At 48.8% G+C, this 115,343-nt stretch carries 93 protein-coding genes (1 of these 93 only partly in view); 38 read left to right on the forward strand and 55 right to left on the reverse strand.

The genetic code is table 11. From position 1 onward, the window contains the following. Positions 1-274 precede the first annotated feature (274 nt). Together thiS and H6F72_RS18395 are read right to left on the reverse strand one after the other, a co-directional pair. Entirely contained in the window at positions 275-514 is a 240-nt protein-coding gene (gene thiS, locus H6F72_RS18390; protein ID WP_190438872.1) for a sulfur carrier protein ThiS, read from the reverse strand. After that, positions 507-1,565, reverse strand: a complete 1,059-nt coding sequence (locus tag H6F72_RS18395; RefSeq protein ID WP_370527530.1) for a thiamine phosphate synthase — start codon at positions 1,563-1,565, stop codon at positions 507-509. The genes thiS and H6F72_RS18395 overlap by 8 nt, the downstream gene beginning before the upstream one ends. Before the next feature lie 396 nt (positions 1,566-1,961). Here H6F72_RS18395 and H6F72_RS29735 point away from each other — a divergent pair, with 396 nt between their 5' ends. After that, a complete protein-coding gene (locus tag H6F72_RS29735; RefSeq protein WP_199299172.1) occupies positions 1,962-4,715 on the forward strand; it encodes a DUF1565 domain-containing protein in 2,754 nt (917 codons plus the stop codon). On the opposite strand, the gene dapF is transcribed toward H6F72_RS29735, so the two are convergent. Further along, positions 4,707-5,573, reverse strand: coding sequence for a diaminopimelate epimerase (gene dapF / locus H6F72_RS18405; RefSeq protein WP_190438878.1), 867 nt, complete (start codon positions 5,571-5,573; stop codon positions 4,707-4,709). The two genes, H6F72_RS29735 and dapF, sit on opposite strands and share 9 nt — an antisense overlap. A gap of 88 nt (positions 5,574-5,661) precedes the next feature. On the opposite strand from dapF, the gene H6F72_RS18410 reads away from it, so the two are divergent. Beyond that, a complete protein-coding gene (locus H6F72_RS18410) occupies positions 5,662-5,877 on the forward strand; it encodes an RNA chaperone Hfq (RefSeq protein WP_190438881.1) in 216 nt (71 codons plus the stop codon). 45 nt (positions 5,878-5,922) lie between these two features. On the opposite strand, the gene H6F72_RS18415 is transcribed toward H6F72_RS18410, so the two are convergent. After that, entirely contained in the window at positions 5,923-8,265 is a 2,343-nt protein-coding gene (locus tag H6F72_RS18415; protein ID WP_190438884.1) for a cation:proton antiporter, read from the reverse strand. A gap of 275 nt (positions 8,266-8,540) precedes the next feature. Between H6F72_RS18415 and H6F72_RS18420 the strand changes: the two genes are divergently transcribed. After that, positions 8,541-9,437 (forward strand): M23 family metallopeptidase, encoded by an 897-nt coding sequence (locus H6F72_RS18420; RefSeq protein ID WP_370527531.1) that lies wholly within the window; start codon positions 8,541-8,543, stop codon positions 9,435-9,437. A 118-nt stretch (positions 9,438-9,555) separates the two neighbouring features. Beyond that, positions 9,556-10,104 (forward strand): late competence development ComFB family protein, encoded by a 549-nt coding sequence (locus tag H6F72_RS18425; RefSeq protein WP_190438885.1) that lies wholly within the window; start codon positions 9,556-9,558, stop codon positions 10,102-10,104. Positions 10,105-10,175: 71 nt separating this feature from the next. Here the strand turns inward: H6F72_RS18425 and H6F72_RS18430 are convergent, their stop codons facing one another. Together H6F72_RS18430 and H6F72_RS18435 are read right to left on the reverse strand one after the other, a co-directional pair. Further along, complete coding sequence (locus H6F72_RS18430; RefSeq protein ID WP_242017017.1) at positions 10,176-10,757, reverse strand: L,D-transpeptidase; 582 nt, start codon at positions 10,755-10,757, stop codon at positions 10,176-10,178. Between the two features lie 166 nt (positions 10,758-10,923). Beyond that, positions 10,924-12,786 carry a bifunctional diguanylate cyclase/phosphodiesterase gene (locus H6F72_RS18435; RefSeq protein WP_190438888.1) on the reverse strand — a complete coding sequence of 621 codons (1,863 nt, stop codon included), beginning with the start codon at positions 12,784-12,786 and terminating at the stop codon, positions 10,924-10,926. A gap of 108 nt (positions 12,787-12,894) precedes the next feature. On the opposite strand from H6F72_RS18435, the gene H6F72_RS18440 reads away from it, so the two are divergent. Together H6F72_RS18440 and H6F72_RS18445 are read left to right on the forward strand one after the other, a co-directional pair. Then, positions 12,895-13,662 carry a DUF1350 family protein gene (locus H6F72_RS18440; protein WP_190438891.1) on the forward strand — a complete coding sequence of 256 codons (768 nt, stop codon included), beginning with the start codon at positions 12,895-12,897 and terminating at the stop codon, positions 13,660-13,662. Positions 13,663-13,674: 12 nt separating this feature from the next. After that, complete coding sequence (locus H6F72_RS18445) at positions 13,675-15,450, forward strand: fibronectin type III domain-containing protein (RefSeq protein ID WP_190438894.1); 1,776 nt, start codon at positions 13,675-13,677, stop codon at positions 15,448-15,450. Here H6F72_RS18445 and H6F72_RS18450 read toward each other — a convergent pair. Beyond that, the gene (locus H6F72_RS18450) at positions 15,428-17,200 is read right to left on the reverse strand and encodes a sensor histidine kinase (protein ID WP_190438897.1); all 1,773 of its coding nucleotides are present in this window, start codon (positions 17,198-17,200) and stop codon (positions 15,428-15,430) included. The genes H6F72_RS18445 and H6F72_RS18450 overlap by 23 nt on opposite strands. A 647-nt stretch (positions 17,201-17,847) precedes the next feature. Between H6F72_RS18450 and lepB the strand changes: the two genes are divergently transcribed. Further along, positions 17,848-18,420, forward strand: a complete 573-nt coding sequence (gene lepB / locus H6F72_RS18455; RefSeq protein ID WP_190438899.1) for a signal peptidase I — start codon at positions 17,848-17,850, stop codon at positions 18,418-18,420. A 30-nt stretch (positions 18,421-18,450) separates the two neighbouring features. On the opposite strand, the gene H6F72_RS18460 is transcribed toward lepB, so the two are convergent. Further along, positions 18,451-19,011, reverse strand: coding sequence for a ComEA family DNA-binding protein (locus H6F72_RS18460; RefSeq protein WP_190438901.1), 561 nt, complete (start codon positions 19,009-19,011; stop codon positions 18,451-18,453). 8 nt (positions 19,012-19,019) lie between these two features. Continuing rightward, positions 19,020-19,418 (reverse strand): SHOCT domain-containing protein, encoded by a 399-nt coding sequence (locus H6F72_RS18465; RefSeq protein WP_190438905.1) that lies wholly within the window; start codon positions 19,416-19,418, stop codon positions 19,020-19,022. Positions 19,419-19,972: 554 nt separating this feature from the next. Here H6F72_RS18465 and H6F72_RS18470 point away from each other — a divergent pair. Both H6F72_RS18470 and H6F72_RS18475 read left to right on the forward strand, forming a co-directional pair. Continuing rightward, positions 19,973-20,878: a J domain-containing protein gene (locus H6F72_RS18470; protein ID WP_190438909.1), complete on the forward strand. Its 906-nt coding sequence runs from the start codon at positions 19,973-19,975 to the stop codon at positions 20,876-20,878. Between the two features lie 127 nt (positions 20,879-21,005). Then, positions 21,006-21,329 (forward strand): DUF1825 family protein, encoded by a 324-nt coding sequence (locus H6F72_RS18475; RefSeq protein WP_190438912.1) that lies wholly within the window; start codon positions 21,006-21,008, stop codon positions 21,327-21,329. Between the two features lie 23 nt (positions 21,330-21,352). Here the strand turns inward: H6F72_RS18475 and H6F72_RS18480 are convergent, their stop codons facing one another. From H6F72_RS18480 to mrdA, 4 genes are all read right to left on the reverse strand, one after another. Then, positions 21,353-23,608, reverse strand: a complete 2,256-nt coding sequence (locus H6F72_RS18480; protein ID WP_190438915.1) for a PBP1A family penicillin-binding protein — start codon at positions 23,606-23,608, stop codon at positions 21,353-21,355. A gap of 237 nt (positions 23,609-23,845) precedes the next feature. Beyond that, positions 23,846-24,349 carry a signal peptidase II gene (gene lspA, locus H6F72_RS18485; protein WP_190438918.1) on the reverse strand — a complete coding sequence of 168 codons (504 nt, stop codon included), beginning with the start codon at positions 24,347-24,349 and terminating at the stop codon, positions 23,846-23,848. Positions 24,350-24,435: 86 nt separating this feature from the next. Next, the gene (locus tag H6F72_RS18490) at positions 24,436-25,017 is read right to left on the reverse strand and encodes a biotin transporter BioY (protein ID WP_370527532.1); all 582 of its coding nucleotides are present in this window, start codon (positions 25,015-25,017) and stop codon (positions 24,436-24,438) included. A gap of 288 nt (positions 25,018-25,305) precedes the next feature. After that, the gene (mrdA, locus tag H6F72_RS18495; protein WP_190438920.1) at positions 25,306-27,120 is read right to left on the reverse strand and encodes a penicillin-binding protein 2; all 1,815 of its coding nucleotides are present in this window, start codon (positions 27,118-27,120) and stop codon (positions 25,306-25,308) included. Between the two features lie 325 nt (positions 27,121-27,445). Here mrdA and H6F72_RS18500 point away from each other — a divergent pair, with 325 nt between their 5' ends. The 4 genes from H6F72_RS18500 to H6F72_RS18515 are packed head-to-tail and all read left to right on the forward strand — an operon-like array spanning position 27,446 to position 31,513. Continuing rightward, positions 27,446-28,573, forward strand: a complete 1,128-nt coding sequence (locus H6F72_RS18500) for an ABC transporter ATP-binding protein (protein WP_190438921.1) — start codon at positions 27,446-27,448, stop codon at positions 28,571-28,573. Positions 28,574-28,601: 28 nt separating this feature from the next. Then, positions 28,602-29,690: a spermidine/putrescine ABC transporter substrate-binding protein gene (locus tag H6F72_RS18505; RefSeq protein WP_190438922.1), complete on the forward strand. Its 1,089-nt coding sequence runs from the start codon at positions 28,602-28,604 to the stop codon at positions 29,688-29,690. 31 nt (positions 29,691-29,721) lie between these two features. Beyond that, positions 29,722-30,618 (forward strand): ABC transporter permease, encoded by an 897-nt coding sequence (locus H6F72_RS18510; protein ID WP_190438923.1) that lies wholly within the window; start codon positions 29,722-29,724, stop codon positions 30,616-30,618. Next, the gene (locus tag H6F72_RS18515; protein WP_190438924.1) at positions 30,593-31,513 is read left to right on the forward strand and encodes an ABC transporter permease; all 921 of its coding nucleotides are present in this window, start codon (positions 30,593-30,595) and stop codon (positions 31,511-31,513) included. The genes H6F72_RS18510 and H6F72_RS18515 overlap by 26 nt, the downstream gene beginning before the upstream one ends. A gap of 24 nt (positions 31,514-31,537) precedes the next feature. On the opposite strand, the gene H6F72_RS18520 is transcribed toward H6F72_RS18515, so the two are convergent. From H6F72_RS18520 to pdhA, 5 genes are all read right to left on the reverse strand, one after another. Continuing rightward, the gene (locus H6F72_RS18520) at positions 31,538-31,957 is read right to left on the reverse strand and encodes a hypothetical protein (RefSeq protein WP_190438925.1); all 420 of its coding nucleotides are present in this window, start codon (positions 31,955-31,957) and stop codon (positions 31,538-31,540) included. Positions 31,958-31,999: 42 nt separating this feature from the next. Then, positions 32,000-32,989: a protein translocase subunit SecF gene (secF, locus tag H6F72_RS18525; protein WP_190438926.1), complete on the reverse strand. Its 990-nt coding sequence runs from the start codon at positions 32,987-32,989 to the stop codon at positions 32,000-32,002. Continuing rightward, positions 32,986-34,410, reverse strand: a complete 1,425-nt coding sequence (gene secD / locus H6F72_RS18530) for a protein translocase subunit SecD (protein WP_190438928.1) — start codon at positions 34,408-34,410, stop codon at positions 32,986-32,988. The genes secF and secD overlap by 4 nt, the downstream gene beginning before the upstream one ends. A gap of 79 nt (positions 34,411-34,489) precedes the next feature. Further along, positions 34,490-35,473 carry an alpha-ketoacid dehydrogenase subunit beta gene (locus H6F72_RS18535; RefSeq protein ID WP_190438929.1) on the reverse strand — a complete coding sequence of 328 codons (984 nt, stop codon included), beginning with the start codon at positions 35,471-35,473 and terminating at the stop codon, positions 34,490-34,492. A gap of 226 nt (positions 35,474-35,699) precedes the next feature. Further along, positions 35,700-36,734 carry a pyruvate dehydrogenase (acetyl-transferring) E1 component subunit alpha gene (gene pdhA / locus H6F72_RS18540; RefSeq protein WP_190438930.1) on the reverse strand — a complete coding sequence of 345 codons (1,035 nt, stop codon included), beginning with the start codon at positions 36,732-36,734 and terminating at the stop codon, positions 35,700-35,702. Positions 36,735-37,226: 492 nt separating this feature from the next. On the opposite strand from pdhA, the gene H6F72_RS31180 reads away from it, so the two are divergent. From H6F72_RS31180 to H6F72_RS18565, 5 genes are all read left to right on the forward strand, one after another. After that, the gene (locus H6F72_RS31180; RefSeq protein WP_190438932.1) at positions 37,227-39,563 is read left to right on the forward strand and encodes an IMS domain-containing protein; all 2,337 of its coding nucleotides are present in this window, start codon (positions 37,227-37,229) and stop codon (positions 39,561-39,563) included. A 204-nt stretch (positions 39,564-39,767) separates the two neighbouring features. Then, positions 39,768-40,529: a winged helix-turn-helix domain-containing protein gene (locus H6F72_RS18550; protein ID WP_370527533.1), complete on the forward strand. Its 762-nt coding sequence runs from the start codon at positions 39,768-39,770 to the stop codon at positions 40,527-40,529. A gap of 74 nt (positions 40,530-40,603) precedes the next feature. Then, positions 40,604-42,130, forward strand: coding sequence for a cell wall metabolism sensor histidine kinase WalK (locus H6F72_RS18555; protein ID WP_199299173.1), 1,527 nt, complete (start codon positions 40,604-40,606; stop codon positions 42,128-42,130). Positions 42,131-42,206: 76 nt separating this feature from the next. Next, entirely contained in the window at positions 42,207-42,962 is a 756-nt protein-coding gene (locus H6F72_RS18560; RefSeq protein ID WP_190438935.1) for a pseudouridine synthase, read from the forward strand. 69 nt (positions 42,963-43,031) lie between these two features. Next, positions 43,032-43,973 (forward strand): helix-turn-helix domain-containing protein, encoded by a 942-nt coding sequence (locus tag H6F72_RS18565; RefSeq protein WP_190438937.1) that lies wholly within the window; start codon positions 43,032-43,034, stop codon positions 43,971-43,973. 57 nt (positions 43,974-44,030) lie between these two features. Here H6F72_RS18565 and malQ (H6F72_RS18570) read toward each other — a convergent pair whose 3' ends face one another. The 4 genes from malQ (H6F72_RS18570) to malQ (H6F72_RS18585) all read right to left on the reverse strand — a co-directional run bounded on the left by malQ (H6F72_RS18570) (position 44,031) and on the right by malQ (H6F72_RS18585) (position 49,117). Continuing rightward, complete coding sequence (malQ, locus tag H6F72_RS18570) at positions 44,031-45,545, reverse strand: 4-alpha-glucanotransferase (protein WP_190438939.1); 1,515 nt, start codon at positions 45,543-45,545, stop codon at positions 44,031-44,033. A gap of 121 nt (positions 45,546-45,666) precedes the next feature. Beyond that, positions 45,667-46,101: an N-acetyltransferase gene (locus H6F72_RS18575; RefSeq protein WP_190438942.1), complete on the reverse strand. Its 435-nt coding sequence runs from the start codon at positions 46,099-46,101 to the stop codon at positions 45,667-45,669. 97 nt (positions 46,102-46,198) lie between these two features. Further along, entirely contained in the window at positions 46,199-47,527 is a 1,329-nt protein-coding gene (locus tag H6F72_RS18580; protein ID WP_190438945.1) for an ABC transporter substrate-binding protein, read from the reverse strand. Positions 47,528-47,608: 81 nt separating this feature from the next. Then, positions 47,609-49,117 carry a 4-alpha-glucanotransferase gene (malQ, locus tag H6F72_RS18585; RefSeq protein WP_190438950.1) on the reverse strand — a complete coding sequence of 503 codons (1,509 nt, stop codon included), beginning with the start codon at positions 49,115-49,117 and terminating at the stop codon, positions 47,609-47,611. Positions 49,118-49,181: 64 nt separating this feature from the next. Between malQ (H6F72_RS18585) and H6F72_RS18590 the strand changes: the two genes are divergently transcribed. Together H6F72_RS18590 and H6F72_RS18595 are read left to right on the forward strand one after the other, a co-directional pair. Beyond that, positions 49,182-49,655: an NUDIX domain-containing protein gene (locus H6F72_RS18590; RefSeq protein WP_370527534.1), complete on the forward strand. Its 474-nt coding sequence runs from the start codon at positions 49,182-49,184 to the stop codon at positions 49,653-49,655. 278 nt (positions 49,656-49,933) lie between these two features. Continuing rightward, the gene (locus tag H6F72_RS18595; protein ID WP_190438952.1) at positions 49,934-50,323 is read left to right on the forward strand and encodes a RidA family protein; all 390 of its coding nucleotides are present in this window, start codon (positions 49,934-49,936) and stop codon (positions 50,321-50,323) included. Positions 50,324-50,496: 173 nt separating this feature from the next. Here the strand turns inward: H6F72_RS18595 and H6F72_RS18600 are convergent, their stop codons facing one another. The 4 genes from H6F72_RS18600 to H6F72_RS18615 form a co-directional block, all read right to left on the reverse strand. Continuing rightward, positions 50,497-51,258 carry an HAD family hydrolase gene (locus tag H6F72_RS18600; RefSeq protein WP_190438953.1) on the reverse strand — a complete coding sequence of 254 codons (762 nt, stop codon included), beginning with the start codon at positions 51,256-51,258 and terminating at the stop codon, positions 50,497-50,499. A gap of 99 nt (positions 51,259-51,357) precedes the next feature. Then, complete coding sequence (locus tag H6F72_RS18605) at positions 51,358-52,617, reverse strand: aldo/keto reductase (protein WP_370527535.1); 1,260 nt, start codon at positions 52,615-52,617, stop codon at positions 51,358-51,360. A 2-nt stretch (positions 52,618-52,619) separates the two neighbouring features. Continuing rightward, positions 52,620-53,330 (reverse strand): ribose-5-phosphate isomerase RpiA, encoded by a 711-nt coding sequence (gene rpiA / locus H6F72_RS18610; protein WP_190438955.1) that lies wholly within the window; start codon positions 53,328-53,330, stop codon positions 52,620-52,622. 159 nt (positions 53,331-53,489) lie between these two features. Then, a complete protein-coding gene (locus H6F72_RS18615) occupies positions 53,490-55,676 on the reverse strand; it encodes a GAF domain-containing protein (protein WP_190438963.1) in 2,187 nt (728 codons plus the stop codon). A gap of 716 nt (positions 55,677-56,392) precedes the next feature. On the opposite strand from H6F72_RS18615, the gene H6F72_RS18620 reads away from it, so the two are divergent. The 3 genes from H6F72_RS18620 to glgB all read left to right on the forward strand — a co-directional run bounded on the left by H6F72_RS18620 (position 56,393) and on the right by glgB (position 60,149). Continuing rightward, positions 56,393-56,539 (forward strand): hypothetical protein, encoded by a 147-nt coding sequence (locus H6F72_RS18620; RefSeq protein WP_190438965.1) that lies wholly within the window; start codon positions 56,393-56,395, stop codon positions 56,537-56,539. Between the two features lie 509 nt (positions 56,540-57,048). Next, positions 57,049-57,363: a hypothetical protein gene (locus H6F72_RS18625; RefSeq protein ID WP_190438967.1), complete on the forward strand. Its 315-nt coding sequence runs from the start codon at positions 57,049-57,051 to the stop codon at positions 57,361-57,363. Positions 57,364-57,845: 482 nt separating this feature from the next. Further along, complete coding sequence (gene glgB, locus H6F72_RS18630; RefSeq protein WP_190438969.1) at positions 57,846-60,149, forward strand: 1,4-alpha-glucan branching protein GlgB; 2,304 nt, start codon at positions 57,846-57,848, stop codon at positions 60,147-60,149. Between the two features lie 85 nt (positions 60,150-60,234). On the opposite strand, the gene H6F72_RS18635 is transcribed toward glgB, so the two are convergent. The 12 genes from H6F72_RS18635 to gloA all read right to left on the reverse strand — a co-directional run bounded on the left by H6F72_RS18635 (position 60,235) and on the right by gloA (position 80,150). Further along, entirely contained in the window at positions 60,235-60,792 is a 558-nt protein-coding gene (locus H6F72_RS18635) for a type II secretion system protein (RefSeq protein WP_199299174.1), read from the reverse strand. Between the two features lie 146 nt (positions 60,793-60,938). Next, positions 60,939-61,625 carry a prepilin-type N-terminal cleavage/methylation domain-containing protein gene (locus H6F72_RS18640; protein WP_190438975.1) on the reverse strand — a complete coding sequence of 229 codons (687 nt, stop codon included), beginning with the start codon at positions 61,623-61,625 and terminating at the stop codon, positions 60,939-60,941. A 48-nt stretch (positions 61,626-61,673) separates the two neighbouring features. After that, the gene (gene hpsC / locus H6F72_RS18645) at positions 61,674-62,813 is read right to left on the reverse strand and encodes a hormogonium polysaccharide secretion pseudopilin HpsC (protein WP_190438978.1); all 1,140 of its coding nucleotides are present in this window, start codon (positions 62,811-62,813) and stop codon (positions 61,674-61,676) included. An 87-nt stretch (positions 62,814-62,900) separates the two neighbouring features. Continuing rightward, the gene (locus H6F72_RS18650; protein WP_190438981.1) at positions 62,901-63,593 is read right to left on the reverse strand and encodes a prepilin-type N-terminal cleavage/methylation domain-containing protein; all 693 of its coding nucleotides are present in this window, start codon (positions 63,591-63,593) and stop codon (positions 62,901-62,903) included. 36 nt (positions 63,594-63,629) lie between these two features. Then, complete coding sequence (hpsA, locus tag H6F72_RS18655; protein WP_190438983.1) at positions 63,630-69,527, reverse strand: hormogonium polysaccharide biosynthesis protein HpsA; 5,898 nt, start codon at positions 69,525-69,527, stop codon at positions 63,630-63,632. A gap of 573 nt (positions 69,528-70,100) precedes the next feature. Beyond that, positions 70,101-70,337: a 50S ribosomal protein L28 gene (gene rpmB, locus H6F72_RS18660; RefSeq protein WP_190438984.1), complete on the reverse strand. Its 237-nt coding sequence runs from the start codon at positions 70,335-70,337 to the stop codon at positions 70,101-70,103. 262 nt (positions 70,338-70,599) lie between these two features. Continuing rightward, positions 70,600-72,585 carry a molecular chaperone HtpG gene (gene htpG, locus H6F72_RS18665; RefSeq protein WP_199299175.1) on the reverse strand — a complete coding sequence of 662 codons (1,986 nt, stop codon included), beginning with the start codon at positions 72,583-72,585 and terminating at the stop codon, positions 70,600-70,602. A 192-nt stretch (positions 72,586-72,777) separates the two neighbouring features. Then, complete coding sequence (locus H6F72_RS18670) at positions 72,778-73,761, reverse strand: glycosyltransferase (protein WP_190438986.1); 984 nt, start codon at positions 73,759-73,761, stop codon at positions 72,778-72,780. A gap of 2 nt (positions 73,762-73,763) precedes the next feature. Continuing rightward, the gene (locus H6F72_RS18675) at positions 73,764-74,786 is read right to left on the reverse strand and encodes a glycosyltransferase (RefSeq protein WP_190438988.1); all 1,023 of its coding nucleotides are present in this window, start codon (positions 74,784-74,786) and stop codon (positions 73,764-73,766) included. 291 nt (positions 74,787-75,077) lie between these two features. Then, on the reverse strand, positions 75,078-77,771 hold the full coding sequence (gene clpB / locus H6F72_RS18680) for an ATP-dependent chaperone ClpB (RefSeq protein ID WP_190438991.1): 2,694 nt from the start codon (positions 77,769-77,771) through the stop codon (positions 75,078-75,080). 77 nt (positions 77,772-77,848) lie between these two features. Continuing rightward, positions 77,849-79,570 (reverse strand): iron uptake porin, encoded by a 1,722-nt coding sequence (locus tag H6F72_RS18685; protein ID WP_190438994.1) that lies wholly within the window; start codon positions 79,568-79,570, stop codon positions 77,849-77,851. 142 nt (positions 79,571-79,712) lie between these two features. Then, the gene (gene gloA, locus H6F72_RS18690) at positions 79,713-80,150 is read right to left on the reverse strand and encodes a lactoylglutathione lyase (RefSeq protein ID WP_190438998.1); all 438 of its coding nucleotides are present in this window, start codon (positions 80,148-80,150) and stop codon (positions 79,713-79,715) included. Positions 80,151-80,391: 241 nt separating this feature from the next. On the opposite strand from gloA, the gene eno reads away from it, so the two are divergent. Beyond that, positions 80,392-81,681, forward strand: coding sequence for a phosphopyruvate hydratase (eno, locus tag H6F72_RS18695; protein ID WP_190439013.1), 1,290 nt, complete (start codon positions 80,392-80,394; stop codon positions 81,679-81,681). 494 nt (positions 81,682-82,175) lie between these two features. Then, positions 82,176-85,835 (forward strand): EAL domain-containing protein, encoded by a 3,660-nt coding sequence (locus tag H6F72_RS18700; protein WP_190439017.1) that lies wholly within the window; start codon positions 82,176-82,178, stop codon positions 85,833-85,835. 29 nt (positions 85,836-85,864) lie between these two features. Here H6F72_RS18700 and pheS read toward each other — a convergent pair whose 3' ends face one another. Continuing rightward, positions 85,865-86,866 carry a phenylalanine--tRNA ligase subunit alpha gene (gene pheS / locus H6F72_RS18705; RefSeq protein WP_190439847.1) on the reverse strand — a complete coding sequence of 334 codons (1,002 nt, stop codon included), beginning with the start codon at positions 86,864-86,866 and terminating at the stop codon, positions 85,865-85,867. 241 nt (positions 86,867-87,107) lie between these two features. Between pheS and surE the strand changes: the two genes are divergently transcribed. The 4 genes from surE to H6F72_RS18725 all read left to right on the forward strand — a co-directional run bounded on the left by surE (position 87,108) and on the right by H6F72_RS18725 (position 91,308). Then, positions 87,108-87,920 (forward strand): 5'/3'-nucleotidase SurE, encoded by an 813-nt coding sequence (surE, locus tag H6F72_RS18710; RefSeq protein ID WP_190439020.1) that lies wholly within the window; start codon positions 87,108-87,110, stop codon positions 87,918-87,920. Positions 87,921-88,159: 239 nt separating this feature from the next. Then, on the forward strand, positions 88,160-89,071 hold the full coding sequence (locus H6F72_RS18715) for an MBL fold metallo-hydrolase (protein ID WP_190439024.1): 912 nt from the start codon (positions 88,160-88,162) through the stop codon (positions 89,069-89,071). 79 nt (positions 89,072-89,150) lie between these two features. Continuing rightward, a complete protein-coding gene (locus H6F72_RS18720; protein WP_190439027.1) occupies positions 89,151-90,203 on the forward strand; it encodes a bifunctional riboflavin kinase/FAD synthetase in 1,053 nt (350 codons plus the stop codon). A gap of 196 nt (positions 90,204-90,399) precedes the next feature. Then, positions 90,400-91,308, forward strand: coding sequence for a MoxR family ATPase (locus H6F72_RS18725; protein ID WP_190439029.1), 909 nt, complete (start codon positions 90,400-90,402; stop codon positions 91,306-91,308). On the opposite strand, the gene H6F72_RS18730 is transcribed toward H6F72_RS18725, so the two are convergent. Beyond that, positions 91,305-93,581: a PAS domain S-box protein gene (locus tag H6F72_RS18730; protein ID WP_190439032.1), complete on the reverse strand. Its 2,277-nt coding sequence runs from the start codon at positions 93,579-93,581 to the stop codon at positions 91,305-91,307. The two genes, H6F72_RS18725 and H6F72_RS18730, sit on opposite strands and share 4 nt — an antisense overlap. A gap of 349 nt (positions 93,582-93,930) precedes the next feature. On the opposite strand from H6F72_RS18730, the gene H6F72_RS18735 reads away from it, so the two are divergent. The 4 genes from H6F72_RS18735 (at position 93,931) to H6F72_RS18750 (ending at position 96,783) form a co-directional block, all read left to right on the forward strand. Next, positions 93,931-94,887, forward strand: a complete 957-nt coding sequence (locus H6F72_RS18735; RefSeq protein ID WP_190439035.1) for a hypothetical protein — start codon at positions 93,931-93,933, stop codon at positions 94,885-94,887. 81 nt (positions 94,888-94,968) lie between these two features. Next, complete coding sequence (locus H6F72_RS18740; RefSeq protein WP_190439038.1) at positions 94,969-95,364, forward strand: hypothetical protein; 396 nt, start codon at positions 94,969-94,971, stop codon at positions 95,362-95,364. After that, positions 95,336-95,806, forward strand: coding sequence for a hypothetical protein (locus H6F72_RS18745; RefSeq protein ID WP_190439849.1), 471 nt, complete (start codon positions 95,336-95,338; stop codon positions 95,804-95,806). The genes H6F72_RS18740 and H6F72_RS18745 overlap by 29 nt, the downstream gene beginning before the upstream one ends. Then, positions 95,803-96,783: a hypothetical protein gene (locus H6F72_RS18750; protein ID WP_190439041.1), complete on the forward strand. Its 981-nt coding sequence runs from the start codon at positions 95,803-95,805 to the stop codon at positions 96,781-96,783. Before H6F72_RS18745 ends, H6F72_RS18750 begins: the two co-directional genes overlap by 4 nt. 239 nt (positions 96,784-97,022) lie before the next feature. Here H6F72_RS18750 and H6F72_RS18755 read toward each other — a convergent pair whose 3' ends face one another. The 3 genes from H6F72_RS18755 to H6F72_RS18765 form a co-directional block, all read right to left on the reverse strand. Beyond that, positions 97,023-97,316, reverse strand: coding sequence for a DUF6679 family protein (locus H6F72_RS18755; RefSeq protein ID WP_190439045.1), 294 nt, complete (start codon positions 97,314-97,316; stop codon positions 97,023-97,025). A gap of 281 nt (positions 97,317-97,597) precedes the next feature. Further along, the gene (gene typA / locus H6F72_RS18760; RefSeq protein WP_190439047.1) at positions 97,598-99,388 is read right to left on the reverse strand and encodes a translational GTPase TypA; all 1,791 of its coding nucleotides are present in this window, start codon (positions 99,386-99,388) and stop codon (positions 97,598-97,600) included. Between the two features lie 292 nt (positions 99,389-99,680). Continuing rightward, positions 99,681-100,466: a DUF3386 domain-containing protein gene (locus H6F72_RS18765; RefSeq protein ID WP_190439052.1), complete on the reverse strand. Its 786-nt coding sequence runs from the start codon at positions 100,464-100,466 to the stop codon at positions 99,681-99,683. Positions 100,467-100,684: 218 nt separating this feature from the next. On the opposite strand from H6F72_RS18765, the gene H6F72_RS18770 reads away from it, so the two are divergent. Both H6F72_RS18770 and H6F72_RS18775 read left to right on the forward strand, forming a co-directional pair. Further along, entirely contained in the window at positions 100,685-101,791 is a 1,107-nt protein-coding gene (locus H6F72_RS18770) for an ABC transporter ATP-binding protein (RefSeq protein WP_190439053.1), read from the forward strand. Positions 101,792-102,243: 452 nt separating this feature from the next. Further along, the gene (locus H6F72_RS18775) at positions 102,244-102,651 is read left to right on the forward strand and encodes a hypothetical protein (RefSeq protein WP_190439056.1); all 408 of its coding nucleotides are present in this window, start codon (positions 102,244-102,246) and stop codon (positions 102,649-102,651) included. A gap of 36 nt (positions 102,652-102,687) precedes the next feature. Here H6F72_RS18775 and H6F72_RS18780 read toward each other — a convergent pair whose 3' ends face one another. Further along, complete coding sequence (locus H6F72_RS18780) at positions 102,688-102,927, reverse strand: hypothetical protein (protein ID WP_190439058.1); 240 nt, start codon at positions 102,925-102,927, stop codon at positions 102,688-102,690. A gap of 387 nt (positions 102,928-103,314) precedes the next feature. Between H6F72_RS18780 and H6F72_RS18785 the strand changes: the two genes are divergently transcribed. Continuing rightward, positions 103,315-103,554 carry a hypothetical protein gene (locus H6F72_RS18785; protein WP_190439060.1) on the forward strand — a complete coding sequence of 80 codons (240 nt, stop codon included), beginning with the start codon at positions 103,315-103,317 and terminating at the stop codon, positions 103,552-103,554. A gap of 115 nt (positions 103,555-103,669) precedes the next feature. Here H6F72_RS18785 and H6F72_RS18790 read toward each other — a convergent pair whose 3' ends face one another. Then, entirely contained in the window at positions 103,670-103,891 is a 222-nt protein-coding gene (locus H6F72_RS18790; protein ID WP_190439069.1) for a Calvin cycle protein CP12, read from the reverse strand. 467 nt (positions 103,892-104,358) lie between these two features. Here H6F72_RS18790 and H6F72_RS18795 point away from each other — a divergent pair, with 467 nt between their 5' ends. Continuing rightward, positions 104,359-105,759 carry a sorbosone dehydrogenase family protein gene (locus tag H6F72_RS18795; RefSeq protein ID WP_190439070.1) on the forward strand — a complete coding sequence of 467 codons (1,401 nt, stop codon included), beginning with the start codon at positions 104,359-104,361 and terminating at the stop codon, positions 105,757-105,759. A gap of 4 nt (positions 105,760-105,763) precedes the next feature. Here the strand turns inward: H6F72_RS18795 and H6F72_RS18800 are convergent, their stop codons facing one another. Both H6F72_RS18800 and H6F72_RS18805 read right to left on the reverse strand, forming a co-directional pair. Further along, entirely contained in the window at positions 105,764-106,360 is a 597-nt protein-coding gene (locus H6F72_RS18800) for a TIGR02281 family clan AA aspartic protease (RefSeq protein ID WP_190439071.1), read from the reverse strand. A gap of 594 nt (positions 106,361-106,954) precedes the next feature. Continuing rightward, positions 106,955-107,662, reverse strand: a complete 708-nt coding sequence (locus H6F72_RS18805; RefSeq protein ID WP_199299176.1) for a hypothetical protein — start codon at positions 107,660-107,662, stop codon at positions 106,955-106,957. Positions 107,663-107,886: 224 nt separating this feature from the next. On the opposite strand from H6F72_RS18805, the gene H6F72_RS18810 reads away from it, so the two are divergent. Beyond that, positions 107,887-108,531 carry a GIY-YIG nuclease family protein gene (locus tag H6F72_RS18810; RefSeq protein WP_190439072.1) on the forward strand — a complete coding sequence of 215 codons (645 nt, stop codon included), beginning with the start codon at positions 107,887-107,889 and terminating at the stop codon, positions 108,529-108,531. Between the two features lie 84 nt (positions 108,532-108,615). On the opposite strand, the gene H6F72_RS18815 is transcribed toward H6F72_RS18810, so the two are convergent. From H6F72_RS18815 to H6F72_RS18850, 8 genes are all read right to left on the reverse strand, one after another. Further along, positions 108,616-109,161, reverse strand: a complete 546-nt coding sequence (locus tag H6F72_RS18815; RefSeq protein ID WP_190439073.1) for an RNA 2'-phosphotransferase — start codon at positions 109,159-109,161, stop codon at positions 108,616-108,618. Beyond that, on the reverse strand, positions 109,161-110,369 hold the full coding sequence (locus tag H6F72_RS18820; RefSeq protein WP_190439076.1) for an AAA family ATPase: 1,209 nt from the start codon (positions 110,367-110,369) through the stop codon (positions 109,161-109,163). The genes H6F72_RS18815 and H6F72_RS18820 overlap by 1 nt, the downstream gene beginning before the upstream one ends. Positions 110,370-110,679: 310 nt before the next feature. Continuing rightward, positions 110,680-111,150, reverse strand: coding sequence for a DIP1984 family protein (locus H6F72_RS18825; RefSeq protein WP_190439089.1), 471 nt, complete (start codon positions 111,148-111,150; stop codon positions 110,680-110,682). Positions 111,151-111,308: 158 nt separating this feature from the next. Next, positions 111,309-112,913: a ribosomal protection-like ABC-F family protein gene (gene abc-f, locus H6F72_RS18830; RefSeq protein WP_190439093.1), complete on the reverse strand. Its 1,605-nt coding sequence runs from the start codon at positions 112,911-112,913 to the stop codon at positions 111,309-111,311. A 147-nt stretch (positions 112,914-113,060) separates the two neighbouring features. Further along, a complete protein-coding gene (locus tag H6F72_RS18835) occupies positions 113,061-113,474 on the reverse strand; it encodes an ADP-ribosylation/crystallin J1 (protein ID WP_190439097.1) in 414 nt (137 codons plus the stop codon). A gap of 82 nt (positions 113,475-113,556) precedes the next feature. Then, positions 113,557-114,345, reverse strand: a complete 789-nt coding sequence (locus H6F72_RS18840; protein WP_190439101.1) for a DUF4886 domain-containing protein — start codon at positions 114,343-114,345, stop codon at positions 113,557-113,559. Next, positions 114,323-114,721 carry a hypothetical protein gene (locus H6F72_RS18845; protein WP_190439104.1) on the reverse strand — a complete coding sequence of 133 codons (399 nt, stop codon included), beginning with the start codon at positions 114,719-114,721 and terminating at the stop codon, positions 114,323-114,325. The genes H6F72_RS18840 and H6F72_RS18845 overlap by 23 nt, the downstream gene beginning before the upstream one ends. A gap of 55 nt (positions 114,722-114,776) precedes the next feature. Beyond that, positions 114,777-115,343 carry the 3' portion of an alpha/beta fold hydrolase gene (locus tag H6F72_RS18850; RefSeq protein ID WP_190439106.1) on the reverse strand. Its footprint extends 192 nt past the window's final position, so the window shows 567 of its 759 coding nt (coding positions 193-759); its start codon lies off the right edge, out of view — the gene reads right to left on this strand; its stop codon occupies positions 114,777-114,779.

Consider the following 115,343-nt stretch of genomic DNA (forward strand, 5'->3'; position numbering starts at 1 on the left):
CAAGCTGACGAAAAAACAATCGGCTCCGGCTAATTCCAAACTTCAATTCAAAATTTCAATTCGGAATGTTTTTAACCAGTTCATGATACTGGTGGACAACCACCTGCCTGCAAGTTTTAGAACTCGGCTTGAGGCGGCTCACCCTTTGTCAAGAGCCGTAAACCTAGGGCACATCTATACTGTACTGTCTTACTCCGGGGGTAGGGCATCAGTCTGGAGGGAGTTATCCGTACTCAAGCTGCCTAGGTATCGCTCCTAGTTAAAACAGCGATCGCTAACCGCCGCCCACAATGGTGACAATCTCCAGGCGATCGCCTTCTTGCACTTGGGTATCTGCCCAAAACTGCCGATGCAGAATCTCACCGTTATACTCAACAGCAATCAAACGGGGGTTGAGTCCGAGTTGTTCTAACAAATTTGGTAGAAGGATAGAGCGGGAACAAGTTTGGGGTTCACCGTTCACTTGCACCGTAATGGCATCAGAAAAATTAGACAGACCAGACAGATCAGACATGAGGCTTGGCAATGCGTTCTTCGTAGGCGCGAATCGTTTGAATGCGGTGGAGCTGAGAGATGAAATATTGCGTAATTAAGGTAGGCTGATCGGCTTGCATAATGGCTCGTACCACTGCGACCCGCTCTGCGCCAGCGGCTAGAACATCATGAATATTATTCGTGTCAACGCCACCAATTACAAACCAAGGCACTGTCGCATGTTCTTTGGCGTAGCGAACATACTCCAGACCTGCGGCGGCTTTACCTGCTTTGGTTGGCGTTTCATAAACTGGCCCCACGCCAATATAGTCAGCCCCTTCTTGAATTGCCTGTCGCATTTCGTCTGGGTTGGTGGTGGAGCGACCAATCAACCGATGCGGGCCTAACAGTTGTCGCGCCGTGGCGATCGCCATATCTTGCTGACCTAAATGCACACCATCGGCATCTACAGCCAGGGCTAAATCTACTCGGTCATTAACGATAAATAGAGCGTTGTAATCTTGGCAAATTTGCCGCAGTTTTTTGGCATTACTGAAGCGCACATTGTCGTCTGCGGTTTTGTCACGGTACTGCACTAGAGACAACCCACCTTGGAGGGCTGCTTCCACCGTGGCAAATAGATTCTCGGTGGGAGAAGTGACGAGGTAGAGGTGCGATCGCTCTAGGAGTTGCTGTCGTTGGGGCACCAGCAAACTACTTTCTAGGGTGTAGACGCGATAGCGCATTTGTTTGCAAGCCATCCCCATTTCCGGGGTGTAAATCTTGCCGTATTCTTCCAGCACCCGGAGGGCTTCTTCGACACGGCACAAGTTGACCTGCAGAACTTGTTCAATGCTGGAGCGCTGCTCTTCTTGCGGGTGAGTGAGTTCTGTGCCTGGATCGCCTGGTGTATCGCGAGCCGCTCGCAGTTCTGGAGCATGCCAACGCGCCAATTCCTGCCGCATTTGCTTGCACTCGTCAGTCAGCGGTGCGCTGTTGAGGCCAAATCGACACCATTCTTCGACGATCCTCAAGCCTTCACGAGCCCGATCCAGATTGGCATCTAGAATGCGGTAGAGTGCGGGCTGCACGAGTTTACTCCCGGTAGGTCTATCGCCCATTAGAACAACCCCATTCCCATTCATGTTTCATCCTAGCGCCAGATTCCCCCTTCCTAGATAAAAATTTCTTGCCCGGAGAAGTCAGGTGTTTGCTAGAACTAAAACCCATTGCAAAGCACATGTGGGGGTAGGGGCAATAAAATCTTGCCATTTGTCGGTTGTTTAGTTTAACTATTCTTAAGTTTCTCAGTCAAACTTTGCAGATGGGGCAAGAGGCGGTTATTTTTAGCGGGTATCTAGGGTAAGATAGCTCCCGTTTTTATCGCTTGTTTTTTATCGCTGATTGGTGGGCTGTGTGGAGCGCCAGCGATCGCTAAATTCAACTATTGCCTTTCACCCAGTGCGGTCAAGAGGAGATTTGTGAGTATGACCCCCGACAACTATCAATCCTTGATCCAGCCCCCCAGCAGTCATGTTGGCTGGTATGCAAGTAACCGTTTGTTTTCCCACAGCTTGATGGGCGTAGGTCTGACCATTGCGGCTTGGGCAGGTTGGTCCACGGAGCCTGCGATCGCTCAGTTTGATGGGTCTGATGGGTCAATGCAGCTAGCCCAAGTGCCAGCTAGGGCCAGGGCCATGTCTAGCTTAAACTTGCTCTACGTCAATCCAGTCGCGGGGGATGACACAGTGGGCGATGGCGGTGAACGGGCTCCCTTCAAAACTATTACGCAAGCTCTCAAAGCAGCCCAACCCAACACGGTGATTGTGTTAATTCCGGGCACCTACAGCGCCCAGACTGGCGAGGTTTTTCCGCTCAAGCTGAAACCTGGTGTAACGATTCAAGGGGATACTCGCACTCGCGGCAAAGATATTTTGATTCAGGGTGGTGCTCCGTACCTCAGCCCCACCTTTGCCAGCCAGAACATTACGATTCTCGGAGTTCACCAGGCAGGTTTAGCAGGCGTTACGGTTACAAACCCCAATCCGCGAGGCTATGGTCTTTGGATTGAATCAGCCAGCCCTGTGATTCTAGAAAACACTTTTACAGGCAATACTCACGATGGCATCTCTGTAGTTGGCAGTAGTGCGCCTGTGGTGCGAGGCAACTACTTCTATGCCAATGGAGCCAATGGCATCACGATTTACGGCAACTCTCGACCCGAGGTGCGCGAGAATTTATTCATCAAAACTGGTTTTGGCATCAATGTCGCTCAGGATGCCGCGCCAACCATCATTGGCAACCGGATTGTGCAGAACCAAGACGGGATTGTGGTTCAAGCTAACGCTCAGCCGATTATCCGGGGCAACTTAATTGAACAAAACCTGCGGGATGGCGTGGTGGCGATCGCCCAAGCTCGGCCTGATCTGGGCAGTGCAGCTGATCCTGGCGCTAATATTTTCAGCAACAATGGTCGGTTTGACATTAACAGTAGTGCTTCTAGTCAAGCAGTTTCTGCTTTCGGCAATGAACTGAGTAGCGATCGGACTAGCGGACGCATTGATTTAGCTGGCACAGCTTTAGCAAGCACGGCAAGCACAACTCCTTCGGTTAGCGTTGCCCCCACCTCCTCGCCTGCTAGCATCGCTGCCCGACCAATCACCAATTCTGACAAAAGTGCAACTATCGCTCCGTTGGAAGTGCGGGTCGAGCCTTTCAAGCCAGTCAGCACAGCTCAGGCGATCGCAACTGCTCCAACAACGCCAGCGTTACCAACTATCAAAGCTGACTTTCCTGCGTTAAAGATCTTACCCAAAGCTGCCCCTCCAGCGGAGCCAACCGTTTCTGTTAAACCAACCACCGTTCCTACCCCAGTGGCAGCTTCAGCTCCCCCTAAATCACCTGTAGTTGAGGTTGCGGCCAAAGTACCACCCGCAGTTCCAAAACCAACGGTTGCAACTGTGTCCGAGCCGCCACCTCCTACAGCTAACGTTACCAACTCAACGGTTTCAACTTCTTTGGTTACCCCTGCGACAGTGGTAGTGGCTAACCCGCGCCCCGCAGTCACCACAACCAAACCTGTCACGACTGAACCCGTTGCGATCGCGATCGAGGTACCGACCCCCGAACCTGCGGCACCTCAGCCAGTCGCAACTCCGATTGAGGTGCCGCGTCCAAAAGCCATTAGTCCAGTGGTACAGGCAACTCAGCCATCTCAGCCATCTGTCACCAGCCCTCCTCCTGGCAGTGCGATCGCGATTGAGGTACCACCACCTGAAGCAGCTCCCGCGATCGCTACTGCGCCATCTAAACCAACAGCCCCGGCGATCGCAACTGCTCCACCTAAAGCCCCACCGGTTCCCAGTATGACTGCCGCCGCTTTTCCCGTCCCGAGCGAGTTAAAGCCGACTAGCAAGAAGACAGAAAAGCCAGCCGCGAAGGTAGCAGCCCAGCCATCTCCCGCTTTGCGCCCTCAACCGATCGCTGCCTACTCCTTCCGAAATCGGCGACCTGTGCCACCACCCATTAGCACAGCGCCTCGCTCCAATCCATCCAACTCCAAATCTCGCCAAGCTGCTCAGCAAATCACGTTGCCCCCCATCCCCAAATCTGGGGCCACCGCGATCGCGATTCCAGTGCCACCGCCAGAGACAACTCGTACCAGCCCAGTCCGAGTAGCGGCTCGACCTAGTCGTAGCCTCCAGTTACCCGTTTTGCCGCCCAAGCCTGTGGTTGTTCAACCTGTCACCCCCGCGATTGTAACTGCTGCTCCTTCTACCAGCATTGAGATTCCGGTGCCTGCGCCTGAGACTAGCGCTGTTATCCCGACCATGCTTCCAGTGCCTACTTCAGCGCCAGCGATCGCGGCTATCCCTCAACCTAGCTCTCCCTCTATCAGCGGTGATGTCTTACCAGTACCGGGACCAGACATTCCGGTGGGTCGGGGAGGTGGAGATTTGCCTAGTGTTTTGGTGGCGAGTAATCCCCTAGATGGCACCAACAGCCTGCCTTTCCCGAACCAAGGTGCGGCTTTAGGGTCGCGCTACCGCGTGGTAGTAGAGGTTGAGAGTGAGGGTGAGCAAGCGGAAGTTGCCGCGATCGCTCCCAGCGCTTTTCGCACTTTATGGAATGGGCGCATGGTGATGCAGGTTGGCTCCTACAGCAATCGCGACAATGCAAACAAAATGATGCAAACCCTCAATAGCCAAGGGTTAAAGGCAGCGATCGAACCTTTAAATTGAAGATTGGCCTGCAAACACCATTTCAGCAGGCCCCGTCATATAAACCCGTTGGTCTAGCTCTGACCATTCGATTTCGAGCGGGCCACCAGGAAGCTCAATCGTGGCACGGCGATCGCAGATGTCGTTCAGCACTCCCGCAACCAGCACTGCACAAGCACCTGTCCCGCAAGCTAATGTGATACCTGCACCGCGTTCCCAGACTCGCATCTTTAAGTAGTCACGGCGCACCACTTCAATAAATTCAGTGTTGGTACGTTGGGGAAAGACGGCGTGATGCTCGAATTTAGGGCCAATAGTTTCCAGGGCGATCGCGGCTACATCTTCGACAAACGTGATGCAGTGTGGATTACCCATGCTGACACAAGTTACATCCCAAGTTTGGCCAGCCACTTCTAGGGGTTGGGCAATCACTTTTTGGTCTGCTACAGCCAAGGTGGTTGGAATTTCTGCTGCGAGCAAATGGGGTTGACCCATATCTACTGTCACTTGGCCGCTCGCTTCAATCTTGGGTACCATCACACCTGCCAGGGTATGAATTTTGTAGGATCGGGGCAACAAAGACTCCGAACTCACGTTGGCATCAGCGGCTTCCAAATCTACCAGGAACTTAGCTAAGCACCGAATGCCATTGCCACACATTTCTGGCTCAGAACCATCCGAGTTGAAAATCCGCATTGTGTAGTCGTGGCCATCCTGATCAGGCAAAGCAAAGATCACGCCATCTGCGCCAATTCCGAAGTGGCGATCGCACCATTTCACGGCTTGTTCTGGCGTGAGGCAAGGTTCTGTGGAGGTGCGGTTATCAATCAAAATGAAATCGTTGCCTAATCCGTGGTACTTGGTAAACTCAATTCCCATAAACTTCTCCCTTAAGGTCGCAACCACTGTAAGCTGAACTGGGCAATTTAATGTTTAGCAATTTTCCCATAGCAAAGGATCGGAAGTTATGAGCAGCGAACTAGAAACAGGTTTGCCGAGCATTCGCCAACTCCAAAACTTTATTCGAGATGGTAAAGAAGTAGAGCTAAAGCTCTTGACTGGAGATTTGCTCACAGGCAAAATTCGCTGGCAAGATCAACACTGCTTTTGTTTGAGCGATCAGTATGATCAGCCCACTTTAATTTGGCGGCAAGCGATCGCTTTCATCAAACCCAAAATGTAGTCCGACTGCCCTCTATGGATAGGAGCCATCCTGCTACTTCTAGCTCTACAGTTCGCGGAGACTATCGGGTGGCAGGAACTCCTGTAAGGTTTCGCTAACGTTCGCCTTCACCACCGGAATTTGTAACATTGGCAGTTGCAAGGCGGGAGCAATCCACTGGCGCACCTGCACCAAAGAATCTCGGTTGCCACATAGCAGCAGGCGATCGCTTACCAAAATATCGGTGTCTCCAGTAGGAAAGCGGATAAATCGACCTTCCCGGCGGATGGCTTGCACCTGTACGTCATATTGCCCTTGTAGGTCTAACTCAGCTAATGTTTGGCCTGCCACTGGACTCTCTGCGGGCACCATTAGCCATTGGCAAGAAGAACTTTCCTTGGGAACTGCCGCTTCTCCCCTAGCTAGCTCATCAAACGCTGCCACTTCTTCTGACTGCCCCACAATCAAGAGGCGATCGCCCGGTTCTAGAATAGTTCGCGCGTCTGGATAATCCACCTCATTACCACCCGCGCGACGAATCGCCATCAAACTGACACCTGTGAGGCGGCGTAAATCTGTTTCTTCCAAGGTCATTCCTAGCAATGGCGAATGCTCTGGCAAGCCATACCACTTGCTGTTCATATCCTGAGCTGCCACCCGCAGATCGCGCGAAATTTGGTTAGCGGTGCGCTCCGGTCGTAGCCCGTAGTAGTGGCTATTGCGAATTTGCTGCACTTCTAGCTGAATGCTGGAGAGAGGAGCGCCCATGCTAGTAAGTAAGTGAGTCGAGAGTTCTAGGCTCGCTTCAAATTCTGGCTGCACCACTTCACGCGCCCCCAGCTGGTAGAGCAATTCAATATCTTTGTCTTTATTGGCTCGCACTACCACATCTAAATCGGGCGCAATTTCTAAACAGCGTTTGAGGGATAAGCGAGTACTCATGGGGTCGGGTAGCGCGATCGCCATACCCTGCGCTTTATCCACGCCTGCTTTTTCCAACACATGCAAGCTGCCCGCATTGCCATAGACGTAGGGGATTTCGGCATCTCGGAGTTGTTGAATCCTTTGTTCCGATTGCTCAATCACCAGCACTGGATACTGGTGTTCCTGCAACAATTGCACGATGTTGCGTCCGACTCGGCCATAACCACAAACCACCACATGATTTTTTAGGGGCACCTCTTCGGAAGCTGCTAACGGTAAATCAGTTCGGTCAAGATATCGTTTCAGCCAAGGCCAAGATTCCGCCCAGACAAATAGTTGCGGCACCAAGCGCAACAAGAAAGGGGTTACTACCAAGGTCACCGCTGTCGTGCCCAGAATCAGCAAGTAAACCCGCCGAGACACTAGCCCCAAGGCTTGTCCTTCACTTGCCAGCACGAAAGAAAATTCACCAATTTGCGCTAACCCGAACCCAGCAATCAAAGCTGTCTTTAATGGGTAGCGAAACAGAGTGACCAGAGGTGTGATGATGAGAAACTTGCCCACCAATACCAGCGCTACCAAGCCTAGAATCAGCTCCCAATTGTTCCAAAGAAACACTGGGTCAATCAGCATCCCGATCGCGGCAAAAAACAAGCTGGCAAAAATATCCCGCAACGGCTCCACGTAAGTTAGCGTCTGGTCGGCGTACTCCACCTCCGAAATCATCAGCCCCGCCACAAAGGCTCCCATTTCAATTGAAAGCCCCAAATGCTCTGTCAGCAGGGCAATCCCTAAGCAAAGTGCTACCACACCCAGCAAGAATAGCTCGCGGCTCTCGGTGCGGGCTAGCAACCGCAATAGGGGGGGAATAATCCAGATACCAACTGCCACTGCCCCCGCCGCAAACAAGCCAATGCGTAACAAGGCCCATCCCACCGCAATTCCGATCGCTTCGGCAGGCTGATCGAGGGCAGGCAATACGGCGAGCATTAAGCCCAACGCCAAGTCCTGTACCACCAAAATCCCCAGCATCACCTTGCCGTGGGGGGTTTCAGTTTCGTTGCGCTCCATCAAGCACTTGAGCACCACTGCCGTAGACGACAACGATAGGATGGCTCCCAAGAAAACTCCTTGAGCGGGAGAGGTGACCCAACCCATCGTGACTGAGGCGATCGCCGTCACCAAAATCGTTAGGGCAATTTGCAACCCGCCGCCGCCCAAACTGATCGCTTGGACTTTCTTCAGCTCGGCAAATGAGAACTCGACGCCTAACGCAAATAGTAAAAAGGCCACTCCAAATTGGGCCAACGTTTCTACTTGGACGAGTTCCTTAATTAGCCCTAAACCAGCAGGTCCAATAATCACTCCACCCAGCAGGTAGCCCAACAGAGCCGGCTGGCGTAGTAAAGCCGCAATCAGTCCCCCTGCCGCAGCCGCAGCCAAAACAGTCACCAGATCGACGATCAGCCTAAAGTCTTCTTGCACAGGTTCTTAAAAAAATGAGAGAAATATTAACGTCTACAAACTTCAGAATAAGAGGTTTTTACGACTCTGGGGAGAGTACAGCGGAGGTTTAGCTAGGAAAACGCCGCGATCGCACCGTTATTCGCCGCTCATCTTAATAATTGGTTGACTCCTAGGAAGTTACTCCTCTAAAATTTGTCCCGAAATGACTGGACAGACTTGGAAACAGATACAGAAATACTTAGTCTAAGTCTGACAGTAGGTCTGACAATAGTCGTGAAGGACATCTTGAGATTGTGATTGCTTCTCCTCCATCTCACCGCTTCAGGAATTGGTTGTTTCAGCTCGGACTCGCACCGTTAGGCGTGGTTACAGGAGCGATCGCCTCAATGACTCCTGCTCAAGCCCTGCAAGTTCAGATTACGCCTACAGCCCCCCAGCTCGGAGACACCATTTCTGTAGTCGTGCGGCAAGATAACCTGGAGGTCAGCAGCAGCCCCAGAGTGACCTTAGGTCAGCAAACCTTTGATACTTATCTCATCGGCCCCAATCGCTTCCGAGCTTTGTTGCCAACCACCCCCCTCGATAAACCTGGCACGCTGAAGATTCAAGTCAGTGGGGAAGGGCAGGTGAAGAATTTGGCAGTGCAGCTCCGCAATCGCTCCTTTCCAACTCAGAGCATCTGGCTCCCACCGGGCAAAGATGAGGACATTAGCGATGCCGAATTTAATCGCGTAGACGCCTTCAAGCGTTTAGTGACGCCCCAAAAATTCTGGCGCGGTCCTTTTGTGCGACCTAACCAAGGAGAAATCACCACAATTTATGGCATTCGCCGCTACTACAACGGCGTATTTGCCAAAGATTATTACCATTCAGGCGTGGATTATGCAGGAGCCACAGGTTCCCCTGTCGTTGCCGCCGCAGCGGGACGAGTCGCCCTCGTCGGTCGTGAATCCCAAGGGTTTAAGATTAATGGCAATGTCGTTGGGGTTGACCACGGCCAAGGTGTGCAGACGATTTATTTACACCTGAGTCGCATCAATGTAAAGGAAGGTGATATGGTCCGAGCGGGCCAAGTGATTGGCGCAGTCGGTTCTAGTGGAGCTTCGACTGGGCCACATTTACACTGGGGCTTGTATGTGCAAGGAAAGGCTGTAGACCCAGTACCTTGGCGTTATCAAGGCATGGAATAATCTTGTGGGAAGTTTTGGTAAATTTCGTCCAACAGTACGATTCTGGGGCAAACTAAAGCAAGGTGCTTGCAGCAAGGTTGCCCATTTGTAAGATGGTGGCGGGGAGCGAAGAGGCGTTATGAGTATTGAGAAAATTGTAGAGCAGGCCTTGCAGGACGGTTACCTCACACCAGCGATGGAAGCTGAGGTGGGTCGCATCTGTGACACGGCTTCCGAATTGTCGATTGAGGAATATATGGCCCTCGATCGCTTGATGGGAGCGTTACTAACGGGTGAAGTTGTGGCCGTACCCAGAAAGCAGTTCATCAACGTGATGGAAGAATTGGTGCTAACTGAAGCGATCGCTCGGGTCGCCGAAATTGAAGCTACGAGTGATTGCACTTTAGATTTAGGTGATATTGCTGCCTACGCCTTAAACCGTCTGCCACCCCTCTACGCCACCACTGAAGAAGGCGCTAACTACCAGCGCAACCGCGCCAAAGAAGAACTGCATGGTTTGATTGCTCAGCAGGTGAGTGAAGCGATCGCCCGGAACCTAGACCGACCCGAATTCTTCCCTGAGCGGCAAGCGATCGGCAAAAACTCTGGCGATGAAGTGTTAACTCAAGTCAGTACGTTGCTCCAGGTTTACGCTCCTAAGTTTGAACCCCAGCCCTCCGATAGCTAATTGCATTGGCAGATTTTGGGTGGTGTAGGCTTCATCTACACCACCCAAAATCATTACCTATGTAAATCCTTTTAAGGCTGCACTATGACTGGCGTTCCTTCGGCAACTTGCTGATAGAGCGCCACAATATCTTGGTTTCGCATCCGCACACAGCCGTGGGAAACAGCCTGACCAATTAACTCTTCCTGATTCGTACCGTGGAAGCCAATTTGGTTGTGGCCATCGGACCAAAAACCGATCCAGCGCAGTCCCAAAGGGCTATCAGGTCCAGCGGTGATGAGCTGCTCGGTAATGGGGTGCTGCCAAACTGGATTAGTTTGCATCTGAGTGATGGCAAAAGTGCCTGTAGGCGTCTCCCAGCCTACTTGACCAATCGCAATTGGATAACTCGCTTGCAATTTTTGGCTGCGGTACAAAGAAACCTTGCGATCGCTCAAATCTACCACAAGGCGAGTTTGAGCTTGAGCTAGCGTGACAGGCTTAGGCTTCAAGGACGCAGAAGCAGTCTTAACAGGTTGAAGCGGTAGGTTAATAGCGGGTTGCTGTGGCGTGAGGGAAGCAGCATTGGTCTGCGATCGCACCAGCAACGTTAAAAAAGCTGCGCCTAGGCACAGCAGCATAAAACTACGAGTGATCGATTCATCTCTAATCATGACTTCGTCACTTCATTGTGCCACAAACAGCTCCAGCACTAGCCAAAATCTGGATTCAACTTCTATTGTCAATTTACTCTGTCAAATTCCAAAGGGGCTATCTGTCTCTCAGGTGGTTTTTGTAAACCCTTTTTTCAGCAACCACGCATTTTTGTCAGTAACGACTCTACTTAACTGCGATCGTTCCCTGAAGCACTAAAGCTGTAGCTGCTTCGCAATTAAGTGGTCTAGCAAAGAAATAGCCTTGAGCATACTCACACTTCAAAGCTTTGAGTTGCGCCAACTGCTTAGCAGTTTCCACTCCTTCGGCAATTATGTCCATGCCTAAATTCCAAGCTAGGGTAACGATGGTGCGGACAATTTCTAAGTTCTCGCCATCAATATCGATGCGGTTAATAAAGGAGCGATCGATCTTTAGCGTGTCAATGGGGAAGCGGTGCAAATAACTGAGTGAAGAGTAGCCAGTGCCAAAGTCATCAATGGCTAGCTGAATCCCTAAGCTTTTGAGCTGTTGCAGCATCGTTGTAGCCACCTCAGCATTTTCCATCACCACACTTTCAGTAATCTCCAGCTTTAAGTAGCGAGGATTTAGATTCGTTTCTTGCAGAATTTGACTAATTTGGTTTACTAAATCAGGCTGGACAAACTGACGGCTGGAGAGGTTGACGCTGACGATGAGTGGACAAGGCGAGGAGATCAGTTGGTGCCAGACAGAGAGCTGATAGCAAGCCTGACGCAATACCCACTGACCAATCGGTACAATCAGCCCAGTTTCTTCGGCCAAGGGGATAAAGTCGGCAGGCGAGATCAAACCCCGCTCTGGGTGATTCCAACGAATTAAGGCTTCAAAACCCATGATGCGATTGGTTTTGAGAGACACAATCGGTTGGTACTGTAGCCAAAATTCTGGGGCTTCTGTTTCTCCAGAAATGGCTTGATCCTGAGTCTTGGCGATTGCTCGTCGGAGGTCATGCTCAAGTTGCATATGGGCCAGCGTCCCCCGATGCATGGAAGCATCAAAGATTTCGTAGCGCGTGCGGCCCATCGCTTTCGCTTGGTATAAAGCCAAATCTGCATCACGCAGAATTTCTTCAGGTTGGCTGTAATCGGTGCAACTGAGGGCAATGCCAATACTCGCTGTGGTAGAAATTTCGTGACCGCTGAGATAGAAGGGCAGTTGCAACTCTTGCTGTAGACGTTCTGCTACTCGAATGGCATCTTGAACGTCTTTAATATCTTCTAGCAGGATCGTAAACTCATCTCCACCAAATCGGGCAACGGTATCGCCAATTCTTAGGCAAGATTCTAAGCGCCGGGCGATCGCCACCAACAGTTGATCGCCCACCAAATGCCCTAGAGTGTCATTCAAGGTTTTGAAGTAATCCAGATCAACAAAGAGTAAAGCAAACACAGCACCAGAACGCCGCTTTACATGCTCGATCGCTCGGCCCAAACGGGCCATAAACAAGGCTCGGTTGGGTAGCCCTGTGAGGACATCATGAAACGCATCATGCCGCAGTCGTTCTTCAATGCGTTTGCGCTCAGTGATATCGAACTGAATAGCTAAGTATTGAAAGGGTTGTCCTTGCTCGTTGAGGTAAGGCACGATGGTTGTGTCTACCCAATAGTAAGAACCGTCTTTGGCTTTATTGCGAATTTCTCCTTGCCAAACTTTGCCTTGGTCAATAGTGGACCATAAACCTTGGAAAAATTCCTTGGGGTGACAGCTAGAATTAAGCATCCGATAATTTTGCTGCACCAGCTCTTCACGGGCGTACTGGGATAGCCGACAGAACTTGTCGTTCACATACTGCATCACGCCAGTTGTGTCTGTCAAAGCCACAATGGCAGCTTCATCCAGCGCGAGCTTGATGTTGGACAACTCTTGCTGTACATTTTGGAGCTTTTCCTGCCATTGCTGACACTCAGGTTGCTGAGAGGCGATCGCTTCTGAATGCAGGCAGTCTGCTGAAATTGGCGGCTGCTCACTTGCATCCTGGCTCTGTATGTCCCGCTGCTTAGTGTCCATATCTTTTCTCGGATGGGTGTCCCGCTACATTCATAGTTCCCTCCTGTTAGGAGAAAACAGAGTTTAGGATGAAGGCAGGACGTAACGTATTGTTTACATGTTGTGGGCATGGATTGGCAGGAAGTTTCTGGTAACTGGGTTTTAATTCCGCCGCGACCCATCGCGATCATCCATTTCTTGGGAGGAGCTTTTGTTGCGACTGCACCTCACGTCACTTACCGTTGGTTGCTAGAACATCTCAGCCGCCAAGGCTATGTAATCATCGCCACTCCTTTTGTCAACACGATGGATCATGGTGCGATCGCCCATCAAGTGCTGCGGAACTTTGAGCGAGCCTTTGCGCAACTCCAAACCAGAGGATTGCTGCAAAAGCGCTACTTCCCCATTTATGGCTTGGGACATAGCATGGGCTGCAAGCTGCATTTACTGATTGGCAGTTCGTTTGCTGTGGAGCGAGCGGGGAATATCTTAATTTCCTTCAACAATTATGCCGCGCGCGATGCCATTCCCTTGATGGATCAGCTTTCGCCTAGCTTTGCCGTTGAATTCACACCATCTCCGCTAGAAACGATGGCTTTAGTCTCTGAGCGCTACCAAGTACGGCGAAATTTGCTGATTAAATTTACCAACGATACGCTGGACCAAACCATAACCATGAGTGAAGTGCTGAAGGAGCGTTTTCCTGATATGGTGACGCTGCAAAAGCTACCGGGCAGCCACACCACTCCTTTGGGTCAAGATGTTGCTTGGAAAAGTGGCTCAGTTTTCACCCCGCTAGACGCGATCGCCCAGTGGATGAAGCAAGAGGTGTATCGGGAACTCAATCAACTCAAGCAATCGATTCTGCTTTGGCTCGATCCATTTATGAAGCTGTGAAATTATACGTTTATGGCTGTGACTCCTCGGCTATTGACTGATCCGTTTTTGCAACTGCCCACTCCTACTTCCATCCGGGTCGTCTGGTTCACAGAATTTCCTGGTTCCCAACATTTTGTAACCTACGGGCCTGGCTTAACGACACCCGCCGAGAAAAGTCGCGATCGCACTGTCATGGCAACCAGTAGCCAACTCAGTCGGACCCGTGAAGATCAAAAGTCACACTTGAATTCTCAAGTTGTTGATCTGATTAATGCTAGACCTGAGGAACGGCAGATTTGGCGGCATGAGGCGATCGTGAACAACCTCACGCCAGGAGTTCGGGTGCCTTATCAAGTAACGAGTGTGCAGGATGGGCAAGTAATTACGAGTCGAGTTTTTAGCTTGATGCCTCAGCCCACCCCACAAACGGCCCTCAAGATTTTGCTTACGTCCGACCATCAACTCAAACCTTTGGTTTCGGCGAATTTGCAAAAGGTGGTGGAAACGGTTGGCGCAGTAGATGCGGTGTTTTTTGCGGGAGACTTGGTTAATATTCCCGATCGCGCCTCCGAATGGTTTGATGACAATCGTAGCGGAGCCTTCTTCCCAGCTCTGCAAGGCCGAGCCGCCTACAAGTTGGAGAAACAAGGGCAGGAAACTATTTATCGGGGAGCCGAAATTATTCAGCATGCGCCTTTGTTTACCACGATTGGTAATCATGAGGTGATGGGACGCTTCTCAATTGAGAACTCCTTAAGTAGCCAATTTGATGATGCCGTCCCTCGGGCAATCGCCTCAGCTCGCTATCCAGAGCAAGCACAGTCTAATCAGCCAGTAGACGACTCCACTGGTTCCACGGCGCGCGCAGCTTGGATCAAAGATCATTCCTTCAACACAGATACCTACGAAGAGATCTTTACGCTGCCTACCAGTGAGACAGGCGGCAAAACTTACTACGCGGTTACTTTTGGTGACATTCGTTTAGTGGTCTTGTACGCGACCAGCATTTGGCGTGTCCCAGAAACTGGCCCTGAGATTCGCGGCAAGTACAGTGATCCGGTACCGCAGGGGAGTCAGCAGGCCAAAGAGCTATCTCAACTTAACCAAGAGCGTTGGGGCTATGGGCAACACATCTTCGAGCCGATCGCCCAGGGAAGCAAGCAGTACCAGTGGTTACAGCAGGAATTAAACAGCCCAGAATTTCAGCAAGCTAAGTACAAAGTGGTGATGTTACACCATCCCCCCCATTCCTTAGGCGGCAATGTTGTCCCACCTTACACTGACCCTGTAACTGTCAGCGATCGCACTGCGGATGGCACGATCCAAGCGGTTCGCTATGAGTACCCGCAAGAGAACAACTACTTGATCCGAGACGTGATGCCACTGCTAGAGGCAGCAGGCGTGCAGTTAGTGTTCTACGGTCACTGCCATTTGTGGAACCGCTTTGTGAGTCCCAGTGGCATGCACTTTCTCGAAACCTCTAATGTGGGTAACTCCTACGGTGCTTATCTAGAACAACCCAGGCCAGCAGTTCCCAGTTCTGACTCAGCGACTGGTACAGCGATCGGCAACCCTAACGGTTTAGCGCCTGTGGTCCCGACGATCGCACCACTCAAAGATGAAAATGGGCGATCGTTGCCGTATCTGTCGAGCAATGATCTCACCGCGTTCAGCATTTTCAACACAGCCGATGGCACGGTTAGTAGCTATTACTTCGACACCTGTCAGCCTCAATCATCAGTGATCAAATTTGATGAGTTTCAGCTCTTGCAAACTCCACCGACTAAACCAGCAACGCAGAGTTAGTCGGCGAAGCTAGTTTTTGGGCTTTAACTGGAATTTCAATCCGAAACTCTGTGCCTTGTCCAGGGGCGGAGTGACAAATTAGTTCACCGCCATGTTTGTCCGTCACAATTTGATAGCTGATTGACAATCCCAGCCCAGTCCCCTTTCCTACCGGCTTGGTGGTAAAGAACGGATCAAACAACTGTTTTTTGACAGCTTCCGTCATACCCATACCGTTGTCGGCAATTCGGATCACAACTCGATTGGAGTCCAGAACTGCGGTCTCGATGCGAATAAAGGTTGGCTGAGCTGATTGATCTGTAGTGGCTTGGTGCAACTCATCTACAGCATCGATCGCATTAGCGATCAGATTCATAAAGACTTGGTTGAGCTGTCCTGCATAGCACTCAACCATCGGCAATGGGCCATATTCCTTGATCACTTGAACGCCAAACCGCCCCACTTTTCCCTTAAAACGATGCTGTAGCAACAGTAAAGTGTTGTCTAAACCTTCATGAATATCCACAGGCTTCATCTCTGATTCTTCTAAGCGAGAGAAGTTGCGGAGAGACAGAACAATTTGCCGGATGCGCTCTGCTCCCACCTTCATGGAAGACAGCATTTTAGGTAAGTCTTCAGTTAAGAAATCAAGGTCAATTGCTTCAGCTTTGGCTTGAACTATTGCAGCAGGATGAGGATAGCTTTGCTGATAAATCTCCAGCAAATTCAGCAAGTCTTGAGCGTATTCGTTGGTATGGCTCAGATTGCCATAGATAAAATTAATGGGATTATTAATTTCATGCGCAATGCCAGCGACCAATTGCCCTAAGCTGGACATTTTTTCAGTATGAATGAGTTGCGACTGAGTCTTTTGTAGCTCCTTGAGAGTTTGCTCTAGTTGTTGGGTGCGTTGACGCAGATGATCCTCGGATTCTCGTAGCGCTGCGTCTGCTATTTGACGCTCTGTAATATCTTCATAAATCCCTAAAATTCCTACAACTTGACCTGCGGCATTATGCAACGGAATCTTACTGCTATCTAACCAAGCCTGCTTGCCGTCCGCTTGCAGTTGCGGCTCAATGATGTGATATTCTGGCTGATTTGTTTCGATGAACTGGCGATCGCAACTCTGAAAAAACTCGGCTTCTTCTGGTTTCCACGCTAACTCATAATCTGTGCGACCCACGATTGCTTCTGATGCTGCTAGGCCTGCATCCAGGGCAAAGCTACGATTGCAACCCAAATAAACTGACTCATGATCTTTCCAGAAGATCGCTTGTGGAATTGTGTCGATCACCAGCTTCAACATTTGTTGAGAATCACGCAAAGCGATTTCCATGCGTTGGCGTTCTACAATCTCATCTTCCAGCTTTTGATTGGCGGCTTCGAGTTGCGCTGAACTGGGTAACGACAAAACTTGAGGAATCAAAGACCTTAACTCCAAGGCAGTGTAGAAAGAAACTGCCGCAGTAATAGCTTTGAGGAAACCCGATATCCAATAATGGGGGTGCCAGAGCGTCCAAATGTCCATCAAGTGGGTGGTACCACAAGCAACAATAAAGATACCAAATAAAATAAAAATTCCATTAAAAGGAATGTCCCGCCGCTTGTGGACAAAGTATACCAACATCAGCGGAATCGAATAGTAAGCTAGGGCAATAATTGAGTTAGAAGCAATATGCAGCCAAACAAGTCCGGGTTGCCAAAGATAGCAATGTCCATGCGGAATAAACTGACTTGAATCTAAAAATATTTTCCAGAATTCCGGCATAAACCTACCTCAAAAAATTGCCACAGCAGGAGATACCGAAAGGCATCTCAAGTAAAGCTTAAAAAAAGTTCTGTTGCCCCTCGAAGCAAAAATTCAATAAAACAAAATTTGAGCCTTCCAGGATTCACATAAACTCTGTGTTTCAAGTTTCACTCGACTCAACTCGATTTATGATTCGCTACTACCCTAAGCAATCACTTCACAGTGTTCTTAAGCTTCTCTCTAGTGATACTCCATTCACTTGAAAACTAACCTGACAATTATTCGGTATTAGTGAGTTCAATTCTGAGAAGTCAGTCCGTGATGGCACTGAATCAATATCAATGAATTCATTAGTCCGGATATTTTTTATTAGTAAATTATGCAGTTGTAGAGTTTTTATCAATTGACAGAGCAATCAAAATCAACTATTTACAGTCTTAGAAGCCCTCTTATCAATTCGATTGCACGGCTTTTGATGCCCCAACAGCGTAGCCCTGGCAGAGCACGAAAAATTAGAAGAGCGGAGTATATTAGTTGATGGCAGAGGCTCGTACAAGTGTCAGAAGGCATTGTCTCCAGGCGATCGCTGATGATCCTTAACTGGGCTGCTAACTACTTGGCAGCGTTGCCGCTTCACATCTGGTTCCACTCTATTCATCGTTGCTATGACATCTGAAAAACAAGATTTGGCAGATTCTTCCGGGCAGTCAGGGTTCTGGAAATCCCAACGAGAAAATTTTCAGATTCTAGCGATCGCTTTAACTTTGGCCCTTTTCATTCGGGCCTTTGTTGCAGAACCTCGCTTTATTCCGTCTGACTCAATGGTGCCAACTTTATTAGTTGGCGATCGCTTGGTGGTGGAAAAGCTTTCTTACCGCTGGCACTCACCGGAAACAGGCGATATTGTCGTCTTCGATCCACCATTGCAATTGCAGACGCAAGGCTACAGCAAAGAGCAGGCTTTTATCAAGCGTATTATTGGCCTGCCCGGTCAGACTGTGCAAGTGCAGCAGGGCAAGGTTTATGTAGATAACCAGCCGCTGAAAGAACCGTATATTGCGGAGCCGCCCGCTTATGAGTGGGGGCCAAGGCAAGTCCCGGAGGGGCAGTTTTTCGTCATGGGCGACAACCGCAACAACAGCAACGACTCCCACATTTGGGGCTTCTTGCCAAAGCAAAATATTATTGGTCGAGCTTGGTGGCGCTTTTGGCCGTTCTCCCGAATTGGGCAGTTCTAGATCAGCTTAGAAGCGCAGCTAGAAACACAGCTAAAAACGCAAATAGTGCATCAAATCAGTCGTTACGGTACTAGGCAGAGAAAGCCGTCGTTGCAGATCTGCCAGGTTGCGGTAAGGCCCTGTAGCTAAGCGGTTTTGCACGATCGCTCTAGCCAAGAACAAATCAATCGGTGGCACTTTGAGCAAAACTTCTACAGAGGCCGTGTTGGGATTAATGGGCTCAATTGTGACCAGACTCTCAGCATCGTAATAACAAAAATTGAGAATCGGTGCAAAGGGCCGTAGTCGCTGGACGGGCACTCCTAAAACAGCGGCCATATCTTCCAGGCAGCAAAACTGCACGCCTGCTTGAGTGAGTTCTGCTAGCGATCGCGCTTGATGGATAGAAATTCCGGGTAAACGTAACCAATCGTCCACTGTGGCTTGATTGGCATCGATTTTAACTCCCAAGGAGACGGCTAACTGAACTTCTTCTAGCGATTGCAGACGGTAATAAGGATCATTGATCAACCGCGATCGCAGTGTTGTAGAGGCAGCCGCGATCGGAGAACGAGTCCGAGCTACAGAGGTTAACCAATCTAAAAATGCCATCTCAGGTTTCAAGTCACGCTATCTAATAACTGTCGGCGCTTTTGCTCAAACTCATATTCTGAAATCAAACCATCTTGGCGCAGTTGATCCAGTTGGCGTACTGCCGTTGTGATCGCGCTAACTTTTGCAGGATCAACAGTTGGCCCTGTAGGGTAACGGACGGTGGGGCTAGCTGCTATTCCATCGTTAAAGTTGCGATCGAACTGATCGGAGTCTTGACTTAGGTACCAAACTCCTTCAATTGCACTGGCAATTTTAGGAATGGGCGTTGCCAAAGACAACAGTAGGTACAGCATACCCCAGCGGTATTGACCGAGATAGAGCTTGTGCAACCCTGCGATCGGTACGATCACGCCAGCAAAGGCTAGGGCTGCTGCTAGTTGACGATTTTTTGGCTTGTTTAGCATACTCTGCTCCTTGGCGGCACCTAGATGCATCACGGTCGATCCTATGGATTAAAGGTAACAGCAGCGCTTTTGTTAGCAGTAGATTTCAATTTGCAAAATAAGCCCGTAGACTTTGGACATCGTAGTTGTGATTTAAGTTACTGACACCTACCCAAGATCACCCAGGTGCCTGATGTCGAGTTCTAGCAAACACAGTACAGTAGTAAAAGAGTTTTATTTCAACGCAGGGTACTGAAACTAACCTGGAAACCGATATTAAAGTTGCTAGTAACCAAGCTCAGCAGCGTAAGTCGTCTCTAGCTTTGCTCGCAGCTTAGCCATCTCGTCACCTTAGATACAGACCAGGTGGGCACCCTAGTTAACATCTACCTATCCTTATTTTTTGCCATTGCTAAGGCTTCTGGGCAATAACGCTTAGAACAGCTGAGCAGCTTGGCACTTAGCAGAAACCAGTTAGTAAATTGCCTGAAACGGGTGATTTATAGTTGTAACTGTTCCTTTAATCTGCTGGGATTCGTTGATTTTTTATTCAAAAATTTTAAGGCCGCTGATCAATGCCACAGACTTCTTTTTCAGCAGACTGGCTTCAGAAATTTTCCGATCCCTACGCCATTCTTGGTATTTCTGTAGCGGCTGATGATAGTCGAGTTCTGAAGCGCTATCGTAACATTGCTAAAGTTTTACATCCTGATAGCTTTGGAGCTACTGAAAGTGAGACTAAGCAGTTAGCCAGCCAAATTTTTGCCCGTTTGGTCAACCCTGCCTATCAGAAGCTGAAGCAAGAGAAAGACCGCACTGAATCTTTAGGATTGCTCCGGTTTCAAGTACGACGCTTGAAAAGAGAAGGAGCGATCGCCCCTAAAACCAAATTAGCTCAACAGCTTAGCCAGCTTAGCCTCAAAGATGCTGAGGTATTTTATGAGCAGGCGATCGCCGAACTTGGCGCGACCCAGTTTCAGCCCATCGAGCGCTTTGCCTCAGTCACTCAACAACTGTTAGAACTAAATCTGGTCTATCTACAGTTGAAGCTAGATGACGTAATTCTGCGCGAAAAACGCACGGGGCTTGTCTCTAGCGCTCCCGCCCAAACCATTGAATTTGCGCCTGCTAGCCCGCAAGAAGCACTTGCAACGGACTATGCCTACCAACATGCTAAGCGAGCTAAGGAATACTTAAAGAAAGAAAACTTAGCTCAAGCAGTTCAGGAGTTGCGAGATGCCATTAAAATTGAGCCGACTCAAGGGGAGTACCACGCTTTACTAGGATTTGCCTACTTCAAGCAAAACCTTTCCGGGATGGCTACCGTTCATTTTCGCCAAGCTCTCAAACTCAATCCTAAAGAACCCTTAGCGCTGCACTATGCGGCTAAGCTCAACCTCAACCTAGAAGATAAAGTGCGGCCTACCCAAACCACTAAAAAAAGTGGTCTTTTTGGCTTGTTTGGAGCCAAAAAACCTTGACCGAACCAGCTGAGGTACGGATTCGCGCAGCTATCCGCCGATCAAGCCCTGCATTAAAATTAAAGTAAGCCATGAGAAGGCGATCGTCGCTTCTCATTTTGCTTGGTAGTTGACCCAAGAAATAGCAATGGGATTTTTTGACTCTGAGATTGTGCAGCAAGAAGCAAAGCAGTTGTTTGAGGATTATCAATCCCTAGTGCAACTGGGCAGCAGCTACGGCAAATTTGACCGAGAAGGCAAAAAGCTTTTCATTGAGCGGATGGAAGGGCTGATGGAGCGCTACCGCATTTTTATGAAGCGCTTTGAGCTATCGGAAGATTTTATGGCGCAAATGACCGTGCAGCAGCTGCAAACACAGTTAGGTCAGTTTGGGATGACGCCCCAACAGATGTTTGAGCAGATGAACCTTACCCTAGAGCGGATGAAGGCTGAGGTAGAAAAAACCTCTTAGAGGAGCAAGCTGGATAGACTAGGTCAACGCACGACCTGGCCCATATACTCGCCCCATAACTGAGCTGCTTGGCCGCTGCTGCCAGTAGTGGGATCGTTGTTGTCGTTGCCCAACCAGATCCCTGTAACTAGAGAGCGGCCAGGAATGTATCCAACGAACCACAAGTCAACGCTGTCGTTTGTAGTTCCTGTTTTTCCCGCTTCTCCCAGGCCTAGGGAGGCACTGCGTCCCGTTCCGCTCTGCACGACTCCCTGCAACAGCCCGGTCATCGTATCTGCGACTTCTGGCGGTAGCACAGAAACGTTAGCTTCCGAATCTTGGTCGTAGGTATAGATCACTCGACAAGTTTGGAAGTTATTGCGGTCTTGACAATCACTGCTATCCAAAATGCGTTGAATAGCATGGGGACGATGGCGGACTCCACGATCGGCTAGGACACTAAAAGCGCCTGTCATTTCCAGAGGGGTGACTTCACTTTGGCCTAAGACGAGACCTGGGACAGGATTAAGCTCAGACTGAATGCCCATTCGCCGAGCTGTTTGCACGACCTTATCTAAGCCCGCATCTTGAGCAATCCTGAGGGCGATCGGATTTTCGGAGAGGGATATGCCGCTATACATATCTAAGCTGCCACCTCCAGCGTTACAGCCACTAAACGATTGGCCACCCCAGTCTAGAGGAGCGCAGGAATAAGGCTTTCCCGGCGAAATTCCTTGCTCCAAGGCCGCGGTGTAGCTAAAAATTTTGAAGGTAGAACCAGGCTGGCGTAGAGCTTGGGTTGCTCGGTTAAATTGACTTTGCTGGTAATCGACTCCACCGACTAAAGCCAGGATAGAGCCGTTGCTGGCATCTAGCGTGACGATCGCTCCTTGGGAAAAATTGTAGGTGGCTCCAACATTGGCGACTGAATTTCGCAAAGCAGTTTCTGCCAAGGTCTGCATTTGCAGGTCCAAGTTGGTTTCAACAATAAAGTTACCTTCTTCTGCGAGTTGCTTGCCGAGCAGAGTTTGCAACTCATCAAACACATAGCCATAGAAGTAAGGCGCACGAGTACTCTCTAAAATTTCCCTGGCTTTAGGATTAATTTCAATGCGCGATCGCCGGGCTCGCTGGGCTTCTTCCAAGCTCACCATGCCCATCGCTGCCATTCGATTAATCACGCGATCGCGGTACTCTACTGCTGCCTGGTAATCACGAATGGGGTTGAAGCTATTCGGGGCGGGCAAAATCCCTGCCAGTGTCGCTGCTTCTGAGAGGGTTAGATCTTTAGCCGACTTGCCAAAGTAAAACTGAGCCGCATCCTCAAAGCCAAAGTTACCATTGCCCAAGTACACTCGGTTCAAATACATCTTGAGAACCGCGTCCTTGCTGTAAAGCATTTCTAGCTTCAGCGCTACGATCGCTTCTCGGAGTTTGCGTCCGGCTGAATCTTGAGTGCCGACATAGTCACGGAACAAGCTGCGAGCCACTTGCTGGGTGATCGTGCTGGCACCCTCGCGAATGCCTCCACCCCGAATATTGGTTAGTAAGGCTCTTAAAATCCCAATCGGATCAACGCCTAAATGCCAGTAAAATCGGCTATCTTCCGAGGCCACTACTGCCTTGGGTAAATAAGCTGAAAAATCCGAGAGTTTATTCAGTTCTAAGTGGGCGTTGTTGCGGGCAGGGCTTAGCGGTGTTTGGCGATCGCGAGCGTAGACCATGACTGGTCCTTGGATCGATTTGGGCAAGGGGCGCACCGAAAACTTAGTCCACTCAATACCCACCAATAAGGCTGTGATCGCTGTAAGGCCGCTCACCCCGTAGAGACTATAGCGAAACGCTTTGACGTACCACGGGGGAGGGTTGTGATACTGGATGCGAACCGCTGCGGCAAGCTCCGGTGGCCCCAGAGTCAGAATATCACCGTGATACAACGTGGATGTATTTACACGTCGCTTGCCCCGGTAGATGCCATTGGTCGAGTTTTCATCCTTAAGCACAAAGGGCGTTTGCTGCTGGCGATCGCGAGTCAGGGAAAGATGAATCTGACTGACAACGGGATTGCGCACCACAATGTCACAGGACTTGGAACTCCGCCCCAACAGGTAGCGATCGCCCAACAAAGGATAGACTTCTGCCTTTTCAGTCCCAGCATCTTGCACCCACAGTTCTGGCACCCTTGCATCCGGATTCAAGGCAAGTTTGGAAAAATCAATCTTAGCCTGAATGGTCTGTACAGCTTGGGTCAAGTTACCCAACAGGGTTTTAGATTGACGAGGGGGCTGGGGAGGAGTCATTCACTACCAACACAAATTTAGCTAAAGCAATCGGAAGCAGTATAAACAACATTTGACTGAAGTTGAGTCAAGGATGTTGCGCTTGTTGCAGTTATTCAGCGGCAATTCAGAGTTTAGGTGGCAACCTCATGAGTTGATAATATTGATTGCCTAGCCAACTATCTTTACCCGCTTCATCCCCAATCATACAAGCTAGACTTAACTGCTGCTGTCAACAAACCGCTAAGTAGTCTGAGCTTAGCGCTGAGTAGAATCAGGATGCGAATCTCCCTTAGCAACATCCTCCCCTCTGAAAGTAGCAATTAACAAACAAACAATCCCAACATTAATAAACACATCAGCAATGTTGAAGACCGGAAAATCAATCAGCCGAAAATCCAAAAAATCGACGACTCGACCCTCCAGAAAGCGATCGATACCGTTGCCTGCTGCACCACCTAAGATGCAGCCATAGCCAGCCTGCTCCCAGCGATTCATCCTCGGCCCGAACAAACCCAGCGCCACCAGAATTAAGCTAACTCCCAAAGATAACCAGCGCAGCCAGTCACCACCTTGACTGAACAAGCTAAAAGCAGCACCCGTGTTAGTCACATAGGTAAAGTGAAAGACATTGGGCCAAAGTGCCCAAGATTCGGGAGGAATCGTCAAGTCAAACTGAGTTACAACCCAGTACTTAGTCACACGATCTAAAATCAAGCTAATGAGAGCTGCAAGCCAAAAAAAACGATTCTTCCAATTCATAGCAACTGGGTTAGAGAATTTCAAACCAACTAGGCACCCACCAAGCACTACGAGGCAGCAGACAACGTTACTTGATTTAGCCCACTTCAGTAAAACATTAAGTGTCGAATCGTAAAGGCTAAAACTGTGACTGCACAAGTAAGGGCCAATTGGCCTGGCAAAGCATAATAAGAGTACTTCAATACTGCTTCTAGCAATGGACTCGTAGCATTCACCCAGCTAAAAAGATAGCCAACAATCAAATACACCAAACCAACTAAGTGAACGCTCAGCAACCCGCAAAGACAACTAAAAGTCAAAGCCTCTAAGCGAGGTGGAGCCTTAAAAGCCAATGAACCACATACCCAGGCTCCTGGCACAAATCCTAGCAAGTAACCAAACATTGGCTCTCGGATATAGCCAAAGCCCCCACCTTGAGTAAACACTGGAAAGCCAGCTAGACCCAGCGCTAGGTAAGCAATTTGGGAAAGTACCCCGGCATTTCTCCCACCCAAACAGCTAGCCAATAACACTGCCCCAATTTGACAAGTCACCCCTAGTGGATAAGCTTGGATGCCAGAGCTGTCCCAGCTCCAAGGCGGGCTAGTAATCGACGCCCCTAAAAAGGTGCCACCAATCGTTAAGATTAGGCCGATAAAGGCCCAGAGTAGTTCAATGGGAGCAGCCACTATGGGTTCAAGAATACAGAGCGATGGGGGCGGGAGTAACAAGATTATCCTCTCCTAAGCTAGAGGTTTAACGACCTCCAAGATCTAAAGCGCTGATCGCAATAAGTCTGTAAAAGCTTATTTATAACGCTTGAGAATCAACTAGCGTGAGAAGCAATATCAGTTGATTTGCCTTTAGTGTTGGCATTGTATCACTGGATTGGAAGCACCTACGCTCCTGGCCTGGAAGTACAGCCTTCAGCACCAGAGTTGTTTAATTCAGGCAGTAAGCAGCAGATCAAAATTGCCTTAATCTGTCAAAACAGGCTCAATTGCAGCCGCCTGATTTACTGTTTTTTTGGGATTGAAGTAAGCTTCTAAAACCTGCCGCACCATGGGAGCTGCAAACGAGCCACCACCGCCACCAGAGTTTTCGCCAAACGCCACAACTAAGACTTGTGGCTTATCAAGGGGAGCATAAGCTCCAAACCAAGTATGAGATTCGCGGCCAAAGTCCTCAGCAGTACCACTCTTACCAGCCGTTGGCGGAATTGTTGATACATTGAGAGCAGCGCCAGTGCCACCGTCCACAACCTCTCGTAAGCCTGCCCGCAAAACATCAACGGTTTCAGGTCTGAGCTGCAAAGATTCGCGCCAGTTTCGGGCAGCTTCATTGTCCTTGAACAGGTGAGGCTTAACTTTGTAACCACCATTAGCAGGCACAGCAAACATCACTGCCACTTGCAAAGGTGTGGACTGAAGAAAGCCCTGGCCGATCGACATATTAACGGTGTCCCCCAGGTACCAGCCTTCCCCTAATTCCTTGCGCTTCCAGGCATCATCTGGCACTAAACCTGCTGCTTCTTCAGGTAGCTCAATACCCGTTTTTTGGCCAAATCCATATCGTCGAGTCCAGGGAATGAGGGTCTGGTCACCAATTCCCATAGCGATTTGGTAGAAGAATGTATCGCTGCTCCATTTCAAGGCTCCTGCAAACCCTAAAACGCCAAATCCAGCTCGGTTCCAGTCACCAAACTCGATGCCTCCCACAGTGATAGAAGGGTAGGTATTCAGGACAGTATCCGGAGAATATTTATTGGATTCGATCGCGGCTGTAGTGGTGACAATTTTGAACGTACTTGCAGGTGGATACCCCTGCACGGCTCGGTTGACGAAGGGATGGTCTTCACTTTGCAAGCGCTGCCATTGAGCATCTGTAATTCGGGTCGAAAACAGGTTTGGATCGAAGGCAGGGCGGCTAACCATGGCCAGAACTGCACCATTGTTCGGGTCCATGGCTACGATCGCGCCTTTGCGATCGCCCAGCGCCGTTTCCGCTGCTTTTTGCAACTTCAAATCTAAGGTTAAGCGGACATCTCTACCTGCCTGAGTTTGCTTCTCACCCAGAATGCGGACAACTTGACCCATGCCATCCACTTCAACTTGCTGGCCGCCCCATTCACCCCGCAATTGTTTTTCATAGGCCGACTCTACGCCCATTTGGCCAATCACATCGCCGAGGCGGTATCCTTCATCCTTACGTTTTTCCAGCTCTTCATCGCTCATCTCACCTGTGTAGCCCAGCACATGAGCCGCCAAGTCTCCGTGAGGATAGTATCGAACGGCTTCCGCATCAACCTCCACCCCTTCCATCTCGCTGGAGTACTCGGCTAAAGCTGTAACTTGAGCTGGACTTACACCCCGCGCAATCCTGACTAAATAGGGAGAAGTATACCCTGCTTGTTCTAGCCGCTTTTGAATTTCTGCTTCGGGGATCTGCAAAATCTGAGAAAGTCGATTTAAAGTCGCAGGCCACTCAGATTGCTTCCGCGCCAATGGCCACAAAAACACTGAGTGCGACAGGCGACTACCAGCCAAGATGCTGCCGCCTCGATCTAAAATTTTGCCGCGCTCTGGTTGCTTGGGGATCAAGCGAATGCGATTATTTTCTGCCAACTGGCGGTTCCGATTTCCTTCGACCAATTGTAAGTAAGCCAACCGACCGCCAATTCCACCCAACATTAATAAACTGACAACCAACATGAAAGCTATAGACTGGTAGCTTCTGCCAACCGTACGCGCTGCGGGTTGTTGAATGATGGGAGGAGATTGTGTCAAAGTCATAAGGTCGGAAAAATTGTGTCCGGAGAAATTAGTGGCAGTGAGTTTTTACCTAGTCTACCGCTAGTCTCCCCGCCAAGCGCAAATCTTGATTTAGTGAAGAATTATTGCATGCCGACTGGGTTGCGCTGTTAAAGTTATTTGCTTAACAGTGTTTAGCTTTTAATCTACAAAACCAGTTTGGGCAGGCTATAGATTAGAACAGTCCCATTCCTTAACCTTGGTTAGGTGGATAAAATAAACCAAAGCCGGTTCTTGCCTCTCTCAAAGGGTAGAAATTTAATTTGGCTTTGCGTTCGTGGGGAAATCAGCGCAGGAAATCGCCACTATGTCTCAGACTGCTACACAGCGTCAGGATGCGATCGGCATCGATACTGAGTTTGATGTTGAACTTCGTAAGGTTTTCAAGGTCTTTAATAGTGAAGCAGTCGTCCGAGGCATCGATCTTAGTATTCGCAGAGGTGAGTTCTTTAGCATTTTGGGTCCCTCTGGGTGTGGCAAAACGACAACCCTTCGATTAATTGCTGGCTTTGAAACTGCTACTGCTGGGGAGGTGCTGATTCGACGCCAAACCATGAATCAGATTCCACCTTACCGTCGTCCTGTCAACACAGTTTTTCAAAGTTACGCCCTATTCAATCACTTAACGGTTTGGGACAACATTGCTTTTGGCTTGAGAATTAAACGCCAAAGTCGAGGTGAAATCCGTGAACGAGTAGGCGAAGCATTACGGTTGGTCAAGATGGAGGCTTACGCCCATCGATTCCCAGCTCAACTCTCTGGAGGGCAGCAACAACGAGTTGCCTTGGCGCGGGCTTTGGTAAATCGTCCGGCTGTGGTGCTCTTAGATGAACCGCTAGGGGCTCTAGACCTGAAGCTACGAAAAGAAATGCAGGTCGAGCTGTCCAACCTACATCAAGAACTGGGGGTCACCTTTATTATGGTGACTCACGACCAAGAGGAAGCTTTGAGCTTGTCAGACCGCATCGCTGTCATGCATGAAGGCAAGATTGAGCAAATCGGTTCGCCTACTGAAATTTACGAACGACCCCGCACGCCATTTGTGGCAGATTTCATTGGAGACACAAATCTTTTCCGAGGCAAGGTTGTAGAGGCAGATACCGCTTCCTTAAAGGTAGAAACAGAAACTGGACTCAAAGTTATAGCCAAACCTTGGGAATCTGGCAATTCACCCATCACGGCTCCAGTCGTGGTGAGCGTCCGACCGGAAAAGATTCAGGTGAGTTTGTATACACCTAGCGTGTCCCATAATTGTTTTGAGGGACGACTGAAGCATGTGATGTATTTAGGAACGCATGTTCATTATGTGGTGGAGCTGCTTTCCGGCGATCGCGTCACAGTCATGCAACCGAATACAGTCGGTGCCCTGCCCGATCCTGAAACTCCCATTTACGTTTATTGGGCCGCCACAGACTGTCTGGCTTTAACTGCATAGGTAGCACAACAACATTTTTCAAGACAGCATGTCAACGCGACGGCAATTCTTAAACACTACAGCATCCGCGCTTTCGGGGCTGGCGCTTTCCAGTTGTGGTTGGACTCTGGCCCAAGTTAGGCAATCCGCAGCTCAGCCTGGCACCTCCAACAAGCTCTATATCTACACCTGGTCTAACTACACGGATGAAGATTTACTGAAGAGCTTTAGTGAGCAAACTGGCATTGAAGTCATTACCAATGTCTTTGACTCGAATGAGTCGATGTTGGCCAAAATTCGGGCAGGAGGTGGTTCGGAGTACAGCATTATTTCGCCATCCGACTATATGGTCCGCCAGATGAGCGAAATCGGACTCTTGAGCGAGCTGGATCACAATCGTTTAAGCGGTCTCAACCAGCTTTTGCCACGCTTTCAAAATCCTGTTTATGACCCTGGCAATCGCTATAGCATCCCGATTAGTTGGGGCACCACCGGACTGATCTATAACGCGCAGAAGCTGAAAGAACCTCCTACAGATTGGAATTATCTCTGGGACAACCAAAAGCAATTAACTCAACGCATTACCTTGATTAATGATGTGCGCGAGGTGATGGGCGCGACCCTACGGATGCTGGGCTATTCTTACAACTCCACGCAACCTGCCCAGTTAGAGCAAGCTTACGAGAAGTTAGCGGCTTTGAAACCCGCGATCGCTACGTTTACTTCCGATGCTTGGCGCGACCAAATGGTGGCAGGAGATTTATGGTTAGCGATGGGGTACTCGGCTGATGCCATTAAAACAGCTCAAGACAATCCAAATCTCAAGTATGTGATTCCTCGCAGTGGCACATCTTTATGGACTGATACGATGGTGATTCCCAAGTCAGCTCCAAATCCTGAAGCCGCTTATGCTTGGCTCAATTTTATTTTGCAGCCATCGATCATGGCTCAGGTGTGTTATCGCCTGAAGTTTGCCACTCCTAATCGCGCGGCGATCGCTCAGTTACCCGCCGACATCCGCAACAACACCAACCTATTTCCGCCAGAATCACTGCTGACTAAGTGCGAACAAATCGCTCCTATTGGGCAGTTCAGCGAAGTCTATGATCGCTACTGGACGCAGCTAACCAGCAGTTAAATAATAGTCGTCTCTCTTCTTAGGTCTACGCATGACGCCTCTTGCTTCCAGAAATACTCCCACTGCATCGGATATAGGTCGTCCGGAGTCAAAGTGGTTAGGGCCATTGGTCCTGTTAGGGCCATCTGGCATTTGGCTAGGTTTGTTGCTAGTGATGCCAGCCTTAGTAATTTTGGAGTTAAGCTTCGTCCCAGGCATTCGACCAGGAGATGTCGTTAACCCTTCAGGTTTAGACAACTACACTCAGATCTTTCAGCCGATTTATCTACAAGTCATTGGGCGATCGCTATTTTTCGCCATTAACACCACCATTATTTGCCTGTTATTGGGCTTCCCGGTAGCTTATTGGATTGCCCTTCTGTCTCCGGCGCGTTGGCGCAATTTATTGTTACTGTGTTTCGTGCTACCGCTTTGGACTTCGTCGTTGCTGCGCTCTTACGCCTGGATCACCATCTTGAGGCCGACAGGTGTCCTTAATACTTTGCTCGCGAGTATCGGCTTGCCGCCTTTGACTTTACTGAACAGCAGCTCGGCTGTATTAATTGGCATGAGCTACAGCTTATTGCCTTACATGGTTCTAATTCTTTACGCATCTTTAGAAAAACTCGACCGCAGGCTATTAGAAGCGGCGGCTGATTTAGGAGCTCATCCCAGCGAAGCGTTTTGGAAGGTGACAGTACCGCAGACCTTACCAGGAATTGCGGCTGGCTCCTTACTCGTGTTTATTACCGGGTTAGGCGATTTCGTGGACCCCGAACTGTTAGGCGGTGCTTCTAGCATGACTGCGGCCCGCCTCATTTACAACCAGTTTCTCGGGGCTACGCAAAACTGGGGATTTGGGTCCGCTTTGAGTATGCTGCTAATTTTGGCGGTTAGTCTGGCGATCGCTTTGCTAATTAAGTATGGCGATTCCACGTCGAAACGCTAAATTGGGCGAGCGCCGGGTCATACTAAGTCATCAGGGTGCCAACATTCAGGATTCAGACACTATCGCTCGAAGGATTCATGTTTCTGTGATTGGACCGCAAGCCAAAACGAACCCCCGTGCTTCCTGGCAGGCCCTGTTCTCCCTGCTCATGTTTGGGTTCATGTATTTGCCCATTGTCGTCCTGACGTTCTATAGCTTTAATCAGTCAGCCTATAGTGCTAGTTGGACAGGGTTTACTTTGGCCTGGTATCGCAAGTTTTTCGCTGACGAGCGCATTTTAGCCGCTCTACAAACGAGTTTAATCGTGGCCTTAGTAGCAGTGGCGATCGCAGCCGTGCTAGGAACGCTGATGACAGTTGGTTTAACCCGCTATCACTTTCCAGGAAAAGGGCTGTACCGAGGGATGTCGTATTTGCCCTTGATTATTCCCGACATCGCGATCGCCGTTGCCACCTTAGTTTTCTTGGCCGTGGTGGCAATGCCCCTCAGTTTATGGACGATCGTAGCTGCCCATGTGGTGTTTTGCTTATCGTATGTGGCGATCGTCGTCTCCACTCGTTTAACTGGGCTAGATTCTCACTTAGAGGAAGCAGCGCTAGACTTAGGAGCCACGCCCACTCAAGCTTTCATGCAGGTGTTGCTACCTGAACTCATGCCAGCGATCGTCTCTGGTTGTCTGTTGGCCTTTGTGCTGAGCATGGATGACTTTCTCATTGCCAGTTTCACGGCTGGAGGGGGAGCAACTACGCTACCAATGGAAATTTTCAGCCGCATCCGCACTGGAGTGAAACCAGATATCAACGCGCTCAGCGTCGTCTTGATCTTGGCGTCCGGTTTCGTTGCCTTTGTGGCTGAATCCATTCGCTATCAAGGTTCGCAAAAGCGGTTCAAGTAGCTAAAGTCATTTGCTTACAAAAATCTACTTACCTGGAGTAGTGCGATCGCCATAAACCCAGCGCCAGAGCGGATGGCTCGGTCCTTGCTGCTGAATTCGCTGTACTTGTCGCTCTAAGCGTTGTTTTTCTGGTACAGGCAGCCCTAGGAGAATGTTGCGGCTTTGCCAAACCAAAGTTGCTACAGTTAAACCAATACATAAACCCAGGCCAAATGTGGGCACTGGATTGTAAGCAAACCCATAGCGAACGGCTGACCAAGTAAAATACTGCACCCACAAAGCAAATTCTCCTCGCAATCCCCAAAGACTGAGGATGCCAATCGTTAGCCAGAGGCAGAGAACAAAACACCATCGCCCCCAAACTGTTAACTCATGCAGCCTTACCAGCTCTGGCGAAAGCTTGGGGGTGTGGGTCAATTCTGGGGTGTGGTCAGACTGCTCCATAAGTTCTAGCTAGCTCGAAGCAGCAATTGCCCTGAGGCAAAGTTAGGCATCCTCAGAGCTAACAGAAGCATCGATCGCCGGAGCACTGGTGGCTAACGCTGGGATTGCTTGACCATTACGCCTGCGCCACCAAGCCAGCAGAGTACTGGCAATGAAGATGCTAGAGTAGGCTCCCATCGTGAAACCAACAATTAAAGCGAGGGCAAAGTTCTTTAGCGTTTCTCCACCAAAGAAGAAAATTGACGACAGGGTTAACAGGACGGTGAGAGTGGTGTTGATGGAGCGAGTCAAGGTTTGGTTGACTGCATCCTCAACAATATCGTCAATATGGCGTTCAGGATTGAGGATAATAGTCTCCCGGATGCGATCGTAAATCACGACGGTATCGTTAACCGAGAAGCCCACAATCGTGAGCAACGCCACAATAAACAAACTATCCACTTCGGTCCCAAACAGTAGGCCAAAAATTGAAAACATGCCAACTGTGACTAAAACATCGTGAAACAAAGCCACGATCGCCATAAAAGCGTAGTCGAACTGAAACCGGAAGCTCATGTAGACGATAATTCCGGCAAAAGAAACAATCAGAGCCAGCATTCCAGAAGTGAACAATTGGCGACCAATCGTGGGACCAACCGTGTCAATTTGAGTGGTTTTGGCATCAAATTTGCCTACGGCTTCACTTAAAGCCGTCTGGAGCTGCGTCCGTTCATCTACATTCAGGGTTCTGGTGCGGATGGAAACGGCTTGCTGATTTTGCCCTACTACCTGAATACTGCTCCCACCCAGACCTTGTTTGTCCAGCACTTCACGGACTGTACCTACATTCACTGGTTGGTCACAGTTGTTTGCCACTGCACAATCCAGTTCAAATTGAATCCGAGTGCCTCCCACAAAGTCCAAGCTAGGACGTAGAGGCGCTTTAATGTCAGGGCGTGTCCAAGAGATTGCCATTGCTATCAAGCCACTGAGGATGATGAGCAATGAAATGCTCCACCACAGCGATTGCTGCTTCATAACCTTGAGTTTCATGGAGTCACCCCTGCTTGAGGCTGATTAGACGCGGGTACTTTAGGGCAATAGAGTTCGGTTTTGCGTAGGGCGGGAAAGCTAATTGCGAGCAGCATTAGAGTGCGGCTACAAGTAACAGCGGTAAACATACTGATCATGACTCCTAGAGCCAGCGTCAGGGCAAACCCTCGCACTAAACCTGCTCCTAGCCAGAACAAAGCCCCACAAGCAATCACTGTTGTGACATTACTATCTAGAATGCTAGAGAAAGCTCGATAGAAGCCAGATTCTACAGAACGATACAGAGTTTTACCTGCGCGTAATTCTTCACGGGTCCGTTCAAAAATTAAGACATTGGCATCTACGGCCATCCCAATACTGAGGATAAATCCTGCAATCCCAGGCAGGGTAAGCGTCACATTCAGCAGGGTAAAGCTGGCAAAGGTTAGTAGCGAATAGATTACTAAGGCTAGATCGGCGATCGCACCGGGTAGGCGGTAGTAAACCACCATAAAGATCAACACTAGAAACAAACCACCCAATCCAGCATAAATACTGCGCTGGATGCTATCTCTTCCTAGAGTCGCTCCCACTGTGCGGTTTTCCACGATCTCCACAGGGACAGGTAAAGCGCCACCCCGCAATTGCACTGCCAAATCGTTCGCTTCTTCAGCCGAAAAGCGGCCTTCGATCACAGCGCCGCCACCTGTAATGCCAGTTTGAGCAAACTGAACGCCGACGGTGGGGGCACTAATCAAGCGATCATCCAAGAGAATGCCAATGCTTCGTCCCGTTCCTGCCAAACTCTTGGTTAAATCTGCAAATAGCGTTGCTCCCTTAGAATCAAACTTGAGGGAGACATTCCAGTTATTCCCACTGGCTGCGGCAGGCTCAGCCGATGCATCTTGGAGGTTTTCTCCCGTTAAGCCACTCCGCTCAAATAACTCTGCGATCGCCGCATTACTGCGCTTGATCGCCGCTTGGTTTTCGGCCAGTGCTGCCTCATTACCAGCGCCTTGTTTTTGCAACTCTGCCTGCTTAGCTTGCAGTTCTTGCCGCACCTGAAACTCCACGCCTAGCTGAGCTTCTGTTCCTGGTTTCTGCTTACGGAAGTCTAACTGGGCGGTACCACCCAGCACCCGCTCTGCCTGCTCCGGATCGCTAACTCCGGGAAGTTGCACCAACAGTTGGTCTTCTCCGACCGTCTGAACCACCGATTCAGACACACCTAATCCGTTGATCCGTCCTTCTACCACCCGCTGCACAGCTTCCATCACGCGAGGAGTGATTTCCTTCACATTTTCGGATGGTTTTACTTGCAGGGTAAGTTGAGATCCCCCTTGTAAGTCCAACCCTAGCCGCACCGGAACTTTCGCAATCGTCACAATCGAGGCGATGACGAGGACGATAATTAAAGCCAATAATGAACGCTGTCTTTGCATAAGTCCTGAGTTTGGAATTTTGAGTGTTGAGCTTGAAGGTTAATTCAGAGTTCAACCTCAACACTCAAACCTATCTTAGCTACACCCGTAGGGCCACCATTTTTTGCACAGCTTCAACAATTTGTTGTGGCTGCACAATCGTGAGATTTTCTAGGGTGCCGTTGTAAGGAGTGGGAATGTCCTGGGAGGAAAGACGCAACACGGGAGCATCAAGTTCATCAAACAAGCGATCGTTGATCGAAGCAATCAGCTCTGCCGCGATCCCACCTGTTCTCATACACTCTTCAACAATGATCACCCGGTGAGTTTTGCGAATCGAAGCCCCGATCGTGTCAAAGTCCAATGGCTTGAGGGAGATTAGATCAATCACCTCTGGGTCATAGCCATCTTTTTCCAAGGTTTTTACGGCTTGTAAGACATGATGACGCATCCGAGAGTAGGTCAAAATCGTCACATCTTTGCCTTGCCGCACCACTTCCGCCTTGTCTAGAGGCAGCGTGTATTCTGCTTCGGGCAGATTCTCCTTCAAGTTGTACAGCAGCACATGCTCGAAGAACAAAACTGGATTGTTGTCTCGGATGGCAGACTTCAATAAACCCTTAGCGTTGTAAGGAGTTGAGCAAGCCACAATCTTCAACCCAGGTACTGCCTGGAAGTAAGCTTCTAGACGCTGGGAGTGTTCTGCTCCTAGCTGTCGGCCAACTCCACCCGGACCTCGGATCACCATCGGGATCTTGTAGTTACCACCAGATGTATAGCGCAGCATCCCAGCATTATTGGCAATCTGGTTAAAGGCCAGCAGCAAGAAGCCCATGTTCATGCCTTCAATGATCGGGCGCAGCCCTGTCATTGCCGCTCCTACTGCCATGCCTGTAAAGCTGTTCTCGGCAATGGGCGTGTCTAAAATCCGCAGCTCACCGTATTTTTTGTACAGATCTTTCGTGACTTTGTAGGAGCCGCCATAGTGGCCTACATCTTCCCCCATGACGAGCACGGAGGGGTCGCGGGCCATTTCTTCGTCAATGGCTTCACGTAGGGCGTTAAACAAGAAAGTCTCTGCCATCGATACCTCTGAGTTGCGGCAACAGTCTACTGGTCAAAATCTAATGGTCGAAATTGCTTTGAACTTGCTTTGGTGATCCAAATTAATAATCATAGCTGCTGAAGTGAATCATCCGTATATTCAGATTCTGGCTATGCAGCAGGGCGATCGCCCACTCTAGGAAAACAGCAGACAAAAACCGGACAAGCTACTCACCTGCCCGATTCCAGCCGCAAGAGTAACTAGATTATTCGTCCTCGGCAAACACAAATCGATACAGTTCGCTAGCGTCAGGTTCAGGGCTTTGCAGCGCAAACTCCACGCCCTCATCGACCGTCGATTGAATTTTGCGCTCGATTGCCTTGAGTTCCTCTTGATTTACCAAGTTTTGCTCAATTAAATAAGCCGCAAACTTCTTGATGGGGTCACGAGCCAGCCAAGCTTCTTTTTCATCCTTAGTACGAAGTTCGTCCGGATCAGCCAAAGAGTGGCCTCGGAAGCGATAGGTCAGGGCTTCAATGAGGGTCGGGCCTTCGCCAGCCCGTGCCCGTGCCACAGCTTCTTGAGCAACAGCCCGTACTGCCATCACATCCATGCCATCCACTTCTACACCAGGCATGCCAAAGACGCTGGCTTTCTTGTAGATTTCTGGTTGAGAAGTGGCTCGCTCATGGGCCATCCCAATTGCCCACTTGTTGTTCTCTACCACAAACAAGATGGGTAACTTCCACAAAGCTGCCATGTTGAGGCACTCGAAGAATTGGCCATTGTTAGTGGTGCCGTCTCCAAAGAAGCAAGCGGCAACTTGGTCTGCCGTCTCATCTCCTAAGACTTCCCGACGGTACTTGCTCTGAAAAGCAGCTCCTAAAGCAATCGGAATTCCTTCACCAATAAAGGCAAACCCACCCAGCAGATTGTGCTCAGCTGAGAAGAGGTGCATCGAACCACCCCGCCCTTTGCTGCAACCTGTAGCTTTACCAAATAGCTCTGCCATCACTTCTCGGGCTGGAACCCCAGCGCTGAGGGCATGCACGTGATCACGGTAAGTGCTGCAAACATAGTCTTCGCCGGGTCGCATCGATTGAATCACCCCTGTCGATACAGCCTCTTGGCCGTTGTAGAGGTGAACAAATCCGAACATTTTGCCCCGATAGTACATCTCCGCACACTTATCTTCGAAAAAGCGGCCCAAGATCATGTCTTCGTAGAGCCTTAAACCTTCTTCTTTGGTAATTTGTGCCGAAGCAGCTTGAAATACTGGTAAAGTCCGTTCCTGAACCATTGATTTGTAGTACCCTCGCAGCAATACCCAAGCTAAATTTTATCGAGATAGTTTGACTTTCCTGCGGAAAGCCAGCTTCTTGTACCTGCCAGATTTTCCCAGTCTACTTAAAACGAAGGCATAGCGCTCTCAGTGTTTTGGCAATACCGGGTGAAGCTGCACACTAAATATCTGATGTGCTGAAGTGCTGACGTTTTGCCACTAGCACCTGAATCAAAATAGCGTCCTCATGACCCAAAAATCAAATTTTGTCACCTTGACCTTAGCTAGCTGCATAACAACGAAGTTTGCTAGTCAAGGTTTTACTGCTTAGAGTTTCAACGTTTAACTTGTTAAAACTTATATAAAAGTTATATTCCTTGGTACAAATTTTTCCTTATCTTGGTACACTCGCCCAGTAAGGGTCACGGGTTATGATTGTGGCACTATCTTGACAACCTCTTGGGTTTTCACAGATTAATATTTAGTTGCTTGCCGCTGGGGAAGTGAACCGTGCGAATTCCGCTCGATTACTACCGAATTTTGGGCCTACCTATCCAGGCCACTGCTGAACAGTTGCAACAGGCTCATCGCGATCGCGCCTTGCAACTTCCTCGGCGTGAATATTCTGAGGCAGCGATCGCTGCCCGAAAGCAGCTGCTTGACGAAGCATATGCTGTTCTATCCGACCCTGATCAGCGTCAGGCCTATGACGCTAATTTTCTCGCTAAAACCTACGAGCTTGAGCCCGATCGCCCTGGCACCTCGTCAACTACAACACCTGCAGAATCCACAGATACCAGTAGCGACCCCTACACACCTAGTGTTGACATCCACGATGACCAACTTGTGGGTGCCTTGCTCATCTTGCTAGAGCTTGGTGAGTACGAATTGGTGCTGAAATTGGGACGTACCTATCTGGGTAACAACAGCAGTCTTAAGAATGGACGCTTTGGCGAGCCAGATATTGTTTTTGCCGACATTATCCTCACCGTCGCTTTAGCCTGCTTAGAGCTAGGACGAGAGCAATGGCAACAGGGACAATACGAAAACGCCGCAGAGTCCTTAGAAGCAGGGCAGGAATTGTTATTACGCGAAGGATTATTTGCTACCGTTCGGGGTGAAGTTCAGACGGACTTATACAAGTTGCGACCTTACCGAGTGTTAGAGCTGCTAGCGCTACCTGAGGAAAGCACGACCGAACGACGGCAAGGACTGCGTTTGCTGCGGGAAATGCTGCAAGAGCGGGGTGGGATTGACGGCACTAGCACCGATCAATCTGGTCTTAACGTTGACGACTTTCTCCGCTTTATTCAGCAGCTACGGAGCTACTTAAGCGCCGCAGAGCAGCAAACCTTATTTGAGGAGGAAGCACGTCGTCCTTCGGCTGTGGCTACCTATTTAGCGGTCTACGCTTTACTCGCCCAAGGATTTGCTCAATGCGAGCCTGCCCTAATCCGACGAGCCAAGCTGATGCTAGTGCGACTGGGTAGCCGTCAAGATGTGCATCTAGAGCAAGCGGTTTGTGCGCTCCTTCTAGGTCAAACTGAAGAAGCGAGTCGAGCTTTAGAGCTAAGCCACGACTACGAGCCTTTAGCCTTTATTCGAGAGAATTCGCAGGGATCACCAGATCTGTTGCCAGGTCTCTGTCTCTATAGCGAGCGCTGGCTGCAAGAGGAAGTCTTTCCTCACTTCCGTGACCTAGCTCAGCAGCAAGTTTCTTTGAAAGATTACTTTGCTAACGAACAAGTTCAGGCTTATTTAGAAGAGTTACCCAACGAATCTCCTAACAGCAATGGTTGGGCAGGCTCCTCCAAAGTGGAGACCAACGGACAATCTAGCTCGACGCGAAACGCGGGTCAGTTTAGCAATGGGCGCGAAGTCGGCAGCTACTCACAACCACCTGCCACCGCTACCCGCCTACAGCAAAGCGTGGAGTCAGAACCTAGAGTTGCCCCTGCGACTCGGGCAGTCACCACAGTTTCTCAATTAGGGCAAGTGGGTGCAGAGCACACAACCCCAGTGCCCTCGAATTCAGTTCCAGTAACTCCGCCCTCTAGCCAGCGTCCTGCCTCTGGGATTGTTGCTAGAGACGGCAATGCTCATAATTCATTGCGCCCTGCAGCACTGGATCATTCAGGGCCACCACCTAGAGAGCGATCGCGGAGTCAGGTTGCCAATGGCCTCCGAGTTCCCGAGCCGGAAGACTTACCGCCTCGGCGGGGAGGAGAGGCCACCTCAACATCTGCAAAAAAATCTAAGCCGATTTTGCTGTTTGTACTTGGCTTACTAGGACTCGCAGCTCTAGGGTATCTAACGACCAAAGCCTTTGGCTGGGCCACAAGTGCTCTCCAAGACTCACGGGGACCCAAGTTAGAAGCAAATCAACCCATGATCTCGCTCGATCGCCCACTGATTGCCGTACCTGATCCTGAAGATACGGCCCAGGCTGCCGCAGGTCCCTTAACTAAAGAAGCAGCTCAGACGGTGGTGCAAACTTGGTTGTCTGCTAAGGCGGCTGCTCTCGGTCCCAATCACGCTACTACTCAGTTAAATCAAATTTTGACTGATGGTGCTTTGGCGCAATGGCAACAACAAGCTGAAGACGACAAGGGTAGCAATTCCCACCGAGAGTATCGGCACTCGATTGGATCAATTGATGCCGTCGAAATGAGCGATGTTGACCCCAATCAAGCCAGGATTGATGCGGAAGTAAGTGAAGCTGCTGCCTTCTACGTCAATGGGCAACTCGATCCCAGCTTGTCCTACACCAGTGAAAGCATTCGAGTGCGCTATACCCTGGTGCGTCGCGATGGTAGGTGGCTGATCCGAGAAATGGATGTGCAGTAGCAGCATTAGATCTAATCCACAGCTAGATCTAATGCTGCGGTTCCATTCAGACCAAGATGGCAATGAGAATTTGGTTCTAAAAACTTTCACTGCCATTTTGCCCGCTGACCAGTAAGTAGATATACCTTACTTGAGGTTATCGCTAACCGCTTGGGGGACCAATGATAAGATCAGCCTAGGTTCCCAAAAAACAACTGCAACAAAATGGCAACTATGTTATCGCTAGAAGCGGCTAGGGCACAACCTAAATTGAAACTGGGACGAGTCTTAATTGTCGAAGATGAAGAGCTGATTCGCGAAACGATTGCTCTAGCGCTAACAGAAGAAGGATATGAAGTTTTAGTCGCTGAAGATGGACGCAGTGTGGCAGAGCTGACCCTAAAATCTGAAGCAGGCAGTGAAAAGGAAGCGGCCCAACTCGATCTGGTCATCCTTGACCTCATGCTGCCCTACATCAACGGGCTGGATCTGTGCCGATTGATTCGCCATGAGGGCAATAGTGTTCCAATTTTAATGCTGAGTGCGAAAGGCAGCGAAACCGATCGCGTAGTGGGACTAGAAGTGGGTGCAGACGATTATTTGACTAAACCTTTTGGCATGCGAGAACTCATTGCTCGCTGTCGTGCCCTACTCCGTCGGCATCGGCATACACAACCAACCATTCCAGAACCGATTCTAAAGTTTCAAGAGATCACCCTTTATCCCCAAGAATGTCGGGTTATGGTGAGGGGTGAAGAGATTAATCTTTCGCCCAAAGAGTTTCGGATTTTAGAGTTATTCATGAGTCATCCTCGGCGAGTTTGGTCCCGTGAGCAGCTAATTGAGCGGGTTTGGGGACCAGATTTTATGGGAGACAGTAAGACGGTTGATGTACATATTCGTTGGTTACGGGAAAAGCTAGAGCTTGATCCGAGCCACCCCGAGTATTTACTAACGGTACGCGGATTCGGTTATCGATTTGGCTAAAACAGGTTCGTTTGCAAACTTCGATGGCCCCTAGTTATGCCAATTTTTGGTAGAAACGCTACGCAAAGACATGATTGCCCTCTGCGATCGCCATTGCCGTTACTGTGGAATTCCTAGGGTTTTTCCTCGGACTCGCACTTGGTCTAGCTCTGCTGGGGTGGTATCGGCTGCGGCTGAATCAGCGATTGGCGATATTAGCGCGAGATTTACAGTCAGAAATTTGGGGTTCGCCTGCTTCTCTGACTTCGCGGCTTACGCTCGCGATCGCCTACCAAAAACAACTCAGCCAGCAGCTAGAACAAGAAGTTGAAACCTGGAAACAGGTACTTTTTAGTGCCCCTGTGGGTTACTTACAAGTAGACGAAGACAACCAATTAACTTGGTGTAACGCCCAAGCACGCCAGATTTTAGGGATTCAGCAATGGGAATCTAGCAAACCCCGTCTGTTGCTGGAACTGGTGCGCTCCTATGAACTCGATCAACTGATCGAGCAAACTCGTGATGCCCAGCAACCTTGTGATAGCGAGTGGGTATTTCACCTGAGTAGCCCTGATCCCGTTAGCATTTCCCGCCAATCCACCTGCCCGCTGCGAGGCTATGGCTTGCCCTTGTTAGGAGGTCAGGTAGGCGTTTTTCTAGAGAATCGCCAAGAAGCCGCAACCCTCGCTCAGCAGCGCGATCGCTGGATTTCGGATGTGGCACATGAACTCAAAACTCCTTTAACCTCAATTCGTTTGGTAGCCGAAACCTTACAAACTCGCCTAGAGCCACCGTTACGCAACTGGATCGATCGGCTGCTAAACGAAGCAATTCGGCTCAGCAATTTGGTCCAAGACCTTCTGGACCTGAAACAAATTGAGCGCGGGGCTCCTTACTGCCTGAACTTAGGCCAGCTCAACCTGGCAGAGCTAATTCAGTCAGCTTGGCTTAGCCTCGAACCCCTAGCTCGTAAAAAACACGTGCAACTTTCGTACCACGGACCTGAAGTAGTCCTCATTCAGGCGGATGGTCCCCGGCTTTTCCGGGTATTGCTCAATTTGTTGGATAACAGTATCAGATATAGCCCTTCCCAAGAGGCAATTAGAGTTCAGATCAGGGTTCAGGAGGTAGCTCTCAAGGCTACAGAATCAGTTGAATCACAGGTTTGCTTGGAGGTGATTGATTCGGGACCTGGTTTTCCAGAAAGTGCCCTACCCTACGTATTTGACAGGTTTTATCAAGTTGATCCCTCGCGATCGCGCCAGTCTGGAACTAGCCCGTCTTTAGAAGTGCAAACCCCCGTCACCCGCATCAAGGTGCCAATGCCCGAAAAATCTAATGGGCTTGGTTCTCCCACACCAACGATGCATCCGGGAGCTCCAATAGAGGTAACAATTAGTCAGGCTACAACTGCCTCCCCGCGAAGAGAGCTACACAATTTTGGCCCTCCAGAGGCAGAGGTCCAACGGAGTGGTAGCAGTGGACTAGGACTCGCTATTGTCCGGCAGATTGTGGAAGCGCATCAAGGCTCTGTAAGTGCTAACAATCATCCAGAAACGGGAGGTGCATGGTTACAGGTTTTTCTGCCTTGTCAGCAATCTCACCCATTTATAAAAAGCTGAGACTCGTTTCTCTAGCCCATCTTCCTGTAATATTTGTACATATCTGATGACCGCGTAGTCTACAGAGCAGTCCCCTATGGAAGAACGGCTGCATAAAATCTTGGCCCAATGGGGCATCGCTTCTCGCCGCCATGCGGAGAAGATGATTCTTGATGGGCGAGTTCGCTTAAATGGTACTGTAGCGCAACTAGGCCAGAAAGCGGATACACAACGCGATCGCATTGAGGTGGATGGAGTCATCATCCAACCCACCCAGCGACCTCAGCATCTGTACCTCCTGCTCAACAAACCCGTAGGGGTCGTTTCTACCTGTGATGATCCGTGGCAGCGGTCTACAGTTCTGGATTTACTGCCTGAAGCCCTGCAACAAGGTCAAGGTTTGCATCCTGTCGGTCGTCTAGATTTTGACTCCACTGGAGCTTTATTGTTAACTAATGACGGTGAATTAACGTTTTTGTTAACGCACCCTCGTCATCAAATTCCTAAAACTTATAATGTTTGGGTGCAAGGTCGTCCTTCGGAGGCAGTTTTGCAGCAATGGCGTCAGGGGGTCATGCTATCGAACCGAAAAACTTCACCGGCACAAGTCCGTGTACTAGATCGGCAAATGGGGAAAACTCTCTTGGAGATTGTGCTGCATGAAGGTAGAAATCGCCAAATTCGACGAGTTGCAGAACAGCTAGGGCATCCAGTTTTAGAGTTGCACCGGGTCGCGATCGGCCCCATTCAACTCGAACAACTTCCTCCTGGCAAATACCGAACCCTGACAGATTATGAGATTAACTTTTTACAGACGGAAACTATTAGCCCCAAACAAGGCATTGGTCCTTAAGACCAGTGAGTATACAAAACTACTAGACAAATTTATAAATAGTGCGGCAGACGTCAAGGAGCATAGCGTATGAAGAAGTCAACCCTACAACTAGAGCAAGAACGAGTCAACAAACTTCAGGAAATGGGTTCCTACTTACGCCAGCTTCGCCAAGACCAAGGAATGTCGTTAGAAGAAGTTGCAGCGAAGACCAAAATCCAAATGCGCCTTCTAAATGCTATTGAGGCAGGTGATCTAGAGCAGTTGCCTGAGCCAGTTTATATTCAAGGTTTTATTAAACAGTTTGCCGATGCGTTAGGGATTAACGGGGCAGCATTTGCCAGTTCATTTCCCACGGCTCCCATCTTGCGACCGATTCAACAGCCTTGGCGCAACTTACCTGCCGCTCAATTACGGCCCGTCCACTTGTATGTGGTCTATGTCTGCTTGATTGTGTTTGCAGTCAATAGCTTGTCCTATTTGATGAACCGTTCTGGTACATCAACAATTTCCAACATAGAGGCATATCAACCACCTGGCACTCAAACAGGCCAGGTTCCTAACTCAGTGGTAGCCAACCAAGCCTTTGGGCCTTTTAGCCCCGTTAAAGCGCCTGCTCAGGGCAAGATAAAACCTGCGACTTCAGGTTTGGCGGGGCTCCTGGCCATGCCTCAAAACGCCAATGATTCTGGTAAGCCAGTCCGAGTCAGCGTCACTTTCAAGGCTCAATCTTGGATTCGAGTGGTCACTGATGGTAAGACCGAATTTGAGGGAGTTTTACCAGAAGGAACTCAACGCACTTGGATGGCTGATGAACAGTTGACTCTAAGGGCTGGTAACGCCGGGGGTGTGCTTGTAGGACTTAACGATCAGCAGGCAAAGCAGCTGGGCGACCCAGGCTCGGTAGAGGAGGTCACTTTTGAAGCGAATACGAATGCGGCCCAACTCTCACCCGGAGCACCGGGAGCGGAGCCAAACAACTTGACTCCCACAGTCCTCCCGGTACCATCCGATCGCGTGGCAATCCGTTAATCGATCTATCCCTAGGCCCAGTTATCCAAGCTTGAACCCAAAGCCGTTCAGCCTGGATTAGGTTTGAGTTTGGGGAGCGCGACCGAATAACTCCGTCATCGTTCTGAGGCGATCGCGGACTTCTGGAGTCAAGGCATCTGCCTGGTATCGCCAGGTCCAGTTGCCTGCGTTATTGCTGGGGTCATTCATGCGCCCTTGATTATCTAAGCCCAACACGTCTTGGAGTTGGATGATCGCCTGATTGGAAACCGAGGCAAGAGCCAGATGGATAAAGTCCCAGTTGATCCCCGCTTCGCTTAAACAACCCAAATATTGAGTGACAGCATCGCGATCGCTAGAGGAAAGGCGATTAAACCAGCCCACAATCGTTTCATTGTCGTGGGTGCCCGGATAAACCACGCTGTTAGCTAAGTACTTGAAGGGTAAAAAGTTTTTGTCCCCCATGTCGCCAAAGGCGAATTGCAAAATCTTCATGCTGGGGAAACCAAAGCGATCGCGCAAGGCATCCACTTCTGGCGTGATCACACCCAAATCTTCCGCGAGTACAGGCAGTTGCCCAAATTGCTGCTTCAGCGCTTCAAATAAAGCTTCACCTGGAGCTTCAATCCACTCCCCATTCATGGCAGTAGTTTCACCTTGCTTGACCGCCCAATAAGCCTGGAAGCCTCGGAAGTGGTCAACCCGAACCATATCCACGTAGTCGAACAGGGCTTGGAACCGCTGCACCCACCACTTGAAGCCAGTTTTTTGCAGTTGCTCCCAGTTGTAAACGGGATTGCCCCAGAGTTGCCCCGTTTCACTGAAGTAATCGGGTGGAACCCCCGCCATCAACGCAGGCTCTCCCGTTTCAGGGTCAAGGCAAAAGTTTTCCGGATTGGCCCAGACATCGGCGCTGTCCTGAGACACGTAAATAGAAATATCGCCAATCACTTTGATCCCGCGTAAGTTGGCGTATTTTCGCAGCGCTGACCATTGCTGAAAAAACTCAAATTGCAGGAATTTGTGCAACCAAATCTCTGCTTGGAGCTTGTCTTGCCACTGAGCGATCGCGTCTGGTTGGCGTTTGGCGATCGCGGGTTCCCAAGTGGGCCAACTGGTATCTTGGAACGCATCTTTCAGCGCCATGAATAAGGCGTAATCGTCCAGCCAGTATGCGGTCCCTTTGCAAAATCCTTCAAATTCTTTTTGCTGTACGGCTGAAGCCTTGGCTTGAAAGTTCTGCCAAGCTTTTTGCAGCAAGGGTATTTTGATTTGCCGCACTTTGGCAAAGTCAACTGCCATTGGCAACTCTGGCAAATCGGCTAAATCTGTTTCTGCTAGTAACCCTTTGTCGCGTAACACTTCAAGGCTAATTATCAGATGATTGCCCGCCATCGAAGAGTAGGACGACAGATAAGGTGAATTCCAGGGCTCACCCGTCGGCCCTAGGGGTAGAATCTGCCAAAGTTGTTGGGCACTGTCGGCTAAGAAATCAATGAAGCGGTAGGCTTCTAAGCCTAAGTCACCAATACCAAATCGGCTAGGAAATGAGGTGGGATGCAGTAAGATGCCGCTAGCTCTGGGAAAGGGCATAGATAACCTGAAAAATAAACAGCAAGCGTCCTGAATTTAGCAACTGTTTACTGTTACAACATCAGTCTCGAGTTTCGATTTACTGCTGCAAATAGCTATCTCTTTGGTTAGATGATAGCGCTTAGAATTTAAGGGCAGGGGAGCATTGCATAATATAGTGTGTCTTCGTCTCCTCAACGCTAATAAAGCCTAGCCGCTCGTAAAGACGCTTAGCTGGATTCTGTTTAAGCACCTGTAACTGCACAGGCAAATTTAATGCTTGCCCTTGTTCAAGGATGCTTTGCAGGATTAGGGTGCCAATGCCACGGTTTTGAAATTTAGGCAGAATCAAGAGATTGCCAAGATATAGTTCCCCTACACACTGCAATAGCTGTAACATTCCTACCTCGATCTGATCAACCAGAACTACTCGGATCAGATGAGGATTAAAGGTTTCGCCAAATAAGTCAGGATTCCAAGGATAAATGCGCTCTACATGTTCTTTGAGACAAGCTGCGTGCATTTTGTTCAGGAAATCAAAATCTGCTTCGGTTGCCTGCCGAAATTGTACTTTCATGCTTTCTCGCGCCAGAAAAGGTCGAGGGTGCTGAAAGCCAGGGTTCTCGGGTGATTAAGAGTAAGCGATCGCCCCTAGCTATGAAACTAATCTAAATCTACTGGGCAGGATTCACCTTACCAATGGTCTGTAGCGTGCCGTCATCTTTTACCGTCCAGACATCGTAGCTGCTAACCACATCGCCATTCTCGTCAATATCTACATTGCCGCTAGCGCCTTGATAGTCAATCTTCTCGCCCTTTTGTAGGCGGGCTAGACCGTCACACACATCAGTCACAGGAGTTCCAGTTGGGCCAGCTACTTCTCGGAGTTGGCTCTTGATGCCTTCACCTGTGTTGTTGTCCGCCGCTTCTGCTGCTAGCACTAAGAGCGCTGCCGCATCCCAAGCATGGGGAACAAAAGCACTCAAGGGTTTAGCTTGTTTCTGCTGCCAGAGCTCTCTGAAAGCAGCCAAAGCCTTACCATCTGCACTTGGAATCGTCCCGACCGCCCCTGCCAGAATAAACTTGCCATCCTTGGTTTTGCCCACTTGCTCGGCAAAGTCTTCTGAATAACCGCCATCGGTCAGCATAATCTGTACCCCTTGGCTCAGACCTTGTTGATAAGCGGCTTTGAGAAACAAGCTGCCTGTCTCACCATAGATGAAGGCAGCAACGGCATCGGGTTTATTGGCAAAGGCAAGCGCGGCCTCTGATTCAAAGGTCGTTGCTTTGGGATCATAGCGGGCAGGCTTTCCCTCACCTGCTACCGTGCCTCCACGCTGCTTAAAGGCTTGAGTAAACTCCCTCTCCAACCCCACACCGTAATCATCATTGATCACAATCGTTGAAACTTGCTGATAGTTCCGCTGCTGAGCTAATTTAGCTAAAGCTTGGGCCTGGTAAGTGTCCGGCGGGGCAGTCCGCGCCCAAAATCCCTGAAAGTCACCTTTTTTGGCGCGTTCCGTAAACGTAGGACTCGTGCTAGCCGGAGAAATCAGCATCACCTTGTTACGTACCGCCACATCTACCGCTGCGCTCGAAACGCTACTGGGAAAGGAACCCACTACACCCGCAACTCGATCCACCTCAACCAGCTTCGCCATCGCTTCAGCCCCAGCCGCAGGTTCAGTCTGGTCATCTTCCGACACCAAACTCACAGGTGCCTGATTCACCCCACCGCATTGGTTAACGGTCTCCACTAACAAAGAAACAGCATCCAAAAGCGGTGGCCCCACCGCCGACAAATCACCTGTGGCAGGCAGTAAGGCACCCAACTTCAGCCCTTTGGCATTATCAGTAGTGGTTGTAGCAGGAGACTGATTTGCTCCGCCGGAATTGCTGGTGCGTTGGCAAGACGCGATCGCCAAACCAACGACACCAGCAGTGATAACCACAGCCGTTGCCGAGCTACACCTCAACTGTTTCAGCAGAGCAAATCTGTTCATCACGGTGCTGTACCAGATAGATCAAGAAAAGCTGGCAAGATAAAAATGGGTGTTCATGCCAGAGAGCGATCGCGCCTAACTCTACACCTTATCCCCTTGGCGACCGTAGATGTAAACCATCTCTTTGAGGCGGTTGCTGTAGTCTTGGGTCATTGCCTCGGCTCGGAATCGCCAAGCCCAGTTATTTTCTGATGTACCGGGAGCATTCATTCGGGCATCAGAACCCAAGCTAAACACGTCCTGAATTGGAATAATGGCTTGATTGGCGACAGAACTCATAGCCAGACGGATCAGATCCCAAACAATTCCATAAGGCCCAGTGCAGGCAAGGTATTGGTGCAGGCGATCGCGCTCATAATCTGGCGCTTGCTGATACCAGCCCAACGTCGTGTTGTTGTCGTGGGTGCCCGTGTAGATCACACTGTTCGCGTCCACATTAAAAGGTAGATAAGAATTTTTGGCATCACTACCAAAGGCAAAATGTAGAATTTTCATGCCAGGGAAGCCAAAATGATCGCGTAGATCGAGCACAGCTTGATCAATATCCCCTAAATCCTCAGCAATGATTGGCAGACTACCAAGTTGTTGGCGAATCACTTCAAACAACTTATAGCCAGGAGCCTTAACCCATTGACCATTGATTGCCGTCTCTTCACCCGCAGGCACCGACCAGTAAGCTTCTAATCCTCGGAAGTGATCGATGCGAATCATATCTACATGGGCCAGGATTTCCCGGACTCGCTCCACCCACCAAGTAAAGTTGGTTGACTCCAGGTAACCCCAGTTGTAGAGCGGATTACCCCAAAGCTGCCCTGTCTCAGAGAAATAATCGGGTGGCACACCCGCAACTTCTAGAGGCTGACCTGTTTCAGAATTGAGTTGAAACACTTCTGGATTAGCCCAAACATCGGAACTGTTGTGGGCGACATAAATGGGAATATCACCAATAATGCGGATGTTTTGAGCATTACTGTAAGTCTTTAGTTCTCTCCACTGCCGAAAGAACTCGAACTGCAAGAATTTTTGAAAGAAGATCTGATCCGCTAGCTTATCCCGCCACAAATCCAGCGCTTCTGGCTTACGTAGCCGCAGTTCATCTGGCCATTCCACCCAGCTACCACCTTCCTGATCCTCTAGCAGCGCCATGAATAAGCTGTAGTCTTCTAGCCAAGTCGCTTTGCCCCGACAGAAACCTTCAAATTCTGTCCGTTGGATCGGGCTAGCTTTCTGCTTGAAATTCTCACAGGCTTGCCGTAGCAAAGGCATTTTCCAAGCAATTACCTGCTCGAAATCAATCTTGTCGATCGCAAAGCCAGGAGCATCGCGGAGGTCATCTTCACTCAGGAAGCCATTGTCTCTCAGAATGTCAGGGCTAATCAGCAGCGGATTCCCTGCCATCGTCGAAAAACTCATGTACGGAGAGTTGCCGTAGCCTGTGGGGCCTAGAGGCAATATCTGCCACAGGCGCTGTTCGCTGCGAGCCAGAAAATCAATAAACTGGTACGCTTCCAGCCCTAGATCACCAATGCCATAACGACCGGGTAGACTCGTTGGATGTAGCAGGATACCACTGGCACGGGGAAAGGGCATAGAAATTTGCCTCCAAAAAATACTCTGTCAGTGTAGCCACCCCTCATCTTAGTGGAATCTTCCCTTGGTAGAATTACTTCTGCCTCCCTTTCAGGAGTTGAAACCTTTGACCTACCGTAATCCAATCCCCACTGTTGACATCATTATTGAGCTAAGCGATCGCCCTCATCGCCCGATTGTGTTGATTGAGCGGCTGAATGAGCCTTATGGTTGGGCGATCCCAGGTGGGTTTGTGGACTATGGAGAGCCTGTGGAGGCGGCAGCTCGCCGGGAAGCACGGGAGGAAACAGGTTTAGAGGTTGAACTAATTGAGCAATTTCAGGTTTATTCCGACCCAAGTCGTGACCCGCGTAAACATACGATGAGTGTGGTGTTTATCGCGGAGGCGAAGGGAGAACCGCAGGCGGGAGATGACGCGAAGGGAATTGCGCTATTTGAGCCTTGGCGGGTGCCTGAGAATCTTTGTTTCGATCACGATCGAATTTTGCGGGATTATTGGCGGTATCGGCATTATGGGCTGCGACCTCGCTTGGTCTAGGTTTTTGTGAGGCGTTTGGGTTTTGACTAAAATCCGAACCCTTGAGGGCACCTGCCCTCAAACTCCCGCTGAGGGACGGCTGCGTCCCCCAGACCCCCTCCAGACGAAGTTGAGTGTGGGTATTTCGAGATTGAGGTGAGTTTTATGTGCTTTTCTTTTCTGGCTTCTGACTCCCGACTCCTGACCTTTGACTCCTGGCTCCTTCCTCCTTTCCCCTCACTCCTCTCTCCTCACTTCATGAGAAAATGCCTTGGTTTCATAGTGATGGTTGAAGGGATATGACGCGCAAGGTAATTCGGACAGAGCAGGCTCCCGCTCCGGTAGGGCCATACAATCAGGCGATCGCGGCGAGTGGCCAATTGGTGTTTGTAGCAGGCCAGATCGCACTTGATCCCCAAACCGGGGCGATCGTGGGTGAGGGTGATGTCGTGCGCCAGACGGAGCAAGTAATGGCAAATCTAGAAGCGATCCTCAAGGAAGCAGGAGCCACTTTTTCAGATGTGGTCAGAACCACGGTATTTCTAGCTGACATGAACGACTTTGCAGCAGTCAACGGCATCTACGCCCGCCACTTCGACGAAGCCACCGCTCCAGCCCGCGCCTGCGTCCAAGTTGCCCGCCTCCCCAAAGATGTCCAAGTTGAGATCGACTGCATCGCCGTAATCTAACCACACCTAAACAAAACCCTCCTCAGGAGAGCCACACTTGGCCAACCGAAGCACTTTTGGAGGGGGCCTGGGGGACGCAACCGTCCCTCAGCGGGGGTTTGGGGGCAAGCGCCCTCAGGGTTTGGATTTAGTAGAAGCCAAACTAAGACAACTCACCCAGCAGGAGCAATCGCCTAGCGACCGTGCAAATGCTGCACCAACTCCATATCCACAAAAGTCGTCCAACCCACCTCACCAGAAAGCACCGTAAACGGCATACCCGGATCACCCAGATGATCCAAAACCACTACAGCTCCTGGAAAATCTTGGTCTTTGGTGTAATCATTAATCGTCACAATCGTCTTGAGATTCGCTTTGTCCGCTGAAATCAAGCCATTATGTGAATCCTCAAACGCGATGCAATCCTGAGGTGCAATCTGCATTTGCTCCAAAGCATAGAAATAAATGTCAGGAGCAGGTTTCTTCGCTGGCACAATATCACCCGCCGCAATCACATCAAACCAGGCAATGCTTTCATGCCCCAAAGTACTTTCCAAAAGAGCTGTGACATTGGCAGGAGTGGTCGTAGTTGCGATCGCCAAGCGAAACCCTTGGGCACGCGCTTCATCCAACAACCGCTTCACCCCAGGTCGTAGGGGAATACTACCTTCGCTGAGTAGTTGCGTATAGTGCTTGGTTTTTGCCTTGTGTAACCCTGCGATAAACTCGTCCAAATTATTAGGACGCTGAAAGTCTGAGCGATATTTGTCGAGGTAGAACTTCATTCGCTCTTTGCCGCCTGTAACGGCTAACAGTTCTCCGTATAGCTCGACAGTCCAATCCCAATCCAACCCAGCTTCCGCAAAAGCGCGATTAAAAGCGACTCGATGACCATCCCGCTCGGTATCGGCCAAGGTCCCATCGACATCAAAAATTAGTGCTTGCAGTTTGGTCATAATCAGCCGTCAACCAACGATGAGAGAATTTCCAAAGGCGAGTTCAACCCTTTGGCACTTTATCTCAATTAGGGTCAAAGGTTAAGCAGGCAAAATCTCTCAGCTTTGCGATAACCGCTGTACCGTTGCACCACCCAAAATTTGATGGGCTTCAGCTAAGAGTGCTGGAATTTTGTCAGCATGAGGGCTGTTCGCCAAGCATTGTTGTAAATCTAGTTCTGCCACTTTCTCAGCTCTGGCACCGGGAAACCAATGATCCGCTTGACCCAGCAAGTTGTAGCGCATCTTGCCGTAATCCACCATGTCATAGGCGATCGCGAGATTCCGCAACCAGAGAATGGTATGAATGTTCATGCCTCCTGGGGTTTCCTCAGGTTTAGGCAAGCCAACATGCCAAGTTCTCCACCACTCCTCACCCAGAGCCGCGATCGCTGCTTGTTCCAAGCGAGCCAAAATTGGGGGCAAAATTTCATCAGCGCGATCGAGTAGGTCTAGGGTTCTCAGATGTTCGTCAAAGTCGGTGGGACGAGATGCACCAATACTCAGCGTGTGTACCTGAGGATGGCTAAGACAGAACAGATCGTTGAAGACCATCGGGCTGAGTGGCGCACACAAATCCACCAATTTTTGAGGAGGTTTGTAAAGGTCACCACCTTTATTGGTAGGGCTAATGATAAACACACCCATATCGTGCTTCCCAGCAGCCTCGATCGCGGGCCAATTATTTTGGTTGATGTAGTACCAATGCAAGTTCACATAGTCGAACTGGTCCGTGGCGATCGCTCGCAAAATCACTTCTAATGGTGCGTGGGTGGAAAAGCCAATAAAGCGTACTCGACCTTGCGATCGCAACTTTTGCGCAACTTCTAAACAACCACCTGGACGCAGACAATCCTCCAGCAGTTCGGCATTATTCACCCCATGCAACGACAACAGCTCCACATGATCGAGTTGCAGGTAAGCCATTGATTGCTCAAAGGTTTGCAAAAACCCTTGCGGATCTGCAGTCGGAATGATTTTGGTTTGCACAATTAGCTGGTCGCGTGGCAGTTTCGGTAATACCGCTCCCAACTGCATTTCGGAGCTACCATATCCCCGCGCCGTTTCAATGTGGTTGATCCCGAGTTCTACAGCCCGTCGAACCGTTGCCTCTAAATTCTGTTGGTTATCAGCAGGAACTGTATCTTTGGGGACATCTTGCCACTTGTATTGGTAGCGCATGCCACCGCAAGAAAAAACGGGCATTGCCAACTCTGTCCGCCCAAAGCGTCGATACTGCATCATTGGTGTCTCAACCCCTGCATCTCCAACCATGTAGGGGCGAACGACCGTTCGCCCACACTGCCAGGTTAATTCCACAATTATGCTTCGCGCACGATCGGTTGCCCGTCTTTCACTTCACCGACCAACACGAGATCGGTTAGGCCGACAAACAAGCCATTTTCCAAAACACCGGGAATGTTGTTGATCGTCTTTTCCATCTCAGCGGGGTTGTCGATGCTGTCAAACTTCACGTCCAGCACCATGTTGCCTTGATCGGTGATCACGGGGCCAGCTTTCTTGACACCCATCCGCAGTTCTGGCTTGCCCCCCAACTTCTCGATCGCCCGTGCCACTGGTGTAATTGCCATCGGGATCACCTCAACAGGCAGCTTAAAAGTAGTCCCTAAGCGATCGACCAGCTTAGAACTATCCACCACCACAATGAATTCTTTGGCTAAGGCATCCACAATTTTTTCGCGAGTATGAGCCGCACCACCGCCCTTGATCAAATTGTGCTGCGGGTCAACTTCATCGGCTCCGTCGATCGCGATGTCGATATACTCAATTTCATCTAGCGTCACCAAGGGGATGCCATACTGCTTCGCCAGTACCGAGGATTGGAAGGAAGTCGGCACGCCTTTGATGTCCTTGAGTTCTCCAGATTGCAGGCGATCGCCCAAATACTGAATCATCAATGCTGCAGTTGACCCGGAGCCTAACCCCACAATAGAACCGGAGTGCACACGAGCGGCTGCGGCCTTGGCAACTTCTTGCTTCATCAACTGAATGGGGTCTACTGACGCGGTCATTCCCAAAGCTCCTTGCATATCAATGGATTAATCTGCACGGTCTATAGCATGACCTAAAGTGAACTCCGTGCCTAGTCTGCTGAGTCAATTCACGTTTTTTGATCCCTGGCAAAAGTCAGGGCAGGACTCAAGCGAGACATGAGTAAAAGTTGCCCTGGATTAAGCTTCTGGAGCAACAACTGTCGGCACCGATGCGATCGCTTCCGTCACCCGAGCAAATTCAGAAGCCAATGTGGAAGCTTGCTCCAAGGCTTGCGGATCTGAGAGTAGGTGAAAATATTTCACAGGTAGCTCAATCGCAAACTCGGTTCCTTGCCCTGGCTCAGAGTGGCACCAGAGTTGGCCCTGATGCTGATTGACCACAACTTGATAGCTGACAGTCAAGCCGAGTCCTGTTCCTTGACCAATTTTTTTGGTAGTGAAGAAGGGATCAAAAATTTTTGATCGAAGTGCGGCAGGAATTCCAGGGCCGTTATCCGCGATCGCAATCCGGGCAAAGTTTTCCTTTCCTGACGCACCCAAGACCAGTTCTGTCCGAATCGTAATGGTTTTGGGCTGCGTAATAGTTTTGGTCTGGGTGTCCCCACTACTGAGCGCTTCAATCGCATTGGTGATCAAATTTAGAAAAACCTGATTGAGTTGTCGCGGATAGCACTCTAGCGGCGGCAGAGCGCCATAATCGCGAATCACTTGGATTTCATTTAACTGATTTTGCAAGATCGCTAAAGTACTCTCTAAGCCATCGTGCAAATTCACAGTTTTGCGACTCGACTCATCCAGGCGGGCGAAGTTTCGTAGCGACAGCACAATTTCCCGAATCCGCGAGGAACCCACCTTCATCGACTTCAGGATGCGGACCAAATCTTTGAGCAGAAAGCCGAGTTCTACTTCGTCAATCAAAGCTTGTACTTCTGCCACTGGCTGCGGATAGTGGACTTGATAGGCAACCAAAAGGCGGTTGAGTTCCTCGATATAGCGCTCAATATAAGGAATATTGCCGTAGATAAAACTAACGGGGTTGTTAATTTCATGCGCGACCCCTGCCACCATCTGTCCCAAGCTGGACATTTTCTCACTCTGAATCAACTGGGCTTGAGTGAGTTGCAGTTCTTGTAACGTTTTTGCTAAATGTTGGGCCTGAGCTGCACTTTCTAAGGCTTGTTGCTGAGTTTGAGCATACAAATTTGCCTGTTGAATGGAGATTGCTAATTGGTCAGCAACTGCTTGAGCGAGTTGTTGGTCGTTGTCTGACCAATAGCGTGTATGAGAACACTGGTTTAAGTACAAAATGGCGTGCAGAATCCCATTGGTTTGCACTGGCACCACTAAGGATGATTGAATCTGGGCTTGTTTATATTCCTCGTTGTAGGGACCGACTCGCTCATCTTGAGCCACATCCATCATCACCACAGGTTGGCGATGCTGAATCACCCATTGAGTAATGGGGCCATGCGTGTCAAAGTCGTTAATGGAAGGGGAGAAGGCTTCTCGGCAAATTTCGTATAAGTGTTTGCGCCGAAAAGCAGTGCCAGGGATGGATTCTTGGACAAGTTGTGGCAGTACATTCAGTGGCTCTACTTCACCATGTTCCACTAAATGTACTAAACAGCGATCGGCCTCTAGCGCTTTTAGTAACTGCGCGATCGCCTGCGTCAAAATGGTTTCCAAGTCAAAGCTTTGCCGAGTTTGGCTGGTAATCTGATTTACCAGTTGCTCGCGTTGGGCCTGCCGTTGCGTCTGCTCATAAAGCCGAGCTTGGCGAATCGCAATTTCCAATTGTTGCGCCAAGGACGCCATAAACTCTACTTCAGCTGTTTTCCAGCGGCGAGGTTGGTCTGACAAACAAACTAAATAACCGATGGAATCAGCTCGGTCCAGAACCGGAACTAACAAGTTGGCTCGTGCTTCCAGCACCTGAAAATTGAGCCCACTTTTAGAGCGTTGCCATTTCGCAAGCCACTGCCTTAGCCATCGAGTAGTAGCAGAAGCATGAGCATCGCCACAACTCACAATCAACTGACCTTGGGCGATCGCCTCAGCCGCATCTCCAAAAGCGGCCAATGGTGTATAGCCTACCTGGGAGCCGCGATCGCTCCCTAGGCGTTCACAGACAACCTGCACTCGGCAAGTGTCACTGAAATACCAAAAAAAAGCACAGTAATCCAGATTCAGTAACGTGCCAACCTCATCCACCGCTGTTTGAAGTACAACGTTCAACTCCAAAGAATTACGGATGCGGTCAACAATCTTGCGCAATAGAGCGCTTTGCTGATGATACTGGTTCAGAGCTAGCCGACCAGAAAAGTTGGTAAAGGGAAACACACGGTGTAACAGGGGAAAGAGCATAAGGCACTAGAGAGTCTACCATTGGACCGATAGATGCTTCTAGATTCAAACTGCAAATACTGACACTGAAATCCCTATGAAGATGACGCTTTTGAGCGAAAACTTCAGTAGTTTATTTGACATTTATCGAGCCATCAATCAGCTAGTGCCAAAGCTTACGTTCTACTGAAACACACGGACGAGGAAACAACTCAGCAACAAACGATACTTTTCAACCTTATTTTCTGTTTAGTAAGTTCTCTGCCGCCAGCCAAGACTGACACATCCCTAAACAGTATCGTTGCTTCCTTTGGTAGTTGATTTGTATCTACTTAATCTCACACCACCATACTTTTCGTGAGATGTAGAGCAGATCACTCGCAATGTCTACATCAGCTAAAGGTTTTTCCAGTTCGCTCAGAAACAGGCTTTTTGCCCTCTTGGGTTGGAAGCCATTAATTATGCTACAAATAACTCAGTACCTAAAGAAACTGGGAAACTACTAGCTTTATGGTTGGTAGGTGCTTAGGTCATCCCGGCAATCTCGGTAGACGAATTGCTCAGGTTAGGTACTACAGCCTGAACTGAACTACTTTATGTAGAGCTTTGAGGAGCAATCCTCAGGCAATCAGCAACCTAGAAATCCTGTTGTTTTACGGCAGGAAGGTCCAGCGAGCCCAGTGCTGTATTCAACTAGCAACTTGTTATCCTTGCCATAGATAGTGAAAGAGGAGTGTATGAATAAGAAAGTAATTAGCCTCGCCTTAGTACTCAGCTTGGCCGCTGCTTTGGGAGCTTGCGGTGGTGGTGATACCACTACTAGCCCTTCCCCTGGTGAATCCCCTGCGGGTTCCCCAACCACCTCTCCTACTACATCTCCCTAGGCTTTTTTCCCATACTTGACAAGCCCTATCCCTCAGTCAGTGTACAAAACTGCCTGAATAGTGGATTTAGCCTCAAAGTATGAAACAGCCAAGAGATTGCTCCTCACAACCTATTGCAGTCCAAGTCAAGCTTTTAGCGTCGTACTGCTCTAAGACCGATCGCTATATGAACTGGATCTAGGTTGAAGGTGGCCGTCCTCTAACAACCCTGTAATTAATTTGGTGGCTTACAAGAGCCCAGTAGTCGAGTTTGGTAATCATTCCAAGCTTTAGCAAACTGGCTCTTGTGAGCTTATTGTTATTTGACGGTGGCTAAAATTTGTGGTGGGCACTAAGTAACTTGAACCAAGGCCTCAGCGATCGCCAAGTTGACTCCTAACCCAACCTTATTAATTTTTTAATAGATTTTATTCCTTGAAAAATGCTTTATCTAGTTAGGAATCGCTGCTTTGTAGCTTAGGATGACAGAAAAAGCTGTCTGCATGAACCATAAAAGACAAATATTCCTTATGGGCTTGAGGCTCAGCGCTACTTCTATCTTAGGTTCGATCGTCTGCTTGTTTGCTTTAGCTACTGAATTTGCTTATGCATTACCCCCTGCGGAGGATACCCCTGAAGAAATTCTAAGGACGGAAATTATTACTGAAGCGCGATCGCCCGTAGATGGAAAGTCCTTGACTCCAGCACAGTACGCTGAGTTACAAGCCCAACTAGAAGCAGGACCGCCTATTGATCCCAAGTTGTCTCCTCAGGTCAGACGAACCATCACCTTACTACGCTTACGCCAGTTTATTCGAACCTTTTTTCCCTTCTTATTGCGCTGACTAGCTAGATCTTTTCCCTCTGAGAGCGCCAATTGAGCTCGCGATCGCACACCCACCTTCGTAGTTTTCAGCTCTACCAGCGAGCCCAGTTTTTCCTAATATCTCTGACAAAATTTGCCTGCCTAACCCGAGAAATAGCCAGAACTCATCCAGTAAACCCTACCTGACCACCGCAAACATGTCTGGATTTAGGCAGATGATTTGAGACTTTAGCTATGATTTGCTACGGTTTACTACAGTTCATTACCTGATTTTTACATTTGGGTTTTATACACCTTGCCAGCTATCAGTTACACACCCCCATCCCATTCAACTTTCGAAGTGGGCGTACGCTGTTGATGCTAATTCTTTCAAAGGTTTTCAGTGCCTTCAGTTTCTCTCAACTAAAACAAGAGCCTCTGGATTTCAGAGCACACGCGTATTACAAAACCTTTTTCCCGATTTGGAACGCATTCAATAATCTCGTTTAGGTAGGTAGTTTCATGTCAATGACCGTCGCCCCTGAGCAAATTGAGCGGATTGTTTGGAATCAGCACCATGACCCCTTTGAAGTTTTAGGCCCTCATGCTGTACAAAGGGATGGCCAAACTGTTTGGGTCGTGCGAGCTTATCTGCCCAATGCAGATGCAGCCTGGGTGATTTTGCCAGAAGAACGGGCAGAGCATGCGATGCAACCCATTCATCATCCTCATTTCTTTGAATGCACCATTGATACTCCAGAGTTAGCTAATTATCAATTACGCATTCAAGAGGGGGATCATGAGCGTGTCATCTACGACCCCTATGCCTTTCGTTCTCCTTACCTCACAGACTTCGATCTACATTTGTTTGCTGAAGGTAACCACCATCGCCTTTACGAGAAATTAGGGGCACATCTGACAGAAGTCGAAGGGGTCAAAGGCGTTTATTTTGCAGTTTGGGCACCCAACGCTCGTAACGTTTCTGTTCTAGGTGACTTTAACCACTGGGATGGCCGTAAGCATCAAATGCGTAAAGGTCCTTCCGGGATTTGGGAACTATTCATTCCAGCCTTGGCAGAGAGCGATCGCTATAAATACGAAATTAAAAACCAAGCGGGACATATCTACGAAAAATCTGATCCCTTTGGTTTTCAACAAGAAATTCGGCCTAAAACAGCCTCCATTGTTACTAACTTAGATAATTACACCTGGAACGATCAGGATTGGATGGAGCAGCGTCGTCATACAGAACCGCTCACCCAACCTATTTCAGTTTATGAAGTTCATCTAGGTTCCTGGTTACATGGCTCCTCTGCTGAACCCGCTCGCTTACCCAATGGGGAAGCGGAGCCTGTCGTTCTCGTTTCCGACCTCAAGCCTGGAGCCCGTTTTCTCACCTACCGAGAGTTGGCCGATCGCCTCATTCCTTACGTCAAAGAGCTAGGCTTTACCCACATCGAGCTTCTACCGATCGCCGAGCACCCCTTCGATGGGTCTTGGGGATATCAAGTCATTGGCTACTACGCCTGTACTTCTCGCTACGGCACCCCTCAAGACTTAATGTATTTCATCGACCAGTGCCACCAAAATGGCATCGGGGTCATTGTGGATTGGGTACCTGGTCACTTTCCCAAAGATGGTCATGGTCTAGCCAACTTTGATGGCACTTATCTCTATGAGCATGCTGACCCCCGAAAAGGTGAGCACAAAGAATGGGGCACCTTAGTTTTCAACTACGGTCGGCATGAAGTCCGGAATTATCTAGTAGCCAATGCCCTATTTTGGTTCGACAAATATCACATTGACGGTATTCGAGTAGACGCAGTCGCCTCCATGCTTTACCTCGACTACTGTCGTAATCCAGGAGAATGGCTACCCAACCAATATGGTGGCCGAGAAAACATTGAAGCCGCTGATTTCTTACGGCAAACTAATCACACCATTTTTAGTTATTTTCCTGGTGTGCTCTCCATTGCTGAAGAGTCTACCTCTTGGCCAATGGTGTCATGGCCTACTTATGTCGGTGGTTTAGGCTTCAACCTCAAGTGGAACATGGGGTGGATGCATGATATGTTGGACTACTTCAACATGGACCCTTGGTTTCGCCAGTTCCACCAGAACAATCTCACATTCAGCATCATGTATGCCTTCAGCGAGAACTTTATGCTAGCGCTATCTCACGATGAGATCGTGCATGGCAAGAGTAGCATGATTGGCAAGATGCCAGGAGACGAGTGGCAAAAATTTGCGAATCTGCGATGTCTCTATGCGTACATGTTCACGCATCCCGGCAAGAAGACTCTATTTATGAGTATGGAGTTTGGCCAATGGAGTGAGTGGAATGTTTGGGCTGATTTGGACTGGCACCTTTTACAACACGACTCGCACCAAAAACTCAAGCAATTCCTAGGTGACCTCAATCACCTATATCGAGCTGAACCTGCACTTTATACTCAAGACTTCTCGAATGATGGGTTTGAGTGGATTGATTGTAGCGACAATCGTCACAGTGTAGTTTCCTTCATTCGTAAAGGCAAAGACTCTGATGATTTCGTAGTTACTATCTGCAACTTTACACCGCAGCCGCATGCCCACTACCGCATTGGGGTTCCTGAAGCAGGATTCTATACAGAGTTATTTAATAGTGATGCCCGCAAGTACGGCGGCAGCAACATGGGTAATCTAGGCGGAAAATGGACAGAAGAATGGTCTTATCACAATCGCCCCTACTCAATGGATCTATGCCTGCCACCTTTAGGCGTCGTTATTTTGAAGCTCGATCGCCAGAAAACAGAAGCAGCTATTCGATCTAGAGAACAATTTTAACTAATCTCTAACTGTGCAAAACTAAATTCATAACGCTTGTAGGATAGCTGCTTTTGCTACTCTTACGAGCGTTAGAGCCCCAACCTCAGTAGCAAAATTTTCCATCCTGCTGAGTTGGACGCTCTTTAGCAGTCCGTATTGCTCCAATTAACGTAGAAGTAATAACGCAGCGCTTTGCTTTACCACCTTGGCGTAAAACGAGAGTCAGCCGTCCTAGCTGTCCGTTCACATGCCCTCTGTAGTTAAACTGGATCCGCCAAACTCCACCAGATTCAAGAAAAGTAGTTTCATTCGCGTCGATGCTCACCCTAGAATCGAAGTTGCGCCAAGATAAGGTGTTGGTATTGACATTTCTAGGGTGAACAACCCATTGACCAGTACCATTGTGTTCACGAAAACTCACTTGCCAAGTGGCTTTGTTTTGTTTAGCACTGCGCTTGGCATCGTGAAGTGAGCGTTGAACTTGGTCTTGAGTAGCAATAAGACTTTGATTATTAATGAAAGCTAACCAACTGGGTGCAGCGATCGCGCTCACAATGCCGATCATTGCTACAGTAACTAAAAGTTCTAAAACCGTGAAACCTTTGGTAGAGGGCTTTTGAGGCTTGGAGTAAAGCTGACGATAAAAGCCTTTGATCTTCACAAAAAAGCACCCTGATAATGTCATTCAGGTTATTTGTAACCTGTTTTCAGGATGCCCAAAAGTATATGAGATCTACAAAAATAGAACAACTTAAATGCTAACGTCTTAAGCTCAAAATCTAATAAATTAAAACCTAGAAAAACCTTTTAAGAACCAGGATAACAACCCTTTTCAGTAGAAGAATTATAATTATCTTTTTCGGCTTGTATTGTCCCTAAAATCGTTTTTATAGTAACGCAACGCTTCGTACCACTGACAGGTTGTGTCAAATCATCACGTCGAGGAATAGCAACAGCAATTTGCAAGCCTGTTTCAGCATCACGAGGAAGGACACCTCGGTAATCAAACGTGATAACACCAGTAGGGTTTATAGTAGCAGCAGAAGCAACTTTTTTATTTTCAGATTGAAGATTAGTGTAGACAAGAAGTTGGCCTGGTTTAATGTTGTCAGAGCTGAGAAGGTTTTGCCAACCTTTACTAATGTCGGGTGTAGCTGCAGGAGCAACAGCGTATTGCGGCACTCGGTTTTGATTGCGAAAGCTGACGCTGTAGCTTCTCTTTTGGCGTTTAGCTTCGCGCTGAGCTTCTTGTAAAGCACCTATCACTCGATCTTGAGCAGCAGTTACGCGCTGACGATTTACAAACGTCAGCCAACCAGGAGCAGCGATCGCGGCCAACGCCCCAATCATGATCACTACTACCAGCATTTCTATGAGAGTGAATCCAGAAATTTTTGAAGTTTTTGCGCACGATAAATATTTCAAAGCAAGCTTTTCAAAGCTAACCTTCCTAGGAGATACTTGCTGGTCTGGCTGCGATAATAAACTCTTCATAATAATGTCTATACAGAGTGGTGACTAGCAGAAGGAGGAGAGCAAAGCTTACTGGTCAGTGTTACCAAAGAAGCCGCGTCCAAAGATCCGTACTTCACTAGATGGTAAGTAGATTAGATTATTCTGGTTAGCCACACGTCTGCTGGGGTCTTGAATCAGACGCGCCAACGCATTGCCCCGCAAATACAGCAATACTGACGAGGTTGTAGAATTGACGCAAGCGTAGAAACTGCTCGTTTTGGCAGAGGTAGCAGTCTCAAAGTTAGCAGGAATTCTCTGCGCACCGGGTTGTGTAGCAACAGTCAAATCACCACCCAAAGCCCCTCTATTTGGCGCTCTACAATCTAGAATCCCTTGAGTAGGATCAGTACTGATCGAGTGAAGTGGAGCTATAGCAGTACTGTCGTATCGGGTGTCATCAATATAGTCCACCAAGGTTTGCAAGTTGTTTCTGTCGTAAGACTGAGTTGCAACTGATGTATAGCGAGTGGGAGCAGTTCCTGATTTCCACTTGTTCATAGCTGCGGGTATCGTATCCGCAGAGGCTAAATCGAAGGGAACAAATCCTGAATCTGGATTAATTGCAAAACCTGTATTACCATTTGTCGGAATTCCGTCTCGAATTTCAAATCTGGCAATACGTGAGGCATTGGACCAAATACTATCAGCAGGGTTTTTAACTAAGTAGTAGGCAACAAGGGAATAAACGTAAGCATCATTGTCACCTGTTACGGAACCTACTCTCACCCTACCGGTCCCAACCTCATTCACCTCATCCGTTCTATTAAAAAATGTTCGTTTCCAAAATACTAAGACAGGCTCACAAGTTGCAGCGCTATTGCAACCCGTCACTGGTTTAACTGGGGGAATTTGATTACGAATCGGCGTTTGAGTTGTAACGTTAGGATCGCCATTCAAGCCATAAGCGTCGTAAACATATACAGCTTCTTGTAGATCTTGCACCATGTACTCTAAAGCTGCCTGAACCTCTTGCTCAGAATTGGATTTAGCTCGCTCTTTCCGCTCAGAAGTCATGATGTTGACCAGGAAAGCTAGTAATGAGCTAATGACAATTCCAGAAATAATTACGGCAACTAAAAGCTCAATCAGAGTAAAGCCAGTGGTTTTAGATTTTGGCTTTAAACTCTGCTGTTGACTGCTGGCTAGAAATTTGAAGATGTTAAACAAAATGCAGTCCTCTGTCTCTTTTAGGTTTCGTGAGGTTCGTACAGGTGAGTTTGGTGCTAAGAATCGTGAATCTAAACCCAGAAGTGCTTAGTAAAGGTTGGTAGGAACCCTTTGTTGAATATTGCTGCTAGTGCTCCGAGTACCAATGTCAGTTTTTAGTACGATAAGAGGTCGATTACGGAACCCTCCCCCTTTAGCGGTTGCACCTGTAAATAGGTTTGCTACAGGAGTAGTGTTCGGGGTGCCAGAACCACCTCTAAAAACATCCGCATCTCCTCGGTAAACCCTGATTAATAGACCATAGCCTTCTCGTCTAGCTGCTTCCCCTCTAGCAACTGCATCAGTATTGGTGTCTGCGCTGGTGCGAGTGCGGATTGCCTGGATCACAAAGTCTTGAGGATCTGTGAAACTAATATTACCGTTGGCATTAATTAATGTTCCCTGATCAGAATCAGTAAGAAGCGCTGCTGTAGGCGGCGCGAGGCAAGGATCGCCACTGTCAGGCAAGGTATCAGTTGCACAGCGAGCTTTATCGGGTGGGCTAATGGCACCGGAGCGCAAGCTGTCGATATATCCTTGTCCTGCTTGAGTGGCTAGCTCAACTTGCCTAGCTCTGACCCTGGAAGCCACAGAGATGGCCATTGGTGGGGCGATCGCGATCAACAGCACTGTTAATACAACGATCGCCATTAAGGACTCAATGATCGTAAAACCTGAATCGGGTTTAGAGGATGGAGATTTTAGCCGTCCTGAAAGATAGGTTTGAACGTGTTTCATCATAGTCCACCACCAGAGCTAGGGTTGTTGAGTTAAAGATTAACGGTTGTAATCTGCGTTGGTAGCAGTACAAGCAGGCCGATAGGGGTTATTGGTCTGCAAGGCAGGAACAAATTGTGTACCAGTAGGAGCCACCCCAGATTGGCGGGCTTGAGCATTGCTGAGATCTTGAGGTTGGGCTGCACACAACAGCGTTTGTACCCAAGCGTCACTGCGATCGACCTGCCTAAAGAACTCGTCTCGAGTACCTGTAGGTGCAGTGAATCGCTGAGCAAACAAGTCGGGCAACTGAGTCAGCAAGGCTACATCGAAACCCCATTCTCGAGTTGGTGGCTCGTAGTAAGGATGTTTGCCCCAGCTGGTGCTCCCAATCTCCCCGTTATCGGTTCTGTAGGCCTGCCGATAATCAGCCCCGAACAGACTAACGCCTGTCGCAGTTTGGGGATCACTAGACTCAACAAACCCAGCGGCTGTAGATACTACCACAGGTTGGAACGGTGCAGTTGCGTAAGCGCTTCGCTTAATCTGAATAAAAGAACCAGCGATTCTAGCTTTGACCCTAGTCCAATTTTCTAGGAAGCGTGGGAAGTTATGTAAACCCCCGCCACCTTCAATCCAAGAGTTAGTTGTATCAGCAATATTGGCTACCCGTGCTGGAGAGTCACCCGCTGCAATTACCAAATTGAAGTTATTGGTTGTAGCTCTTTGCTGCCAGCGAGTGTTGTTGCTAACAACGTTGTTATTAGTGATGGAGCTTAGATCATTGGTGTCTGTAGGGCCACCAGTGGTAACTTGAGTCTGAAGAACAGGCGTGACTAAGGGCTGTCCATCAGCAGTAACCGCTGTAATCGAAGCGCTAGCCGGAATACTTTGACTGTTATTGACGAAGCCCAGCAAACGACCGCCGAAGATTTTCGTATTAGCACCTACCTTCACGTCTGTTTTACCAAGAAAATTGCCTGCTAGCGTATGCGGGGTTCCTACCGCATCCGCAAACGTCACAGAACCGTTAGAAATCCAGAAGACATTGTTAGGACTGACTCCATTTAGAATCAAGGTTACGCCAGGATCACCATCCCTACCAAAGTTAACAGCAGCACCACCTTGAAAAACGAATATGGAATCAGAATTACCTTCTAAAGTAATGGTTTGTCCACCATTAATCGTTGGGTTGCCATTAGGCAAAGTATAAACGTTGACATCACGGGATGCAGTCAAGGTTTGAGTGTTGCCGGTCAAAGTTCCAAGGGATGGCGTTAACCCTGCTAGTGCATCCCTAGCCGCTTCGATTTTGGTAAGGTCTGGAGTAGCACAGGTGCCACTTAAGCCAGTAACTTGATACTTGTTCGACTCACCTGAATTTTTAACGCAGACAGTAAAGTCAGAAGGATCTGTGGTACCTGGCCCATTGAGACTAGGCACAGTTGGAATCTCAGGAGTATCTGGCAGAATCAGCTTTTCGCCGCCTTTGTCGGGGGGTAGGTAGTACAGGGGCTGATTTGTAGCGTAAGTCCGGTTGGGGGCATAGCCAGGTTGGCCATAGCCTACGTTAGCTGCGGTGTTGACGTTTTTAACACCTGCAAACCACAATGTGTTTTCTTGTGTGCGGGGAGGAGCACTAGCGTAAGTAGTGTAAGGAAATCTAGCGATCGCGCCAGCAGTGCTAATTCCAATAGGAATTGCAGTTGCCTCACTCTTTGGGCCCGATATCATTGGCGTAAATTCAAGCGCCCCATAGATATTGCGGGCAAAAGCAATACGACGAGCATACTGACGAAATTCGGGTATGGCGGGTTGAGAGGTTGTACCTGCTGCGTGCACTGTATCTAGCACATTTGTACCAATACTCAGGGGAGCTCCAGTTGCAGCAGCAGGAGTAGCTTTTAAGCCAAGATCAGCAGGAGTATTGGTTTTGGGAGGTCTTACCCACCAATCCGTCGGTCCACAAGACGAGACAGGCACCTTAACGCACATCTCCATGAGGTACTCATGCGTATTGACCCGACGCTGAATTGGAGTGACGAAGTTGTTGAAGTAAGAGCTAGGACGATAAGTTGTTGGTGGGGTGTCAGGATTACCTCTGTAGTCTGCATCCGTAAAGGCGCGACTGGTGACAAAGTTGTTATCGAAGAAACCATTTTGTCTGCGCTTCTTCACTGTGGCCCAGTTATCTTGATTATTATTGCGGAGATCGTAGTCACCATCAGCCCGGTAGCCCAACGCAAAACTATCAGACAACAGAGAAACAGCATCAGAAATTACAGAAGCAGGCCGCCAGAAATCTCCTGTGCCACAATTGAGGCCCGGAGTGCCAGGACGGCAAGCGAACTCACGATCGAGTGTTGCGCGGGTGTTATAGAAATAGTCTGCGGTCCAGTTAGCTCGAGTAGCTAGCTGTTGGGTAAACTCCTCGCGGTCGTGTAGATTAAACCCTTTAAGGGCAGCTGTGGTTCCTCTTAGGGTATCTGCCTGAACATAAACAGGTAGATTAGTTGCTAAGATGAGACCTTTCTCTTCAGCCCGATAGGTATTGTCGTCTGTCCGATTTAGCCTGCTGCCATTGACCAGCATGATGCCACTGGGACGACGAGCTGGATCGAGCCTATAATCCACTGGGCTGAGAAGCTGCTGTGTGGCTTGCCGCTGTTCATCTGTCAGCCCTGCTGTTGTGGGCAGAGGCTCACTCAAGTCTGGGGTAGCATCATCGCGAGTGGCATAGATAATACCGCTATTGGGTAGCACGTATTCTCCCTGCATCCCTAACGCCGCTGAGAATAGCCCCCCCGCGATCGGTTGCCTGCGAATTCTATTTAGATCGATGACAGTAGTACGGACTTCCAGGGGCTGCCGATCTTCTATCGCTAGGTCAGAGCGAGTTGTCAGCAGTTCCGTAATTCCTGCCTTACTTGAAGTAGTAGCACTAACAGTAGCAGGCGCAAGAGCCGTAACTTGAATTGTTCCACCAGGATTGCCAACGTTAGGAGTAACTGCAGTTACAGTACCCTTAACGACGTTGAGCAATGTCTCATTGGCACCGCCTGCAAAGCCTTGAACGGTAACAACATCACCAACTCTAATGCGGGCCGTCAATACGGCAGTGTCACTAACGTCTGAGAGATTTGAGACAGTGTAAGTGCGTACATTTCCGGCAGAAGAGCCTGTAGTGACCGCAAATGAGCGTCCTTCAATGGCTTTAACCTGTCTCGCATCCAAGAAGGCCGCTTCTTTAATAGCTCCATGTGGGATTCTTGCTTCACTGGGAGTCAGGCTATTGCTAGCAATGTCTAAGCCGCAAAGACTAGAGTCAATTGCGGACTGGTCAGCTAAGCTCAGCGGTTTCCCACCAGGTGCATCTAAATTCTTTAAAGCATTACGGAGTGGCTCATTTACAAAACGTCCATTGGGGAACACCAAATTAGCTTGGTAATTGAGCTTCTGTCGCCAGTTACCTGCTACTGCCACATTGCTGTCTTCTGGTAAAAATAGACCCGCTGCATTAGCACCTGAACCAACAGCAATATTAGCAGATGTAGTAATAGGAATATAGCTAACACCGTTGTTCGACCTAGCTCCGGTTAGAGTAGTGAGCGGTGCCCCTGGAGCGTCACCATTATAAAGTCTGTCAATCACTCCATCAGCCACCACGGTGGTGTCAATACCACCACTGACGTCTGGCAAACCTAAATCTGTTCGATTTCTTGCTGTTATAGCGTTAGTTGGGTCGTAATAGCTACTAACACAAGCAACAGGAGTTTGGTAATTTGTAGGTGCATCAGGGTTATACGGGCTAATGTCATAGTGATACACCGCAGTAGCTCGCATCTTGAGGTGCCCTGACAGGATGCTCTCATCAATAGGCGTGATTGGATCATCAGCACGGGACATGGGCATGCTGTCTGGCCAAACAACCCGATAGCTCTCCTGGGTCAGTGGTGTGTTTGGGTCATTATAAGTTGCGATGGGAGGAGCAGGTGCTGCCGGATCATCTGTAAGGTTGCTGTCGGGTGGAGCAGGTAAGAAGGTGGTAGCAGGGGTTGGGGCATAAATACCTGCACCAGTGACAACCCGTAAACCACCTACCGCTTGCAGCTTATCTTCTGGCCTTTGAGCCGCCGATTGTTCCCAGAAGCCGTTACGACCTGTATCACCTAAGTCACTCAGTTCATCCACCCGTGTACTGCGGGTGCGATCGATAGTGTTCCGAGCAGTCCACTTTTCTGGAGTGCCGCCAGCTTTACGGACAAGTTGCTCAACACCCTCACCAACGAATTTCAAACCGTTGAACCAAGTAGCAGGCAACCCATTCCCAATAAGCATGCGATCGCCAAGTCGAGCCTCCTCGAGATCTGTTCTGCTCGCTTCTGGGTCAGTCGCTTCCGGCTTCGCAGTCGCAAGAGTTAAATTATTAAAACTTGCTCCTGTGGTTAGGTTGGCAGGTAAAGCCCACTCATCAGGTGGACGTAACGGATTATCCCGTCCTGTAAAAACACTAGCAGTAGTATAAGTAGTACCAACAGCTAAAGTTGCCTCTTGCCCAAACGGTACTTCACTGTACGGGATCCGGCGTGTACGGTTTCTAAAATACCGCTCTAACGACCTACGCCGAGCCTCTACACCTAGACCTGGGTCTTCTCTTAGACGTCTCGCAGTGTCGGCTATTACTTCTTGGGGGTCAGTGGTTGCTGCTCGTAGCTGAGCTGCACGTACTAGAAAGTCAATCCGCAGCGTATAAGCTCTGCTATTGTAAGCAACTTCTCTAGGGTTATTCGTGGTTGATTGGTCAGTATTCTGAAATACATCCTCCCGAGGCCGCACTCCAGGTTTGTTAAATAAGTGAATGCCTACATTGTCACCAGTTACGGTGTTACCTGTTAACGGACCCTTACCAACGTTACCGCCAACTTCAATCCTGCTGTTATCTTCTGTGTAATAGCAGGAGTTCTGGCTACTCACCTGAAAAAGAGTAACGTTAGCTCCAGTTGTAAAGAGGTTGCTATTGGTAAAAACACGTCCGTTTAGTTTGAATTCAGGACCAGGGGTAATATCTAGATCATCTTCATAAAGAACAGCGTTATTATTTAGCGGAACTCGACTCCGATCTTGCTGAACTTCTAGAACCGAAATCCCTTTGTTCTTGTTGTTAGCTTCATAGCGGTTATTTGTCAGAACTGGGTCGCCACTAGCAATCGGGACCGTAGCAGCATATACAGAAAAGCTCTTAACAATTTTGCCATTGCTAGCATACCAACCGGAGTTGCCAACCAAGGAAGCACTGGTACCGGCCGCAGTCGCACATTGTCCACCAATGTTATTGACTGACATGGGCGGAGTCCGAGCTTCTAAGGGAGAGCGACCTCTGGTAAAGGTGCCATCTGGTCTTCTAGGTGGTAGTCGCCAAGCAATGGAATAAAAAGTATAAGCATCGTAGCGGCCATTGCTATCTGTATCAACTGGAAACTTCCAACCTTGTCGGCTGGTTTCATCATTTTCTAAGGTGTAACCACCTGCCGTCCGATTAGCGTTTTCTCCAATTGTGTTGTTGTTATTAGCATCAGCAACCAACTTAAGACGCACTTCATCAGGAAAGGTGTATTTCGAATCGTCCATCACGTCGCGCAATCGACGGTCCGCTGGAGTTGCCCTTGGTAAGTTGGGGTCTTCAAATAGAGCATCCAATTTTGCTCTAGCACGGTCAAGCGCAGGAGCAGCAGCATTTAATGCAGCTTGGTTAACTCTGGCATTGCTCGCATTCTTAGTGCGGTCCAAAGACCGTACGATAAGCGCGGTCGTTAAGAGGACGACTACTAGTGACACCATGACCACCGTGGGCAAGACAAAACCGGAATTAGTCAGGCGCGATCGCTGACCAACCACGAGTAGGCTGCGTAGGAGCCAATTCGTTAACTTATTGTGGGTAGCTGGTTTGCGAGTTGGCATGGTGGCTTTCCTGTTCCAGATGAAAAGTTCTGTAAGTTAAAAGTAAAAGCGACTAAAAATAGAAGAGAGGCAAGCTTGCTGCGGCAATTGCGCGCAATTAGGCAGGCACAGATAAAGTCTTAATATTCTCAAGGTAGATTGCTCTGTCTTAGCAAGTTTGAACGGGTTGAATCAACCGGAAAATCACTAATGCAGGGATGTTTCAACATGAAGTTTCCAGTTAACTTGCTGAATGAGATAGATTCTAACTCCCCACGGTTGGAGGCGTAATCCAGAGAATAGACCTTCAATACAGGCAAACATCAGGCCGGAAACACACAAGAACTATTGCTTTGAGAGCATAGGGTATAACTTCATCACAACTTTGTAAAGATTGTGTATAAAGTCGATCGTCACTATCTTACCCATTCGTATTGAAAAAATTATCAGCCTTGTGCAAAGTTTGCTGAGAACGTTGAGTTTTTATAAATTTGATAAAGCTGTGATTGTGGTCGTCAGTGTTCTCTACTAAGAAAAAAGCCTGTAAGGGTTGATGAGAAACCCTACAGGCGTACTAGCTCAAGAGAACGAGCTTTAGTGATGGTTGAGGTTAAGACCTGCTTCTTTCGCCATCGCTGCCAGACCCTTGTGCTCCAAAGTTTTGATGGCTTTGGTCGATAGTCGGAGACGAACCCAGCGATTACCTTCAGCCCACCAGATGCGTTTCCACTGTAGGTTAACTTCTTGCAGCTTTTTGGTACGACGGTGAGAGTGAGAAACGGCGTAGGCGTTGTTTGCCTTCTTGCCGGTCAGTTGGCATTTGCGAGACATGTAAACTCCAGTCCTGAACTTTGTAAATTTAGGTGCAGTCTCTTATTGTATACAACGCTTCAATTGAGTCCAAACAATTGGTAGTTTTTCGGCACTTTAGAATTTAGAAGCGCGATCGCCAGTCGTCTCATTAGAATTGCCTCCCGAAGCGTTTGTCTGCCTCTACAGCTAGGAAGGCAGGCTTAAAAGTAAAAAGAGAGGCGATCGCCTCTCTTACAAACAACGTCGGACGTCATTTAAGTCGTAGCTTCTGGGATCTGGTCTACTTCGCTGCCTGCTCTGTTAGGCGAGTTAGCACTTCGTTAGAGCGTTCTACAAACGCCTTCATACCTTCAGCATCAAATCCTTTCTGAGACATTAAGGCTAAGTCGTAGACATGCTGACAAATCATATCTGCTAGTTCGTTGGAAGCAGATTGTCCTTCAGCTTGAATAATGCTGCCTTGGTTCAGATTAATTAGATTTTGAATCAAGGGATGAGCCGTGTTCACCAGCAGGACATGCTCTTCGGGAAACTGAGCTAGTTGCTGTTGCATCAAAGCGTTCATCTCTTGCAAGCGACGCAAAGCTTCTGGCAAAAGCACGATCGCTGGGGGAGTGCCTTTGGGATCGTCCGATTTCAAACTTTCGGTGCGAATAATTAGCTTGGGCCGGTTGAGTGCTTTCTGGAATAATTCCTTCAGTTGCTCACCGCGAGTCTGATTCGTTTTCGGGTCAACAATATCAGCCGCCTGATCCTTTTCAATCAGAGTGTCATCGAGGTCAGAGTCTACACGCGAGAACTTAACCTCAGAATACTCTCGCTCCAAGAAACTAATGAAGTGGGTATCGATGAAAGAGTCCATAAAGAGGACTTCTAACCCCTGCTTCTTATGCAACTCTACATAAGTAGCTTGAGTCACTTCATCCGTGCAGTAAAAAACTCGATTCTCGTGGCGCGATTGATTACGCTCTAGATACTCTTTGATAGTGGTGTAGGAAGGTCCAGGACTAGCTTCTGAAGCAGGAGTTACTGTTTGCCAGGCGTCGCCTTCTTCAGACTGCACTTCAACCGCAGGCGTTTCAGCAGTAGTTGGTTTCAACTCAGCAGTGGAGCGATAGATCAAAATATCTTCAACTTGCTTCTTGAACTTGTCGTCGTTGATGGAGCCAAATTTGACGAAAGTTCCTAAGTCTTGCCAGCAGCGAACATACTCTTCCCGATTGTCTCGGTAGAGTTCTTTCAGGCGATCGCCCACTTTCTTAGCGATATAGTCCGCAATTCTCCGGACCGTGCGATCGTTTTGTAAAAAGCTACGGGAAACATTCAGCGGAATATCAACGCTGTCAATCACACCCCGCAGAGGCAATAGGAATCGAGGAATGACTTCTTCGCAATTGTCACTAACAAATACTTGGTTGCAAAATAGCTTGATTTGGCCCTTAGTAACGTCTACATCTGGCTTCAACTTAGGAAAGTAAAGAATGCCATTGACAACAAAGGGGTAATCAGTATTGAGATGCACCCACAATAGAGGCTCTTCTTGGAAAGGATAGAGATAACGATAAAACTCTAAATAATCTTCTTTGGTCAGGTTACTAGGAGACTCTTTCCAAGGAGCTTTTTGTCGATTAATTTGCTCTCCATCCAGCTTGATGGGCACTGGCATAAAGTCGCAGTAAGTTTTTACTAACTGCTTAATTCGGTAAGGCTCCAGATACTCTAACTCCTCCTCTTGTAGGGTTAAAGTTACCGTAGTTCCTCGTTGAGCCCGATCGGATTCTTCAAGGCTAAACTCGGTTGAGCCATCGCAGGACCAATGAACGGCTTGAGAACCCTCTCGATAAGAAAGTGTGTCAACATCAACCCGCGCGGCCACCATGAACGAGGAATAAAATCCCAGCCCAAAGTGACCAATGATTTGTTGATCAGTGGAGTTCTTGTACTTTTCAACGAATTCTTCAGCGCTAGAGAATGCTACTTGGTTGAGGTACTTCTTGACCTCCTCCGCAGTCATGCCAATTCCGTTATCAGAGACAGAGAGGGTTTTCTTGTCTTTATCAAGCGTGATTTGGATTTCTGGCTCTCCTGCCTCGCCAGAGAACTCTCCAGCATAAGAAACCATCTTTAGCTTCTGAATTGCATCAACCGCATTTGAGATCAGTTCTCGCAGAAAGATTTCGTGGTCTGAGTAAAGCCACTTCTTGATAATTGGAAAGATGTTCTCAGTATGAATACTGATGTTGCCCTGTTCCAGAATGGTTGCCATGAGTCTAGTCCAGTGGACGGTTGGATGAACTGTGTTTGAAGTTATGAAGGCGCAAGCAAGTAAAAGACTAGGTTAAAGAGTACTTACACTACCTGCCTCTTATGATTGTGGGCGATCGCTCTAAATTTCGATTCCGGGATTGCCCCACCTAAGCCGATTCGGTTTTCCCTACTCTATAGAGTTGAACCTACACTATTTTACTTGCTGAGGTTCTGAGAGGCCTCTGCTTTTGCGAACCCATTGCTTGATTGCTTTGAGCATTCCTTGAGCAGAATGAGCGGGTAACAAAATTGCGATCGCAATTTTTCCCAAAATAACTACCATTAACCGAATGCGACCTAACCACTTGGGGTTATTACGAACTGCTTCTTTAAAGAATCGTGCTGCTGTAATGCCACGGTAACGATCGAGAGAGCCTTCTAAAGCTTTGAGGGTCAAATACTGGTAGCGCTGAGCTAGTACCTGCCGTTTCAAGGACAGAGAGTCAGGCACTTGAGTAAACGCACGTTCAATAACTTGCTTGCTTTCAGCCTCCATCTTCCAGACATTAGCAGACATCGATTGCGAAGAAACTCGGTATAAAACTTGAGCAGATGGTACTGCTACAAACTCATAACGCGCTGCTAGGCGCAACCACATATCCCAATCTGCAGCAGCACTTAAGGTTTCATTGAAGCCTCCTACTTCAATCAGCGCCTGTTTAAGAATTAAAGGATTAGAGCCACTTTCAATGAAATCCCTTAACAACAATTGCTTGTGAACGTCACCATTTTCTGTGATATGTCCACCATGCCGTAGAAATTGGCCAGATTCATCAATCCAATCAGTCCAACTATAAGCTACTACAGCCTTAGGATGACTTTGAAGGGCTTCTAGCTGAGTTTGTAGCTTATCAAGAGTCCACAAGTCATCGGCATCAAGAAATGCAATATAATCGCCCGAAGCATGAATCAAACCACGGTTGCGACTGGCCGATACTCCAGCATTATTGTAGGAAAATATTTTGAGGCGAACATCCGAAATACTAGCAGCAACTTCTAGCGTTGAATCTTGAGAGCCATCGTTAATAACAATGATTTCAACATTACTCAGTGTTTGATGTAGAACTGAATCAATTGTTTCTCGAATCGTTTTTTCGCTGTTAAAGGCTGGGATGATCACAGAAACTAGGGGCATAGTTAGGTGAGTTCCGCTGAAGTAGGCGACGACGCAGATGGATCAATTCGAAGATAGCCATACAAAGCTCTAACATCTAAAAATTTTCCAGCTTTTAGCAATAGGGCTTGAGCTAGCTCAGGTGGCAAGAAAATAACAGCAGTAGTCCTAAAAATCAATTTGACTAAAACTTTTGCTCGTAACAAAGCTGGATCGTTTTGAATCGCCACCCAAAGAAATCGAGCCGCTGTCAAGCCACGTTTTTGTCCTGCTGGCCGTTCTAAGGCGTCTACGACCAAACACTTATAGCGGTTAGCCAGAATATCTTTTCTACGACATTGAATTGCTTCCGGAGCTTGAGCTAGAGCTTTTTCAATCACTCGCTGAAAACCTAGCTCTTGTCGTTCTACATTATTTGACCAAGAATTGGAATTGGGATATTTTCTATATAAAATTTGGGGGGAAGTAACCACTGTAAATGGATAGCAAGCGGCAAGCCGAAGCCACATATCCCAATCTTGACCTCCTACGAGTGACTCGTCAAAATAACCAACGTGATCTAGTGCCCGCCTAAGCACTAATGGGTTAGAGCCACTTTCGACAAAATCAATTAGCAGCAACTTTTCATAAACATTCCCTGTCGCACTAATATAAGCTCCTCGCCTTAAAAACTGTCCTGTTTCATCAATCCAATTAGTCCAGCTATAAGCTACAGCAGCATCTGGATTTGCTCGTAGTGATTTTAACTGGGCTTCTAGTTTTTCAGGAGTCCACAAATCATCTGCATCAAGGAAAGCAAGATACTCTCCTTGAGCTTCACAGATACCACGATTGCGACTTTTTTGAGGACCAGAATTAGGTTGAGAAATCAACTTAATTCGAGAATCTTGAATATTTGAAACAATGTCTGCTGTTGTATCTAAAGAGCCATCATTGATAACAATAAGCTCGAAGTCTAAGAATGTTTGGCTTAAAACTGAGCCAATAGTTGCCTTAATTGTTTTCTCTGCATTATAAGCTGGTATCACAACAGAGATTAGCGGCATGGGGTGTAGCTCTCAATAATTACCTGACGGAGTAATCTTTAGCTAGTTTTATGATTTCCAAGCTTAAGCTACAACATAAATCCGTTCAATTAATGTATTTTTCCTTAAAGAAAGTGTAAATATTTTTATAGGAATACAGTCCACTTCAAGTATCAGCAAAAATTTGACACTTAAAAATGATGCTAAATTGGCGATCGCGCTGACCAACGAACCTGACTTGAAGATTTCTGTCAATGGGTTAAGACTATTGCTGGTGCTTACCCATTGACAGAGTAACTTATTTTCTCGAAGTTAGGATTTGGTTTTAGCTGACTGAGCCAAACTTGAATAAGAAGATGAGGGTACAGCTTCAACCGTAGAATCCAGGTCTTTTTTGGTAAACGTTAAGGTATTGTTCGCTAAATCAATCACGATAGTATCCCCCTCTGTAAACGTGTTTTCTAGCAGCTTGTTAGCGATCGGATTTTCAAGTTCTCGCTGAATAGCACGCTTGAGGGGACGAGCACCATAAACGGGATCGTAGCCTGTATCTGCAATATAATTTTGTGCTGCTTCTGTAAGTTCTAGCGTGATTTTTTGATCGGATAGAAGTTTTTGAATGCGTTTGATCTGAATACCGACAATTTGACGCAGTTCACCAAGATTGAGCGGATGGAACAGAATGATGTCATCCACGCGGTTGAGGAATTCGGGGCGGAAGTGCGATCGCAGGGCTTGTAGAACTAGAACCCGCATCTGTTCGTACTTAGAATCATCCCCTGAGACATCCAAGATGTGATCGCTGCCAATGTTGCTGGTCATGACAATCACAGTGTTGCGGAAGTCAACTAACCTGCCTTGGGAATCGGTGATACGACCATCATCGAGCACTTGCAGCAAGATGTTGAATACGTCTGGATGGGCTTTTTCGACTTCATCAAGCAGTACTAGAGAGTAGGGATGGCGTCGGACTGCTTCAGATAACTGCCCCCCTTCTTCGTAGCCAACGTAACCTGGAGGCGCACCGACGAGTCGAGAAACTGAGTGCTTTTCCATGTACTCCGACATGTCAAGGCGCACCAAGGCGTCATCGGTGTCAAACAGAGATTGGGCTAAGGCGCGAGCTAGTTCAGTTTTACCAACTCCAGTCGGCCCCATGAAGAGGAAAGAACCTATGGGACGACCGGGATCTTTCATCCCTGCTCTAGCTCGACGAATTGCCGAGGATACTGACTCCACCGCTTCATCTTGGCCCACAACTCGTTGATGTAGGTAGGATTCTAGCTGGAGCAGTTTTTGCCGCTCTGATTCTAGGAGACGGTTAACAGGGATGCCAGTCCACTTGGCGACAATCTCAGCAATATCAGCATCGGTGACTTGCTCTCGCAAGAGGCCAGAGCCACGAGATTGAATCTCTAGGAGTTGCGCTTCTTTAGCTTCGCGATCGCGTTGCACCGACTCTAAACGACCGTACTTCAGTTGAGCCGCTTTGTTGAGGTCGTAAGCCCGCTCCGCCTGCTCAATTTGGACTCTAAGTTGGTCTTCCTCCATCTTCAGAGCTTTGATGCCTTCTAGGGCTTCTTTCTCAGTTTGCCACTGGCCCGCAAGCTGTTGCTGTTTTTCACTCAGCTCTGTAATTTCTTGCTCAATTCGGGTCAGTCGTTCCCGTGAAGTGCGGTAGCCACCTGCGATCGCGCGTTGGCCCTCATTTTCTAGAGACAGCTTTTCCATCTCTAGCTGCATCAAACGCCGATCAATTGCTTCCAACTCAACGGGCTTAGAGGTGATCTCCATCCGGAGCTTGGCTGCAGCTTCATCGATTAAGTCGATTGCTTTATCGGGTAAGAAGCGATCGGCAATGTAGCGATCGGATAAAGTCGCCGCTGCCACTAAGGCAGCATCGGTAATTTTGACCCCGCCGTGGTGAGTTTCGTAGCGATCTTTAAGGCCACGCAGGATAGAAATGGTGTCTTCAACGCTAGGCTGATTAACCACAACCTGCTGGAAACGCCGTTCTAGGGCTGCATCTTTCTCGATGTATTTGCGGTACTCATCAAGCGTGGTGGCACCGATACAGCGCAATTCCCCACGAGCTAGCATGGGCTTCAGCAAGTTGCCTGCATCCATGGTGCCTTGGCTGGCGCCAGTACCGACTACGGTGTGGAGTTCATCAATGAAGAGGACAATTTGCCCGTCGGAGTCCATGACTTCGCGCAAGACAGCTCGCAGGCGGTCTTCAAATTCACCGCGATACTTCGCGCCTGCGATCAAGCTGCCCATATCGAGCGAAATCAGCTTACGGTTTTTGAGGGATTCTGGCACATCGCCGTTGACAATGCGCTGAGCTAGTCCTTCAGCGATCGCTGTTTTACCGACACCGGGTTCCCCAATCAGGACAGGGTTATTCTTGGTGCGGCGTGATAGTACTTGAACCACTCGACGAATCTCGTCATCGCGACCAATTACAGGATCTAACTTGCCCGATTTCGCTTGTTCTGTCAGGTCTTGACCATATTTCTCTAGGGCAGCGTAGCGAGACTCAGGGCTTTGATCTGTCACCTTTTGGCTGCCTCGAACGGTCTTGATTACGGTTTCTAGTTGCTTGGCATCCAGATTGACTGCTTTGAGCAAGCGCCGACCAATGCGTTCGTCTTCGGCAAAGCCAATGAGTAGGTGCTCAACTGAGATGAAACCATCTTGCCAGGATTCTCGTGTGGCTTCGGCCCGGTCAGTCAGCAAATCTAGCCCCCGACCTAGATAAAGTTGCCCATCGTCTGTAACGCGGGGTTGGCGTTGGGCAAATTCTTCTAATTGCAGAAGGAGTCGGGCTGAATCCACGCCCGCGCGATCAAACACTTTGCTCGCCAGTCCATCCTGCTGCAAGAGAGCAACGACTAAATGCTCCACCTCTAGCTGTTGGTGTTTGAAGCGACGGGCCACTTCCTGAGACTTAACGATCGCTTCCCAGGCTTTGTCAGTGAATTTGCTAGAGTCGGTGGGCTGCATGTTCTAAAAAGAATTCCTGTAAAAAGGCTTGTCCCCAGACGTTTAGTATAACAACCTGCCCTGCGCCATCTCACCTGCTAAAAGGTGAAGACAGTCCGGAGCGTACTCTGCCAAATGTCAGGATTCGTAGCGTTGTTATTAGGATTAGTCACGAGCATGAAAGTGGGTGTCACACTAAAATGCTCATTGATGGAGAGATTGTAGAACAATTCAAAATTGGTTTGCGTAGCATCTCCCAAGTTGCTAGTGATGAAAGGCTGACCCACAGCAGCTCCAGCCAATGAACCTGGAATCACAAGATTGCGAAACACGACTCCCAAGGCCCAGGTTTGAGGATGAAGATCTAAGTTTTGGGCTAAAACCGAATTAAACCCCTGGTACGACCCAAAGCCATAACGACCAAACACGGCAACTGTTCGGTCAATGGCCCATTGGGCGTTGATCCCAGCCGCTTCAATCTGCGTGTCGTTGAGGGTAGCACTTGTATATTGCAACTGGACACTGCTAGCGGAATTAATCGAATATTCCAGCTCGACACTGCCTTGACTGCGATCGCTAAATAAACCGCCTTGTTGGGGGTTATTGCCATCCGCTGCGGCATAGAGCGATCGCAGTGCCCATGAATCAGAGAGTTGCCAATCTAAGGCAATACCAGCACCCCCAAAGCGGTCAATCTGGTTTTGCACAATCAAAGGATTATTGACGAAAAAGCCAGAGCTAAAATCAACGCCTGAGTTGTTGGCGAAGGGATTGCGGTCAATAAAATCGCTAGGCACGATTTTGGGGCCAATACTGACAGCCAAATTCGGTTGAGGTCGAAACGTGTAGTAAAGCTTACGTATCCGAGGCGTCTCAGTCACTTCGGCGTACTCTACTCCCCCACCATCAGCTAATAGACCTGTGGTTCCCAGCAAATTTTGATCGCGATTGTGCACTTCACCGATCGCATCAGTTCTACCGTTGCCCATTTCTAGTTGCGTCAACAGCAGGGCATTGGGTTGCAGAGTGGTTAATAAATCTAGCCGCACCCGCGAAACCAACTCCAGTGGGGCTTGGGTTCCTATTGTGGGCGCAAAAATGGCTTGGCCTTGCAGTTTGGTAGTGGTCGAGAACTGATTGGCTTCCAACTCGCTCGTGCGCCCATCTAAATCAGCTAAGCGATCGCGCAAGTCATTCAAAGCTGGGCTGAAGGTACTCTGAAGCTGCCGTAAGGTCTCAATATCCTCCGGATCTAGGTCGCTAGCTTGATTGGTGGTAATTAAGTCATTAACCTTGACAAAAACAGCGTTGAGAATGGCAGCAAACTCGTAGCGAGTGAGCGCTCGCTGTCCTCGGAAGGTGCCATCTGAATAACCTGTGACTACGCCATAGCGCTCAACCAAAGATTTCAGGGCTTGATAGGCCCAGTCAGTCGGCTGCACATCTGACAGCTCTGACACAGAATTGATCTGAGCCATCGCAGAGTCATCTGTCGCTAAGCTATCGGCCACAGGTGCGGTTGGATTAGAGAAACTTGAGGGCAACTGAGCAATTGACTGAGTGAATTTAGCGGGGGCGATCGCTGGATCAGGTGCAAATTCTAGTAGCGTTGAGCCATTTTCAATTTCAGCTTTCGCTAGAGCAGCAGAGTTAAAAATGTCAACTCTAGATGGGAGCCGCAGAGGTGGCGAAAGTGTATCAACGGCTAAATCTAAAGATGAATTTGAGCTATGAGGTAATTCAGCCTCAGCCTTCAGCGAAAATTGTGCTAGAAGACTAAGGCTGCCAAGACCTCCAGCGACCCAATTGATTCTCCTCACTCTGCCACTCCTTCAAAGGGTTGCTATTCAGGAAGTTCCAGAACAGCAACTAAAAACCGGAACTTAACGTTGACCTTTAGCTGACCTTTACAGGTTGTTGACTCGTTATTTAGGCAAGGGAAGACCGCATCCCGCCAGGTATCTAGTGAGCTGTAGTCGCAGGTTCTGTGGTTTGCTGTGCCGGCGCTGCGTTCTGCGCCGCTAATTGAATTAATTCAACTTTGTAGCCACTAGGATCTTCGACAAAAGCAATCACGGTGGAGCCATGTTTCATTGGACCTGGCTCGCGCACCACCTTACCGCCACGCTCCTTGATGGTGTTGCAGGTGGCATAAATATCATCCACACCAATGGCAATATGGCCATAAGCATCACCGAGATTGTATTGCTCTACTCCCCAGTTGTGAGTCAGCTCAATCACTGTATGGTCAATTTCGTCACCGTAGCCCACGAAGGCTAGCGTAAATTGACCACCAGGATAGTCTTTACGACGCAGCAACTTCATGCCTAAGATGTCGCAATAGAATCTGAGTGATTCTTCCAAGTCGCCAACCCGTAGCATCGTGTGGAGTAGTCGCATAATTCTTTTCCCTGCTTCACATTTTTTATTCAAGCACTCAGCGGAATCTTTAGCAGATCCGTAAGTAAAACTACCAGTCTAAAATCCAGACCTCTCTAAGATCACTCTTGGGTGTCCGTTTGGACGTATTCTAACAATCGGGCTGTTTGCCATTTTAGGCTGAGCGCCAGCGGGTGAATCGTGAACATACCGCCCGGTTGAAGCCAGTTGCAATTCTGCTTATTCAGAGGGTACAGAGGGAATGATTGATACGCCAGAGACCGCCATTTACTCCATTCGGGCTCGCGAAATTCTAGATTCACGCGGACGCCCAACTATTGAAGCGGAAGTGTATCTGGAGAATGGTGCTGTTGGAGTTGCACAGGTTCCCAGTGGTGCCTCAACAGGGAGCTTCGAGGCGCATGAATTACGCGATGGAGACTCAAGCCGTTACGGCGGCAAGGGCGTACAGAAAGCAGTGCAAAACGTGGTGGAAGAAATTGCCCCTCGCTTAATCGGTTGCAATGCGCTAAATCAAGAAGCGATCGATCGCGCCATGATTGACCTGGATGGCTCGCAAAATAAAGCTAATCTGGGCGCAAATGCCATCTTAGGGGTCTCTCTCGCTACAGCTAAAGCGGGTGCCGAAGCTTTAGGTCTACCGCTCTACCGTTACTTGGGTGGGCCACTCGCGAACTTGCTGCCTGTGCCTCTGATGAACGTGATTAATGGGGGGGCGCACGCAGACAATAATGTGGATATTCAGGAATTCATGATTGTCCCGATTGGGGCTTCCTCATTTCGTGAAGCTTTGCGCTGGGGCGCAGAAGTGTTTTCCTCGCTCAGCAACGTCTTAAAGGCTCAGGGATTGTTAACTGGAGTAGGGGATGAAGGTGGTTTTGCCCCCAACTTAGCGTCTAATCAGGCGGCTTTAGATTTGTTGATAGCCGCGATCGAGAAAGCGGGTTACAAGCCTGGAGAGCAAGTAGCATTGGCGCTGGATGTGGCTGCGAGCGAACTCTACAAAGACGGTCAGTACGTGTATGATGGCGCTGCTCATACGCCAGCCGAGATGGTTGATTATCTGGCTAAGTTGGCAGGTCAGTACCCGATCATCTCGATTGAAGACGGCTTGCACGAAGATGATTGGCAGCATTGGCAGTTGCTAACTCAGAAGTTGGGCGATCGCGTGCAGCTCGTCGGGGATGATTTGTTTGTTACCAATCCCACTCGTCTACAGCAGGGGATCGACCAGAAGGCAGGCAATTCAATTTTGATTAAGCTGAATCAGATTGGCTCCTTAACAGAAACGTTGCAAGCGATCGATCTGGCTACTCGGAACAGTTATCGCTCCGTCATCAGTCACCGTTCTGGTGAAACGGAAGATACGACGATCGCGGATTTGGCTGTAGCGGTTCGTGCGGGTCAAATTAAGACGGGATCGCTCTGCCGTAGTGAGCGGGTAGCGAAGTACAACCGTCTACTCCGGATTGAGGATGAGCTGGGTAAGCAGGCGATTTATGCGGGGGCGATTGGCTTGGGGCCTCGGTAAAGAAGTAGGCTCGATCAAGTTATTGGCTTTGAGGGGTTTTGAGGGGTTATCGGATTAACTCCTGAGAACCGAACCCTTGGGGGCAACTGCCCCCAAACCCCCGCTGAGGGACGGCTGCGTCCCCCAGACCCCCTCCAGAAGGGCTTTTTGAGTTAGTGTTTACAATGAAGAGGCATCTTCCTTTCAGTAGGTGGGTGCCTTTTTGCTGAGATTGAGACAAGCTGGGATGGGGGCGATCGCGGTTCATCTTGCCAAATTCCTTATGTCATCAAAGCCTGACTTAACAGAATTCTAGCTTTATTAGAAATTCCTAAAAAAATATAACGATACTACTTCTTGTTCAACTGAAAGCTGCAATTGAGACGGTTTGCAGCCGATGTTTTGTGTAGTTTGTTGCTGACAAGTCTAAATTTTCCCGTTTGAATAGGAGTAGGGTAGGTAAAAAAAATTACACTTGTCCTAGTTTTCTTGGTTCGGGCATTCCAACTCTGGCAGTGAACAGCACTTCTAAAGACATGGTTGAGCAACAAAATTCTGTGGATGCAAGTCAGAGCCTGACCAAGTCAAATTTTCAACTCCCGCAGGTTGAGGCAGAAGCTAAACTTCTACAAACCCTTTCGTTAGCCATTAGTGAATCTCCAGACTTAGCAACGGCTTTGCAGGTGGCACTTCAACAGGTATGCGAAGCCACGGGGTGGAGGTATGGAGAAGCTTGGCTCCCCGATCCCACACAAACCAGATTGGAATGTAGTTCGGCTTGGTATAACGAATCTACTTCACTAGATAAATTTAGAGCACTGAGTCAAGCGATACATTTCCAGCCAGGAGTAGGGTTGCCTGGGCGGGTTTGGGCTAAGCAGAAACCAGAATGGATTCAAGATGTATCTCAGGAAGCCTCAACGAGCTTTTTGAGGACTGAAATTGCTCTGGAGGCAAAGCTCAAAGCAGGGCTGGCAATGCCTATTCTGGCGAGAGGGGAAGTGGTTGCGGTCTTGATCTTCTTTATGTTTGAAGCTTGCTCCGAAGACCAGCGCCTAGTGGAATTGGTGACTGCTGTAACTGCTCAGTTAGGTGCAATCTTGCAACTTAAGCGAGCCGAAAGAGCCTTGAAAGAGCAACAAGAGTTTTTGCGGCTCGTTCTAGACAACATTCCTCAGTACATTTTTTGGAAAGATACTCAATCTGTTTATCTAGGCTGTAACAAGAGTTGGGCAGAGTTGGCAGGTCTGACCCAACCCACCGCGGCAATTGGCAAGACTGACGATCAGCTACCTTGGACGCCGCCAGAGATTGAGTATTATTTGGAGCAAGACCGACGCATTATCGCAACTGGAGTCCCAGAGCTAGACATTGTTGAATCTAAGCAGCATCAAGATGGCCGCCAAGTCTGGATGCATGTGAATAAATTGCCCATTCATAACGCAGAGGGTCAGGTTATTGGACTCTTGGGTCTGATGGAAGACATTACAGAGCGCAAACAAGCCGAGCAGTGTCTGCGGGAGAGTGAAGCACGACATCGGGCTATTTCGGGCATGGCCTCTGACTATGTTTACTCAGTCCGGATTGAACCGGACGGCGAATTGGTGACTGAATGGGCCACTGAAGCCTTTTATCGCATCACTGACTACACGCTGGATGAGATAAATGCCTTGGGCGGTTGGGTCAGCTTGATTCACCCAGAAGATTTAGCCTTGACCTACCCTTTTGCCCAGCAGATCTCAGCTAATCAGCCTAGTATTCTGGAATATCGCATTGTGAATAAAACGGGCGCGATTTGTTGGCTACGTGATTATGCTCGACCGGAATGGGATGCTGAGCAACAACGAGTCGTACGAATTTTAGGAGCAGTCAAAGATATTACCGAGCGCAAGCAAGCTGAGGAAGCCCTACGGCAAGCCGAAGCAAAGTATCGCAGTATTTTTGAAAACGCAGTTGAAGGTATTTTTCAGACCACGACGAATGGGCAATATTTAACTGCCAACCCGATGTTGGCAAAGATTTACGGCTACGATTCCTCAGAAGAGTTGATGGTCACCTTAACGGATATCCAGCATCAACTTTATGTCGATCCCAGCAGTCGAGCTGAATTCATGCAGCGGATTCAAACCCAAGAAGCTGTGTGGGGATTTGAGTCTCAGATCTACCGCAAGGACGGCACGATTATTTGGATTTCCGAAAATGCTCGAACTATTCGGGATGACCAAGGCCAACTCATTGGCTACGAAGGGACTGTTGAAGATATCAGTGCTCGTAAACAAGCAGAGGCAGAACTACACAAGCGAGAAAGTCTACTGCAAGGCGTGGCAGAAGCGACTCAGCACCTATTGACCAATCCTAACTGCGACGCCGCGATCGCAGCAGCACTAGCAACTCTAGGCACGGCAGCAGGAGTTGATCGCGTTTATATCTATGAAAATCATCCGCATCCCATTACTACTGAGGTGGCGATGAGTATGCGATTTGAATGGACTCACGAGGCGATCGCTCCAACAATTCACCAATCCTATTGGCAAAATCAACCTTACCGAGAATCTGGTCTTAGCCGCTGGTACGAAGCTTTATCTACAGGCCAATCGATTAGCGGGATTACTTGTGATTTTCCTCTGGTGGAGCAGAACCTCCTAGAGCGGGATCAAATTCTGGCGATTTTAATGGTACCAATTCTGATTGATCAGCACTTTTGGGGTTACATCGGCTTTGACGACTGTACGACAGAACGCTGCTGGTCGAAGAGTGAAGAATCCATTTTGATTGCAATGGCTGCCAGTATTGGCGGAGCTTTGAAACGAGAGCAAGCAGCAGCCACAATTCGTTATCAAGCCTTTCACGACTTACTGACTGGGCTACCCAATCGCATTTGCTTCAACAACTGGTTATTGCCATCACTCACCCAAGCGCGGTGCAGTGACAAAAACGTAGCCGTGATGTTTCTGGATTTAGATCGCTTCAAGGCAATCAACGACACTCTAGGGCATGCGGTAGGAGATCAGCTTTTGCAGTTGTCGGCGCAGCGCATTGCCAGTTGTCTACGCGAGGAAGATATTGTGGCTCGTTGGGGCGGCGATGAGTTTACGCTGCTACTGCCAGATTTGAGCTGTCCTGAAGACGCCAGCAGAATTGCCCGACGGGTGTTAGAAGCGCTTAGACCTGCTTTTACCCTAGAGGGACATGAGCTATACATCACTAGCAGCATCGGCATCGCCCTGTATCCGCAAGATGGCGAAGACGTTCCTACACTCTTAAGAAACGCCGATGCTGCCCTTTATCAAGCCAAAGCCCAAGGACGAAACAACTACCAGTTCTATACTGCGGCTCTTAACGCTCAGGCATCGGCTCGGTTGGAGCTAGAAAGCAATCTCCACCATGCCCTAGAACGAGGGGAGTTTGTAGTCTACTACCAACCGCAAATCAACCTAACCAACCAGCAAATTACTTGCATGGAAGCTTTGGTGCGGTGGCAGCATCCGGAACTGGGGTTACTAGACCCGAAAGCATTTATTCCATTGGCCGAAGAAAATGGTTTAATCGTTGCCATTGGAGAGTGGGTGCTGCGAACCGCTTGTCAGCAAGCAAAGCAATGGCATCAGGCAGGCTTCATGCGATCGCGGGTTTCTGTCAACCTATCAGCGCGGCAATTTCAGCAACCTGAACTGGTCGGAATCGTCGCTCGCACTCTCGCCGAAACTGAGCTTGGGCCTGAATTTTTAGAACTTGAAATTACTGAAACGACCGTCATGCAAAATGCCGACTCTACTTGTGAAGTTTTGCATGACTTAAACAAAATGGGAGTTTCCTTGGCAATGGATGATTTTGGCGCAGGTTACTCTTCATTAGGGTATCTGAAGAAATTTCCCCTCCATACACTCAAAATTGATCAGTCTTTCATTCGAGATTTATCGCTTAGTCCCCAGGATGCTGCCATTGTCAGTGCGGTAATTGCTTTAGGGCAGGGGCTAAATCTCAATGTAATTGCCGAGGGAGTGGAAACTCAAGCTCAGCTGGAACGGTTGCGATCGCTACAATGCCAAACCATCCAGGGTTACTTGCTCAGTGCTCCCTTAGCAGTCTCAGAAGCCACAGTCTTCTTGCGAAACCATCGGCTGCAATGTCCACCTCCAACGATTTCGCAAGATCGAGTTACTGCTCAAGTTTAAAGCGCTGAGTTTAACGATGATCTATCTGGCTAGAACTGACGTAAAAATCGCAGATCGCTGTTGTAAAGCCGCCGAATATCGTCAATCTGGTGCAGGACCATCGCTAAACGCTCCACCCCAAAGCCAGCCGCGAAACCCGTGTAAACTTCCGGGTCATAACCGACAGCTTTGAGCACGTTAGGGTCAACCATTCCACAACCGAGAACTTCTAACCAGCGACCTTTCCACTGCACATCTACTTCTGCCGAAGGTTCGGTAAAGGGGAAGAAACTGGGACGAAAACGGATGGGCACATCGCCAAACATGGCTTCCAGAAAGACTTTAATTGTGCCTCGGAGATCCGAGAAAGTTAGTCCTTCATCCACTGCCAGAATTTCAATTTGGTGAAAGACAGCAGAGTGAGTCGCGTCTACTGTGTCACGACGATACACCCGCCCCGGTACTGCCACGCGGATAGGGGGGTCGTTTTCTTCCATGTAGCGAATTTGCACCGTCGAGGTGTGGGTCCGCAACAAATTCCCATCCGTCAAATACAGCGTATCCTGCATATCCCGAGCGGGATGGTCTGGCTGGAAGTTCAGAGCTTCAAAGTTGTAGTAGTCTGTTTCCATCTCTGGGCCTTGAGCCACGGTGTAGCCCAAACCCGTAAAAATATCTAAGGCGCGGTCAATCGTGCTATTCAGCGGGTGCATTCGCCCTTGAGGCCGATACATCCCTGGCATCGTCACATCCAGAGTTTCAGCTTCCAATTGGGCTTGAATCTGAGCTGCTTGCAGTGCTGTGCGCTTAGTGTCTAAATCGTTTTGCAAAGCTTCTTTGACTTCATTGGTCAAAGCCCCAATCCGAGGACGCTCCTCAGGTGGTAACTTACCCATCCCCCCGAGGGCTTGGGAGAGTTGGCCTTTTTTCCCCAGGTACTTGACACGGAGTTGATCCAATTGCTCCAGAGTTTCGGCAGTGGCGATCGCCTGTTGCCCTTCTTGGCGCAGCGCATCTAATTGGGCTTCCAGATCGCTAGTCTGATGAGTCATGCTAGGGGTTGTTCGTAAAACAATAATCTTGAGCGCAGCGCTTACCCGTGAAACGTTGCTCTGCATAATGCCAGTTTAGAGGCTAGCGTTCTGTTTTGGACAGGGTTTTCCCAGGTAGTGTTTCATCAACCGATCGTCAGAATCATCTCTTCGGCTTGTCATTGCAGTTACACAATCTGCGATGTCAGGCACAATCAAAGTCTGGTAGACCATTGACAATACTATTGCGTCGAATTACTCCATGAGACTCCTTGTTAGTAACGACGATGGCATTTATGCCCTCGGCATTCGTAGCCTAGCGAATGGGATGGCTGAGGCAGGTCATGAAGTCACAGTCGTTTGCCCCGATCGAGAGCGATCGGCTACAGGCCACGGCTTAACTTTGCATAGCCCCATCCGAGCAGAAGAAGTTGAATCAGTCTTTCATCCCAGCATTAAAGCTTGGGCTTGTTCGGGCACCCCTTCAGATTGTGTTAAGTTGGCTTTAGGAGCCCTCCTGGACAATCCACCAGATTTTGTGCTCTCCGGCATTAATCACGGCTCTAATCTTGGCACTGATGTGCTCTACTCAGGCACAGTCTCAGCAGCCATGGAAGGGGTGCTCGAAGGAATTCCTAGCATTGCTTTTAGCTTGACCAGTTTCAGCTGTAGAGAATTTCAACCAGCTGTACGCTTCGCCCAAATCTTATTAACCCAACTGACTCAACACCCTTTGCCCAAGCTTGTCCTGCTTAACGTGAACGTACCCGCAGTCACGCAACCAGACATTATGGGGGTTGCCATCACTCGCCAAGGAGTTCGTCGTTACACAGACATTTTTCAGAAACGCCTAGACCCTAGAGGCAAAACTTATTACTGGTTGGCGGGTGAGTTGCTGGAGGATGTCACGGATGAAGTCGATCTTAAGGAGGGCAACGAAGCAATTACGGATGTGCAAGCCATTCGGAACAATTACATTACTGTTACGCCCCTCCAGTACAACTTAACTTCTGTAGACGGGCTCACCAATTTACAGAAGTGGCAACTAAATTTCCCGGACTACCCATCGCTTTAACAGCAGAAATAAAAAGCTACTTGCGGTTCAAAGTTCTGAGTTAAGTGCTGAGAATCTCTTAAAAATAGGGCTTCGATCACTACCAGAGGGAACAATTTTGATTAAGTTGGAATCATAGGGAGTTTCTCCAAACTAAATTATTTATAGATTTCACTGTTCGCAGTATCCAGGGTGAGGGTTAGTGAGCCATCGGGCGTGAGAGGACTCCGCATTAATCGGCAATCAAGTTCAGCTAGAGCATGCACAACCAATTTACAGTTAATTTTTGGGGAGTCAGGGGCAGTATTGCTTGCCCTGGATCTGAAACGGTTCGTTACGGCGGCAATACACCTTGCGTTGAAATGCGCATCAATGGTCAGCGCTTGATTTTTGATGGCGGCACTGGCCTCCGGGTTCTAGGGCAAAGCATGTTATCTGCTATGCCTGTAGAAGCCTACATGTTTTTTACGCACTCCCATTGGGACCATATTCAGGGCTTTCCGTTCTTTACCCCTGCCTTTATTAAAGGCAATCGCTTTCATATCTATGGAGCGATCGCCCCGAATGGCTCAGACGTGGAGCAGCGCTTGAATGATCAAATGTTGCATCCCAACTTTCCAGTGCCATTACAAGTGATGGGAGCAGAGCTTGATTTTCAAAGCATTGAAGTTGGTCAGCCTCTGCAAATCGACGATATTACGATCGAAAATGCGCCGCTCAATCACCCTGGGGAAGCCATTGGTTACCGGGTTTCTTGGAAAGATCATGCAGTCGCTTACGTCACCGATACGGAGCATTTTCCAGACCGCTTAGATGAGAATGTGCTCTGGTTGGCTAGAGAAGCGGATGTTTTGATTTACGACGCCACTTATACCGACGAAGAATACCACTCACCCAAGACCAGTAAGGTTGGCTGGGGCCATTCCACTTGGCAAGAAGCCGTCAAAATTGCCAAAGCAGCAGGCGTCAAAAAGCTGGTCATCTTCCACCACGACCCAGTCCACAGCGATGATTTCCTTGATCAGGTGGGCGAACAGGTCGCACGAGTTTTTCCGAATAGTCTCATGGCTTGGGAAGGCTTATCAATTCAGATCACCACTGCGGCTACGTTGCCCGCGGCAGAGTTAGAACCAGAATCAGTCGTCGAAGCAACCATTTCTGCCTCCGCTTAACGGCCTCTACTGCGAGACCCCTGAAGTTAGCTAAAATCTTTGCGTTCACAAGCTCTCGCTATGTGTAAAAATGTAAAGCGTGTGGGTTACTTCTTCGCTAACATCCGTCTTAACACCAACCGCTGTTGCCCTAGGAAATTTTGATGGCGTTCATCGAGGGCATCGGCAGGTCATTCAGCCTGTCTTAAATTCCGTTGCATCCGTTCAGCCACTAACAACTTCCTTTTTTAAGGATGATTTGTTTACGATCGCTGAGCCGAACGAGAGTCTGCTGCTCAGTCCTAGCGCAGCGATCGCGGCAGAAACCAATTCTGAGCTGCCTTACCCTACAGTCGTCACCTTCAATCCCCACCCTCAAGAATTCTTTTCTGGGCAACCCAGAGCTTTGTTGACCCCCTTGAACGAAAAAGTTTTGCAACTCCAGGCAATGGGGGTTCGTCAGCTTGTACTACTACCGTTCGATCGCGAGTTAGCAGATTTAAGCCCTCAAGCCTTTGTCGAAGAAATTCTGGTCCAACGCCTCCAGGCCCAACAAATTAGTGTGGGAGTTGACTTTCGCTTCGGACGGCAACGCGCTGGAACTGCCGCAGATTTACAAGCGATCGCCGCCACGTATGGCATTGCAGTTAGTACGGTGCCACTTTGCACTTGTGCAGACGAGCGAATCAGTAGTTCCAATATTCGTACAGCTTTGCAAGCCGGAGATCTGCAACGAGCCAATCGCCTCTTGGGGCGGCCCTACAGCTTGATGGGTCAGGTTGTATGGGGGCAGCAATTGGGCAGAACGATTGGATTTCCCACCGCTAACCTTCAACTACCACCTGAAAAATTTCTTCCCAGCCACGGAGTTTATGCCGTGCAAGTTCAAAGCTCCACCTTGAGCGGCCTACAGACCCCTTGCTCAGCAGTGATGAATATTGGTCACCGTCCTACAGTGAATGGCGTTAGTCGCACTGTCGAAATTCATTTGTTAGATTGGGACGGGGATTTATATGAACAGACGTTGATCGTCAGCTTGAAGTACTTTTTACGTCCGGAGCAAAAGTTTGCTTCCTTAGAGGCGCTAAAGACTCAGATTCAAGCAGATTGCTTATCAGCGCGATCGCTCTTGGCTACTGCACCAAGTGTTTAGAACCTAGGCTTCTAAGACCTAGGCTTTTAAAACTCAGTTTTAAGGCGAGTGCCTAAGCCAATCTCTGAGCGCCAACGTCTATCGATCAGCCCTGAGTGAGCATTGAGGCAGTAAATCCAGTAAACTTCCCATCCTCACTTAGGGAAAATCCTGACATGATCAATCAAGGGTCATCCTTAGGGAGCAACAACCAGTCATGCGAGAGCGTATCGAACGGCTAACTCAAAATCTCAGTCAGACGATTGTTGGGAAAGCCGAAGCCATCCGATTAGTTTTAGTCGCGCTCATTTCTGGAGGTCATGCCTTGCTAGAGGATGTTCCGGGAGTGGGTAAAACCCTGCTGGCTAAGTCTTTAGCTCGCTCCATTGACGGCAAATTTCAGCGCTTGCAATGCACCCCGGATTTGTTGCCCAGCGATGTCACAGGCACTAATATTTGGAATCCCCGCTCTGGTGAATTTGAGTTTCTGCCAGGACCTGTCTTTGCGAACGTGCTACTCACTGACGAAATTAACCGGGCCACGCCACGTACTCAGTCAGCGCTACTAGAAGTCATGGAAGAACGGCAGGTGACAGTAGATGGGACTTCTCGGCCTGTTCCTAGCCCGTTTTTTGTCATTGCTACCCAAAACCCAGTTGAGTACCAAGGTACATTTCCACTCCCCGAAGCCCAGATGGACCGCTTTGCCCTCTCCCTGACCCTGGGTTATCCGAGTGAACAAGAAGAATTGCAGATGCTACAACGCTTGCAATCTGGAGTTAGCGTCAACGAATTGCAACCTTGTTTATCGCTAGAAGATATTCAGGAGTTACGACGGTTATGTTCTGCGGTCAAAGTAGAGCCTTCTTTGCAGCAATACATTTTGAACTTGGTACGAGCGACCCGCGAAGATGAGGAAATTACTTTGGGGGTAAGTCCACGGGGAACTGTCGCCCTGCAACGGGCCGCACAAGCTCTAGCCTTTCTAGATGACCGTGATTATGTGATTCCTGACGATGTTAAGTTTTTGGCCCCCTACGTCCTGTCACATCGCATCATTCCTGCTAGGGGTCAACGAGGACGGGCGATCGTCGATCGCTTACTCTACTCTATTTCCATTCCTTAGGCTAAATCTGGGGCCTGATCAAACTCTGGGATATCCAAAGGAATTTTGCAGGCAGGCGCTGAGCTATGTAGCGGCAACGTGACAGTAAACTTGGTTCCTGCATCTAAGTGACTGGTGACCTCAACTTGACCGTGATGAGCATCTACACATTTCTTCACGATCGCCAGCCCTAGTCCTGTTCCTGGAATTGTTCCTACATTAGTGGCTCGATAAAACGAGTCAAATAGTCGCTGTTGGTCTTCTTCCGGAATCCCAATCCCTTGATCTTGGATCTGAAAAACTACAAGGTCATTCTCGTAAATCAAGTTCAAGTGAATCGTGCTGTTCGTAGGAGAGTATTTAGCAGCATTAGAAATTAAATTCCCCAAGATATGCCGCAGCAAATTTTCATCCATACAAGCCTCGGTTGCATGACCTTGGCCTGTACTAGTGAACACGAGCTGGTACTGTTGACCGATACTGAGGCGCAGTTCATCTACCAATTCTTGACAGAATTCTTCTAATAACAATGGCATCGGCTGGCACTTCAGTTGGCCCGCTTCGGCTCGACCAATGATTAAAACCTCGTCCAGCAACTCAGTCATCCGTTTTGTAGCCGCATGAATTCGCTTGAAATATTTCGTTTTCTGCTCTTCACTCGCTTTTTGGGTATAGCGTTCTAGTAATTCGCTCGATAGGACGATCGCGCTAAGTGGATTGCGGAATTCATGCGAAACCATAGAGACAAAACTAGACTTGAGCTGGCTCAGCTCTTTTTCCTTGGCTAGAGCGTTATAAATATCAACTTCTGCCCGCTTACGTTCGGTAATATCACGAGAAGAAATTTGGATTTCTTGAATGGTTTGAGTTTCTGAAGATCGAATGGTTTTGGCGGTAGATTCTAGCCAGAGGTAATGTCCTTGCTGATGCCGAAAGCGATAAGACACTGAGTAAGTTTCTGGCAGCTCTAGAATATTGGTATGGACGACGCGTACGGCATCAACATCATCCGGATGATGATAATCGTAGGCAGATTTGCCTAATAATTCTTCAGGTTCATACCCTAGCAGCATACGGCAGGCAGGCGAAACATAAAGAAACGTACCGTCAGGGGTGTGCTGCGAAATCATATCGGTTGAGTTTTCGGCTAGCAACCGAAATCGCTGTTCACTCTCCCGCAAAGCTTGTTCAAATTGTTTGCGCTGGGTAATGTCGCGCATGAAGGCACAGTTATACTCCCGGCCCCGAAATTCTAGGTAGTTCCGAGTCACTTCAACTGGAAATAGATGCCCGTCTTTACGGCGGTTCCACGCCTCTAGTGTGTAGGAGCCTTGTTGCTTGAGCTGGGACCAATCTTCTTGCCAACTCTCAGGCGAGGCATCAGGGACAATATCAAACATTGTCATTACTAACAGTTCGCTCTGGGAGTAGCCCAGCATTTGGCACGCTGCTTCATTGACGTACACGAAACCAGCATCCGGTCCAGTCCAAATTACGGCTTCCGCCGCATGGTTCACGGTAAATTGCGTAAATTGTAGGGCTTCCTCCACGCGCTTGCGTTCGGTGACATCCCGGACGATGCAAATGAAACCATCCTTGTCGATCGCGGTTAGTGACAACTCTTGATAGAACTTCTCACCATCTTGCTTTTTAGCAATTACCTCGCCTCGCCAAGACCCTTTAGCTTGTAAATCTAAAGCGGCGCGGCGAGCCATCCCTTTCAAGTCATCGTCATCGTAGACAAGTCTCCAAGTCTGGCCGAGTAATTCCGCTGGGCTGTCGTAGCCATAGATCTCGGCATAGGCTTGATTGAGGTAGATGAATTGCTCATCTTGATTGAGAATTGCCACCCCATCACTCGCGGCTTCAATGGCTGCTGACTGCCGCTGCATAATCTTTAGAGTTTGACTGCGCTCAATGGCGTAGCGAATTGCTCGTACCAACAAATTAACTTCGATTTGCCCCTTAACCAGATAGTCTTGAGCGCCTTGCCGCAGAGTCTCAATCGCGATCGCTTCATCATCAAGTCCTGTCAAAACCACAATTGGGGTATTGGGAGCAGTGGCATGAACTTGTTGTAGAGTAGCCAAGCCTTGCTCGTCGGGCAGGAAAAGATCTAGGAGTACAACGTCACATTCGTCTTCGCGTAAATAGGTGAGCGTATCGCTCAGTTGCGTTACATGTACCACTTCCCAAGCAGCAACACTGGTTTCAATTTGCAAAATCTTTTGTAAGAAGGTCGCGTCAGTCAGACTGTCTTCTACGAGCAGAATTTTGATGGCTTGAGCATACATAGCGCTGGTGACTTAATCTCAGGAGCAACGTTAGGAAAGCTATAGCTAAGGTTCCCGTTCTAGAAGCGGATCTGCGACTGATCAAGCATAGTTTTTCCACACAGGGTTGAGAATGCTCTTAATTTTGCGCCTAATGTCACCATCAGTACTGTATTTAGCAGCACTCAGAACCGTTTTAGGGTTGAAAACCATAGGTTTTACTCGCCAAAGTTCATAAAAACAGCGATCGCAGGCTGAAATACGGCTGACATTGCCCCAGGTTTTATAGTATATTCTTGGCATTTAATAGTACAAAAGTACTATTAAAGCGTTTATCCTAATAATGTGCAGTCAGCTACCCCCTAGTGCCATGAAAGAGCCTGCTCCCATTCGAAAAACTAGAACCTGGACCGGACGCAGCCAACTGAAGCAATCTCCATCGCTCCCAGCGAGTCGGATGATTCAGCTAGCTCATGCAGTGAGCCGAGCTACTGCGATCGAAAAATCCCAAAGTCAGATGGTTGAATCTGTGCCGCCTCTGGCCGAAATGTCTCCCTCAACTGTAACCTCATCCAATCCGCTGCATAGTTCGCGCGTTAAGTCCAAAGTTTCGGGTGCAGATCCAGCCTTATCAGCGGATGTAGCTAGGCAAATTGAGGCGCAAGCAGTTCTAGTTGAGCAGTTATCTGCTGAGCTAAGAGCGGCGATGGCCCAGCTTAAAACCATGACTCAGAAAACCTACCTAGAGCCTCCTGAAACCACGGACCAGAAGCCGAGCCACGCAGTCACTCTGAGTGAAACGCAGCCTGAACAGGCGATCGCAGCGGTTTCTCAGGATATTGCTTTAGTCAATTCGCCAGAAGCCAGCCTAACCCAATCTCAGCAAAATGCTGCTTCAACCGCTCAGCTATTGCGACGGCTGAGGCATCGGCGGAAACCGAGCGATCGCCTCCGTCCTCGTTGTGTAGAACCAGCTACCACAGCGAGTAGATCTCAGATGCGCCACAAACAGTTAAAGGCGATTCAGCGCTATCGTTGGCTGCGCCAAGTGCGTCGTTGGCTCAGTGCTGCCGTTAAGTTACCCACCGGTATGCCTGCTCTACTCAGTGACGCGGCGGTGTGGGTAGCGATCGCCGCAGCCGTGAGAGTGGGACTGCAAATGCTCATCCGTACATACCCCGTTCTTTGGTTTCCCGTAGTGCTGCTAGTGGCAGGGGCAGCCATGCTAACCACTCATCAAGCTGTTTTCAAGTCAGCGGTTAGCTCTGTTTGGGGCTATCGGTTGTTGTTGGTTGTCATTGGTTTGCTGCTAGGAGGCCGACTTTAATGCCTGAAATAACAGGGCAGGTGGCGTGGTGAGAAGCAATCGACGTTCTAGAGTCAACCCGTTACCAGTGCCGGAGAAGAGATGAAACGCAGTCCTTTTCAGAGGCCAGATTTGAAATCCCTGTTCAAGCCCTTGCTCTTCGGTGGATTTGTGGTTGCAGTTCTTAGTTTGTTACTAGATTTGCACGGAGCCGTTAAAGCCAAAAATCATGGTGAAGTTTGTCAAGAAATTGTGCAATCCAGGGCGGCCCTCTCTAGAGAGCAATTAGCCAAACTCCTCACCGTTCCAGAGCGTGACTCGAAAAGCAAAGTGCAAGGTATTCTTAAAGCTCCCTACTGCAAGCTGCCCAAGCTAGAAGTGCGTGCGGGTGTGAATGCCGAGCGGGAAGCTTATCCCTTAGAGTTTGACCCGCAAACTTGGTTAGTGATTTTGTACGAGGGCAATGAGTATGCGGGGTATCGGTTTAGTTTTCGTTAGGTTTGCTGTGGCGATCGCCATTTTGGTTCTCTTGCGCCTCGGATGCTCACGGCAGCAAACGACAGAGTTAACCCCTAAAAAAATCCAGTTGGCCCAAACCTGGGAACTCCAACCAGGCAGCGCGATCGCAGGCTACTCGGTCACAGGAGGGCTGGGCGATATTTCGATCGCGCTGAGCGGCAAAACCGTGTTCGCTCCCTTTACCGGATTGACTCAACCTTACCAAGGCAGCTGTGTGTTGTTTTCCAGCGATGAAGTACCTGCCTATCTATTTCGCCTATGTGGACTAAAGCAGCCTCGACTCGGAGAGGTACGGCAAGGCCAACCTCTAGGCAACGGAGATTATTTACAATTTGCCGCTCTACGCAAACAACCCAATGGGACTTGGGCCTTCGTAGAACCTTCTCGCAACATTCTAGAACGAACGCTTAAACAACCATGAAACAACACCCTTTGGTTGCGGCCAGCTTGCTTGTGGTTACGCTGGGGACAGCTCAGGCTGCACAAGCAGATGATACCAACCTAGACTTTAGCCTTTCCGCCAATCAGTTATCCTCCCCCGCAGTCCTGCACCACGCCGAGCAACCTGCAATCGCGATCGCCCCTCCACCAGAAGTTGCAGACTCCAGCGAGTTAAGTTTTGCTTTGGCACCCACCACAACCACGACTCAGGCACAGACTAGCCAACCAGCACCTAAAGCAGAACCTCCCGCAGCTGCTTCGAGCATTGTCACTGCGGCGCAATCAGCTCCTGTAGATGCAGCTAGCTTGTTTACCGGGGGAGCCAATTCCTTAGTCGCCAAAGCAGTGGGTAGTGCCGAAGGTACCCGAACTCCCGCAGGCGATCGCACCAGTGCTTATTACGGACACGTCGATCCAGGTAATGGTGTTTGGAATCTCGGCTCTTTTTCTTACCAGCATGGTGCTCGTTCTCCCGAAGAAGCTGATGAAAAGCAGCTCAAGCGATTAGCCAAACAAACAAAGATGGTCCGACAGCAAGCGGCAGCTAAAGGTATGCAGTTAACGCTAGAAGAGGAACTAAACGCGATCGATTTAGCCAATCAAGCTCCCTTAGCAGCTCTCGATCGCGGCGGGTATATTGACTGGCTAGAAGCTGCTCACAAAATGGGCCTACGCGGTTCGGAAGCCGTATTGTGGGCTAGGACGCGATCGTTCCTGAACCCAAATACAGGTCAGTGGAATGCTCCTGGCCTAGGCAACAACGTCTACAGCATTTCTAGCGATCAAGAACGACGGCAGCAAGCCATTGCCAAAGCGATCGCCCTGCATCAACAACAATTCCAGAGAGCCGAAACAGCCGCTACACCGCCCAAGCCAGCCAAAACCGTAGCCGCCGCACCACCTCCGACTCCAGAAGAAGTCGCAACCCAAATTATTTTTCAAGACTTGAACCCGTAACGTTTGTAGCTCCTTCCGCAGCTTCCAAACAATGCAAAAAGTCGAGGGGATTGATCCTACCTCGACTTTTTTAATAGCTTTCTAGAGAGTTTGTACAGAGATCGAAAATCTGTAAGTCAGCGCGATCGCTCAGTCAGAAATATACTCTGAGGTGGAATTGAGACAGGCAAGCCCTAGCGCAAGCGTGAACTTTTCACGGCATAAATTCAGCGATGGAGAAACTGAAGGACAATGCTCTTTTACTCTTGCTCTAGCTCTTGCTGTAGAAGATTGGAGAGCTTCCCTCTGATGTGAGCCACTCTTTGGGTATCTTTGGGATATGCCACCAGTTTGACTTCTACTTCAGTGATATTTTTAATCCGGGTCGTTTTTTCCCAGAGGCGCTTTTCTCTTTCGGTTTCGTCCTCGTAACGGAACGTAACCGTCTTGTTCGTGACGTCAAGAATTTGGACGTTTTTGATCCAAGTATTCGTACCGCCGAGACAGAGCCAAACATTGGGCTGCCCAATAAGCTCTCGAAGCTTGTCTCTCATAGATTGGCTTTTCCTTGGTAATGAACTGGGGTGCTATTCAGCGTCGTTCTAGGTGACTGACAGTTAAAACTATTTCTGACCGTGACTATAGAATTCACTAACTTAGTTCCTAAAGTTACCGAGAAAATACGTAATCTAGCAAATTAGCATCTACCTATTTATATAAATTCATGGAGGCAGCTTACCTGATCATATTTTCTCTGACTATTGCATAGAAAAAAGGCGTGCAGTCAGCTGCACGCCTTTCAAGGATTTTGGTTGGTTTAGCGATCGCCTGGAAATTAGCGCTTAGCTAGCTTCTTAGTGACTTTACGGAGCCGAATGGATTTGGGGGTGACTTCCACCAATTCGTCGGGACCAATATATTCCAATGCCCGCTCTAGGCTCATATCGATCGGCGCTTGCAACTGCACCAATTCTTCACCGCCCGAAGCTCGGTGGTTGGTAAGCTGCTTGCTTTTACAGATATTGAGATCTAGGTCTTGCTGGCGGTTGTGCTCACCCACAATCATGCCCTTGTACACCTTGGTACCCGGCGTGATGAAGAATGAACCCCGATCTTCTGCGTTCTTCATGGCGTAGAAGGTAGCCGTTCCTTCTTCAAACGCAATTAGTACTCCGTTGCGGCGGGCTTCAATATCGCCACCCAAAGGACGATAATCGAGGAAGCTGTGGTTCATGATGCCTTCGCCACGAGTCAGCCGCATGAACTCACCCCGGAAGCCTACCAAACCACGAGCGGGCACTACAAATTCTAGCTGGGTGCGACCGTTGGGGCTAACCATCATATTTTGCATTTCAGCTCGGCGCTGGCCCAAACGCTCAATACAGCTACCGACGGCTTCTTCAGGCACGTCAAGCACCAAGTTCTCAAACGGCTCGCAGGGTTGACCGCTGACTTCGCGGTAAATTACCTGTGGCTGAGATACTTGGAACTCATAGCCTTCCCGGCGCATGGTTTCGATCAAGATGCCGAGGTGTAGTTCACCCCGACCTGAAACCAGGAAGCGGTCGGGCGAGTCAGTTTCTTCAACCCGGAGAGCTACATTGGTTTCTAGTTCCCGCATCAGGCGATCGCGCACCTGACGAGAGGTGACGAAGTTACCTTCTTGACCTGCAAACGGTGAATCGTTTACCGAGAAGGTCATCTGTAAGGTAGGTTCGTCTACCTTGATCAGCGGCAGTGCTTGAGGTTCGTTGGGACAGGTAATGGTTTCACCGATGTTGGCATTGGCAAAGCCCGCAACTGCTACGAGGTTACCTGCGGTTGCTTCTTCAATATCAATCCGCTTCAGACCTTCAAAGCCCATCAACTTGCTGATTTTGGCCTTAACGATCTCACCCGTCTCTGTTACCAGTGCAGCTTGCTGCCCAACGCGAATCGTACCGTTGTGAATCTTACCAATCACAATTCGTCCCACGTACTCAGAGTAGTCCAGCGTGGTGACTTGCAACTGCAGAGACTTGCTAGCATCGCCAACCGGAGGTGGCACATGACGCAAGAAGGCATTGAAGAGAGGCTGCATGTCTACGCCTTCTTCTTCGAGGGTTTCTTTGGCGTAACCTTCCAAACCTGAAGCAAACAGGTAAGGGAAGTCACACTGATCGTCATCTGCACCGAGTTCTAGGAACAGATCCAATACTTTATCAACTGCGGCATGGGGGTCAGCCCGTGGACGGTCGATTTTGTTGACTAGTACGATGGGGCGCAAGCCTTTTTCCAGGGCTTTCTTCAGCACGAAGCGGGTTTGGGGCATGGGGCCTTCGTTGGCATCTACAATCAGCAGACAGCCATCCACCATGCCCAGGACTCGCTCAACTTCACCGCCAAAGTCGGCGTGACCTGGGGTGTCAACAATATTGATCAGAGTTTCTTTGTAGCGAACCGCAGTGTTCTTCGACAAAATGGTAATACCACGCTCTCGCTCCAAGTCGTTGGAGTCCATGACGCAATCCGGAACGTCTTCTCCTTCACGGAATGTGCCAGCTTGTTTGAGCAGTGCATCGACAAGGGTAGTTTTGCCGTGGTCAACGTGGGCAATGATGGCGACATTGCGGATGGGGAGAGACATAGAGGAGTTCCAGCGTTAAGGAATAAAGAGCTAGGATTCTAGAAATTCAAGGCTTCTTGTATTAATTTTTCCCGCAAGAAGCTTAAATCTTCCTGTAAAGAAGATGTAATAATTCTAGCTTACCCGACTGAGGCATGAAAGTTTTATTGAGGTGAGGACGTGGTGAGAAAGCCGCCCACCTTTATAAGAGGTTAGCATCGAAATGCTTGGACAAGGGGCGATCGCAGCTCGCAACGCTTAGGATCACCCCTGAAAATCTTGAGTTTCGCTCTACTTCTATTATAAGAGACTGCTACGCTCGGCGCAAAGGCTGAATGTTGTTGAACCGAATCAGAGTGTCCGCCTCGTTTAGTTGCTCTGGTTGTTTGGGATCAGAACTACGAATCGTGCGATTGGTCAGTAGATAATAATTGCCGATCTTCTCGTGGGAATCGGTGACATCTTGGGTCAGCAACACTTCTTTCCCTTTAGGATCGCGGAAAGTGGTTTGGAAGTGCTCGGTGAGGTAGCCTCCGGCAGGTGTAATGAACTCCAAGCTATCGACCGTCACTGCCATGCTGCCAAGGGTGCGATTCACCTGGACAATTTTTTTGTCACGGACTTTGTATCGAGACTCGCCGTTATCACCCGTTTCTTGAATTTCAAACGCTCCGTCTTTGTCCGTTCCGGCGAGAGCATAAGTATCCTGGTCATGGCGATCGCCAAAAGCAATCTGCCTACGATGAATGATCTCCATTTGCAATTGATTTTTAACCAACTGACTCACATCTGGGTCATCCATATTTTTCACGGTAACTTGGAAGTCTGGACTGACCTGCGCTAACCCGTGATACAACTGCCCGTCATATTTCAAAGAAACTTCCGCTTGATATCCTGGGAATTTTTCGTTCCAGGTATAGCGCTGTTCATAAGCGTCCCGAAAAATATCGCGAGCTGAAAGTTGAGTTTTGGGCTGGCCTTGATCGTCAATGGGCATTGGACCAGCTTGAACAGGGGCTAACCAGGAAAAGCTAGCGATCGCCAAGAGTAAACTAACGCTCCAGCCCAAGAGGAAGCGCTTTAATTTTCGCATCATCATGAATCAGTTTTTAAGTGTTAAAGAACGGTCTGAAGTACTTACAAGGAAACAACTCTGTGACTAAAAAGCATCATCCAGAAGAAACACGTGGAGGGGATGGGTTTCAGCGAGACTTCTAATGATTCAACTAATGATTCAACAAAGTAGATTTTGAAAAGTGATTTTGAGCTAAAGTGCGATCGCAATGCGGCAAGTCGAAGAGGAAAGTTGGGCAGACAATGGCAAAGGTGCGCTTAGAGAGAATTACTCGACAATTTAAAGAGGCGGTGGCGATCGCAGACATCACCTTTGAGGTGCCTGATGGTGAGTTTTGGGTGATGGTGGGGCCGTCGGGTTGTGGCAAGTCTACGATTCTACGCACGATCGCAGGGCTAGAGTCAGCGACTTCAGGCAATCTCTACATTGGCGATCGCTTGGCCAATCAAGTGCCTGCTCGTCAGCGCGACGTGGCAATGGTGTTTCAGAACTATGCACTATACCCACACATGAGCGTGGCGGAAAATCTGGCTTTTGGGCTGAAGATGCGTAAAGCCGACTCCCAAACCATTCAAGAACGAGTCGAATCTGTAGCGCGATCGCTGGATATTGCCCACTTGCTCGATCGCAAACCTAAGCAACTCTCTGGCGGTCAACAGCAACGGGTGGCATTGGGACGCGCGATCGCTCGTAAGCCGCAAGTTTTTTTACTCGATGAACCGCTTTCTAACTTGGATGCTCAGTTGCGAGATGACACACGGGCTGAACTAAAGCAACTTCATCAATGTTTGGGCATTACCACCATCTATGTCACCCACGACCAAGTAGAAGCCATGACGTTGGCCGATCAAATTGTGGTGCTAAAGCAAGGCCGCATTCAGCAGATTGGTGCTCCCCAAGCGATTTATGCTCGTCCGACTAATCGAATGGTGGCGACGTTTCTAGGCAATCCACCCATGAACATCCTGTCTGCAACCTTCGAGGATGGTGCTTTTCACCTTGCAGACCAATCATTTACTTGTCCTTCCGCCATTACAGCTCATCTGCCGTTGTCTCCAGGGCAGTCGGTTGAGCTAGGCATCCGTCCAGAGCATTTACAACTGGTGTCTGCATCAGAGGATCAAGACTTCAACGTTGAAGTGAGCGTTGTAGAACCGCTCGGACGAGAAATTTTGATCCGAGCAGTTTTGCCAACCCAGCCTACCAGCTCAGCGGCTCAAGCGATTAACCTGCAAGTGAGCCCGGAGATTCGGGTTCGTCCGGGCGATCGCTTGAGCCTCCAAATCGACTTCGCTCAACTATTTATTTTTGATCCTGCTACAGGCGATCGCCTCTATCCAACCAGCTAAACCAGTTAACTCAACCAGTTAAATAACTAGACCATTAATAAACTGAGCCGCAGAGTGATTTCAATTCAACTTCTGGTTGCCCAATATGATTTTGGCGACAAAGCAACACCTGTGCCGTTCTCTGCTGGAAGTAAACTCGGTGCGCAAACCAACCGATTGGAAGGCCACCAATAATTCCGAGCAGAATACCGATGGTGAGGCTAGAAATCAAATCCTTGCGTCTAATTCTACTTTTCTCAGCACGCACGTGCTCGTGATCGGTTACCACCACACAACTCCTAAAGACTCATTCTTCTTTAAAGGAAAGCGAAATTACTTTAACTTTGCTTCTCCCTAAGTGATGAACCCTGTGGCAATTGCTGATCTCGTTGTAGCCAAAAGAGGTAGCCGCGCTGAATTTGTGCTCTCACCTAACGCTACGATCGCAGTACTAGCCAATAATTTAAGCAGCAATGGCAAAAGATAAGCACCGCGTTTCAATTAAACTGTCCCTAGAACTACGACAGCAGCTTAAAACTTACAAAGCGAGTCGAGGAAAGCGATCGCTTGCTGCCGCCGCAGAGGAAATTTTAGCAACCCATTTTCACCTGACCCAATTACCAACTCAGCAAGCAGCAACAAATGGTTCTATAGAGCGAATTGCCACTTTAGAAGCTAGAGTGACCTACCTGAGCGAGCAACTTGAAGCCTTGAAGCAAGCGATCGCCACGAACCAGGCTCATGACTCGGCTCCCAAACCCAATGTGATTCACCCAGCATCGTCTCCGGTAAGCATGTCCGAAGACGATGACGACGATGATATGTACGACGAGCCAGACGAGATTCTCTATAATTTTTTAGAGCCTGGAGTCCAGCCCTAGCAACCTTTATCTGGGGTATAACCCGTTAAAACTGGGTTATTTGTAAGCTAGCAGTTGCGGCTGAGCAGCAGATGTAGCGACTAACGTCCAGCCTGATTTCATCAACTGCTGGTAAGTAGCCCAACCCTTGGACCCACCTGGAACCTTGTAATCAGACATCGCATACTGAGGGAAAGATTTGTAAGGTCGCCAAGGCTGGGACGGCTGCATGCGCAAGTGCAGCACTTTTTCACCATCGTCTCCGCCAATCGAGAGCCAGCACATCTGTCCAGTCATATTACTCCTAGCTATTACAATCTAGAGAACTTATGGACGCAGCTTTGCAGTCGCTTTCAGTCATAGCCGCCTAACAAAGCAAAAAGCTGCTACATGTTCAACTTAACTGCTGAACTAGCTTTCTTGTGCATAATCTAGCAAGTCAGTCAAGGTGCTGCAATGTTTATTAATAAGAAGCTTTAATTGTGATATCTCTACACATAGTTCTCAGAATTCTTTGCATATGTGCTTGCCAGAGATCAAAGCTATAAATGTGGTAGAACAGCTATTTCTTTTCACTTAATCGGTTGATAAAGCTAAGAATTATGAGAAGATAAGCCTCAGTTTGCTGAACTTGATGCCTAGCTCAGTTGAAGCAGCCAAAAGATTCCTTGGAAGTAGTTAATAATGCGTTGTTCTATTTCAAGCCGAGCAGGCCAAGTCATCGCGCAGGGGCGTCTGATGCTGGACAAAGATGAAAATGGAGACCTAAGACTAAACTTCCAAACGGATGGAGGCCGAGTGATCCCAGGAGGTACCATTGGCCCTGATGGAGATCTCACCCCTGCCAGTCAGGAGTTGTTCCGCCAATTTCGCTCTACTTGGAGAATGATCGACTGTACTTTGACAGCCAAGTCGGATGGATAAGTAGAGAAAACTGCCATTAAAAAAACTCAAACTCCTAAGAAAGGGGTTTGAGTTTCTAGACGGTTTTGATTATGACAGTCTTGATTATGGAATGAACGAAGAGTGCCCAAGACGTTTAGTTGTCGTAGACTCGGCACTCAGCAGCGTCTGGATTATCGTCGCAAAACTGTTCCAACGAGTTCTTTTGTTTTGATTGACGTTGATGGGATGCTTCAGCTTGGAGTTCTTCAACCGCATCCCAAGCAGCAGCACATTCGCCGGAAGTGCTACCGCTGGTGTCACAAACGGCACGCGCTTGTTCCCGTTCTTGTTCGATTTGCTTTTGAATATCGCTCATGGATTTTTCGGTTTCGTCTTAGTTGTCTTTGAGCTAGGGTTAGGAACTCGTCAGCTGGTTAGCTTCTGAGATTAAGTATCCTGTCAGGCTATTTAATCAGCTATTTACAGTGATACAAGAGGCTGGGACCAGACAATCAGATTGAGTCTTATTTTTTAAGATTTAGGACTCTCTGCTTGAGAACAAGTCACTCTTGCCATCTCTTAACATAACTATAATGCTAACCCGCGATCGCTTTCCATCACCCTGCTTTCATTTCTGCCTCAGGAAGTAAGTCACCATTCACTGACATGGATGCTGATGCCCCATGGAGTAGATGCTTTAGTTTCTGCAATTTCTAGACTGCAATCTTTCGCATTGATTGTTAGCCTGAGGAAGTAAGCAGATAAGTGGAAAGCGTTCACCCCCAACGCTGCATCTCTACAACTTGCTGTTAGTCCTGATCTCGCTAGATTTAGAGTTCTACTATGCCTGTGCCTCCGTTTGTACCCCCACGCCCCGCTCATTGGTTATCGTTGGCGCTACTACTGACCACCGCCACGGGTTGTAGCCAGGTGGGTACGACGCTGCCAGAGCGATCGCAACCTAGCTCACTACCTACAGAGCAGGCTCCAACGGCTCAAGCGTCAGGCTCCACAAAACAGTTAACAGCGCAGGCTGCATCACCCCAGAACTTAGTTCCTACAGAAACGCTTACACCAACCCCCATCCGCTTAACAGCGGCAGATTTGCCACAGCCCTATGCCACGAATAGCGCCTCCAAAAGCCCAAACGTGGTGGATATTCCCAGCAATCCTTTGTTACGAGTTCCGGCTGGCTTCACGGTAAATGTGTATGCCGAAGAACTCGATAGACCCCGGTGGCTAGCCCTGGCTCCTAATGGCGACGTACTGGTGACTGAGACACGGCAAAATCGCATTCGCCTACTGCGCGATAGCAACAAAGATGGCGTCGCTGATGTTAAAAAAACGTTTGCTGGGCCAAGCAATGGCTTGTTTCTGCCCCTCGGCATGGCTTTTACTCAGGACTCATTTTTCTTAGGCAATACCAATGCCGTTCTGCGCTTTCCTTACCAATCAGGTCAAGAGAAACTTACAGGGCGGGGGCAAGCGATCGCGCAACTGCCAGGAGAGGGCTACAACCAGCATTGGACTCGGAATGTCGTCGTCTCACCCGACCAACAAAAGCTGTATGTCTCTGTCGGTTCTGAAAGCAACGCTGATACCGAACCACTTCCTCGCGCCTCAGTTCAAGTCATGAACCTGGATGGCTCGAACCAGCAAACCTTTGCTTATGGATTGCGTAATCCTGTAGGACTTGATTTTCAACCTGTTACAGGGGCGCTGCACGCCACGGTGAATGAGCGAGATGGGCTAGGAGATGATTTGGTGCCCGACTACCTAACCCAAGTGCAAGCAGGCGAATTTTACGGCTGGCCTTACAGCTACCTTGCCCCCAACTTGCTTGACCCTCGTCATGCTCGCAATGGCCAGAGCGATCGCCCAGAGTTAGCCGCTCAAACCCGGACCCCTGATGTGCTGTTTCAAGCTCACTCTGCTGCTTTAGGGCTTCAGTTTTATGACGGCAAGACCTTCCCCGAAAAGTATCGTAATGGTGCTTTTGTTGCCTTCCGGGGTTCTTGGAATCGCAATCAAGGCACAGGCTACAAGGTCGTATTCGTTCCCTTCAATGCTCAGGGTCGTGCCGCAGGCTATTACGAAGACTTTTTGACAGGTTTTCTCTTAGATCCAAGTGGCCCGACAACTTGGGGTCGTCCGGTCGGCCTCTTGGTGTTACCCGACGGCAGCTTGCTAGTCACCGAAGAAGCCAATGGTCGGATCTACCGTATTCAATACCAAGACTCGTAAAACTCTAACGCACGCGGAACTCAACCACGTCTCGTTTGATGGTGATGTCGTACTTGCCGAAAAAGTCATGACCCAGTAGACCCGTTTCTAGCTGAGGGCCTGCGATCGCCACCAACAACCCTTGAGCTTTGGCCCCATTGACTTCCATCATATGAATCTTCCCCAGGGGCAGTTCAATCCCTTTGGCACTCGCAGTATCAAACTTTAATTTAGCAACTGGAACCAAGCGCAACATCGCAGCCATGCGCTGGGTGACGACTGTCCCGCTAGCGCCTGTATCCACAATCATTTCAAAAGTTTGGTTGCCATTGAAGGTAACTCCAATGATAGGAGTGCCAGCCTCACGCCGCAGAATTTTGGCTTGGAAAACTTGCCCCTCAAGTAAAGTATTGGTTCTCGTAAAGGTGGCTAGAGTGCCATTAGGAGAGTGAGTGTTGCCAGGAGTGGTTCCACAAAGCTTGGACAGATCGATCGATCTGCCAGCAGGGTTAAGCATGTAACAACCATCTAACTCCTGGGCGATCGCCGCAGTTGAGAAGCGAGGTAACAACGGCGACAGAGCAGCAGCCAACACAGCAGTTAGACAGAAGAATCTCAGCATTGCCTCAGCCTTAGAAGTTCTTTTTTAGAATCCCCATTCCAGTGCATTTTTACTCACACTCATTAAAAAATTGCAGGCTGGGCGCTGGGTTATTAAAGAACATACCTTACCGTAAAGCTACTAGAAAGTCATGTAGCCCACCGTTTGACAAGTTCTGCTTCGCGATCGCATCAGTGATATTTTTCGTTTGTTAAACATAAAAAAAGCCCGACTAAAACGCCGAGCCTCTGAGCCATAAGGCTCCTGTGATGATGAGCCTAGTATTCCCGCTCAACCTTTTCGAGTTGCATCTATATGCCTATTTATCTAGCTAGTTTACTTTGGTAGCTGGTAGCACAGCACCCCTTTAAAGGGCGGGTATAAACAGGAACTTACCGAATTAGAACACACGCTGACCTACAGTCTTCCTATGTTGTTTAACATAACCAACTAAAGAAATCAATTGCTTTCACAACTTACCGAGTCAAATCATAAGATTTCTTCATATTAGTGCGAAGTATTGCTATCTTTAGCGGTAACAAAGGAAGCCACCGCCTTACAAGTAATGAATGGCAAATAACAACAAATAACAACAGCGATCGCTGTTCCATCTCTTTAGAGCTCAGAATTTAGCCGCACAATCATGGAACCAACGCGTATCCCTAAAGGTTTCCAATGAGGATCAGTAGAAGAGAGCAGGCGATCGCCTGCTACGGCACTGTAGTCATTCGGATATTTATCGCTGGCTTGAGGATCGGCCTGCATCACCAACGTCAGTTTGCCTACATAACGAGACAACCGCGTGTTGTGGAACATCACAGCCCCACCATAATCCCAGTCCAGACCTGAGATTTGGAACTTGCCAAGTTGTTTCTGCAAATGGGTGAGAGGAGTGCCCATGCCAATTCCTTCTGCTGTTTTCCAGGCAGAACCGAGTTCTCGGACATGCAGAGGCTTGGCTCGTTTGGTATCTTGCCAAACGACGGTGAAGGATTGTGCTAGACCTAGGTTTACGCGAGTTCCAGACCACATCCCTATACCTTCTGGCCCGTAGACTGTGCGATCGCTCAGCCGGGACTTCCCAAATAATTTAACTAAATCTTGATAGGTGGTGGTGCGGGTCACGGGACCAATCCGCTCTCCAGGCACCACCAACGTATCCTTCAAGATGTTGGGTGAGCTAGCCACGGTGCGAGGTGACGGAGTGACGGCTTGGGAAGGGGCTTCAGGAGGCATGCAAGCATGAGCACCCTGGATGATGGCTGTTAGACCAAGTGTGAATGAGAGCGTTACCAGAGCTATACGGTGATCGAGTCGGAACATGAAGCGAACCTCAAAGGTATATTCTCAGAAGCTGGGTTCTCTATACCTTCAACGCGATCGCCCGCTTTCTCGCCCACTTAGTAAAATTTCACTCAGGCAATTCCTCAAGTGAGTAGTCTCGCCACTCTGGGAGACCTGGTTGCCAATCATCTGAGTCCTAGTCTGAATAGAAGTAAGATCGTTCTCATCAAGCTTTATTTAATTAACTCAACCGAGACTATCCTGTGGAATCCGAAAAAAACATCCCTCTTGAAGATCAGAACGTTCCAGCCGCTCATCAGGGACTGCATGGTTTTCTGTACAGTTCTGAAGATGAACATGGCTCAACTACCTCCTCCCTCCCATTGGTGCCTGAAGGGGCTGAAGTGGTTCCAGCAGAAAATTGGCGATCGCACACTCACAGGGTTAAGGTGGCGGGGGTCTACGCTGTTTTAGATGCTGACCACCAAACCCAGTACATCGGCTACTCCCGCGATGTCCAGCAGTCGCTGGAAGGGCACATTGCCCAGCATGGGGTGGAAGCCTGTGCTTTTATCCGAGTTCAGACCTTTAAGTTTCCGACGCGGCAGGCAATGGAAGCGTTGCGAGATGAGTGGCTTACCGCACTGGATCAGGTTCCGTCTGGGAATCAAATGGGAGAGGGAACTTGGGCGAAAACAATTGGCGAAGTGGCGCAAGCCAGTATGTCGGCCGCAGAGCGCCAAGCCTACGAAGAGAAAAAGCTCAAGTTACGCAAGGCTATGGCCGATAACACTCTCAGCCATGAATTAGATGCACAGGAGGCACCGGATGAGTCCGAAGCTGAGCGTCGTCGGAAACTCAAAGCAGCGGTTGAGAATGATGATTGGAGTGGTGTAGTTGAGTCCTAATGTTTGCTCTGCTCGCCCTTGGATGAACTAAACAGACTTGGGAATAAGCTCCGAAAGGCGCGATCGGTCCTTTAACGGCACTGGCTACAAAATCGTTAAATATTCTGACGGGACGTGCTCCACCAGCCAAACGCCATTTTCTGCACAGAAAAAGAGATATCCTGCTTGGTGCATTGCCACAGCATCGATCGCAAACACAACTGGACGACCATGCCTAGCACCCACTTTTCGGGCTGTTTCCACATCTTTGGAAAGGTGAACATGATGCCGTGACATCTTGTTTAGACCCGATTGCAAAATCATTGCTACTGCGCGATCGCCTGTACCGTGATACAAAACATCCGGCGGCACCTGTGGCTCTAGTTGCAGATCAACTTCTACACTATGACCTTGGTTGGCTCGGATCAGCGTACCTGTGACATTGAGGGAGAAACGCTTTTTATCACTCGTCGCCACTACTTCCCCCAGTTCTTCACGGCTGAGGGGAAACTGATGTTGAGCGCAGGCTGCAAGCAATTCCTCAACCGCAACCCAGCCACCTGCACCAAGAGTTAAGCCCAGGCGTTCTGGTTGGTGGCGGAGATGCTTGCTGAGGTATTTGCTGACTTTAACTAGGCGATCGCTGTTCATTAGACAAATTTGTGCATAAACTCATGAATCAAATCTACTCGTCCCTTCCGCAATAGGGCAGGATCTAAACGTTCCATTGTGTTGCAGGTCATCAAAACCACAAATCTTTGTTGAGCTTGAATCCTGCCTTCCTCCAATACACTTTGATGCAACGTGCCATCCAGCAAGCTTAGGATATGTTCGGTTTTGCTGCTACTTTGAGCTGCCACATTCGCGCGGTTCTGGGCCAGGTTATCCGCTTCATTGATGATCAGACAGATGTGCTCTAGATAAGTGGGTGGAACGAAATTCTCCACAGCATCATGATCAAGAATAAAGATGACATATCCTAATGGCATCAACACTTCTTTAGCGATCGCTTGAGTCCAAGCCGTTTTGCCTGTTCCTGGCTCTCCATGTACCAGAACTGCCAATTGGTTTTGGTCGAAAACTGCTTGCTGAACGCGATCGCTAAATTCCTGCACATCTGCTGAAAAAGAACGAATAGCGTATTGGCTCTGAATTTGCCCAACTCGGCTTTGATAGCCACTCAGCATCACAGCTAGGTTGTAGGTGGCTTTGCTGATTAGGGAGTTCAGTTCTCTCGCCAGTAGTGTTAGTCGTCGTCTCCCTGGACCAATGTTTTGAATCTGTAACCAAATATCTTGTTGTGGCCAGTAGGCATTGACTGTATCAATCGTATCGACCCGCTCCCAACTAATGAACTTCTCAATTGGAAGGTAGAAGTAGCGATCGAAGTAGTATTGCGTAATTAGAACAGGTTTTCCTAATAACTCCAATACTTTAAGGATCGTGAGTTCCTGAAGCCGATTTAAAACATAATCAATCGGGATATTGGTGCGGCTGACCTGCTGAAGCACCGGGGTTTCTACCGTCAGTGATGGCACATGGCGGTAATCAGGGCTGGGAGGCTCAGGCGTGATATAGCTCCAAAACTCATCTAACTCATAGCGTGTACCGGAGGAAAAAACACTTAGCAAATTCGCCCACCCGCTATAGTTAGTGCGGCCTAAAGTATCGGCGATCGCACTAGCAACATCCACAGTTTTTTTGGATAGCTCCGCTGAATCGTGCATTGCCAAATGCCACAGAAATTGCCAGTCTAGCTCTCGGTTGAGCGGTCGCCAGCCTGCCCCCAACAAGCCCTGACTTTGGAGATTAGTAGATGTAGTTTGTCCGTCTTGATGATCAAAGTATCCAGTTGCCATATATTTAATTTCCCCAATCCCTCCCTCACCACAGTCAACAGACCAGCACGCGGTAGTAACATTCACAATGCCCGGTACGCTTGTAACCATGCTGGGCATTAGTTATAAGACGGGATTCGAACCCGTTGGCATGGCCCCCACGCCACCAATAGAGCGACTTTCTAGATCGCAAATCCAACTTGCCCAGTTGGCGGGTTGTGCTCGCTTCTGCTGGCTTGGCTACCAACTTGAAGACCTCTCCCCAACCCCTCCCCTGCGAGGAGAGGGGCTTATATTCTCCCCCTTCCCTACTAGGGAAGAGGCTGGAGGGTTAGGTCTCTCTACTGACCTCAATCAAATCCGTTTGCCAATTGAGTGCCTGAATTTGAGCATCCAGTTCTCGATAGTTTCTGGATAACCTATCCACTTGGTTCTGGATCTGCGCGATCGCTACTGTACTGAAGAACTTAACCTCCGAACGGGTATAACGTTCTTGCCGGATAGAAGCTGCATCTACCAAATTGCTATAAACATTCCGCTGCATCTGCAAGGTCTCTCTTTCTGCCAAAGCATCAGAGAGAGTCGCATTCTGAAAAGCAGTACGAGCATTGGTTTGGTTGATTTGCTGGATTAGAGTTCTGAGTTGGGCAATCGCAGCATCCAGCTCACTCAGCAATGTTTCTGGATTCTCAGCAGGTTGTTCTCCTTCTTGTACTTTGGCACTCCGTAGCAATCTTTGTTGCAACTGAGCAATTCGTTTTTGACAATCTGCTCTGAGGATCAATGCTTCTGCTAATTTCATTGATTCTCACCTCCCTACACACGCTAGAAATTGAGCGATCGCTTATCTGTAATGCCTGGTAAGCACGATCGCCATTAGTCTTGAGTCAATCAACATTGTTATAATACAATTTATACTACATTATAATACATGTCAAGTATAGTCAGAGAATATCTCGATTACGCAAGTAATTCACGATAAAAGTTAGGTGAGTCGCTAGGGAGATGAGTGGTTGGCTGCAAAGTTTGCTTGTTTAACCGCAAGGCTTTAGTGATGCCGATTTGACTGAGAAAATCTAGGTCATGAGAGATCACCCACAAAGCACCTTGATACTGATTAAGCGCGGCAATCATGGGCTCTACCGTCACAGTATCTAAGTTATTAGTGGGTTCATCCAGGATCAACAAATCCACTTCTGAGATGGTAATCATTGCGATCGCCAGCCGAGCCAGTTCTCCACCACTCAATACGGCGGCAGATTGATATACTGTCTCATTGAAAAAGAGAAAATGCCCCAGTTGTTGGCGGAGCAATTGGTAGCTCAGTTGAGGATTAGCGGCTTGCATATTCTCTAAGATGGTTTTCTGGCGATCGACTACAGCATAGGTTTGATCTAAATACATCGCTTGTAGATCTGTAGCTAGCCGCACCTCTCCTGCTTCCAAAACCGCTTCTGTTGCTGCTAATCCCAAGATCGCTTTTACTAAGGTCGATTTGCCAGAACCGTTAGCTCCCAGCACAGCAATCCGATCGCCAGTTTTCACATGCAACTGGATGTCTTTGATCAAGGTGCGATCGCCCACTCTTAAATCAGCGCCTTGGATATCAATCAGATTTCTGACTTTGCGTAGCTTCTCCTCCAACCGAATTAGTGTGGCTTTTGAGGTTCTGATTTTGGTCTCTGCTAGCTTCTGCTGCGCTTGAACTAGAGCTATGTCATGTTTTTTGGCCGCAGTTCCCGCTGTAGCTGAGGCGCGGTTGGCAAAATAGCGTTTGGCCGCTTTGCCCATGCTGTTGTCGAGTGCTTGTAATCGTCCCTCTCGTTGCGATCGCGCTGCCCGTTGTTGCTCTTTTAGCGCCGCTTCTTTGGCTCGCTTTAAGTCTTTTTTGGCGGCCTCATGGGAACGCTCAGCATTTTCTAGGGCGATCGCTTTTTGTTCTTTGTAGAACGAGAAGTTCCCTCCATAAACCTGGATGCCTGTTGGCATTAATTCCCAAGTAGTGTTAGCGACTTGATCCAAAAAGAAAGGTTTATGGGAGACAATCACAAAAGCGCCAGAAAAATGACAGAGAAACTGTCTTAGCGCCTCCAGTGCTGCTAGATCCATATGATTAGTTGGTTCATCCAGCAACAAGATGCGTGGCTCTTGCGCCAAACCAATCGCTAGAAATAACTTGGTCAGCTCACCACCGCTGAGATTTGCGATTGAGAGGGAGAGATCTACAACTGTTGCTAATTTGGTTTCTAGGATGTCAGCGATCGCCCACCAGTCATCAGCGATGGAATTCAGCCATGCCAACACTGTCTGCTGCTGTTGCTCTAGGGGTAATGTGCTGATTTGCGGCAAATAGTAGATGCTGTCTTTTTGGTAAATAGAGCCAGAACTTGGTTGCACCAGTCCTGCTAAAAGCTGTAATAACGTAGACTTGCCAACACCATTCGGACCCACGAGTGCAATCCGATCGCCCGCTTGAATGCTAACGTCAATTTCCTGAAATAAGGTTCTATCTGCCGTTAAGTTGTAACTAAGATTTTCTGCCCGTAAGAGAACTCTAGATTCCATCCCAAAACCTCAACTTGGATAAAGCGATCGCGAATATTCCAAGTGAGATTCTTCATGGCTCTGTTCTCCAATCTATCTACGAAAAAAATTAGATCTAGTTGATCGATCTCGAACTACAACTCTACAATAGCCGATTCCAGATGCTCCTTATTGAGGGGCGATCGCGCTGGCAGAAATTCCTTTTGGCATATTGGTTGCAGCATCTAACTCGCCCTGAAACTTCTCGCCATAAAAAGCCGCAGAAATTTGGATTTGCCCAATGATGTGACGGTTGAACTCTGCAAGTTTTTCGGCTGGTATCCATAGCTCTTGGCAGATCGCACCACCCACTACTTGCACTTCAAACTGCTGCACATAGCTATCCTCAACCTCAAATTGAGTCACAAAGCCCGCAAAGCTATTGCTCTTAGTATTCCAGTCGCGTGCAATCTTCTCTGCATACTCAAAGTTGAGAACTGGATAGAAAATGGGTTGTTCTGGCAGGCGCGGCGGAAATGCCTGGAAGCTTGATTGAGCAATTAATTCCAGTTCTTTGAGTCCCACAGGACGATAGAGCAGCATAGTTTTGCAGTACCGAATTCACAGACCTGAATTTGACAGGCAGATTTATACTACAAATATACTACACCTTCGATAAAGAGTGTCACTGCTCCGAGTGGTTTAAGACTGTGGTCGCCGCGATCGCTTGCAAAGCCTGAGCTGTATCCTGCGGCAAACCAGCGGTGTAGTCCAATCCCTCAGGGCTTTTGCGGTAGACCACAGCGTAAAACACGCAAGCAGCCAGGTAAGAGCCCGTTAAGCTGGGATGACTGCCATCACTCTCCCACAGTTGCAGATTTGGCTGCTGTGCTAGTGCAGTTTGCCAAGCCATGCCGACAGGTGCCACTAGAAGATTACGTTCTTTGGCAATTTTGAGATAACCTGCCTGTAACTGTGACTGCATGGTGGCAAAGTCTGGGTGTCCCACTTCTGCAAATCCATCTCGGCGACCCCAAGTCATGAACAGTAAAGTACGAGACCCTGCTTGTTGAATCTGATCATCCAAGAGGCGGACGGCAGGATACATTTCTTGGGTCCGATTGGCTTCAACCGAAGGCACGACACTTTGCTCCTGTAAGACCACAAAGGTCCACTTTTGTTGTCCTATTTTGTACAAAGTAGAAGCTGAGGTCGCATGTTGCAACAGCTTCCAACCTCCCTCCGCCACCATATCTACAACGATGGCTTGCCCACCTGATTTCGCTAACTCCGCTAAGATTTGCGGCAAGTTATTTTGATAGGTATAGCTATTCCCAATGAATAAAATAGATAAAGTTGGTTTAGGTTCTGGCTTAGGTGTGCTGGTACATCCCATGACTAACCCGATGACTAATACCTGACAAATCAAACGACGCGCTACTAATAGCCGTTTATGCTGAGGTCTCCAGTTCATAAAGTGCTCCCACAACAATCTTCCAGCCATCGTTTTCTCGCCGCATTGTGTAAGCCAAACCGAAGCGCTCTAATTTCTGTCTATTTTCTTTAAAGCGAATGACAATGCCTTTCACAGTAGCAAGGCGATCGCTCAACTGATCAACGCTGAGAGATTCAGTTTCACTGTAGGCATACCCCCGAAATTTGAGCTCCGCCATGACAGCAGTGAACACGACAAAACCTTCGATCCAGTTTTTCACAGTTACTACTTTGTCCGGCGAAATCAAGATAGCTGGGTAGTGATAAAAAGATAGAACTGATAAGGGGTTGAGGCTTTCGAAGGTTTTAGCGTATTGGTTAAATGTATCCAGAATGTTGTTTGAGTCGTCAATCATGAGCAGTTTGGGAATGAAGGATAGATAGGATGAAGCATACAGGCTGAATCAATCATTAGCTTTGTAAGAAGCTGATAATTGCGGCGGCTGTGGTTTCTGGATGACTGAAGCAGAAAGCGTGACCTGCCTCTGTAAGCACCTCTAGTTTGGCACCAGGGATATTTTTGGCTAAAAACTCACTATTTTGAGGCGGGATAATGCGATCGCTATCACCAGTGATTACTAATGTAGGAGCCGTTATCTTACCTAACAAGCTACAGGTATCATGGGTGCTCATCGCTTGATACTGACGGATCAGCGCTTCTCCTTGGCTGTGGTAAGGTGCAGTTGCTTGAAGAAACTCACCTATACGTAATTGATGCGCTTGCAAAAATCCCAGAGGAAAAAGCTGCTCTAAAATACTGCTACTCCCAAGCCCCGCAGGAGGATTAAACTGGCTACAGGTTCCGCCCGCCATCGTACAGCCTAAAATCAGTTTTTTGAGTTGATCAGTATGATTGAGGGCAAACTGTTGAGCTACCATACCGCCCATACTGATGCCAAACACATGCGCTTTAGTCTCACCCAGCATTTTTAATAAATCTGCGGCATCTTCTGCCATTTGAGCTGTGGTGTAAGCTCC

It is taken from the genome of Trichocoleus sp. FACHB-46 (assembly GCF_014695385.1).
Lineage (GTDB): Bacteria > Cyanobacteriota > Cyanobacteriia > FACHB-46 > FACHB-46 > Trichocoleus.

What these genes read in the sequence shown, in the direction of transcription:
- thiS (WP_190438872.1), bottom strand. Translation starts at nt 514, where the DNA reads ATGTCTGATCTGTCTGGTCTGTCTAATTTTTCTGATGCCATTACGGTG.
- H6F72_RS29735 (WP_199299172.1), top strand. Translation starts at nt 1,962, where the DNA reads ATGACCCCCGACAACTATCAATCCTTGATCCAGCCCCCCAGCAGTCAT.
- dapF (WP_190438878.1), bottom strand. Translation starts at nt 5,573, where the DNA reads ATGGGAATTGAGTTTACCAAGTACCACGGATTAGGCAACGATTTCATT.
- H6F72_RS18410 (WP_190438881.1), top strand. Translation starts at nt 5,662, where the DNA reads ATGAGCAGCGAACTAGAAACAGGTTTGCCGAGCATTCGCCAACTCCAA.
- H6F72_RS18425 (WP_190438885.1), top strand. Translation starts at nt 9,556, where the DNA reads ATGAGTATTGAGAAAATTGTAGAGCAGGCCTTGCAGGACGGTTACCTC.
- H6F72_RS18430 (WP_242017017.1), bottom strand. Translation starts at nt 10,757, where the DNA reads ATGATTAGAGATGAATCGATCACTCGTAGTTTTATGCTGCTGTGCCTA.
- H6F72_RS18435 (WP_190438888.1), bottom strand. Translation starts at nt 12,786, where the DNA reads ATGGACACTAAGCAGCGGGACATACAGAGCCAGGATGCAAGTGAGCAG.
- H6F72_RS18440 (WP_190438891.1), top strand. Translation starts at nt 12,895, where the DNA reads ATGGATTGGCAGGAAGTTTCTGGTAACTGGGTTTTAATTCCGCCGCGA.
- H6F72_RS18445 (WP_190438894.1), top strand. Translation starts at nt 13,675, where the DNA reads ATGGCTGTGACTCCTCGGCTATTGACTGATCCGTTTTTGCAACTGCCC.
- H6F72_RS18450 (WP_190438897.1), bottom strand. Translation starts at nt 17,200, where the DNA reads ATGCCGGAATTCTGGAAAATATTTTTAGATTCAAGTCAGTTTATTCCG.
- lepB (WP_190438899.1), top strand. Translation starts at nt 17,848, where the DNA reads ATGACATCTGAAAAACAAGATTTGGCAGATTCTTCCGGGCAGTCAGGG.
- H6F72_RS18460 (WP_190438901.1), bottom strand. Translation starts at nt 19,011, where the DNA reads ATGGCATTTTTAGATTGGTTAACCTCTGTAGCTCGGACTCGTTCTCCG.
- H6F72_RS18465 (WP_190438905.1), bottom strand. Translation starts at nt 19,418, where the DNA reads ATGCTAAACAAGCCAAAAAATCGTCAACTAGCAGCAGCCCTAGCCTTT.
- H6F72_RS18470 (WP_190438909.1), top strand. Translation starts at nt 19,973, where the DNA reads ATGCCACAGACTTCTTTTTCAGCAGACTGGCTTCAGAAATTTTCCGAT.
- H6F72_RS18475 (WP_190438912.1), top strand. Translation starts at nt 21,006, where the DNA reads ATGGGATTTTTTGACTCTGAGATTGTGCAGCAAGAAGCAAAGCAGTTG.
- H6F72_RS18480 (WP_190438915.1), bottom strand. Translation starts at nt 23,608, where the DNA reads ATGACTCCTCCCCAGCCCCCTCGTCAATCTAAAACCCTGTTGGGTAAC.
- lspA (WP_190438918.1), bottom strand. Translation starts at nt 24,349, where the DNA reads ATGAATTGGAAGAATCGTTTTTTTTGGCTTGCAGCTCTCATTAGCTTG.
- mrdA (WP_190438920.1), bottom strand. Translation starts at nt 27,120, where the DNA reads ATGACTTTGACACAATCTCCTCCCATCATTCAACAACCCGCAGCGCGT.
- H6F72_RS18500 (WP_190438921.1), top strand. Translation starts at nt 27,446, where the DNA reads ATGTCTCAGACTGCTACACAGCGTCAGGATGCGATCGGCATCGATACT.
- H6F72_RS18505 (WP_190438922.1), top strand. Translation starts at nt 28,602, where the DNA reads ATGTCAACGCGACGGCAATTCTTAAACACTACAGCATCCGCGCTTTCG.
- H6F72_RS18510 (WP_190438923.1), top strand. Translation starts at nt 29,722, where the DNA reads ATGACGCCTCTTGCTTCCAGAAATACTCCCACTGCATCGGATATAGGT.
- H6F72_RS18515 (WP_190438924.1), top strand. Translation starts at nt 30,593, where the DNA reads ATGGCGATTCCACGTCGAAACGCTAAATTGGGCGAGCGCCGGGTCATA.
- H6F72_RS18520 (WP_190438925.1), bottom strand. Translation starts at nt 31,957, where the DNA reads ATGGAGCAGTCTGACCACACCCCAGAATTGACCCACACCCCCAAGCTT.
- secF (WP_190438926.1), bottom strand. Translation starts at nt 32,989, where the DNA reads ATGAAACTCAAGGTTATGAAGCAGCAATCGCTGTGGTGGAGCATTTCA.
- secD (WP_190438928.1), bottom strand. Translation starts at nt 34,410, where the DNA reads ATGCAAAGACAGCGTTCATTATTGGCTTTAATTATCGTCCTCGTCATC.
- H6F72_RS18535 (WP_190438929.1), bottom strand. Translation starts at nt 35,473, where the DNA reads ATGGCAGAGACTTTCTTGTTTAACGCCCTACGTGAAGCCATTGACGAA.
- pdhA (WP_190438930.1), bottom strand. Translation starts at nt 36,734, where the DNA reads ATGGTTCAGGAACGGACTTTACCAGTATTTCAAGCTGCTTCGGCACAA.
- H6F72_RS18550 (WP_370527533.1), top strand. Translation starts at nt 39,768, where the DNA reads ATGGCAACTATGTTATCGCTAGAAGCGGCTAGGGCACAACCTAAATTG.
- H6F72_RS18560 (WP_190438935.1), top strand. Translation starts at nt 42,207, where the DNA reads ATGGAAGAACGGCTGCATAAAATCTTGGCCCAATGGGGCATCGCTTCT.
- H6F72_RS18565 (WP_190438937.1), top strand. Translation starts at nt 43,032, where the DNA reads ATGAAGAAGTCAACCCTACAACTAGAGCAAGAACGAGTCAACAAACTT.
- malQ (WP_190438939.1), bottom strand. Translation starts at nt 45,545, where the DNA reads ATGCCCTTTCCCAGAGCTAGCGGCATCTTACTGCATCCCACCTCATTT.
- H6F72_RS18575 (WP_190438942.1), bottom strand. Translation starts at nt 46,101, where the DNA reads ATGAAAGTACAATTTCGGCAGGCAACCGAAGCAGATTTTGATTTCCTG.
- H6F72_RS18580 (WP_190438945.1), bottom strand. Translation starts at nt 47,527, where the DNA reads ATGAACAGATTTGCTCTGCTGAAACAGTTGAGGTGTAGCTCGGCAACG.
- malQ (WP_190438950.1), bottom strand. Translation starts at nt 49,117, where the DNA reads ATGCCCTTTCCCCGTGCCAGTGGTATCCTGCTACATCCAACGAGTCTA.
- H6F72_RS18595 (WP_190438952.1), top strand. Translation starts at nt 49,934, where the DNA reads ATGACGCGCAAGGTAATTCGGACAGAGCAGGCTCCCGCTCCGGTAGGG.
- H6F72_RS18600 (WP_190438953.1), bottom strand. Translation starts at nt 51,258, where the DNA reads ATGACCAAACTGCAAGCACTAATTTTTGATGTCGATGGGACCTTGGCC.
- rpiA (WP_190438955.1), bottom strand. Translation starts at nt 53,330, where the DNA reads ATGACCGCGTCAGTAGACCCCATTCAGTTGATGAAGCAAGAAGTTGCC.
- H6F72_RS18615 (WP_190438963.1), bottom strand. Translation starts at nt 55,676, where the DNA reads ATGCTCTTTCCCCTGTTACACCGTGTGTTTCCCTTTACCAACTTTTCT.
- H6F72_RS18620 (WP_190438965.1), top strand. Translation starts at nt 56,393, where the DNA reads ATGAATAAGAAAGTAATTAGCCTCGCCTTAGTACTCAGCTTGGCCGCT.
- H6F72_RS18625 (WP_190438967.1), top strand. Translation starts at nt 57,049, where the DNA reads ATGGGCTTGAGGCTCAGCGCTACTTCTATCTTAGGTTCGATCGTCTGC.
- glgB (WP_190438969.1), top strand. Translation starts at nt 57,846, where the DNA reads ATGTCAATGACCGTCGCCCCTGAGCAAATTGAGCGGATTGTTTGGAAT.
- H6F72_RS18640 (WP_190438975.1), bottom strand. Translation starts at nt 61,625, where the DNA reads ATGAAGAGTTTATTATCGCAGCCAGACCAGCAAGTATCTCCTAGGAAG.
- H6F72_RS18650 (WP_190438981.1), bottom strand. Translation starts at nt 63,593, where the DNA reads ATGATGAAACACGTTCAAACCTATCTTTCAGGACGGCTAAAATCTCCA.
- hpsA (WP_190438983.1), bottom strand. Translation starts at nt 69,527, where the DNA reads ATGCCAACTCGCAAACCAGCTACCCACAATAAGTTAACGAATTGGCTC.
- rpmB (WP_190438984.1), bottom strand. Translation starts at nt 70,337, where the DNA reads ATGTCTCGCAAATGCCAACTGACCGGCAAGAAGGCAAACAACGCCTAC.
- htpG (WP_199299175.1), bottom strand. Translation starts at nt 72,585, where the DNA reads ATGGCAACCATTCTGGAACAGGGCAACATCAGTATTCATACTGAGAAC.
- H6F72_RS18670 (WP_190438986.1), bottom strand. Translation starts at nt 73,761, where the DNA reads ATGCCCCTAGTTTCTGTGATCATCCCAGCCTTTAACAGCGAAAAAACG.
- H6F72_RS18675 (WP_190438988.1), bottom strand. Translation starts at nt 74,786, where the DNA reads ATGCCGCTAATCTCTGTTGTGATACCAGCTTATAATGCAGAGAAAACA.
- clpB (WP_190438991.1), bottom strand. Translation starts at nt 77,771, where the DNA reads ATGCAGCCCACCGACTCTAGCAAATTCACTGACAAAGCCTGGGAAGCG.
- gloA (WP_190438998.1), bottom strand. Translation starts at nt 80,150, where the DNA reads ATGCGACTACTCCACACGATGCTACGGGTTGGCGACTTGGAAGAATCA.
- eno (WP_190439013.1), top strand. Translation starts at nt 80,392, where the DNA reads ATGATTGATACGCCAGAGACCGCCATTTACTCCATTCGGGCTCGCGAA.
- pheS (WP_190439847.1), bottom strand. Translation starts at nt 86,866, where the DNA reads ATGACTCATCAGACTAGCGATCTGGAAGCCCAATTAGATGCGCTGCGC.
- surE (WP_190439020.1), top strand. Translation starts at nt 87,108, where the DNA reads ATGAGACTCCTTGTTAGTAACGACGATGGCATTTATGCCCTCGGCATT.
- H6F72_RS18715 (WP_190439024.1), top strand. Translation starts at nt 88,160, where the DNA reads ATGCACAACCAATTTACAGTTAATTTTTGGGGAGTCAGGGGCAGTATT.
- H6F72_RS18725 (WP_190439029.1), top strand. Translation starts at nt 90,400, where the DNA reads ATGCGAGAGCGTATCGAACGGCTAACTCAAAATCTCAGTCAGACGATT.
- H6F72_RS18730 (WP_190439032.1), bottom strand. Translation starts at nt 93,581, where the DNA reads ATGTATGCTCAAGCCATCAAAATTCTGCTCGTAGAAGACAGTCTGACT.
- H6F72_RS18735 (WP_190439035.1), top strand. Translation starts at nt 93,931, where the DNA reads ATGAAAGAGCCTGCTCCCATTCGAAAAACTAGAACCTGGACCGGACGC.
- H6F72_RS18740 (WP_190439038.1), top strand. Translation starts at nt 94,969, where the DNA reads ATGAAACGCAGTCCTTTTCAGAGGCCAGATTTGAAATCCCTGTTCAAG.
- H6F72_RS18745 (WP_190439849.1), top strand. Translation starts at nt 95,336, where the DNA reads ATGCGGGGTATCGGTTTAGTTTTCGTTAGGTTTGCTGTGGCGATCGCC.
- H6F72_RS18750 (WP_190439041.1), top strand. Translation starts at nt 95,803, where the DNA reads ATGAAACAACACCCTTTGGTTGCGGCCAGCTTGCTTGTGGTTACGCTG.
- H6F72_RS18755 (WP_190439045.1), bottom strand. Translation starts at nt 97,316, where the DNA reads ATGAGAGACAAGCTTCGAGAGCTTATTGGGCAGCCCAATGTTTGGCTC.
- typA (WP_190439047.1), bottom strand. Translation starts at nt 99,388, where the DNA reads ATGTCTCTCCCCATCCGCAATGTCGCCATCATTGCCCACGTTGACCAC.
- H6F72_RS18765 (WP_190439052.1), bottom strand. Translation starts at nt 100,466, where the DNA reads ATGATGATGCGAAAATTAAAGCGCTTCCTCTTGGGCTGGAGCGTTAGT.
- H6F72_RS18770 (WP_190439053.1), top strand. Translation starts at nt 100,685, where the DNA reads ATGGCAAAGGTGCGCTTAGAGAGAATTACTCGACAATTTAAAGAGGCG.
- H6F72_RS18775 (WP_190439056.1), top strand. Translation starts at nt 102,244, where the DNA reads ATGGCAAAAGATAAGCACCGCGTTTCAATTAAACTGTCCCTAGAACTA.
- H6F72_RS18780 (WP_190439058.1), bottom strand. Translation starts at nt 102,927, where the DNA reads ATGACTGGACAGATGTGCTGGCTCTCGATTGGCGGAGACGATGGTGAA.
- H6F72_RS18785 (WP_190439060.1), top strand. Translation starts at nt 103,315, where the DNA reads ATGCGTTGTTCTATTTCAAGCCGAGCAGGCCAAGTCATCGCGCAGGGG.
- H6F72_RS18790 (WP_190439069.1), bottom strand. Translation starts at nt 103,891, where the DNA reads ATGAGCGATATTCAAAAGCAAATCGAACAAGAACGGGAACAAGCGCGT.
- H6F72_RS18795 (WP_190439070.1), top strand. Translation starts at nt 104,359, where the DNA reads ATGCCTGTGCCTCCGTTTGTACCCCCACGCCCCGCTCATTGGTTATCG.
- H6F72_RS18800 (WP_190439071.1), bottom strand. Translation starts at nt 106,360, where the DNA reads ATGCTGAGATTCTTCTGTCTAACTGCTGTGTTGGCTGCTGCTCTGTCG.
- H6F72_RS18805 (WP_199299176.1), bottom strand. Translation starts at nt 107,662, where the DNA reads ATGTTCCGACTCGATCACCGTATAGCTCTGGTAACGCTCTCATTCACA.
- H6F72_RS18815 (WP_190439073.1), bottom strand. Translation starts at nt 109,161, where the DNA reads ATGAACAGCGATCGCCTAGTTAAAGTCAGCAAATACCTCAGCAAGCAT.
- H6F72_RS18820 (WP_190439076.1), bottom strand. Translation starts at nt 110,369, where the DNA reads ATGGCAACTGGATACTTTGATCATCAAGACGGACAAACTACATCTACT.
- H6F72_RS18825 (WP_190439089.1), bottom strand. Translation starts at nt 111,150, where the DNA reads ATGAAATTAGCAGAAGCATTGATCCTCAGAGCAGATTGTCAAAAACGA.
- abc-f (WP_190439093.1), bottom strand. Translation starts at nt 112,913, where the DNA reads ATGGAATCTAGAGTTCTCTTACGGGCAGAAAATCTTAGTTACAACTTA.
- H6F72_RS18835 (WP_190439097.1), bottom strand. Translation starts at nt 113,474, where the DNA reads ATGCTGCTCTATCGTCCTGTGGGACTCAAAGAACTGGAATTAATTGCT.
- H6F72_RS18840 (WP_190439101.1), bottom strand. Translation starts at nt 114,345, where the DNA reads ATGAACTGGAGACCTCAGCATAAACGGCTATTAGTAGCGCGTCGTTTG.
- H6F72_RS18845 (WP_190439104.1), bottom strand. Translation starts at nt 114,721, where the DNA reads ATGATTGACGACTCAAACAACATTCTGGATACATTTAACCAATACGCT.